General features: G+C 57.7%; 84 protein-coding genes and 1 tRNA gene (1 of these 85 running past the window's edge). 24 read left to right on the top strand and 61 right to left on the bottom strand.

Annotated elements, in window-relative coordinates:
- Positions 1–133: 133 nt before the first annotated feature.
- From WA922_RS12500 to WA922_RS12490, 3 genes are read right to left on the bottom strand one after another with little or no spacing between them, the layout of a single operon-like run.
- Entirely contained in the window at positions 134–613 is a 480-nt protein-coding gene (locus WA922_RS12500; protein ID WP_424772038.1) for a glutathione peroxidase, read from the bottom strand.
- A gap of 23 nt (positions 614–636) precedes the next feature.
- Positions 637–1,311: an ABC transporter ATP-binding protein gene (locus tag WA922_RS12495; RefSeq protein WP_424772037.1), complete on the bottom strand. Its 675-nt coding sequence runs from the start codon at positions 1,309–1,311 to the stop codon at positions 637–639.
- A complete protein-coding gene (locus WA922_RS12490; RefSeq protein WP_424772036.1) occupies positions 1,304–2,545 on the bottom strand; it encodes a lipoprotein-releasing ABC transporter permease subunit in 1,242 nt (413 codons plus the stop codon). The genes WA922_RS12495 and WA922_RS12490 overlap by 8 nt, the downstream gene beginning before the upstream one ends.
- A gap of 227 nt (positions 2,546–2,772) precedes the next feature.
- On the opposite strand from WA922_RS12490, the gene purF reads away from it, so the two are divergent.
- The 3 genes from purF to WA922_RS12475 all read left to right on the top strand — a co-directional run bounded on the left by purF (position 2,773) and on the right by WA922_RS12475 (position 5,435).
- Entirely contained in the window at positions 2,773–4,239 is a 1,467-nt protein-coding gene (gene purF / locus WA922_RS12485) for an amidophosphoribosyltransferase (protein WP_424772035.1), read from the top strand.
- Complete coding sequence (locus WA922_RS12480) at positions 4,239–4,964, top strand: SDR family NAD(P)-dependent oxidoreductase (protein ID WP_424772034.1); 726 nt, start codon at positions 4,239–4,241, stop codon at positions 4,962–4,964. The genes purF and WA922_RS12480 overlap by 1 nt, the downstream gene beginning before the upstream one ends.
- Positions 4,965–5,084: 120 nt before the next feature.
- On the top strand, positions 5,085–5,435 hold the full coding sequence (locus tag WA922_RS12475; protein WP_424772033.1) for a PilZ domain-containing protein: 351 nt from the start codon (positions 5,085–5,087) through the stop codon (positions 5,433–5,435).
- Positions 5,436–5,473: 38 nt separating this feature from the next.
- Here WA922_RS12475 and WA922_RS12470 read toward each other — a convergent pair whose 3' ends face one another.
- The 6 genes from WA922_RS12470 to WA922_RS12445 all read right to left on the bottom strand — a co-directional run bounded on the left by WA922_RS12470 (position 5,474) and on the right by WA922_RS12445 (position 13,651).
- Positions 5,474–6,721 (bottom strand): serine hydrolase domain-containing protein, encoded by a 1,248-nt coding sequence (locus tag WA922_RS12470; protein ID WP_424772045.1) that lies wholly within the window; start codon positions 6,719–6,721, stop codon positions 5,474–5,476.
- A gap of 20 nt (positions 6,722–6,741) precedes the next feature.
- On the bottom strand, positions 6,742–7,992 hold the full coding sequence (locus WA922_RS12465) for a class I SAM-dependent methyltransferase (protein ID WP_424772032.1): 1,251 nt from the start codon (positions 7,990–7,992) through the stop codon (positions 6,742–6,744).
- 37 nt (positions 7,993–8,029) lie between these two features.
- Positions 8,030–9,421, bottom strand: a complete 1,392-nt coding sequence (locus WA922_RS12460; protein ID WP_424772031.1) for a cryptochrome/photolyase family protein — start codon at positions 9,419–9,421, stop codon at positions 8,030–8,032.
- Between the two features lie 139 nt (positions 9,422–9,560).
- A complete protein-coding gene (locus WA922_RS12455) occupies positions 9,561–10,568 on the bottom strand; it encodes a metal-dependent hydrolase (protein WP_424772030.1) in 1,008 nt (335 codons plus the stop codon).
- An 80-nt stretch (positions 10,569–10,648) separates the two neighbouring features.
- A complete protein-coding gene (locus WA922_RS12450) occupies positions 10,649–11,698 on the bottom strand; it encodes a 2-oxoacid:ferredoxin oxidoreductase subunit beta (protein ID WP_424772029.1) in 1,050 nt (349 codons plus the stop codon).
- 36 nt (positions 11,699–11,734) lie between these two features.
- Positions 11,735–13,651 (bottom strand): 2-oxoacid:acceptor oxidoreductase subunit alpha, encoded by a 1,917-nt coding sequence (locus WA922_RS12445; protein WP_424772028.1) that lies wholly within the window; start codon positions 13,649–13,651, stop codon positions 11,735–11,737.
- Between the two features lie 170 nt (positions 13,652–13,821).
- On the opposite strand from WA922_RS12445, the gene WA922_RS12440 reads away from it, so the two are divergent.
- Together WA922_RS12440 and WA922_RS12435 are read left to right on the top strand one after the other, a co-directional pair.
- Positions 13,822–14,325: an RNA pyrophosphohydrolase gene (locus tag WA922_RS12440; protein WP_424772027.1), complete on the top strand. Its 504-nt coding sequence runs from the start codon at positions 13,822–13,824 to the stop codon at positions 14,323–14,325.
- 140 nt (positions 14,326–14,465) lie between these two features.
- The gene (locus tag WA922_RS12435; RefSeq protein ID WP_424772026.1) at positions 14,466–15,137 is read left to right on the top strand and encodes a glutathione S-transferase family protein; all 672 of its coding nucleotides are present in this window, start codon (positions 14,466–14,468) and stop codon (positions 15,135–15,137) included.
- Here the strand turns inward: WA922_RS12435 and WA922_RS12430 are convergent.
- The 5 genes from WA922_RS12430 to WA922_RS12410 all read right to left on the bottom strand — a co-directional run bounded on the left by WA922_RS12430 (position 15,124) and on the right by WA922_RS12410 (position 20,841).
- Positions 15,124–15,627 (bottom strand): tetratricopeptide repeat protein, encoded by a 504-nt coding sequence (locus WA922_RS12430; RefSeq protein WP_424772025.1) that lies wholly within the window; start codon positions 15,625–15,627, stop codon positions 15,124–15,126. The two genes, WA922_RS12435 and WA922_RS12430, sit on opposite strands and share 14 nt — an antisense overlap.
- Before the next feature lie 72 nt (positions 15,628–15,699).
- Positions 15,700–16,893, bottom strand: a complete 1,194-nt coding sequence (locus WA922_RS12425; protein ID WP_424772024.1) for an RsmB/NOP family class I SAM-dependent RNA methyltransferase — start codon at positions 16,891–16,893, stop codon at positions 15,700–15,702.
- A 9-nt stretch (positions 16,894–16,902) separates the two neighbouring features.
- The gene (gene guaB / locus WA922_RS12420) at positions 16,903–18,357 is read right to left on the bottom strand and encodes an IMP dehydrogenase (RefSeq protein ID WP_424772023.1); all 1,455 of its coding nucleotides are present in this window, start codon (positions 18,355–18,357) and stop codon (positions 16,903–16,905) included.
- A 204-nt stretch (positions 18,358–18,561) separates the two neighbouring features.
- The gene (locus tag WA922_RS12415; RefSeq protein WP_424772022.1) at positions 18,562–20,013 is read right to left on the bottom strand and encodes a M28 family peptidase; all 1,452 of its coding nucleotides are present in this window, start codon (positions 20,011–20,013) and stop codon (positions 18,562–18,564) included.
- Positions 20,014–20,073: 60 nt separating this feature from the next.
- Complete coding sequence (locus tag WA922_RS12410; protein ID WP_424772021.1) at positions 20,074–20,841, bottom strand: 3-hydroxybutyrate dehydrogenase; 768 nt, start codon at positions 20,839–20,841, stop codon at positions 20,074–20,076.
- Between the two features lie 130 nt (positions 20,842–20,971).
- Here WA922_RS12410 and ypfJ point away from each other — a divergent pair, with 130 nt between their 5' ends.
- The gene (ypfJ, locus tag WA922_RS12405; RefSeq protein ID WP_424772020.1) at positions 20,972–21,841 is read left to right on the top strand and encodes a KPN_02809 family neutral zinc metallopeptidase; all 870 of its coding nucleotides are present in this window, start codon (positions 20,972–20,974) and stop codon (positions 21,839–21,841) included.
- A gap of 145 nt (positions 21,842–21,986) precedes the next feature.
- Here ypfJ and sdhA read toward each other — a convergent pair whose 3' ends face one another.
- Genes sdhA through sdhC form a run of 3 tightly spaced genes read right to left on the bottom strand, consistent with a single transcriptional unit; the run spans position 21,987 to position 24,657 of the window.
- Entirely contained in the window at positions 21,987–23,810 is a 1,824-nt protein-coding gene (gene sdhA / locus WA922_RS12400) for a succinate dehydrogenase flavoprotein subunit (protein ID WP_424772019.1), read from the bottom strand.
- Complete coding sequence (gene sdhD, locus WA922_RS12395; protein WP_424772018.1) at positions 23,810–24,211, bottom strand: succinate dehydrogenase, hydrophobic membrane anchor protein; 402 nt, start codon at positions 24,209–24,211, stop codon at positions 23,810–23,812. The genes sdhA and sdhD overlap by 1 nt, the downstream gene beginning before the upstream one ends.
- Before the next feature lie 11 nt (positions 24,212–24,222).
- Positions 24,223–24,657: a succinate dehydrogenase, cytochrome b556 subunit gene (gene sdhC / locus WA922_RS12390; RefSeq protein WP_424772017.1), complete on the bottom strand. Its 435-nt coding sequence runs from the start codon at positions 24,655–24,657 to the stop codon at positions 24,223–24,225.
- A 108-nt stretch (positions 24,658–24,765) separates the two neighbouring features.
- On the opposite strand from sdhC, the gene WA922_RS12385 reads away from it, so the two are divergent.
- From WA922_RS12385 to WA922_RS12375, 3 genes are all read left to right on the top strand, one after another.
- Complete coding sequence (locus WA922_RS12385) at positions 24,766–25,476, top strand: SDR family NAD(P)-dependent oxidoreductase (RefSeq protein ID WP_424772016.1); 711 nt, start codon at positions 24,766–24,768, stop codon at positions 25,474–25,476.
- Positions 25,466–26,389 carry a 50S ribosomal protein L11 methyltransferase gene (locus WA922_RS12380; protein ID WP_424772015.1) on the top strand — a complete coding sequence of 308 codons (924 nt, stop codon included), beginning with the start codon at positions 25,466–25,468 and terminating at the stop codon, positions 26,387–26,389. The genes WA922_RS12385 and WA922_RS12380 overlap by 11 nt, the downstream gene beginning before the upstream one ends.
- 83 nt (positions 26,390–26,472) lie before the next feature.
- Complete coding sequence (locus WA922_RS12375; protein ID WP_424772014.1) at positions 26,473–27,144, top strand: SDR family oxidoreductase; 672 nt, start codon at positions 26,473–26,475, stop codon at positions 27,142–27,144.
- Here the strand turns inward: WA922_RS12375 and WA922_RS12370 are convergent.
- From WA922_RS12370 to WA922_RS12325, 10 genes are all read right to left on the bottom strand, one after another.
- Positions 27,141–27,635: a CinA family protein gene (locus WA922_RS12370; RefSeq protein WP_424772013.1), complete on the bottom strand. Its 495-nt coding sequence runs from the start codon at positions 27,633–27,635 to the stop codon at positions 27,141–27,143. The genes WA922_RS12375 and WA922_RS12370 overlap by 4 nt on opposite strands.
- Before the next feature lie 188 nt (positions 27,636–27,823).
- The gene (locus WA922_RS12365) at positions 27,824–28,969 is read right to left on the bottom strand and encodes a serine hydrolase (RefSeq protein ID WP_424772012.1); all 1,146 of its coding nucleotides are present in this window, start codon (positions 28,967–28,969) and stop codon (positions 27,824–27,826) included.
- A complete protein-coding gene (ligA, locus tag WA922_RS12360) occupies positions 28,966–31,017 on the bottom strand; it encodes an NAD-dependent DNA ligase LigA (RefSeq protein WP_424772011.1) in 2,052 nt (683 codons plus the stop codon). The genes WA922_RS12365 and ligA overlap by 4 nt, the downstream gene beginning before the upstream one ends.
- On the bottom strand, positions 31,018–32,682 hold the full coding sequence (gene recN, locus WA922_RS12355) for a DNA repair protein RecN (protein ID WP_424772010.1): 1,665 nt from the start codon (positions 32,680–32,682) through the stop codon (positions 31,018–31,020).
- Between the two features lie 342 nt (positions 32,683–33,024).
- The gene (locus WA922_RS12350) at positions 33,025–33,852 is read right to left on the bottom strand and encodes an outer membrane protein assembly factor BamD (RefSeq protein ID WP_424772009.1); all 828 of its coding nucleotides are present in this window, start codon (positions 33,850–33,852) and stop codon (positions 33,025–33,027) included.
- A 361-nt stretch (positions 33,853–34,213) separates the two neighbouring features.
- Positions 34,214–34,498 carry a hypothetical protein gene (locus WA922_RS12345; protein WP_424772008.1) on the bottom strand — a complete coding sequence of 95 codons (285 nt, stop codon included), beginning with the start codon at positions 34,496–34,498 and terminating at the stop codon, positions 34,214–34,216.
- Positions 34,499–34,584: 86 nt separating this feature from the next.
- Positions 34,585–34,914, bottom strand: a complete 330-nt coding sequence (locus tag WA922_RS12340) for a DUF6481 family protein (RefSeq protein ID WP_424772007.1) — start codon at positions 34,912–34,914, stop codon at positions 34,585–34,587.
- Between the two features lie 116 nt (positions 34,915–35,030).
- A complete protein-coding gene (gene lepA, locus WA922_RS12335; RefSeq protein WP_424772006.1) occupies positions 35,031–36,848 on the bottom strand; it encodes a translation elongation factor 4 in 1,818 nt (605 codons plus the stop codon).
- A gap of 109 nt (positions 36,849–36,957) precedes the next feature.
- Positions 36,958–39,171, bottom strand: a complete 2,214-nt coding sequence (locus tag WA922_RS12330) for an EAL domain-containing protein (protein WP_424772005.1) — start codon at positions 39,169–39,171, stop codon at positions 36,958–36,960.
- Between the two features lie 30 nt (positions 39,172–39,201).
- The gene (locus tag WA922_RS12325; RefSeq protein WP_424772004.1) at positions 39,202–41,727 is read right to left on the bottom strand and encodes an EAL domain-containing protein; all 2,526 of its coding nucleotides are present in this window, start codon (positions 41,725–41,727) and stop codon (positions 39,202–39,204) included.
- 376 nt (positions 41,728–42,103) lie between these two features.
- On the opposite strand from WA922_RS12325, the gene WA922_RS12320 reads away from it, so the two are divergent.
- A complete protein-coding gene (locus WA922_RS12320) occupies positions 42,104–43,798 on the top strand; it encodes a PHA/PHB synthase family protein (protein ID WP_424772003.1) in 1,695 nt (564 codons plus the stop codon).
- Between the two features lie 51 nt (positions 43,799–43,849).
- On the top strand, positions 43,850–44,725 hold the full coding sequence (locus tag WA922_RS12315) for an alpha/beta fold hydrolase (RefSeq protein ID WP_424772002.1): 876 nt from the start codon (positions 43,850–43,852) through the stop codon (positions 44,723–44,725).
- 12 nt (positions 44,726–44,737) lie between these two features.
- Here the strand turns inward: WA922_RS12315 and WA922_RS12310 are convergent, their stop codons facing one another.
- From WA922_RS12310 to WA922_RS12280, 7 genes are all read right to left on the bottom strand, one after another.
- A complete protein-coding gene (locus WA922_RS12310) occupies positions 44,738–45,823 on the bottom strand; it encodes a DUF2855 family protein (protein WP_424772001.1) in 1,086 nt (361 codons plus the stop codon).
- A gap of 79 nt (positions 45,824–45,902) precedes the next feature.
- Positions 45,903–46,565: a glutathione S-transferase family protein gene (locus WA922_RS12305; RefSeq protein WP_424772044.1), complete on the bottom strand. Its 663-nt coding sequence runs from the start codon at positions 46,563–46,565 to the stop codon at positions 45,903–45,905.
- A 7-nt stretch (positions 46,566–46,572) separates the two neighbouring features.
- Positions 46,573–47,712, bottom strand: coding sequence for a DNA polymerase III subunit beta (gene dnaN, locus WA922_RS12300; RefSeq protein WP_424772000.1), 1,140 nt, complete (start codon positions 47,710–47,712; stop codon positions 46,573–46,575).
- 165 nt (positions 47,713–47,877) lie between these two features.
- Complete coding sequence (gene fabG, locus WA922_RS12295) at positions 47,878–48,630, bottom strand: 3-oxoacyl-[acyl-carrier-protein] reductase (protein ID WP_424771999.1); 753 nt, start codon at positions 48,628–48,630, stop codon at positions 47,878–47,880.
- A 10-nt stretch (positions 48,631–48,640) separates the two neighbouring features.
- Positions 48,641–49,210 (bottom strand): hypothetical protein, encoded by a 570-nt coding sequence (locus tag WA922_RS12290; protein WP_424771998.1) that lies wholly within the window; start codon positions 49,208–49,210, stop codon positions 48,641–48,643.
- Positions 49,207–50,145, bottom strand: coding sequence for an ACP S-malonyltransferase (gene fabD, locus WA922_RS12285; protein WP_424771997.1), 939 nt, complete (start codon positions 50,143–50,145; stop codon positions 49,207–49,209). The genes WA922_RS12290 and fabD overlap by 4 nt, the downstream gene beginning before the upstream one ends.
- Positions 50,146–50,197: 52 nt before the next feature.
- Positions 50,198–51,022 (bottom strand): LD-carboxypeptidase, encoded by an 825-nt coding sequence (locus WA922_RS12280; RefSeq protein ID WP_424771996.1) that lies wholly within the window; start codon positions 51,020–51,022, stop codon positions 50,198–50,200.
- Between the two features lie 53 nt (positions 51,023–51,075).
- On the opposite strand from WA922_RS12280, the gene WA922_RS12275 reads away from it, so the two are divergent.
- Positions 51,076–52,500 (top strand): glutamate ligase domain-containing protein, encoded by a 1,425-nt coding sequence (locus WA922_RS12275; protein WP_424771995.1) that lies wholly within the window; start codon positions 51,076–51,078, stop codon positions 52,498–52,500.
- Here the strand turns inward: WA922_RS12275 and WA922_RS12270 are convergent.
- Positions 52,497–52,640 (bottom strand): hypothetical protein, encoded by a 144-nt coding sequence (locus WA922_RS12270; RefSeq protein WP_424771994.1) that lies wholly within the window; start codon positions 52,638–52,640, stop codon positions 52,497–52,499. The two genes, WA922_RS12275 and WA922_RS12270, sit on opposite strands and share 4 nt — an antisense overlap.
- A gap of 60 nt (positions 52,641–52,700) precedes the next feature.
- Positions 52,701–53,657, bottom strand: coding sequence for a DUF808 domain-containing protein (locus tag WA922_RS12265; RefSeq protein WP_424771993.1), 957 nt, complete (start codon positions 53,655–53,657; stop codon positions 52,701–52,703).
- 232 nt (positions 53,658–53,889) lie between these two features.
- On the opposite strand from WA922_RS12265, the gene rpsF reads away from it, so the two are divergent.
- From rpsF to WA922_RS12245, 4 genes are all read left to right on the top strand, one after another.
- On the top strand, positions 53,890–54,255 hold the full coding sequence (rpsF, locus tag WA922_RS12260) for a 30S ribosomal protein S6 (protein ID WP_424771992.1): 366 nt from the start codon (positions 53,890–53,892) through the stop codon (positions 54,253–54,255).
- On the top strand, positions 54,255–54,479 hold the full coding sequence (gene rpsR / locus WA922_RS12255; RefSeq protein WP_424771991.1) for a 30S ribosomal protein S18: 225 nt from the start codon (positions 54,255–54,257) through the stop codon (positions 54,477–54,479). Before rpsF ends, rpsR begins: the two co-directional genes overlap by 1 nt.
- A gap of 12 nt (positions 54,480–54,491) precedes the next feature.
- Positions 54,492–55,133: a 50S ribosomal protein L9 gene (gene rplI, locus WA922_RS12250; protein WP_424771990.1), complete on the top strand. Its 642-nt coding sequence runs from the start codon at positions 54,492–54,494 to the stop codon at positions 55,131–55,133.
- A gap of 136 nt (positions 55,134–55,269) precedes the next feature.
- The gene (locus WA922_RS12245; RefSeq protein ID WP_424771989.1) at positions 55,270–56,709 is read left to right on the top strand and encodes an AMP nucleosidase; all 1,440 of its coding nucleotides are present in this window, start codon (positions 55,270–55,272) and stop codon (positions 56,707–56,709) included.
- 464 nt (positions 56,710–57,173) lie between these two features.
- On the opposite strand, the gene rimK is transcribed toward WA922_RS12245, so the two are convergent.
- The 7 genes from rimK to WA922_RS12210 all read right to left on the bottom strand — a co-directional run bounded on the left by rimK (position 57,174) and on the right by WA922_RS12210 (position 62,024).
- The gene (rimK, locus tag WA922_RS12240) at positions 57,174–58,079 is read right to left on the bottom strand and encodes a 30S ribosomal protein S6--L-glutamate ligase (RefSeq protein ID WP_424771988.1); all 906 of its coding nucleotides are present in this window, start codon (positions 58,077–58,079) and stop codon (positions 57,174–57,176) included.
- Entirely contained in the window at positions 58,076–58,522 is a 447-nt protein-coding gene (locus tag WA922_RS12235) for an ATP-dependent zinc protease (protein WP_424771987.1), read from the bottom strand. Before WA922_RS12235 ends, rimK begins: the two co-directional genes overlap by 4 nt.
- 72 nt (positions 58,523–58,594) lie before the next feature.
- Positions 58,595–58,735 carry a hypothetical protein gene (locus WA922_RS12230; RefSeq protein WP_424771986.1) on the bottom strand — a complete coding sequence of 47 codons (141 nt, stop codon included), beginning with the start codon at positions 58,733–58,735 and terminating at the stop codon, positions 58,595–58,597.
- Between the two features lie 18 nt (positions 58,736–58,753).
- A complete protein-coding gene (locus WA922_RS12225) occupies positions 58,754–59,542 on the bottom strand; it encodes an alpha/beta fold hydrolase (RefSeq protein WP_424771985.1) in 789 nt (262 codons plus the stop codon).
- Entirely contained in the window at positions 59,506–60,153 is a 648-nt protein-coding gene (locus tag WA922_RS12220; protein ID WP_424771984.1) for a 2-hydroxychromene-2-carboxylate isomerase, read from the bottom strand. Before WA922_RS12220 ends, WA922_RS12225 begins: the two co-directional genes overlap by 37 nt.
- Positions 60,154–60,166: 13 nt before the next feature.
- The gene (locus WA922_RS12215) at positions 60,167–60,952 is read right to left on the bottom strand and encodes an alpha/beta hydrolase-fold protein (RefSeq protein WP_424771983.1); all 786 of its coding nucleotides are present in this window, start codon (positions 60,950–60,952) and stop codon (positions 60,167–60,169) included.
- Between the two features lie 46 nt (positions 60,953–60,998).
- Positions 60,999–62,024: an aspartate-semialdehyde dehydrogenase gene (locus WA922_RS12210; protein ID WP_424771982.1), complete on the bottom strand. Its 1,026-nt coding sequence runs from the start codon at positions 62,022–62,024 to the stop codon at positions 60,999–61,001.
- Positions 62,025–62,147: 123 nt separating this feature from the next.
- Here WA922_RS12210 and WA922_RS12205 point away from each other — a divergent pair, with 123 nt between their 5' ends.
- Entirely contained in the window at positions 62,148–63,020 is an 873-nt protein-coding gene (locus WA922_RS12205) for an alpha/beta fold hydrolase (RefSeq protein WP_424771981.1), read from the top strand.
- Positions 63,021–63,036: 16 nt separating this feature from the next.
- On the opposite strand, the gene WA922_RS12200 is transcribed toward WA922_RS12205, so the two are convergent.
- The 10 genes from WA922_RS12200 to WA922_RS12155 all read right to left on the bottom strand — a co-directional run bounded on the left by WA922_RS12200 (position 63,037) and on the right by WA922_RS12155 (position 71,880).
- Positions 63,037–65,256, bottom strand: a complete 2,220-nt coding sequence (locus tag WA922_RS12200) for a DPP IV N-terminal domain-containing protein (protein WP_424771980.1) — start codon at positions 65,254–65,256, stop codon at positions 63,037–63,039.
- A 233-nt stretch (positions 65,257–65,489) separates the two neighbouring features.
- Positions 65,490–65,858: a 50S ribosomal protein L19 gene (rplS, locus tag WA922_RS12195; protein WP_424771979.1), complete on the bottom strand. Its 369-nt coding sequence runs from the start codon at positions 65,856–65,858 to the stop codon at positions 65,490–65,492.
- Positions 65,859–65,900: 42 nt separating this feature from the next.
- Entirely contained in the window at positions 65,901–66,602 is a 702-nt protein-coding gene (gene trmD, locus WA922_RS12190; RefSeq protein ID WP_424772043.1) for a tRNA (guanosine(37)-N1)-methyltransferase TrmD, read from the bottom strand.
- Complete coding sequence (locus WA922_RS12185) at positions 66,599–67,105, bottom strand: hypothetical protein (RefSeq protein ID WP_424771978.1); 507 nt, start codon at positions 67,103–67,105, stop codon at positions 66,599–66,601. The genes trmD and WA922_RS12185 overlap by 4 nt, the downstream gene beginning before the upstream one ends.
- A gap of 34 nt (positions 67,106–67,139) precedes the next feature.
- A complete protein-coding gene (locus WA922_RS12180; RefSeq protein ID WP_424771977.1) occupies positions 67,140–68,093 on the bottom strand; it encodes a carbon-nitrogen hydrolase family protein in 954 nt (317 codons plus the stop codon).
- 3 nt (positions 68,094–68,096) lie between these two features.
- On the bottom strand, positions 68,097–68,603 hold the full coding sequence (gene rimM / locus WA922_RS12175; protein ID WP_424771976.1) for a ribosome maturation factor RimM: 507 nt from the start codon (positions 68,601–68,603) through the stop codon (positions 68,097–68,099).
- 110 nt (positions 68,604–68,713) lie between these two features.
- The gene (rpsP, locus tag WA922_RS12170) at positions 68,714–69,328 is read right to left on the bottom strand and encodes a 30S ribosomal protein S16 (protein WP_424771975.1); all 615 of its coding nucleotides are present in this window, start codon (positions 69,326–69,328) and stop codon (positions 68,714–68,716) included.
- Positions 69,329–69,388: 60 nt separating this feature from the next.
- Positions 69,389–70,852 carry a signal recognition particle protein gene (gene ffh / locus WA922_RS12165; RefSeq protein ID WP_424771974.1) on the bottom strand — a complete coding sequence of 488 codons (1,464 nt, stop codon included), beginning with the start codon at positions 70,850–70,852 and terminating at the stop codon, positions 69,389–69,391.
- A gap of 270 nt (positions 70,853–71,122) precedes the next feature.
- Positions 71,123–71,198: transfer RNA gene (locus tag WA922_RS12160), tRNA-Ala, on the bottom strand.
- A 355-nt stretch (positions 71,199–71,553) separates the two neighbouring features.
- Positions 71,554–71,880, bottom strand: coding sequence for an FYDLN acid domain-containing protein (locus tag WA922_RS12155; protein ID WP_424771973.1), 327 nt, complete (start codon positions 71,878–71,880; stop codon positions 71,554–71,556).
- 258 nt (positions 71,881–72,138) lie between these two features.
- Here WA922_RS12155 and aroA point away from each other — a divergent pair, with 258 nt between their 5' ends.
- The 7 genes from aroA to WA922_RS12120 all read left to right on the top strand — a co-directional run bounded on the left by aroA (position 72,139) and on the right by WA922_RS12120 (position 78,604).
- Positions 72,139–73,464 carry a 3-phosphoshikimate 1-carboxyvinyltransferase gene (aroA, locus tag WA922_RS12150; RefSeq protein WP_424772042.1) on the top strand — a complete coding sequence of 442 codons (1,326 nt, stop codon included), beginning with the start codon at positions 72,139–72,141 and terminating at the stop codon, positions 73,462–73,464.
- Between the two features lie 117 nt (positions 73,465–73,581).
- The gene (locus WA922_RS12145) at positions 73,582–73,836 is read left to right on the top strand and encodes a CBU_0592 family membrane protein (RefSeq protein ID WP_424771972.1); all 255 of its coding nucleotides are present in this window, start codon (positions 73,582–73,584) and stop codon (positions 73,834–73,836) included.
- Positions 73,833–74,042 (top strand): hypothetical protein, encoded by a 210-nt coding sequence (locus WA922_RS12140; RefSeq protein WP_424771971.1) that lies wholly within the window; start codon positions 73,833–73,835, stop codon positions 74,040–74,042. Before WA922_RS12145 ends, WA922_RS12140 begins: the two co-directional genes overlap by 4 nt.
- Positions 74,039–74,659 carry a (d)CMP kinase gene (gene cmk / locus WA922_RS12135; RefSeq protein WP_424771970.1) on the top strand — a complete coding sequence of 207 codons (621 nt, stop codon included), beginning with the start codon at positions 74,039–74,041 and terminating at the stop codon, positions 74,657–74,659. The genes WA922_RS12140 and cmk overlap by 4 nt, the downstream gene beginning before the upstream one ends.
- A 222-nt stretch (positions 74,660–74,881) precedes the next feature.
- Complete coding sequence (gene rpsA / locus WA922_RS12130) at positions 74,882–76,585, top strand: 30S ribosomal protein S1 (RefSeq protein ID WP_424771969.1); 1,704 nt, start codon at positions 74,882–74,884, stop codon at positions 76,583–76,585.
- A gap of 277 nt (positions 76,586–76,862) precedes the next feature.
- Positions 76,863–77,618, top strand: coding sequence for a hydroxyacylglutathione hydrolase (gloB, locus tag WA922_RS12125; protein WP_424771968.1), 756 nt, complete (start codon positions 76,863–76,865; stop codon positions 77,616–77,618).
- 5 nt (positions 77,619–77,623) lie between these two features.
- On the top strand, positions 77,624–78,604 hold the full coding sequence (locus tag WA922_RS12120; RefSeq protein ID WP_424771967.1) for an NADPH:quinone oxidoreductase family protein: 981 nt from the start codon (positions 77,624–77,626) through the stop codon (positions 78,602–78,604).
- A gap of 83 nt (positions 78,605–78,687) precedes the next feature.
- Here the strand turns inward: WA922_RS12120 and WA922_RS12115 are convergent, their stop codons facing one another.
- The 8 genes from WA922_RS12115 to WA922_RS12080 form a co-directional block, all read right to left on the bottom strand.
- Positions 78,688–79,221, bottom strand: a complete 534-nt coding sequence (locus WA922_RS12115; RefSeq protein WP_424771966.1) for a hypothetical protein — start codon at positions 79,219–79,221, stop codon at positions 78,688–78,690.
- Positions 79,214–79,708 (bottom strand): ATPase, encoded by a 495-nt coding sequence (locus tag WA922_RS12110; protein ID WP_424771965.1) that lies wholly within the window; start codon positions 79,706–79,708, stop codon positions 79,214–79,216. The genes WA922_RS12115 and WA922_RS12110 overlap by 8 nt, the downstream gene beginning before the upstream one ends.
- A gap of 71 nt (positions 79,709–79,779) precedes the next feature.
- Positions 79,780–80,007: a F0F1 ATP synthase subunit C gene (locus tag WA922_RS12105; RefSeq protein ID WP_160597915.1), complete on the bottom strand. Its 228-nt coding sequence runs from the start codon at positions 80,005–80,007 to the stop codon at positions 79,780–79,782.
- Between the two features lie 60 nt (positions 80,008–80,067).
- Positions 80,068–80,826, bottom strand: a complete 759-nt coding sequence (locus tag WA922_RS12100) for a F0F1 ATP synthase subunit A (protein WP_424772041.1) — start codon at positions 80,824–80,826, stop codon at positions 80,068–80,070.
- 71 nt (positions 80,827–80,897) lie between these two features.
- Positions 80,898–81,233, bottom strand: coding sequence for an AtpZ/AtpI family protein (locus WA922_RS12095; RefSeq protein ID WP_424771964.1), 336 nt, complete (start codon positions 81,231–81,233; stop codon positions 80,898–80,900).
- Between the two features lie 220 nt (positions 81,234–81,453).
- A complete protein-coding gene (locus WA922_RS12090; protein WP_424771963.1) occupies positions 81,454–81,840 on the bottom strand; it encodes a YdbL family protein in 387 nt (128 codons plus the stop codon).
- 24 nt (positions 81,841–81,864) lie between these two features.
- On the bottom strand, positions 81,865–82,137 hold the full coding sequence (locus WA922_RS12085; protein ID WP_424771962.1) for a YnbE family lipoprotein: 273 nt from the start codon (positions 82,135–82,137) through the stop codon (positions 81,865–81,867).
- Positions 82,134–82,554, bottom strand: partial view of an intermembrane phospholipid transport protein YdbH family protein gene (locus WA922_RS12080; RefSeq protein WP_424771961.1) — the final stretch only. Its footprint extends 2,843 nt past the window's final position; only the last 421 of its 3,264 coding nucleotides appear in the window; its start codon lies off the right edge, out of view; it ends in the stop codon at positions 82,134–82,136. The genes WA922_RS12085 and WA922_RS12080 overlap by 4 nt, the downstream gene beginning before the upstream one ends.

Genomic DNA, 82,554 nt, shown 5'->3' with positions numbered 1-82,554 from the left:
ATATAAATCGCCCCGAAAATATACGGATTCACGCCATATTCCGCACCGAGGGACAGAAACCAGCTATTGAACGATTCGAGCATATCGCCCCCCTAAAGTGTCTGCCGTCTTATTCGGCGCAGCGGCCCAAATGTTACAGCAGCGCGGCGATGTCTTTCTGGATTTTTGCAGGCGTATCTTGCGGGGCATAACGGCGGATGACTTTGCCATCGCGCCCGATCAGAAATTTGGTGAAGTTCCATTTGACCGCTTTGCTGCCCATCAGGCCGGGTGCCTCCCCCTTCATCCAATCATACAGCGGGCTGGCGCTGTCACCGTTCACGTCAATTTTCTGCATCAGCGGGAAAGTCAGCCCGAAATTGACTTTGCAAAACTGGTCAATCTCGTCCGCATCGCCGGGTTCCTGCCCGCCAAACTGGTTGCAGGGGAAGGCAAGGACTTCAAACCCCTGATCGCCAAACTTCTGATGCAATTCCTCCAACCCGTCATATTGCGGAGTGAAACCGCATTTGCTGGCGGTGTTGACGATCAGCAGAACTTTGCCCAGCTTTTCCGACAGATCAAGATCGCTGCCATCGGGTTTTTTAACGGTAAATTCTGCAATAGTGGTCATAGCAATTGGTCCCATTGGGCCGCTTAAATGAGACGGCCTTCGTGCAAGCGTACCACACGGTCCATACGCGCGGCCAGCCGCTCATTATGCGTGGCAACCAGAGCCGCGCTGCCCTGCCCGCGCACCAGGCTGACAAATTCATCAAACACCTTATCAGCGGTGACTTCGTCAAGATTGCCGGTCGGCTCATCCGCCAGCACCAAGCGCGGCCGGTTAGCGAGCGCGCGCGCCACGGCAACCCGTTGCTGCTCCCCGCCCGATAGCTGGCTGGGCCGGTGCGTCAGCCGGTGATCAAGGCCAAGCGCGGTAAGCAAACTCACTGCGCGATCATCGGCCTCCCGGCGGGCAATATCCGCGACCAATTGCGGCAAAACCACATTCTCCTGAGCAGAAAAATCGGGCAGCAAATGGTGGAATTGATAAATAAATCCCAGCTTTGACCGGCGCAGTTCAGTCCGCCCGTCAGACGCAAGTTCGCTTGCGTCAATACCATCAATCGCTATTCCGCCGCCAAAGCCGCCTTCCAGAAGGCCCACTGCCTGCAGCATAGTCGATTTGCCCGAACCGGACGGCCCAAGAAGCGCAACAATCTCGCCTGGATGGATGGTCAGATCGACCCCCCGCAGCACGTCAATACGCACGCCGCCTTGTTCAAAGGAGCGCGTCAGCCCGGCAAGTCTGACAACCGGATTACTCATAACGCAGCACCTGAACCGGATCGGTATTGGCCGCCTTAAACGCTGGATAAAGCGTCGCCAGGAAGCTCAACCCCATCGCCAAGAGGCAGATGCCGATCACTTCGACCGGGTCAACCCGCGCGGGCAGCTCGGTCAGAAACCGGACCTCTGGGTCCCACAAGGTCTGACCGGTGGCGAACTGGATACCGCCGACTATGCCCTGCCGGAACGTCAGAATGACGAAACCGAGCGCCAGCCCGCTCGTGGTTCCGATTGCGCCGACGACTATCCCGGTGGTTACGAATATTTTCAGCACATTGCGCCGGGTTGCGCCCATTGTCCGCATAATTGCGATATCGCGGGTTTTGGCGCGCACCAGCATGACGAGCGATGACAGAATATTAAACGCCGCCACAATCACAATCAGCGACAGCGCAAAGAACATCGCCACCCGCTCGACTTCCAACGCCTCGAAAATACTCGAATTGATGGAGCGCCAATCGTTCACGATAGCCACCCCCTGCAATTTCGGCTGCAACGGGCCGAGTATCCGCCCGACATCTTCGGCATCGTTGGTGGTCACCTCGATCAAACCAATCTGGTCCCCGGTCAGCATCAAAGTCTGCGCGTCCCGGATCGGCATCACGACGAATATCTGATCGAAATCATACACGCCGGTTTCAATGAGCGCGGCCACTTCATACCCGACCTGGCGCGGCACTGTTCCGAAAGGGGTGGATCGCCCCGCCGGGTTCACGATCGTGATCGTATCACCGATCCGCAGGCCAAGATTGATCGCCAATCGCGATCCGATGGCGACTTTCCCCGCCTCTGGCTGCAATTGAGACAGATTGCCCTGCACCAGATTTTCGCCAAACTTGGCGATGTCCTGCTGCGTGTTGCCGCGCACGCTGATGCCCGCCACACGGCCGTTAAACGTGGCCATGAGAGGCTGCTCGATCAATGGCGACGCGCTCACCACGTCGGGCGTGGCGCGCACCTCCGCCAAAATCTCTTCCCAATTGTCGAGCCGCCCATTGAAACCCTGAATGATCGCATGGCCATTCAAGTTTACGAACCGGTCGAGTAACTCGCCCCGAAATCCGTTCATCACGCTCATCACGACGATCAGCAAAGCCACGCTGAGCATGACCACGCCCACGCTGATACCGGCGACTAGCGCGATAAATCCCTCGCCCTTGCCGGGCATCATATAGCGCCGCGTAACAGTCCATTCGAAAGGTGAAAGAAGCACGGAGTATCCGGTATCCATTTGCTGAAAGCATATCGCCGATTGGCCGTTTAGGCCCGCTTTCCTTTCGCTGCAATGAAGTCCGTCAACAAAACCGCACAACCCTGCGGATAATCAAATCCGCAGACACCGTGCTTTTTGCAGCTTGCGGCCTTGTAATTGAACTGTAACACCGCCATTGACGCTGGCGTTACAGACATCTCATGCAACCACTCCGGGCGGGCGTATTTATGAACCTTTCTCATCCGTTTTACGATGATGATGGAGACAAGCTGCGCGAGGAGTGCGGTGTGTTTGGCGCCGTGTCCGCAGATGAAGCGTCGACTGTTACCGCGCTGGGCCTTCATGCGCTGCAGCATCGCGGGCAGGAGGCAGCGGGCATCACCAGCTATGATGGCGAGATGTTCTATTCACGGCGCGGCAACGGCCATGTCGCGGATAATTTCTCCACTGCGGAAGCTCTGGCGGAACTGCCCGGACATATGGCGGCGGGCCATGTCCGCTACTCCACCACCGGCGGGGCAGGTTTGCGTAATGTCCAGCCGCTCTATGCCGATTTGGCCAGCGGGGGATTTGCCGTTGCGCATAATGGCAATATCTCCAACGCGCAGAAACTGCGTGATGAGCTGGTCGGACGCGGGGCGATTTTCCAGTCGACATCTGACACGGAAGTCATCATCCATCTGGTCGCAACCAGCCGTTATCCAACGATGGTGGACCGGCTGGTTGATGCATTGCGCATGGTCGAGGGTGCCTACTCCCTGATCGTGATGACGCCCGAAGGGATGATTGCCTGCCGCGATCCGCTGGGTATTCGCCCCTTGGTCATGGGCACGCTGGGCGGTGCGACCGTATTTGCCAGCGAAAGCGTGGCCTTTGATGTGATCGGGGCAGACTTCTTGCGTCAGGTGGAACCGGGCGAATTGATCAAGGTCGGTTTTGATGGCGCGATCGAAACGCTCCGCCCGTTTGGCAACCACGCGCCCCGCCCATGCATTTTCGAGCATGTTTATTTCAGCCGGCCCGATTCTATTTTTGATGGTCGGTCGGTATATTCGGCACGCAAGGCGATTGGCCAGCAATTGGCGATTGAGAGCCCGTGCGATGTCGATCTGGTCGTGCCGGTTCCCGATAGCGGGGTTCCCGCAGCCATTGGTTACGCACAGCAATCGGGCATCCCGTTCGAACTGGGCATCATCCGCTCGCACTATGTCGGGCGCACTTTTATCCAGCCATCGGACGGGGTGCGCCATTCCAACGTAAAACGGAAACACAATGCCAATCGCGGATTGGTGGAAGGCAAGAGGATCGTGTTGATCGACGATTCGATCGTGCGCGGGACAACGTCGATGAAAATCGTCGAAATGATGCGCGATGCCGGGGCGAGCGAGGTCCATTTCCGCGTCGCCAGCCCGCCCACCGCTCATAGCTGTTTCTACGGGGTCGATACGCCCGAACGGTCCAAATTGCTGGCAGCACGGATGGATGTTGAACCAATGCGCGACTTTATCCGCGCGGACAGCCTGGCATTTGTGTCGATTGGCGGGCTTTACCGCGCCGTGGGCGAGCAGCCGCGCGATGCAGCATGCCCGCAATATTGCGACGCCTGCTTCACGGGCGATTACCCTACCCCGCTTACCGACCGTGCCGGCCGGCAGGACAGGGACGCGCAGCTTTCTTTTGACAAGGTAGCCTGATGAGCAGCACGACCGGTAAGGAAAAGCCGTTCAACGGCAAGCTGGCCCTCATCACCGGATCGAGCCGGGGCATCGGTGCCGAAACAGCAAAATCACTCGCGGCGGCAGGGGCGCATGTGATCCTGACCGGGCGCGACGTGAAGGCGCTGGAATCGGTTGAGGATGCCATTCATGAAGATGGCGGCACATCCACCATTGCTCCGCTTGATCTGAGTGAACCCGATGCAATCAGCCGCCTCGCCGCTGCTATCTCGGGACGATGGGATGCGCTTGACTTTCTGGTGATTTCGGCGGCCTATCTACCGACGCTCACGCCCGTTACGCAGATCGACCAGAAGCAAATGAGTTTGGCCATCACCACCAATATACTGGCCACGCAGGCGCTGCTTGCCGCATTCGACCCGATGCTGAAACGCGCCGATGCGGGCCGCGTGATTGGCCTGACCAGCAGCGTTGGTTCCACTGCCCGCGCCTATTGGGCAGCCTATGGATCAACCAAAGCCGCGTTTGAATCGCTGCTGGATAGCTACGCGCAGGAAGTCGAGAAAATCGGCGGTGTCAAAGTCGCGATTGTGGACCCAGGGGCGACTCGCACCGATATGCGCGCCAAGGCCTATCCGGGGGAGGATCCGGCAACCGTGAAAACGCCGGATGTGGTTGCAGACCAGATCAAAAGCCTGCTGATTGCAGATTTTGCAACGTCTCACCGAGAGCGCGTATCGTAAATCTCGCTTAACCCAATCGCGTAAATTCATGGTAACCAGGCACGCTCATTCTGACGAAAGCCTGACCAGACACCCGCTGGTAAGGTTTTGGTCTGAACTTTCGCATGGAGGGTTAGTCTCGTGCTCCTTGAAACCGATCAGTCTTATATACAAGCCGCGCAGGAAGATCGCTGCGCGCCGCGTACCCGTCTCGCCATCCCGGCACAATTGCGCCCGTCCGGCAGCCGCTCCCGCTCCAGCATGGTGCATGATCTATCGCTGTCGGGCTTTTCCGCCTCAGCCATCAGCCGGATGCACCCCGGTCAGATATGCTGGCTCACCCTACCGACTTTGGAGCCGCTTCAGGCAGAAGTGATCTGGTGGGATCGCAGTCAGGTCGGCTGTGCGTTCACGGACCTGCTCAGCCCAATTGTGCACGATAATATACTGGCCTTGTATAATCAGGACCGGAGCCATCGCCGCGCCGTCTGAACTCGCGGCGATGGATCAAAGGGCCGCTCACGAGGCGTCTATTGCGCCGCAGCGATTGCCGTGACCAGTTTCTGCCAGTCCGCCCGGTGCGCATCGCTGGTCGCGGTTTGCCAGTTGCTGACCACAGCAACAACCAGATTTTCGCCCGGTACAATCGTGACCGCCTGGCCGAAAATGCCTTGGGCGCCGTAATTGCCGTTGGGGTAAGTCCACCACTGGTAGCCATAGCCGAAGCCGCTATCACCAAAGGAAACCTGCGGGCCGCCAGCCTTGTCAAACCACCCGGCAGGCACCACCCCGCCGCCGCCATCAAGTGCAAATTGCCCCATCCGCGCATAATCCCCCAGAGTGATCGACAGACAGCATCCGCCAATATTGCGGCCCGATGGTTCGATCATCCAGAACAGTCCGCCCTCAAAGCCGGCCGGGTCAACGATTTTCAGTTTAGCATATTCAGCAAGGCTTTGCCCGGTCGCGCGTTCGACCAACACGCCGATGAGATTGGTCTCACCGGTTTTATAGACGAATTTTTCACCGGCCGGTGCCTCTCTCGGCAAAGTCTTCAATTGCGTAACAATTGCATCCTCACCCTCTGCCGCAATGATCGCACCCATCCGCGCAACATCGCTGTCGGGGTCGGTATAGCTTTCATTCCAGCGTACGCCCGATGTCATCGTGGCCAGCTGCTCCACCGTAACATCTTCATATGCTGACCCCTTCATCTCGGGCAGATATTTGGTCACCGGATCATTGAGGCTGGCGATCCAGCCATCTTTCACCGCCGCGCCAAGCAAGGTTGAGGTAAAGGATTTAGCGACCGAGAAACTGGTCCAACGCTGCCCCGCATCAAAGCCAAGCGCGTAACGTTCAAACCGTACTTCACCATCTTTTAGTACCATCACCCCTGCGGCATTGGTCGTCGCCATAAATTCGATAATCTGGTTCTGCAGCTCTGCCGAATATTCTGCGCCTTGCGGAAATTCCCGCACTTTTGGGGCCGCTGCCACTTCGAAACCGGGAAACCAGCTTTCCATGTCGCGAAAGCGGGCTTCACGCTCCGCATCATTCCAGAACAAGACATTCAGATCAGCAGGCGTCACGCTCGCTGGCGGCATCGTCAATCGGGCAGTTCCTGCTGAGCCGGACGCCGCAGACGCCGCTTGCTGTGCAGGGACAGTAGAATTTGCCTGCGTTGTGGGCGGCGAAGCGGCCGCATCATAATCAACATAATGCGTAGAACATCCCGCCAGCACGGCTGCTGGCAACAATCCGATTGCTGCTTTCATCACTGTGTCTCTCCCCAAAGTCATTTTACCAATGTCACCTGACTGACTTCAATCCCGCCAGCGCGGAACCCGCCTTCACAATACATCAGGTAAAAGCGCCACAGACGGATAAACCGTTCATCAAACCCAGCGGGCAGCCGCTCTTCGCGCACGGCTCTATCAAAGTTCTCGCGCCATATTTTCAGTGTATCGGCGTAGTCAGCTGCAAAATTATGCTGATCTTCCCATCGCAGCCCGCACTGTGCCGCTAACGCTCTGAATTCGCGTTCACGGACCAGTAGCCCGCCGGGAAAAATATACGCCTGGATAAAGTCGGCGCTTGCGGCGTAATCATCAAAGATCGCGTCATTTATGCTGATGAACTGGATTGCGGCCCGTCCGCCCGGCTTCAGATTGCGCGCGATGGAATTGATGAACATCGGCCAATATTCGCGGCCCACAGCCTCGACCATTTCAACGCTGACGATCGCATCGAAGGTACCGGTTGTATCGCGGTAATCCTGTTTGCGAAAATCAATCGCCGGGTTGTGATGCGCGCGCGCCCAAGCCAATTGTTCTTCAGACAGGCTGATAGCGGTTACCTGTGCGCCTTCATCCGCAAGGTGCCCGGCGAGCGCGCCCCAGCCGCAGCCGATTTCCAGAACGGTTTTTGGTTTTCCCAGACGCCGCGACAGATGCACCCATTTGCGCCGCTGCGCTGTTTCCAGATCATCGCTGATATCGAAAATCGCGCTGGAATAACTCATTGTTGGGTCGAGCCACTTCGCGTAGAAGTCATTCCCGAGGTCGTAATGCGCGTGAATATTACGCGCTGATCCCGATCGGTTGTTGCGGTTGAGCCAATGCGCGATCTTGGCAGCGACGCGAAACACGCCCTTGGCCCGGCCCGTCTTGCCCAGCGAGACGGCATTGGCATTGAACACCGCAAACACGTCAACCGGATTGGGGCTTTCCCACTCGCCCGCTTCCCACGCCTGATACCATCCGACAGAACCGTTGCTCGCCAGACGCATGACCCCGCGCCAGTCGCGCAGATTGACAACGGCCTCAAATCCAGGAGCGCGGCCGCCCAGCATGCGCGTGGTTCCGTCAGGCAAATGGCCAAGGATTGATCCGGTCACCAGACCGCGGTCGATCCGGTCGAGCATTTTGTGCAAGCTGGGTGCAATCAAACGCGCCAGCACGCCGGGCTTGCGCGTGAAACGCTCTGCCCCGCCGGTCAGCGCCGCGCCGCGTGATCCGCGCGTTTCCGTTCCCCCTTGACCATTCATCGCACCCCTATGCCGCGCGGCTGGGGCGCCCGCAAGCCTATGCGTCTTTCATATGTTTATAGGCGGTGAGCGCCCGTTCCCGCCCTGCCTTATGGGCAATGATTTTGCGCGGATAATCATCCGGACGGCATCCATGCTCCTCCGGATCATGAATATGGGGCGCGTCCAGCTCTGCCAGTTCGGGGACATATTGGCGAATATAGGCAGCAGCATCGAATTTTTCCGACTGGCTGAGCGGAGCCATGATCCGCACAAACATGTTGCTGTCCACACCGGTGCCGCTGACCCATTGCCAATTGACCCCGTTTGATCCGTAATCCGCATCGACCAGAGTATCCCAGAACCACCGCTCACCGTGGCGCCAGTCGATCAACAAATGCTTGATCAGAAAACTGGCCGCGATCATGCGGACGCGGTTATGCATCCAGCCGGTCTGCCACAGCTGTCGCATACCGGCATCAACGATCGGATATCCGGTCCGGCCCTTCTGCCACGCTTCCAGATCTTCCTCGATCAAGTGGCCGCGATTGGGATTGCGCCAGCCAAATTCTTCCCAACCCTCGCGGTAGCTTTCTTTTGGATAGGCCGGAAATTCACAAATCACATTCTGGGCATAGTCACGCCAGATGAGTTCTTTCTCGAAAGTTTTCCATCCCTCGGATCGTTTATCTTTGAACTGATGCCATATCTGGACCGGGCTTATCTCGCCAAAATGGAGATGCGGAGACATGCGGCTGGTTTTGTCGACCGATGGCAGATTACGCGCTTCGTCATAATCGGCAACATGATCATCCCACCACGCAAGCCGATCCTGCGCAGCCTCTTCACCGACCTCCCAAAAATCGGCAATGCCCTGCGACCAGTCCGGTTTGGTCGGCAGCAGATCAAGATCGTCAAGCGTATCACTGGCAGGCCAGCTGTCGGGCAAATGCAGAGTGTCCGGCTCGGGCAGCGCCTCGCGCGGCGGCATCTCGGCCAGGATCGCTTTGGAAAACGGCGTATAAATCTTATAGGGGTTGCCCGATCCGGTGGTTACATGGCCTGAAGGAAACAGATAGAGTCCGTCATAAAGACGCAGCTCCAGCGCGTCCGACACTTTACCCTGCGCCTTGCGCCACCAGGGCTCGTAATGACGATTGGCATGTATCGTTTCCGCGCCGGTTTCTTTGGCCAGCGCGATCAATTGCTCCACCGCATTGCCGCGCCGCAAAATAATGCGCGAATTGCGCCTGCCAAGCGTGTTCGACAAGTCCTGCAGGGAATGATGCAGCCACCACCGCGATGCTCCGCCATAGGCGTGGTCGCCTGCGGCCTCATCATCCAGTATAAACACCGGAATAACGGGGCCCGCCTGCGCTGCGCCATAAAAAGCGGGTTGATCCGCGAGGCGCAAATCACGCCGCAGCCATACGATTTGGGGTGTGTTCAACGTCAACTCCGCTTGCCCTTAACCTGCCAAATAGGTGCCCGAATGCGCCCACGCTCTACAGAAAGCGCCCGGCTTCCGCCAAAAGTCAGAGCGATAATTCGGCAGGCTTGATATAGCCGGGTTTAAGAAGCTAACGAGTTTACTCCACCGCCGGTTCCTCGCCAATCGGTTCGCATGTCACATCAGGCAAAGCGACAGTGAACCGGTCCCGCGCGCGCGGATCATAAAAACGCGCATCGCGCAGCAGCATTGCGCCGTTGCCGTCGCTTTCTACAAATGGCGTGCGCGACCAGAACAGGAACGCGTCAAGGTCCGGATTGTCACGCCGCATGCTGTCAAAATCAGGCCATTTGCAACGGCTCTCACTCACGCGCTTGGCATTGCCCGGCATGGGCAATTCGCCAGCCGGGATGATCCAGTAATCATTGCGATCACCGACAATAATATCCCGCTGAAACGCAAAGAATGGCGGCGGAGACGCAATGAACACACTCTGCGGAATATCCGAATTTGCATCAATGCTGTCATCCGCGTTCGAACGTGCCTTACTATTAATCGAATAGGCAGCCTGCGTAGCAGTAGACGTCACAAAGTTTGCGCCGATATAGAGCACGGAAAAACCCAAAGCGGTAATTGCCGGCCAGCGCCACGCTTTTGCCTGTTTCTCCTGCTTCAAGGAAAACCAGGTTGCCAAACCCATTCCCAGCCACAGCCAGATATCGATGATAAACAGCGTATTGCCGTAGAACCACCGCGAAGAAAACGGCTCCAGCAAGCGGATGCCGTAGACATTTAGCCAGTCGAGCGCCGGGTGAGTCAGGCAGCCGATAAAGCTGAGCGTAAAGAGCCATCCGAAATGGACAGGCAAACGCCCCTCCGGCCGTTTCCCGCGTTTCGCTTGCCAGCGGTCAAACCCGTATGGCAACCCTGCAAGGATCAGCGGCAACAGTACTAAGGCCGGCGGCCCATGCGTGATCCCGCGCCGGAAGCCGAGATGCTTCACTCCATCCAGCCAGAAGAAGCATGCCGCATCCACATCGGGCAAATTCGCACCGATAATCAGCGCAGGCATGGCGAGCCCGGTTTTGCGTTTGAGACCAGCCTGACCAAGCAATGCGCCGACAAGGGAGTGGGTCAGATTGTCCATCAAAAGGTTCGCATGCAGGCGTTAAGACGCGGAAGCATAGCGTCACTCGAAGGCTGTAACAGGCACATCAGTTCGTCGCCCTAATCCGTGGGATGCCCCTCATTCGCATCGACTGTCCAGGTCTGCCCCTTGGCCAGCAATTTGGCGAGGTTCGCTTCTTTACCTGCAGAGGACTTGGCACGCTCTTCCACCACTGCTGCCTCAAATGTCGGTGCCGGATCATCATAGATCACGCCAAGCGCCATCGGGAACGGGCCAAATGGCATTTCGATCAGCAAATGGGCCAGACTGCGATTGGCCGCATCGTGGACCAGCACGCCCGCCGCCTCCCAGTCGCCATCTACTACATCGACGACTTTCAGCGCGATATTATCGCGGTCGAGAGCGATGCCTTTGTCGAAGCCGGCTTTGGGATCGCCAAACAGCATTGGCTTATCATGTTCCAGCCATAGCTGACGGTCGCCTGCACCCTTGGGCGCTGCAAAATCCTCAAACACGTCTTTGTTGTATACGATACAGTTCTGGAAAATCTCGATAAAGGCTGCGCCCTGGTGGCGGTGTGCAGCTTTCAAAACATCGGGCAGGTTCTTCGACACATCAAACCCGCGCCCGATAAAGCGTGCACCTGAACCCAATGCAAAACTGCACGGATTGGCGGGACGGTCATAGGAGCCGATCGGGGTTGACGGGCTCTTGGTCCCCTCGCGGCTCGTCGGCGATGCCTGCCCCTTGGTCAGACCGTAAATCTCATTATTGAACAGCATAATCTGCATGTTCACATTGCGGCGCAGCACATGCATCATGTGATTGCCGCCGATGGACAGGCCATCTCCGTCGCCGGTTACCAGCCACACATCGAGATCCGGATTGGCCAGCTTCACCCCCGTTGCAACAGCCGGTGCGCGCCCGTGAATGGTGTGGAAGCCGTAACTTTCAATATAATAGGGAAACCGGCTGGAGCAGCCGATACCGCTGATGAAGACGGTATTTTTCGGGTCACAGCCAAGCAGCGGCAAAGTGCGCTGCACGGCTTTCAGGATGGCATAATCGCCGCAGCCGGGGCACCAGCGAACCTCTTGATCGGTTTCCCAGTCTTTCAGCGTGGTTTCGAATTTTGCAGGTGCATTCATAATGTTATCTCGTGATCCCGGCGCAAACCGCAGCGATCACTGCTCCGTACTTGGCAGTTGCTGGTCATTGGCAGGAACCTGCCCGCCTTCATTACCGTCAATTCCATCAAAAAACTTACCAATCGCATCTTCCAATTCCGCGATTTGAAATGGCTGGCCGCTGGTTTTGGTCAGCGGCTGCGCATCGACCAGAAACTGATCGCGCAAAACGGTCTTGAACTGGCCGGTATTCATCTCAGGCACCAGCACATGATCAAAGCTCTTCAGCAATTCGCCCAGATTCTTCGGCATTGGCCAGATATGACGGACATGGATATGCGAGACATCGAGCCCCCTGGCGCGCATATTCCCCACAGCTCGGCGGATCGGTCCGTAGGTTGACCCCCAGCCAGCCACAACCAGCTTGCCGCCGGCTGCACCCTCGGCAATTTCCTGATCAGGCACTTCGACGCCCAGAACCTTGTTCATGCGGGCATCGGTCATCGCCTGATGGTTATCCGGTGCGTAATCGATGTGGCCAGTATCGACTTGCTTCTCAATCCCGCCAATCCGGTGCATCAGACCGGGCGTACCCGGCTTGATCCAGGGGCGAGCGCCCTTTTCATCACGCTTATAGGGCAGCAATTGCTCCCCGTTTTTCTCTTGCATAAATTTTGCAGGGAACGGTGTGAAACTATCGGGATCGGGCACCGGCCAAGGCTCCGCCGCGTTGGCGATATAGCCATCGGTCAGCAGCATCACCGGCGTCATATATGTGGTGGCGATACGCACAGCCTCAATCGCAACCTCAAACGCGTCACCCGGGCTACAGGCGGCGATAACCGGCATCGGGGCATCTCCGTTGCGTCCATAGATCGCCTGATACAGATCGCTCTGTTCGGTTTTCGTTGGGAGGCCAGTACTTGGCCCGCCGCGCTGGCTGTTGACGATAACCAGCGGAAGCTCGGTCATAATTGCAAGGCCCATCGCCTCTGTTTTCAGCGCGATACCCGGGCCGGAGGAACTGGTCACGCCGAGCTGCCCCGCATAGCTTGCCCCGATCGAGGCGCAGATCGCGGCGATCTCGTCCTCTGCCTGAAATGTCGTGACGCCAAATTCTTTCAACCGCGCCAGATGGTGCAAAATGGCGGAGGCGGGCGTGATCGGATAACCGCCGAAAAACATCGGCAAATCCGCCAATTGTGCGCCTGCAACCAGGCCCAGCGATATCGCCTCTGCACCGGTAATCGTCCGGTATAGACCCGGCTCAGCCGCCACCGCAGGCATCGACATTTGCCGAATTGGACCAGCCAGCTCCGCAGTCTCGCCATAGGCATGGCCCGCATTCAGCGCGGCAATATTGGCATCGGCAATATCCGGCCTGTTCTTGAATTTCGATTTGAGCCAGTCCTCAATCGGGCCGCGTTCCCGGTCAAACATCCACAGCGCAAGGCCCAGCGTCCACATATTCTTGGATCGCAGAGCGTCTTTCTTGCCCAGACCAAAGGGCTCGACCGCCTGAATGGTCAGCGCGGAAATATCGAAGGCCAGCGTGTCATATCTGGCGAGCGTATCATCCTCCAGCGGCGAGATGTCATATTTTGCTTTGTCGAGGTTGCGTTTGGTAAATTCACCCGTGTCGATGATCACCAGACCGCCGGGTTTGAGCGATGGCAAGTTTACTTTGAGCGCAGCCGGGTTCATCGCCACCAGAACATCGGGCGCGTCACCAGCGGTGTTAATCTCTCGGCTGCCGAAATTAATCTGAAAGGCCGACACACCAAACAGCGTCCCTTGCGGCGCGCGAATCTCTGCCGGAAAATCGGGGAACGTCGCCAGATCATTACCGGCAAGCGCGGTGGAGAGCGTAAATTGCCCGCCGGTTAGCTGCATGCCGTCACCGGAATCCCCGGCGAAGCGAACAACAATTGCATCGGCGGTTTCGTTTGCACCATCTTTGGCCAAGCTAGCCATCAAAATTCCTTTTCGTGCGCCATCGGGCAGGCGCTTAATCATCACCCGGTCCACCTATGCCCCGCTTGACCCCGCCGCAATGAAGTTTTTCTCCTATGATGGCAAAAAGTCGAGTGGAAAAAGGCTCGAACCGGGTTTATCGCACCCCTCCATCGATACGGAGACCAGATGTGCCCAATGATACTGCCCTTCCAACCGCCTATCGATCCTGCGTTGGCGTCATGCTGGTCAATGCAGATGGCAAAGTGTTTGTCGGCAAACGGATCGACAGCCGCGAGACGATGGGGACCGAGGATGTGTGGTGGCAAATGCCGCAAGGCGGGGTCGACAAAGGCGAGGATCTGGACGTCGCCGCCTTTCGCGAACTGGCCGAGGAAACCGGCGTGACTGCGGAAAACGCGACCATCATCGCGCGCACCGGCGAACCGGTCCGCTATGATCTGCCAGAGGAACTGCTCGGCAAATTATGGAAAGGCAAATATCGCGGTCAAGAACAGGTCTGGTTCCTGATGCGCTTTTCCGGTGATGATACCGACGTTGATCTAAACGCGCATGATCCCGCCGAGTTCGACGCATGGCAATGGGTTGATCCGGAGCAACTGCCGGACTTGATCGTACCGTTTAAGAAATACGTCTATCGCACTGTTTTAGATGAGTTTCGCGCGCTGGTTTGAAACGATCGTTTTAAAAAGTGAAGGGCCAAAGACGAATGTCCGCATGTTGGGTGCTCTGCTGACGGACAGTTAATAACCAATTCGCTTGATTAGTGGATGTTCAACCATCATCATCCTATCCATCGAAAACTGGTTGAAGGATGCCTGTGAGTCGCGTTCAGCTACATGGATATAAATATAGCGTTTATCATCGGATCGTTCGACTTGTGCTGCTTCTGAAGGAAGTTGAATATGAGACAATCGAGGTCAACCCGTTTGACGAAATGTCGAATGAGTATCTAAATCTGAACCCATTTGGGCGAGTACCGACTCTGGTTCACGGCACTTTCTCAATTTTCGAAACTAACGCGATTACGCGCTACGTTGACCGCGCTTTTGACGGACAATCTTTGCAACCAGAACGTGCAGATGCCCTAGCTAGGATGGACCAGGTAATCTCTGTGATCGACGCATACGGCTACTGGCCAATGGTGAGGCAGGTTGCGTCTCATGGCTTCTTTCGCGATCAGTTTGGCGAGACCTCAAATCCGGATGAGATTTCCGCTGGTGTTAAGAAATCCCATCGCGCGCTCTCTTTTCTCAATGGCATCGTGAAGGAAGGGAAAGTTCTTAATGGTAAGGCTTTCACTTTAGCGGATTGTCATCTCGTGCCCATGCTGGACTATTTTGTCCGTGCAGATGTTGGAATGGACGCGTTATCTCAATACGCTGCGTTGCAAGATTGGTGGAAGAGGGTCGCTCACCTTGAGGCTGTTGTTCAGACCGCTCCGCTAGAAAGCATAAATGCTGACCATATAGTCAATTCTGCGTAACCTCAGCGTCCGGCAAAACTGCCTCTGCCCGCAAAACTTGCGGCTGGGGGCCTTGTTGGATGGCGATGGCGAGGCGCTGTGTCTCTGCGCACCCACGCCCGCAGATCGATTCCAGTTTTGACAGGTTCACACGCGCTTTTTCAATCGCGCCTTTTTCAACCAGAGCCGCGCCTTCACCCGAAATTGCGGCCAGATTGCCCGGATCGCGCTTTAACGCCTCGCGGTAATAACGGATGGCTTTGCCCTGCAAACCTTCACGGCGAGCGGCTTCTGCCAGATGCAGGAATACCGGCGTGTAGGCCGGATCGACCGCCAGTGCTGCCTCAAACGCATCGATCGCGCGTTGCGGCTGGCCAGCACTCAATGCCGATCTCCCTTCTGCAATCAGCATCGCTGCACGTGCGCTCGGCTCTGGGTCGCGCGCCTGACTGACACTGGCCGTGATCGCCAAAGCGAGAGAAAGGGCAAGAGCGGCAGGTCCAAAACGCATAACATACTCCAAGATGGCAGATTTCTTATATGTTTCCGAATCTACCATGGCCGAGAGTGCTAACATTATTAACTATTGGCGCAAAGTAAGCTGCGCGATAAAAAATCCGTCCGTACCGTCATGAAACGGTGTCAGCCGCGTACCTTGCGCGCCCTCCACCCCGTGCGGCCGGCCAATAGGCAAGTCAAGCGGCGTCGCGGTCCAATCCTTATGTACGGTCAGAAATGCCGCGATCCGGTCTGAACCTTCTTCATTGAGTAGCGAGCATGTGACGTAGATTATCCGCCCACCGGGCTTGACCAGTTGCGCAGCGATGCGGATCAGATTTGCCTGTGTCTCCGAAAATTTGAGCAATTCGGGCTTATCGAGCCGCCAGCGCGCCTCTGGGTTGCGGCGCCATGTGCCGGTGCCCGAACACGGTGCGTCCACCAGAACCGCATCGGCTTTCCCGCGATATTGCGAAAGCGGTGCCAATTCTTTGCCGGGATCGAGCAAAATCCGCTCAATCATGCTCGCGCCAGCTTTCTCAGCGCGAGGACGTAGACGGGACAGGCGGTTCCGGTCGGTATCGCTGGCAATCAGCACGCCGCGATTATCCATCGCCGCAGCGAGAGCAAGTGTCTTGCCCCCGGCCCCCGCGCATAGATCAATCACCGTCTCGCCCGGTCTTGCGGCCACCGCGCGGCACGCCCATTGGCTGCCGTGATCCTGCACTTCGATCCGGCCATCGCGGAAAGCGGGCCATTGTTCGACCTGCGTGCCGGAGGGATAGCGCAGTGCATCGGGTGCAAGCAGCTTCTCTCCCGTTTCCGGCACTTCCAGAGTGTCACGCGACACTTTCAATGAATTGACGCGAATATCCAGCGGAGCACGGTCAAGCAGCGCCTCCGCCTCGTCTCCGGAAATCCATGATTTGCCGAGATGGCGGATAACCCAAGGTGCAGCAACACCGCCCAATGCGGCCGCTTCATTCCTGCCGATTGCGGGCGGGCCATAGGTCGACCCGTCAAACAGTTCCGCCAGTGCTGGTTGACCCTCGACCAGTCGCAGCATCGCTGCGCGGCCGGTTTCGGGGATCGGCCCGCAGGCGCGGATTGCGCCATAGACCAGCTCGCGGATGGCACGGCGGTCTTTGGACCCTGCATAGCGATTGGCGCGCGCCCAGTCGGACACCACGCGGTCTGCCGGTGCGCCTTTATTGCCCGCCCTGTCAATAATCGTATCGAGTATCTTGATGGCGGATTGCACTCGCGCTGCGGGGGTCATTACAGCGTCCTATCGCGTCGGATAATTTGGGGCTTCGCGGGTAATCGCGACATCGTGCACATGGCTTTCGCTCAAACCTGCGCCCGTAATTCGAACAAACTTTGCTCGCTCGCGCAGATCTTTCAGTGTGGCTGAACCGGTGTAACCCATCGCAGCCTTGATACCGCCGACAAGCTGGTGCACCACATCCTTGGCTGGCCCCTTATACGGCACCTGCCCTTCGATGCCTTCGGGTACCAATTTCAAGGCCGAGACATCCGCCTGGAAATACCGGTCGGCACTGCCGCGTGCCATCGCGCCAACGCTGCCCATGCCGCGATAGCTCTTATAGCTGCGCCCCTGATACAGGAACGTTTCACCGGGCGCCTCCGCCGTTCCCGCCAACATAGACCCGATCATGATGCTGGAGGCACCAGCCGCCATCGCCTTTGCCGCATCGCCTGACGTCCGCAGGCCGCCATCGGCAATGATCGGCACGCCCGATTTTGCAGCTTCATTGGCGCTTTCCATGATCGCGGTCAGCTGGGGCACGCCGACACCCGCAACCACGCGCGTGGTACAGATCGATCCGGGGCCTATGCCAACTTTTACCGCATCCGCGCCTGCATCAATCAGGGTGCGGGTGGCCTCTGCGGTGGCGACATTGCCTGCAACGACTTGAACCGTGCTGGACAGAGACTTGGCCCGTTCGACAGCGCGCGCGACTTCTTTATTGTGGCCATGTGCGGTGTCGATGATAATCACATCGCATTCGGCATTAATCAACGCTTCGGTCCGTTCAAAGCCGCTTTCACCGACCGTCGTCGCCGCCGCAACGCGCAGGCGGCCCGCTGTGTCTTTGGTGGCGTGCGGATAATTCACCGCCTTTTCGATATCCTTGACTGTAATCAGGCCGATACAGCGATAGGCATCGTCAACCACAATCAGTTTTTCAATCCGGCGCTGATGCAGCAAACGGCGCGCTTCATCCTCGCCGGTGCCTAGCGGAACGGTCGCCAGGTTTTCCGTCGTCATCAATTCGCGGATCGGTTGCTGCGGATTTTCGGCAAAGCGCACATCGCGGTTAGTCAGAATACCCACCAGCTTCTCGTCCTTGTCAGTGACGGGAATGCCGCTGATCTTATTCTGGTCCATAATCATTTGCGCATCGCCGAGCGTCGCATCGGGCGCGATCGTGATCGGATTGACGACCATACCGCTTTCAAAACGCTTTACAGCGCGCACAGCCGCGCTTTGCTCAATGATATCAAGATTGCGGTGAAGCACGCCAATGCCGCCCAACTGCGCCATGACAATCGCCATGTCGGCTTCTGTCACCGTGTCCATCGCGGCCGACAATACAGGGATATTCAGCTCAATACCGCGCGTCAGCCTCGTCCGTGTATCGGCCATGCTCGGCAAAATGTCGCTCTCCGCCGGACGGAGCAACACATCATCAAATGTTAGACCGAGAGGGATATCCATAGTCGCCGCTTTCTTTCGTCGGTGGGCAGCCAGCTGGATCAATGCCTTGTATCTGCGTAGGCGAAGCCCGCGCGCAAAACACGGAGCATTCGGTCACGGAAGGAATCGCACCGTTTGGCAACAGAGCGGTTCCCCATACGCACGAATTGTTGCACTCGCTAGAGGGGCTGGCGAATTATCCGCTCTGACGGACCGCGTGGAATCTCATCGACCCGGGTGACGTGTCGTACTGCCGAAATGCCGGACCAGTTCGAGATGGAGCAGCATGTCCTCCGCCGCGCCGCCCAATTGAACAGCCTCCACCTCATCGGATGGTTTATGGTACCGTTCAGTGGTGTAGTCTGCAAATCTATCCCTATCGGCAAACGCGCTGGACACCATCAGGGTAGGCACATCTGCCTGTAATAATGCCCAGCCATCCTGCCGCTTCAAAAATCTTTCAGCGTAAGCCGAGTTTGTTAAGATGCGGCCCATCCCTGCAGCCACCGCTTTGACCTCGTCATCCAGCGGCGTCAGCCCTTCGCCGACAATCGCGACATCTGCACCGCGTCCGGCAATCCCGATAGTGTCAATATTAAACGCCGCAACAACCGTTTCCAAAGGTAAGGGAGGATCGCGCGCGAAGGCCCGCGCGCCTAGCAATCCCCACTCTTCCGCCGTCGTACCGACAAAATATATATCACGGTCCAGTTTTGGCCCGGCACCCAGCCGCTGTGCCATTTCAGTAAGCACTGCCAAGCCGCTGGCATTATCGACCGCGCCGTTACAGATGATATCGCCGCTTACTTCATCACCGCAACGCCCGAAATGATCCCAATGGGCAAGAAGCAGTACCGCGCCGCTTTCAGCGTTCCGTCCCGGCAATTTGGCAATCAGATTATGCGTCTTGACGGTTCCCGGCATTGATCGCGCGTCAAGCTGTGCTGTTTCGTCCAGGGGAACCGGCCGAAATCCGGGGCGTCCGGCAGATTGCAGCAAATCGGCCAGCCGGTCCCGGCCCACAATAGCCGATGCACCGTCCTGCGTCATCAACCCGTCGAGAATGGCCCCGCCCGTGTCACTGGCCAGCCTGTATGAACCCTTGGCACGAATTTGAACTATCTGTGCAAACTCGTCAGGGTTGGTTACGATTGCAAGAACACCCGCAGCGCCGTTTTCAATCAAAGCGTCGCGCTGTTCGTTACGGCCGGCATGGTCCCACATCATCACGGCTATCCGGCCAGCCAATTCGGATTGCTCCAGTTCCGGGCCAAGTGTGCCAACGAATACCATCGGTGCGCCTTCCACCAACGCCCTTCTGCCCGATGTGAACAAACGCACCTGGCTGCGCGGTAAATCGACTGTGCTACCATTGCGCTTAATCACGACGGATTGACTTTCCGGGGTCATCAAGCGCAATTCAACCGGCGCAAACCAGGGATTTGCAGGGTCGTTCGTGGCCGATTGCAGCCCGGCGTCCTGCCATGCATCAGCCAAGTATCGTAGCGTTTTTCGTTCGCCCTCGCTGCCCGGGCGGCGGCCTTCAAATTCATCGCTTGCCAGCACGGCAATATGCGCGCGCAGCCCGGCTTCAATATCGTCAAGGGTATTTGCATCACGGCTCGCCGGCCCGCGCGATCCGGCGCAGCTGGCCAGAACCGCCGATGCAGCCAACATTACAGCCAACCTCAACACAGATTTCACATGCTCGCCCCGTTTACGCCCTGAAAAGCCGATTCATTCTGCCGTCCAACCGCCGTCAATGCTCCAATTCGCACCGGTTACATTGCCTGCTTCCTCACCGCAGAGAAAGACTGCCAGAGCGCCGATTTCGGCGGGCTGAACGAACTTTTTGGTCGGCTGCTTGGCGAGCAGGACGTCATTAATGACTTCATCACGGCTAAGCCCGCGCGCTGCCATTGTATCGGGAATCTGGCCCTCGATCAGCGGCGTCCAAACATAGCCAGGACTGATGCAATTGGCCGTCACGCCAGTTTGCGCCAATTCCAGCGCCACGGTTTTGGTGAAGCCGTCTATACCATGTTTCGAGGCGTTATAGGCGCTCTTGTAAGGCGATGCGGTTTTGGAATGCGCGCTGGCCGTATTGATAATCCGGCCCCACCCTTTTTCCTTCATTCCCGGCACAGCAAGCCGCGTGGTATGAAACGCTGCGGTAAGATTTAACGCGATGATTGCATTCCATTTATCGATCGGAAATTCATCCACCGGGGATACGTGCTGCATGCCTGCATTATTGACCAGAATATCGACCGGCCCAGCATCCGCCATCAGCGTTTCACAACCTTGCTGGGTCATCAGATCCGCGTCCACATGAACCGCGCCCAATTCTGCGCATAGGCCATCGATATCATTTGCATCGCCAAAACCGTTGAGGACAACCTGTGCGCCGTGCCCCGCCAATGCGCGGGCTACGGCCAAACCAATGCCAGAGGTTGATCCGGTGATCAGCGCACGCTTGCCCGAAAGTGTAGACGATGATGGCATTTGGCGTTGTTCCTCTGAAAAGTTTTAAGCATTCACCCTTTGCGCGAAGTGATATTTGCGGGCAACGTGGCTGCTGTCCAGACATATGTGTGACAGGCCAATTTAATTGATGTCGTAGTGAGGGGGAATAATGCGTCTTAACCGATTTAATCCGAACACCATCCGCGTTGGCCAGGGCGGCAGCGGCGGACGGTTCCCCGGTGGCGGCGGTGGTAAAATAGGCTGCGGCACAATCATCATTGCGATCATCGCGGCGCTGGTGTTTGGCGGAGACCCCGGTCAATATATCGGTGCACTGGAAAACACTCGGCAATCCGCGCCGCAGCCAGCGGGCCCGTCAGGACAGAGTGCGGAGGAAATTTGCACGCAGAATGCCTATGCACTGGAAAGCTGCAACGCGCTTAGTTCGCTTGATGAAACATGGGCGCCAATTTTTCAGCAGGCCGGGATCGAGTTTTCTCAGCCAAAATTGTGGTTCTATCAAGGGGGGACCCGCTCCGGCTGCGGCAGCGCATCGAGTGCGATGGGCCCATTTTACTGCCCCGCTGATAGCGGAATTTACATCGACACGAGCTTCTATGATCAAATGGCGCAACGTATGGGAGCTGGCGGAGACTTCGCGCGATATTATGTGATGGCGCATGAATACGGGCACCATATCCAGTATCTTACCGGGCTGGCCAGCCAAGTCCGCAGCGCCCAACAGCAAGATCCGCGCGCCAGCAACCAGTTGCAGGTCCGCATGGAATTGCAGGCGGATTGCTATGCCGGGGTCTGGGCCAGCCTGAACCGCAATCTCATTGAACCCGGCGACCTTGAGGAAGGGATGACAGCAGCCAGCGCAATCGGCGATGACACTTTGCAGCGCAGTGCGGGGCAGCGGGTCAATCCTGAAGCGTTCACGCACGGAACAAGCGCGCAGCGCATGCAATGGTTGCGCACCGGATTGCGCACGGGCAATTCCGATGCGTGCGATACTTTCGCCGATCTGCAACGCTGATACTGCATGTATTGGTCAATTCATGGACCGCGCGCGGATCAATATCCTATTTCGGTGTATGTGATGCCAGCAATGTAGGTTGGAACAGCTTCGTCAGAAATTTTGACACGCCTTGCGAAGCAGCCAGGACGTTAATCCTCGCCGATTAATACACCCGCTTTTTGGGCTTGATATACTCTGCATCATCGGTGAGCGTGTATTCATGCACCGGGCGATAATCGATTTTGACTTCGCCGCCCGCGCCGCCCCAGCCATTAAACCAGGCTGCTGTGTGCTTCATCCATGTTTTGTCATCACGATCGGGGAAATCTTCGTGGCTATGCGCGCCGCGGCTTTCCTTGCGGTTTTCAGCCGATGCCATTGTCACGCTGGCCTGGGCAATCAAATTGTCGAACTCCAGCGTTTCAATCAGGTCGCTATTCCAGATCAGCGAGCGGTCAGAAACCTTAATATCGGTCATATTCTTATAAGTATCTGCAAGCTGCGTTACCCCTTGCGACATCAGCGCGCTGTCGCGGAAAACGGCGGCATGTTTTTGCATCGTCTTCTGCATTTCGCTACGCAAGACAGCCGTCGGGGTCCCGCCATCTGCAAGTCGAAAATGATCCAGCCGGCCGAGCGACAAGTCGGCGCTGTCTTTGGGCAATTCCGCCTGCGCAGAGCCCGCTTTGGTGATGTCTTTCAATCGGTGACCGGTTGCGCGGCCAAACACCACCAGATCAATCAGCGAGTTTGAACCGAGACGGTTCGCGCCGTGGACTGACACACATGCCGCTTCGCCCACGGCAAACAGGCCGGGCACCACAGTATCGGGATCTCCATCCTTGCCAATGGTCACGACTTCGCCGTGATAGTTACACGGAATGCCGCCCATATTGTAATGCACCGTTGGTGTTACCGGCAAAGGCTGACGGGTCAGATCAACGCCCGCAAAAATCTTGCCGCTTTCAGTGATACCTGGCAGACGTTCTGCCAGAACCGAGGCTTCGATATGATCAAGATGAAGGTAAATGTGATCGCCATCAGGGCCAACACCGCGCCCCTCGCGCATCTCCAGCGCCATCGACCGTGACACGACATCGCGCGATGCCAGATCCTTGGCAGAAGGGGCATATCGCTCCATAAACCGTTCGCCTTCAGAATTGGTCAGGTAGCCGCCCTCGCCCCGCGCGCCTTCGGTTATTAAAACGCCCGCGCCGTATATTCCGGTCGGGTGAAACTGGACGAATTCCATATCCTGCAAGGGCAGACCGGCGCGTAAAACCATGCCGCCGCCATCGCCTGTGCACGTATGCGCGGATGTCGCTGTGTAATAGCACCGGCCATACCCGCCAGTGGCCAGCACCACATTCTGGGCGCGGAACCGGTGAATCGATCCATCGTCGAGGCACATCGCGATCACGCCAACGCAGCGACCTTCATTCATAATCAGGTCGAGGGCGAAATATTCGATGAAGAAATCGGCATCATATTTCAGGCTCTGCTGATAAAGTGCATGTAGCATCGCATGGCCCGTACGGTCTGCCGCAGCGCAGGTCCGCTGGACCGGAGGACCCTCGCCCATATTCTGCATATGTCCGCCAAACGGACGCTGATAGATCGTGCCATCTTCATTGCGCGAAAACGGAACACCGGCATGCTCCAGCTCGTACACCGCTGCCGGTGCTTCACGCGCGAGATATTCTATCGCGTCCTGATCGCCCAGCCAGTCGGCACCTTTGACGGTGTCATACATATGCCATGACCAGTGATCAGGCGTGTTGTTGCCGAGCGAAGCCGCGATACCGCCTTGCGCCGCGACGGTATGGCTACGCGTTGGAAAAACCTTGGAAATGTTGGCTGTTTTCAGGCCCGCTTCCGCGCTGCCCATTGTCGCGCGCAAACCGGAACCGCCCGCACCTACAACGACCACGTCATACAGGTGGTCAATAATCTTATACGCCGGTGCGTGTGTCGCAGCGTCAGCCATTATGCAGCTCCTCCTAGAGCGGTCGGGGCAAGAGCAAGTCGGGCAACGCAGAAAATGCCAAAGGCACCGCCACCGATTGTCAATAAATTCAGCAAAGCCAGGGCAGCAAACTTGTTCCCGGCCTGATGGATGTAATCCTCTATCAGCACCTGCAAACCAAGGCATGCGTGCCAGAACACACAGATGATCAGCAGCACCATTGCAGTAGCCGGAACAGGCTTGGCCAGATGCTCGCTTACGGTTGCGTAGGACAGGTCAGGAAGCAGTATAAATGTGGTCATCAACCACAACATCAGCACGACATTACCAATCGCGGTGAAACGCTGGATCAACCAGTGATGCGCGCCCTCATGTGCAGAGCCAAGCCCGCGCACTTTCCCGATGGAGGTTCCGTTACCCATGATTCAAGTCCTCAAAGAAACAGCACTGCGGCCCAGAAGGCAGCGGTTAGCAAAATGGCGATAATCGGGCTGGCGATAGACCACATCCGGTTAGCGTCCAGTTCATATCCGGCGCCAATATCAAGCACGAAGTGGCGCATGCCTGAGCAGAAATGCGTGAAGAAAGCCCAAGAAAGGCCGATAACGACCAGTTTCAAGATAATCTTCAAGATCGAATAGAGGATATCAATACCGGCAAAACTCAGCGCCCCGAAATCGGCCCACACCCAGCTTTGAAACAATGCATAAGCATCCGGCCCGCTTGCCAAAGCACCAAGCCACCACAGCAGCATTGCCAGTCCAGCGATAGCCATACCGTCCCCTGAAACGCGGTGAAGAATGGAGACCAGCATATGCGGGCCCCATTTCCAGATTGATAGATGCGGTGAAAGCGGCCTGTTGGTCATAAGATTATCCGGCAAAATACCCAGTCGAACGCCTCCCTTAGCGCAATAGCAAGTGGAGGCAAGGCATCGACGCTCGACAAGCACTGCAAATTTTTGGATAGGCGTTGCATGACATGCATCCTCCTGACCGGGTCGAGCCGCGGCATCGGCGCCGCCATCCGCCATCAATTGCAGCACCGTGATGTTCGGGTAATCGGACACGCGACGCAATCGGATAACGGCTCCGCCATTGCCGCTGATTTTTCTGACCCGGCTGCACCGGCACTATTATGGCATGCTGCGTTGGAGAGGTCAGGCGGAAAAATTGATGTTTTGATCAACAATGCGGGCCTGTTTGACGCAGTCAAGCTCGGCGCCAAGGATGCTGACTGGCTGGCTGAATGGCAGCGTACGCTGGACATCAACCTGACCGCCGCTGCACAATTGTCACGCCTTGCCGTTTTGCATTGGCAAGCGCGCGGCGCGGCAGGCCGGATCGTCCACATCGCCAGCCGCGCCGGGCACCGGGGCGACAGCCCTGCCCATTGGCATTATGCCGCAGCGAAAGGCGGTATGCTGGCGATGCACAAAACCATCGCGCGAGCGTACGCCAAAGACCGTATTTGCAGCTACGCCGTCGCGCCCGGCTTTACCGATACCGCGATGGCAGATGATTATCTGGAAAGCCGGGGCGGCGCGGGATTGCTCGCCGATATTCCGCTCGGCCGGGTCGCGCAGCCTGAGGAAATCGCCAATATCGCCGTCTATTGCGCGCTGGATGCGCCCGAAAGCCTCACCGGCGCTACGCTCGATGCAAACGGAGCCAGCCATGTCCGCTGATAGCGACGAAGGGGATAGCTGGAAGATAAGCGGCTTCGCGCCCAAAGCTGTGGTCAAGGCCGCGTTGCTTGCGCACGATAATGCGTGGGACTGGGATGCGCAAATTGTCCTTTCAGGAAGCGAAATAGCCGAAGACAGGCCCGATGAATGGCAGATCGAGGCATGGCTTCCGCGCGATCCGACAGATGCAGACATGGCCGCCATCGCCGCTTTGTTTGAACGCGATGCGCCGGCATTGACATCGGAAAAACTGGTCAGGCAGGACTGGCTCACTGTCAGTCAGCAGGGTGTACAGCCCATCAAGGCTGGCAAATTCTACATCCACACGCCCGATTTTCCCGCCAGCGATAACCGGGCGATTACCAGTGTCATGATCCCCGCAGGCCAAGCATTTGGCACAGGACAGCATGAGACTACCGCTGGCTGCCTTGCCATGCTGACACACATGAAGCGAACCGGCCTTGCCATTCGCAATACCGCCGATATCGGTACTGGCACAGGTTTACTGGCTTTTGCCGCGCTGGATTTATGGCCAGGCGCGTTTGCCACCGCGAGCGATATTGATGCGGTTTGCGCCGCTGTGGTGGCCGATAATTGTGCGGCCAACGGTCTTGCTTTCGGCCACCGTAAAGGCCAGCTGACGATGGTGATTGCGGATGGGATGGAGGACGCGCTGCTCCAGGCACGCGGCCCCTATGATCTGCTGATTGCCAATATACTGGCCGGTCCATTGGTGGAGCTTGCACCCGATTTTGCTGCAAACGTTTCCACCGGCGGACATGTCCTGCTCGCGGGTCTGCTGACGGAACAGGAACCCACGGTCCGCCGCGCTTACCGAGCAGCCGGATTCCGCCTCGCCACGAAATTGATCCAGGGTGACTGGTCAATATTGTGGCTAAGAAAGCGGCGCTAAGCCCGATGTAAATCGGAACATGAGCCGGTCTGAAGGTTTATGGACACAACACTCCACATAACTCCACATAAAAGGATCAGTCCATGTCAAAAACGCTTCTTATCACCGGTGCCTCTTCCGGTATCGGTGCCGCAACGGCCAAAGCTGCCGCTCATGCTGGCTGGAATGTCGCATTGCTGGCACGTTCGACAGACAAACTGACGGCACTTGCCGCCGAAATAGGTGAGCGCGCGCTGGCCCTGCCCTGCGACGTGACCAAGCGGGAAGAATTGGCAGAAGCGGTCAACAAAACGGTCGAGAAATTTGGCGAGTTGACCGCAGTATTTGCCAATGCCGGGACAGGCGTGAACACGCCAGGAACCGAAAATGGCGACCCTGAAGAATGGCACGATATGATTCACATCAATATCCTCGCCGTTCTTTACACTGCCCATGCGACTTTGCCAGAATTGCGTAAAACGAAAGGGCAGTTCATCGTGACCGGGTCGAAAGCCGGCCGGGAGCACTTTAAGGGGTCAATTTACAGCGCAACCAAATGGTTCGTGCACGGCTTTGCCGGCAATCTTGCAGAAGAAATGCGTGAGTGGGGCGGCCGGTGTACTGTGATTTCGCCTGGCATGGTGAATACCGACTTTTTCGACGAGCCAAAACCTACCAAATTACAGCCCGGTGACATCGCGGATGCCGTGGTATTTGCACTGGAGCAGCCTAAAACATCCTCTGTCAGGGAAATTCACTTGATGCCCAATGACTAAGTCAGACGGTTAAGAACGTCCTCCAAATGACCAAGAGCGGCGCGCGTGAATGCTTCCATATTAGCGATACGCGCGTCGCTGTTTGTTCTCGTGATCTTGACCCATTGGCCATTTGGCCCCGCAACCGCCGCACAGCTTGTGCCAGATGCTGCTCCGCCGGGATGGATACTACCTCCCGCAGAACCGCTCTCGGCAAGGCCCCAGTCAGCGTGGAAATTTTCTCTGATGGAGCGCGCCTGAAGCACCGCGTAGTCGGCGCCCGTGCCGTGCATCCCCCTATATGCCTCGCGCGGCCGGTCGAACAGTATGTCCCGTGCACGCAGCGAATAGACCACGCCGCCACCGACAAAGAAATTAAGCGCGCCCGGGACAGTCAGCAGCGACGCCGCAATCAGACCGCCGGTTGCGCCATCGGCCACGGCGATTTTTTCGCCCCGCGCGCGCAGCAGAGCGGCGATACGCCCAGCCTGCGGGTGCAGCTCGTCCAACATCAATCCGCCTTCCCGGCGGTGCGCGTCAAAGGAAAAAGGGACTGCTTCGTCAAGCCCATCGGGAGCGTTCCGGGGAACCGGCCACTATCCGGCAAGCGCAACCGCGTGGACTGCCCGCGCAATGCCCGCCCCAATTGTGGATGATTTGCCATATCGGCGCTGCCTTCCTGCCGGTGTCTGGTCGATCATTACCGCGCGTTTTGATGTATGATGTGACGCATATTTGGCGGACCTACCTGCCCGTTAGCCTGATAGTGATAGGCAACAATCGCGGCGACAATCCGGTGCATGAATTCCATTCGAACCGAAATGGGCGTTGCGGTACGGCCGATCAAGACAGCCACTGCGTAGCGGCGCCCGTCCGGAGCGGTTAGAATACCGGCATCATTATAGCCTGTCTGCTCGCCGATAACCCCCGGCGGAACCGTGTCGAGAACCTGTCCGGTGCCAGTTTTATGGCCAATCGACCAGCCCGCAGGCACGCCGCCTTTCAGCCTGTTTGGACCGCTTTTCACATCGTCAAGCAACCCGAGCATGATTGATGTGGTATCGGGCTGTAACAGTTCGCCTTTGGCCAGCCTGCCGAGCGCCTCCTCTATGGCCGCAGGCCGCGCGCCATCGACAGGGTTCGCTACATAACTATCAAATGCCGCCCTGCGCTGTGCGGCGGGTACTGCCTTGCGCATATCAAAAAACCGTTTGCCGATGGACATTGACGGGTCCCACTCCAGCGCGGCGAGTGTGCTTTGCATCTCGCGCTCACCGGGCCCAAATCTGATCCCGTCCAACCCCGCATGTGACAAAGTGTTGCGTACCCCCGGCGGCCCCCCGACACGTTTCAGCAGCATGTCATTTGCGGTGTTGTCGCTTTCGGTGATCGCCCGCCGCAGCAGATCAGCATAATCCGTGTGGTACGATCCGCGTGCTAGCATGATTTTGCGGATCGGCTGGTGGAACACGGTGAGATCACTGCGCAATACTGAAACCCGCTCACGCAATCGCAGTTCGGCGCTATCAACCCTTTGCAACGCAGCAAGCGCCACCCATAATTTGCTAAGACTCTGCTGCGGAAACATCTGTTCGCCATTGACATGGATCAAGCGGTCGCGCTCTATATCGTAAACTGCAACGCCGAGTGACCCGTCAAACGCATTGGCTTCGGCGATCAGCGTTTCTTGCAGCACGCGCTGTTCCGCAGGCAGTGTTTCTTCGGCAACAGGTTCTGCAATAGCGGCGTTTTGTGGTTGGCGCTGCGCCGCCTCATCTTGATCATCACTATCGCAGGCGGAGAGCAATACGCATGCCGCCGCGAAAAACGCCCGACGCAGCGTCACCCGGCCGCCTTTACGATCTCTGCCCAGCCCGCTTCATCGATAGTTTTAATACCCAGATCGGCGGCTTTTTTCAGCTTGCTTCCAGCGCCGGGCCCCGCAACCAGCATATCGGTTTTTGCGCTGACCGAACCCGATGTCTTCGCGCCGAGCCGTTCAGCCTGCGCTTTCGCCTCATCCCGGCTCATCGTTTCGAGCTTGCCCGTGAACACCACCACTTTGCCCGCAACCGGGCTGTCGAGTGTTTCAACCTCGTAACGCGGCGGACTGACTTCGCGGAGCAAATCGTCCCACACGGCGACATTATGCTCTTCGTGAAAGAAATCCCCCAGCGCCTCGGCAACGGCGCTGCCGATCCCGTCAATCGCAGTGATTTCGGATTCGCTGCTAACTGCGGTTTCACGCGCTGCTTCGGCGGCGGTGCGGATATCGGGCAGAGTATGAAACGCTTTCAGCAGATCACGTGCGGTGACGGCACCGACATGCCGAATACCCAAACCGAACAGCAACCGCGCAGCATCGGGTTGACGCTTGGTTTCGATAGATTCGATCAGCTTGTCGACCGATTTTTCCTGCCAACCCTCAAGCGCCATTATGTCCGCTTTCCGGCCATGCAGCCGGAAAATATCTGCCGGACTCTCGAGCCAGCCTAGGGCGAAAAACTGGTCGATCGTTTTCTCACCAAGTCCATCAATATCAAGAGCGCCCCGGCTGACGAAATGCTTGAGCCGCTCGGTACGCTGGGCTGGACAGATCAAGCCGCCGGTACAGCGTACATCCACCTCGCCCTCCTGCGCAACGGCCTCGCTATCGCATTCAGGGCAGCGTTCGGGGAAATGGTAGGGATCGCGCATGACATCGGGAGTCAGGTTTTTGACCACTTGCGGGATCACATCACCGGCGCGCTGTACCTGCACGCGGTCACCCGGCCGCACGCCCAGCCTGCCAATTTCATCACGGTTGTGCAGCGTGACATTGGTGACAGTAACGCCGCCCACCAATACTGGCGCAAGCCTGCCAACCGGGGTCAGCTTGCCTGTGCGGCCCACCTGAATATCAATGCTTTCCAGCGTCGTTTCCGCCTGTTCCGCCGGGAATTTGCGCGCAATGGCCCAGCGCGGAAACTTGGTTACAAAGCCAAGGCGTTTCTGCCAGTCGAGCCGGTCCACCTTGAACACTACGCCGTCTATCTCATATGGCAGATCAGGCCGTACGGCATTGATCTGTTCATAATGGGCCAGCATTTCCGCCAGAGTTTCGCAGCGTTTGAACAGCGGAGACACAGGGATGCCCCACGCCTGCAGCTGATGTACGATTTCGGTCTGCGTTGCGCCCGGCAGGGCGGATACATCCCCCCAGCCATGCGCCCAGAATTCTAGCGGGCGCTTGGCCGTGATGCTCGCATCCTTCTGACGCAGCGATCCCGCGGCGGCATTGCGCGGGTTGGCAAATAGTTTCGCATCCACCTTTTGCTGCGCAGCATTGAGTGCAGCAAAATCAGCGCGGGACATGTAAACTTCGCCGCGAATTTCGAAGATTTCTGGCGCACTGCCGGGCAGTTGCTGCGGGATATCCGGGATGTGGGTGACATTCGGCGTTACATCTTCACCCACCTGTCCATCCCCGCGTGTGGCCGCGCGAACCAGCGTGCCACTTTCATAACGAAGCGAGCAGGACAGGCCGTCGATCTTATCCTCTGCGGTAAAAGCAATTGGCTCATCTTCGGCCAGGTTGAGATAGCGGCGAATACGCGCGACAAACTCCGCTACTTCCTCGTTATTGAACGCATTGTCGAGGCTCATCATGCGAACCTCATGCGTCACTTTGCTCAGCGGAGACGCCGCGACCGCATGGCCAACTTTCTGGCTGGGGCTGTCAGGCCGCACCAGATGCGGAAACGCCTCCTCCAGCTCCCGGTTGCGGCGGATCAGCGCATCATATTCCTGATCCGATATCTCCGGCGCATCCTTGGCATGATACAGCGCATCATGCCTCGCAATCTGCCTGGCAAGGCGCATGAGTTCGTTTGCGGCGTCGGGTTCGGAGACCATCTACACCCCTTCCAGCAACCGCACTGCCTGCGCCCTAGCCTCCGGCGTTACTTCCGCGCCAGACAGCATCCGGGCGATTTCTTCTTGGCGGGCATCGGCATCGAGCAGGCCGACCGATGTGCGCGTCACGGTACCCTCGCTCGACTTGGCGATCATATAATGCTCGCCGCCACGTGCGGCCACTTGCGGGCTGTGCGTTACAGCGAGCAATTGCCCGCCGCTTGCCAGCCGTGCCAGCCGGTCACCAATCGCAGAGGCCACAGCCCCGCCGACGCCGCGATCAATTTCGTCGAAGATAACCGTTGCCGCGCCGCCTTTCTCCGCCAGAGCCACTTTCAGCGCGAGGATAAAGCGTGACAGCTCGCCGCCCGATGCGATTTTATTGAGCGGCGCAAAGGGCGCACCCGGATTGGTCGAAATCAGAAACTCAACACTGTCCATCCCGGCCGCGCCCCAGCGATCTTCGGGCAAAGCCTCAACCGCAGTCTGGAATTTTGCCGCGTCCAGCTTGAGCGGAGCCAGCTCAGCCGCCACCGCCTTATCCAGTTTCAGCGCCGCATTGGCTCGCTTCTCGTGCAAGTTTCGCGCCGCCGCCAAATAGGTTTCACCCGCAGCTCTTGCGGCTTTCTCTAGCGCGCCCACCCCTGCCTCACCGCTTTCGATCGCATCCAGTTGCGCGCGCATCTCCCGCATCAGCGCGGGCAACGCCTCTACATCGCAGCGGTGTTTTCGGGCCGCTGCGCGCAGTTCAAACAGCCGGGTTTCGGCCTCGTCCAGCGCCACCGGATCGTGGATTAAAGAATGCCCCGCAGCGGTCAGCTTATCCTCCGCCTCGCCCGCCTCAACCACCGCGCGGTCGAGCGAAGCCAGCGCGTCGGACAGCAACGGGTGCTCCTGCGCAATCCGGTCCAGCTTACGCGCCGCACTGCGTAGCAATGCGAGTGGCGATTTTGATCCATCCCAGATTTTGCGCAACTCTTCCAATTCGCCTTGCAGCCGCTCGCCCTTTTGCATGTCAGACCGCAGTCCCGCCAGTTGCGCTTCCTCGCCCGCGATAGGGCGCAATTCTGTCAGTTCCGCAAGATGCGCGATCAGCAGATCTTCATCCTCCTTCGCCTGATCAATACTCGCCTTCGCCTCGGCCAGTTTCGCTTCCGCCCCGCGCCAAGCCGCCCAAGCAGCAGATACGGCATCGACATTGCTGCCAGCATAGCGATCCAGCAACCGCATGTGCCCGCGCGGATTGACCAGTCCGCGATCATCGTGCTGGCCGTGAAGCTCGACCAGAAAGCCCGCCATTTCGCGCAGCAGAGCGACACCAACAGGCTGGTCATTCACAAATGCCTTGGACCCGCCATCTGCTTTCAGCCGCCGCCTGACGATCAGCGGTTCGCCCGGCTCCACGTCAATTTCGGCATCATCCAATATGGTCTGGATCGCTTTGGGCAATATGCCGAATTCAAATGTGGCGGTCGCGCTCGCTTGATCGGCACCCGCGCGGATCAGGCCCATATCGGCGCGGTTGCCCAATACCAGCCCGACCGCATCAAGCAGGATCGACTTGCCCGCGCCCGTTTCCCCCGTCAGCACCCCCAGCCCGCCGGCGAAATGCAGGTCAAGCGCCTCGATCAGAACGATATTACGAATGGCAAGCTGCGTAAGCATAACGCGCGACTCACTAGCCCATGCACAGCCCCGCGTCACGGTGGCGCAGATATTTGCGAACAATTCTTTGGCGCCCGGATATCCGCCAGCTCTGCGGCGCGGGAGACCAGATTGATCATTCGTGCCAGGTCGCGGCCACCCCCCGATGAAACCGCCTCTCCAGCAAACGCTTGCGATATCCCGGGCGCGCCAAGCCGCTTTATGATTTGGCATACGTGACTGGTCAGATGCGTGACTGGCCAGATGCGTGACTGACCATATGCGTGACTGGCCACATGGCCGCGCCCAATTCATCCCGCAGATTGGCTGCCCTGTCCCGCCCCCGAAAGGCGTCCAGCCGGGTCAGCTCGCAGTAACAGCCGGGGCCTTGTCGCCAATCAGATCATAGGCCTTTTCATACCAGTCGCTGCCGGGATAATTGCTGCCCAGTACCGCCGCATATTTCATGGCTTCCTGAGGGACACCCAGCGCCAGGCTGCTTTCGGTGAGCCGGTACAGTGCTTCGGGCGCGTGGCTGGTCGTCTGATAGTCATCAATCACGTTCTGGAAGCGGATTTGCGCCGCCAACCACCGGCCGGACCGCTGATAATGCCGCCCGATTTCCATTTCCTTGCCCGCCAGATGATCATTGACCAGGTCAAGCTTGAGCCGCGCATCGGAGGCATATTCGGTCGTCGGAAAACGGCGTGTCACCTCAGTCAGTGCAATACGCGCCTGCTCGGTAATTTTCTGGTCACGGGTGACATCGCTGATCTGCTCATAATAACTAAGCGCGATCAGATAATACGCGTAAGGCGCGTCTTTATTGCCCGGGTGGATTGACAGGAAACGCTGCGAACTGGCGATGGCCTTGTTGTAATCGCGCGCCACATAATAGCTGAAACTGCTCATCAATTGCGCGCGGCGCGCCCACGGCGAATACGGATGCTGACGCTCCACCTCATCAAACAAAGCCGCCGCCACCGGGGCATTTCCCTTATCAAGCAGGCTCTTTGCCGAACCGTACAAAGTTTCCACATCGCGCGCGATATAGGCGGTATCATCGGTGCCGCCGCCACCCGTTGCACACCCGGCCAGGAACAAAACCCCCGTACATAAAGCAGATGCCGCAATGGCGGGTTTAGAAAACAGCCCGGAAGACAGGCGCGGACGACGTGAAGCGTTGGTCATGGGCCCGCTATACCCGCCCATATGCTGAACGCCAAGTGAAGGTTGCACCCTTATCCCGCAAGTTCGCAAAACAGCAGAATTTCGGAGCCACAAGCAGAGGCAGAATCGGGACTTGAAGCGAGCGAAGAATACTGCCGTAAGGCTGTAGGAAAGGGACACATGGGACACAGTACAAAAGGCAAAACTAACGGAGGCGGCGTTCGGACGAAAAATAGCGCAATAGCAAAGCGTTAGAGAGGGAACGAGCGGTTGCATCCAAGCGGTTTAGCCTGGTGTGGCGGGAGTAGGAAAGAGGAGAAACTGGCCGGTCAAAAATGGCTTGGAATGGACCGATTCGCGATCCTCCACCTAGGCTCAGGACTCATTGATCGAGCCACAAGATTACGGTGGCAGCGATACAGATGGCGGACATGACGGTGTGGATGCGGCGCCAGTGCTTTAATCTGCCGAACATGTTCTCAATCTTGTGCCGCTGGCGATAGAGCGCCTTATCGTGCGGGATGTGGACTTTACGATTGGCCTTTGACGGGATGCAGGCGTCGATGTTCCGGTCAGCCAGTGCTTCCCGAAACCAGTCAGCATCATACCTTTTGTCACCGAGCAAGGCCTTGACCTTGGGAAAGGCGCCGATCATCAGCGCCGCCATGGAATCAGATCCAAGCGGAATAGTGAATCCCTTTGATAGGTCCTGAGCCTAGCCTCTTACAACCAATACCACCACCCACCCCAAAATCACTTCTTCCGCTTCTTCCGCGCCGCGTATTTCGCATCCCGCGCAGCTTTCTTTTCGGCTTCGGTTGGTACGGCGACCTCGGCAGCGGCTTTTTCTTCCGCCTTTTTTGCAGCCTTGGCTGCTTTGGCTTCGGCGATGGCGGCTTTGCGGGCGGCGCTTTTTTCGGCGGCGGCGGCTTTGCGGGCTTCCCCTGCCGCCTTGCGCCGGGCCAGCTCCGCCTCGTCAACCGGCGTTTTCGCGCGGGCGGCGAGTTTCGCTAGCGCCTTGGCGCGGGCTTTCTCTGCGCGCGCTTGTCGCTCCTGAAAGGTGGGTTCATTATAGCCAGCCATCGTTGATCGTACTCTCTGTTATGGGTTGTCGGTCTGGGGTAGTAGCTTGGGGGAACAGCTTTAGGGGGGTGGTGGGAAGCAGCTTCGGCGTGGAACTTGCGGTGGGCGCGGGGATGCTACTCATCGCCCATGCGAAGGGCGGCGATGAAGGCTTCCTGCGGGATACTGACATTGCCGTATTCGCGCATTTTGGCTTTACCCTTCTTCTGCTTTTCCAGCAGTTTCTTTTTCCGGCTGATGTCTCCGCCATAGCATTTGGCAGTCACATCTTTGCGCATTGCGGCGATGGTTTCGCGGGCAATGACTTTGCCGCCAATGGCCGCTTGAACAGGGATTTTGAACAGGTGGCGCGGGATCAGGTCTTTCATCCGTTCGCAAATATGGCGGCCGCGCGCCTCGGCCACGCCGCGATGGACAATCATGCTAAGCGCATCGACCGGTTCATTATTCACCAGAATGCTCATTTTCACCAGATCGCCTTCACGCAAACCGATTTGTTCGTAATCAAAACTGGCATAGCCGCGCGAGATGCTTTTGAGCCGGTCGTAGAAATCGAACACCACTTCATTGAGCGGCAATTCATAGGTCACTTGCGCGCGGCCGCCCACATAGGTCAGGTCTTTCTGCACGCCGCGCCGGTCCTGGCATAGCTTCAGGATAGAGCCGAGATATTCGTCAGGGGTGTAGATCACCGCCTTGATCCACGGCTCCTCGATCATGTCGATCCGGCTGGGATCGGGATAATCGGCGGGGTTATGCAGCATCAGCTCGCGCGCATCGTCGGTCCGCGATTTATTGAGCTGCATGCGGTAGACGACAGACGGCGCAGTGGTAATCAGATCAAGGTCATATTCCCGGGTCAACCGCTCCTGAATAATCTCAAGATGGAGCAGGCCGAGGAACCCGCAACGAAACCCGAAACCCAGCGCAGCACTGGATTCAGTTTCAAAAGTAAAGCTCGCATCATTGAGCCGCAATTTGGCGATGCTTTCGCGCAGCTTCTCAAAATCCGCCGCATCAACCGGGAACAGCCCGCAGAACACGACCGATTGAACGTCCTTATAGCCTGGCAAAGGCTCGGTCGCGCCCTGTTTCACGGTGGTAATGGTATCACCCACGCGGGCCTGTTCGACTTCCTTGATCTGCGCAGTGATAAAGCCGATTTCGCCAGGGCCAAGTTCTGGCAACTGGGTGATTTTCGGGCTCATACAGCCAACACGGTCGACCAGATGCTCGGTTTCGCCGATCATGAATTTGACGTTGAGACCCTTCTTGATCACGCCGTCAATCACGCGGACGAGGATAACCACACCAAGATACGGATCGTACCAGCTATCGACCAGGCTGGCCTTGAGCGGGGCCTCACGCGCGCCCTTGGGCGGCGGGATTTTAGCCACCACCTGCTCGAGGATTTCCTCAATCCCGATACCGGATTTTGCGGAAGCAAGGACGGCTTCGGATGCGTCGAGACCGATCACATCCTCGATTTCCTTGCGCACCTGCTCCGGCTCGGCAGCGGGCAGATCGATTTTGTTGATGACGGGCACAATCTCGTGGTCATGCTCGATCGACTGATAGACATTGGCGAGCGTCTGCGCCTCAACCCCTTGCGCCGCATCGACAATCAGCAGAGCGCCTTCACATGCGGCGAGGCTGCGGCTGACTTCATAGGCGAAATCGACATGGCCGGGCGTGTCCATCAGATTGAGCTGATAGGTCTCACCATCCTTCGCGGTGTAGGACAGGCGCACGGTTTGCGCCTTGATGGTAATGCCCCGCTCCTTCTCGATATCCATATTATCAAGCACTTGCTCGGACATTTCACGGTCAGTCAGGCCGCCGGTAAATTGGATCAGCCGGTCCGCCAGCGTGCTTTTGCCGTGGTCAATATGCGCAATAATCGAAAAGTTTCGTATATTCTGAAGGTCAGTCATAAATCGCCGCAATGGAGTAGGAAAACACGATATAGCGTTTTACCTCCCCTTAGCGAGAGACAATTATCCTGTCAGCAGCTTCTCATTCAGAATAACCGGGCGAACCACGTCAGTCACCCTTGCTGTTCAAGTCAATCTGCATAAATTGCGGGCGTGAACCGGTTTGGTTGTGGCCGCCACTGACGAGCGGGTAACTGCCCGGTGGAAGTGCGGCAAGCGGCATGCCAGCGGCAGCCAGTGAATACGGGTTTACCCGGTGGCGTGTACACAATCCGTCGGCCCCGTCGCTAACCAGAGCTGTTTCAAACTGAAGCCCCTGGGTCGCGCCAGAACTGCGGCGCACGGTTCCTATAACCAGCTGCCCCTGCCCCAAATCCAGTACCAGATCGGTCCCGATTGGCACATCCAGTATGCCCTCTATCATCGCGCCGGTTTTGGACAGGTTACGCAGCACGGCATCATACCGGTGATCTTCATGGATGACACCAATGCCGCGGAACACTGTCCGCCGGTCTGCGCGGTGTTTTGATGGACCGGAGGGAACAAATTCAAGTTCGCCCCGCTCCAACCGGCTCACAACGTCTTGCTGCGGCATGGCCTTGGCATAGATCCAGCCTTGGACGAGAGTGGCGCCCAGGCTGGTGACTAACGCCAATTCGTCCTGCGCTTCGACGCCCTCGGCGACGGTTTCCATGCCCAACGCCTGGGCCAGACTGACAATCGCAGTGATGATTGCTGCGTTATTATTGTCATTTTCCGTCGAGCCGCGAACGAAGCTCTGGTCAATTTTTATCTTGTCGAAGGGAGCATCGCGTAAATATCCAAGCGATGAATATCCCGTGCCAAAATCATCCAGCGCCAGCCGGACACCGATTTCCTTCAATTCGGCAAAGGTCCGTTTGGTGGCGTAGGGGTCGCCCATGAAAACACTCTCGGTGATTTCAAGTTCGAGACGGCTTGGAACCAGGCCAGGTGCTGACAGGGCCCTGCGGACGATGTTCGGGAAGTCTTCGTTATTAAACTGCACCGCAGACACATTCACCGTGACGCTTAATGCGCTGGGCCAGAGCATAGCGTCCTTGCAGGCTTGCATCAGAGCGAACTCGCCGAGGTCTGAAATGATGCTGGTTTCTTCGGCGATCGGAATGAATTGGCTCGGGCGAATCCATCCGCGCTCAGGATGTTTCCACCGCATCAGCGCCTCAAAGGCGCGCACCGTGTTGGTGCCCGCCTGAACCAGCGGCTGATAATGCATTTGGATCTGCTGCTGCGTAAGGGCATCGCGAAGGTCCTCCTCGATCTCCTTACGTCGGCGCGCCCCGTCTTTGAGATCGCTTGAATAGAAGCGGAACTGGCCGCGGCCACCACCTTTCGCAGCGTAGAGAGCCAGATCGGTACTGCTGACCAGCTCGTCCGTCTCGATCCCGTCATACGGCGCAATCGCGATACCGACCGAGGTGCCTATGATTGCGCGGCTGCCATTGACGGAATAGGGCTGCGAAATCATCTGAATGAGCCGGTTGGCAAGCTCGCCCAACCGTCCGCGATCATCGATATCCGGCAGCATAACCAGAAATTCATCACCGCCAAGCCGGCCTATCTCGCCCATATCTCCAACGATTGCCTTAAGCCGCTGCGCAACCTGTTTCAGCAGCTCGTCACCGGCAGGGTGACCCAAAGTATCGTTCACCTGTTTGAACCGGTCCAAATCCAGCATCATTAAGGCACAGCTACGCTTGGCCGCCTTATAGGCGGTCAATGTGGCAATCATCTTGGTTTCCATGCGGTGCCGGTTAGACAGGCCGGTCAGGGCATCAAATTGGGCCAATCGGGACGCATCACGGTCCCGCTGGCGGCGGTGCGTGATATCCTTGGCCGTACCGCGATAACCAATAAACGTCTTGTCATTGATGAATTGCGGCTTGCCGGAAATCGCCCACCAGACAGGGTGTTCGGCCGCCTGATCGTGCTGCACACGCACGGCAAGATCCGAAAAGGCGTTACGCGCGCTGATCAGGAACGGCAGCGGACGTTCGGTCTTGTCGGTCTCGTCATGATCCTGCGGCACGAATAAAGAGCCAAAAGCCGAGCCGAGAACCTCGTTCTCTGGCTTGCCCAAAGATTTGGCGGCATTGTTCGACAGATACGTCACCCGGCCATGAGCGTCCGTGGCCCAAAACCAGCCCAGCCCCAGATTTTCAAAGCTGTCAAACAATTCAAGACGCTGCTTGGAATCGCTTTTCGCGATCGAGCTAATGGGTTCCGAGCCCAGTTCGGGCGCGGGGAAATTGGCCAGCCGGGACAGAAAATTACCCTTGGCCATGATATGACTCCACAAGACGGATTACGTCACTCATGCCCGTTTCCTCGGCTCATCAGTATCAGCGAGTGTCGTTTTTTTAGGGATTAGAACGGATGGCTTTTGCGGTTCATCCAGCTTTACCGGCATGGCGAAACGTACGCCCATTCTTTCCTGAACGCTCCAGACCGTCTTGATCGGAACGATCTGTTTTTCACTCAATGCGAGATTGAACTCGGTTCCTTCGGGCACATTCCAGAGCCCTTCCACCAGCGCCCCGCTCACCGACATGTTGCGAATGGTCGCATTGTAATATTGCCCGCCAGTCTCCAAAACAACCTTGCGCAGCATGGTATGTCTGTGGGCACGGGCCGAACGCGGTCCGGCAGCAGACATTTTCGGACCGGTTTGAAGCAGTGCGGTCGCCGCGTCTGAATTCATCGCTTTGGCATAGATATAGCCCTGAATATGACTGCATCCGAGCGACCGCACCAGGTCAAGCTCGTCCAGCGTCTCGACGCCTTCGGCGGTGGTATCCATGCCCAGATCGCGGGCCAACCCGGTAATCGAAGAAATGATCGCGCCGTTCAGGCTACCGGCCTCTGTCGCCCCGCGAACGAAGCTTTGGTCAATTTTGATTTTGTTGAACGGCGCTTTCTTAAGATAACCAAGCGATGAATAACCGGTGCCAAAATCATCAAGCGCCAGGCGGACGCCAATGTTTTTAAGAGCGGCGAACATGGCCTGCGTACCGTCATTGTCGTTGAGAAAAACGCTTTCGGTAATTTCCAGTTCGAGCCGCGATGGATGAATACCGGCATTGGCCACAGCATTGGTGATAACCGACGGCAGTTGCGGATTGGCAAACTGTACGGTGGATACGTTGACGGCACAGCGAATATTTTCCGGCCACCGGGCCAGATCATCACAGGCAACGCGGATGGCCCATTCGCCGATGGCATTCACCAGCCCGGTATCCTCGGCAACCGGGATGAATTTGGCTGGCGAAAGCCAACCCTTGGTCGGATGTTCCCAGCGGATTAACGCCTCGAAACCGGCAATGACTTCATCCTCGGCATAGACCACTGGCTGGTAATGCAATTGCAGGCCGCCATTGGCGATCGCATCGCGCAGATCCTCTTCCAGCTGGCTGCGTTCTTCAGCGGCGGAATGCAGATCCTTGGAGAAGAAATGATACCGCCCGCGCCCGCCATCTTTGGCCGCATAAAGCGCCAAATCGGCGTTTCGGATTATGTCATCACTCGTCAGCCCGTCATCGGGCGAGCGCGCGACACCCACCGACGCGCCGATAACCACGCGCTGTCCAGAGATGGAATAGGGCTGGGACAAGGAGTGGATAATTTCATGCGCCAACTGGGCCAACTCATCCACTGTCGAACGCCCGGGGATGATGACCTGAAATTCATCACCGCCCAAACGGCCAACCCGGCCGTTTTGCCCCACAGCCCTGGTCAGCCGTTCGCTTACCTGTTTGAGCAAAGCGTCGCCTGCAGGATGTCCAAATGTGTCATTGACATGTTTGAAGCGGTCCAGATCCAGCAGGAACACGTTACATTCACGGTGCCGTTCCTGCGGCGCTTTCAGAATTTTGGAGAGCGTCTCCTGCATCTGGAAACGGTTGGCAAGACCGGTCAGGGAATCGAATTGGGCCAAACGATTGACGTTTTCTGCGCTGCGCTTCTTCTCTGTCAGATCGGTTCCCGAGCCACGGAACCCGACAAAATTGTGAAAGCCATCATAGGCGGGGCGTCCGCTAACCGACCACCAGCGATCTTCATCGCTGATATTGGCTTTAACGCCCAGCTCCTTAAATGCAGACCGGGCTGACATCTGGAATGCAAGCGTGCGTTCCCCGTCCGTGTCGCCAGCTTTTATATCAAACAGATCGGTGAACGGACGGCCGAGTATCTCGGTTTCCTTTCGGCCGGTTACGGCAATGATCGACGGGGATATGTAAGACAGCATTCCGCGGCGGTCGGTTTCCCAAAACCACCCCTGTCCGGTTTCCTCGTAATCGCGCAGAATATCTTCGGCGCGGTTGCGTTCACGTTCTCTCGCCTCGGATCGCTCGGTGCGGAGGCGATTGGACCTGGCCTGATGGCGACCGACAAGAGCGGCAATACCCGTGGCAAAGGTAAATGCCAGAAACGCTTCTGCCCGGCCGTCAATAAATGCGATTGGCGCCCAACTGGTCAACTGCCCGACGAATTGCTGCATGACACGTTCATTCAGAAGCGTCGCTGCGATTGCGTTAACCGATACAAGACCGGCCAGCGCCCACGGCCAGGCCAAACCGCCATGCACTGCCCACCATCCGAAAACGAAGCCTGAACAGCCCAGTGGCAGCAGAATGGCGATCCAGCTGCCGATACGCAGAGGCTGTCCGGTGATGCGGCCCTCGCGCTCTCTCTTTGCCAGGCCGTTACCTACAAACGCGGCCATTATCGCCAGAGCTGTCGCGATAAAAACCGACCAATGCGGGATTTGCGCGGCCAGAGCGGCTGCCAGCGGCATTCCTGCTATGGCTGGCGCTGCGACCCACCGCCAGTCTCTTGGCATCAAAAATTTCTGGCTGATCTGAAAATGCTCGGCTGACTGCGGCGGCCGGTTTGCCCCGCTGCGCCGCTGATCTCCGGTGCGGCGATCCGGGGCAGCTTTCGGTTTTTCGGACTTCGCTACAGGCTGGCCCGCCGCGTGCTTTTTCGCACCAAACTGGCCAGGTTGCACAGGCGAACGACCACGTCTGGCTGGTTGGCCAGATGCAGCTCGGCTCGTATTACGCGGTTCGCCCATTGCGCCGCCATGCCTGAATCTTTTTGAAAAACGGTTAATGTGCGCAGATTTGCCTCCCCGCGCGGCACACACCTTTTGCCCCGGCTTGCCATTCGTCAGGCTGCGGTGCATGAGACTGCAAAAAGGTAAGGCAGGAGCGACTATGCCAGAGAGCACCAAACTGGAAGACGAGGCAGCACAATCTACCACTGCATTGGGGCCGATGATCGGTCTGGCAAGAGAAGACTTTGTTGGCGCCATTGCCTTGCTGCTGAGGGAAACTGCGTCGGACCCAATGCGATCGATGAAGCATGCCCAGGAAATGGGTCAGGACATGGTCAAGATCATGACCGGCAAGTCTGAGCTTTCGCCGGATCCGAAGGATAAGCGTTTCCGTGATCCGGCGTGGCAATATAACCCGTTTTTCCGCGCCGGGGCGCAATATTATCTCGCCGTGCAAAAAGGCATGAGCAATTGGCTGAACGAGCTGGAATTGGACGAATTGGAGCGTGACCGCGCCAATTTCATTTCCAATATCATCATTGATGGCCTGGCCCCCACGAATACTCTGATTGGCAACCCCACTGCGCAAAAACGCCTGGTCGACAGCGGCGGCCTCAGCCTCGTGAAGGGGTTGAAAAACGCGTATAATGACATTGTTCACAACAAGGGCATGGTCAGCCAGGTCGATAAACGTCCGTTCAAGCTGGGCGAGAATGTCGCGACATCAAAGGGCGCAGTCGTTCTCCGCACGGAGATTATGGAGCTCATCCATTACGCGCCAACAACCGATGAAGTGTATGAGATACCGCAACTGACCATCCCGCCACAAATCAATAAAATGTACATCAACGACCTTTCGCCCGAAAAATCAGTGGTGAAATGGCAGGTGGATAATGGCATCCAGACATTCGTCATATCCTGGCGTAATCCGACCAAGGAACAGGGCCATTGGGATATGGCCGATTATGTCGCGGCCTGCCGCACGGCGATGGAAGCGGCTGCGGCGATTACCGGCGCGAAAAAGGTTAATGTGTCAGCGGGCTGTTCGGGCGGACAGACCGCAGCCATGCTCGCCAGCAAAATGGCCGCCGACAAGGATGATCTGCTCGGCGCGCTCACTTTGATGGTATGCGTTCTGCACCCGAAACAGAACGACATTGAAGCGGGTTCGCTGGTCAGCGAAAACGGCATGCAGCTCGCGCGTCAGCGCGCGGCCAAGAAAGGCGTGATCAAAGGTGATGATCTGGCGCGCGGTTTTGCCTGGCTAAGGCCGAATGATCTGATCTGGAATTACGTGATCAACAATTATCTGCTCGGCGATGATCCGCCGGCCTTCGACGTATTGTTCTGGAACGCAGATGCGACCAATCTTTCGGCCAGCCTGATGGGTGATTTCCTGACCGCGTTCGAAACACTGGCTTTCACCCGCAAGGGCGAGGTTGAGATGATCGATCACATGGTCGATTTGTCCAAAGTGACCAGCGACCTGTTCATTCTGGGCGGCGTAACCGACCATATCACGCCGTGGAAAGCGACATACCGGTCCACGCAATTATTTGGCTCGAAAGATGTCACCTATGTGCTGAGCCAAAGCGGGCATATGCAAGCGATCCTTAATCCGCCCGGCAATCCGAAAGCCAAATATTTCACGCAGAAAAAAGCGGGCAAACTCCCCGCGACCGCCGATGAATGGCTGCAGGGCACCAAAGAAGTCGCCGGCAGTTGGTGGCCGCTATGGGCACAGTGGGTAACCAAACGCGCTGGCGAGAAGAAAGCCGCACCCAAAAAGCTTGGTAATGCGAAATATAAGCCGCTCGATCCGGCACCAGGTCTTTACGTATCTGAAGATGTATAGGCCGTAAACACGCGCGCAGTATACGCATACCGTTTAACTAAGGAATTTTGTTTGACTGATCCGATGGCTTCGGCCGAAGTGACTATGGAACATGTTGGCGGCCGCACGCTGCGCGTCGCCCGGTGGAATTTTGATAAAGTCAGCGAGCATCCGCCGATCCTGTTTTTCAATGGGATTGGCGCCAATATCGAGGCGGTTGCGCCATTGGCAGCAGAGCTGGATGATCGAGGCTTTATCATGTTTGATATGCCCGGCATTGGTCAATCGCCTGATCCGGTGATCCCGTATAATGCCGTCACCATGTGCTGGATCGCCACCCGATTGCTTGATCGTTTCGGTATCGATATCGTCGATGTTATGGGGATCAGCTGGGGCGGCGCGATGGCGCAACATTTTGCGCTTCAACACGGTGCCCGCACGCGCCGTCTGGTGTTGATCGCAACCACGGCGGGCATGATTATGGTCCCGGGGAACCTGGCGGCGCTGACCAAAATGGCCAATCCGCGCCGCTATATCGATCCTGAATTTATGGCGAAGCATTTCGAAACGCTGTATGGCGGCGCACTGGGCAATGAAATGGTTGCAGACAGCAAGGGCATACCGTCAAGCAAAAGCGGCCATATGTCGCGCCTCACCCCGCCCAGCCCGCGCGGTTATATGTATCAGCTTCTGGCGTTGCTCGGCTGGACCAGTGTACCGGCGCTGCCCTTCCTGAAAAAGCCGACCCTGATTATGATGGGCGATGACGATCAGATCGTCCCGTTGATTAACGGCAAAATGCTCAATTCGCTGATCCCAAATAGCGAACTGGTCACTATCGCTGGCGGCGGACATTTGTTCCTGCTGAGTCATAAGGATGAGAGCGTCGCTGCTATTCGTGGCCACCTCGATATGCCAGATGATGCAGAATATTCACACGCCGCTTAGGATCGGGCCCGTTCAGAGGTGAATAACCACCCCCTGCGCCGGATCGACCTTGCCGCTTAGCATGGTTGCAAATGCATCGCGCGCCGCATCGATGCCGGTGCGGGTATCAACCTCTATCGTATCACCGACATCGGTCAGGAACTGCGCCCAGCTCCTGGCGACTTCCTGCCCAAATCCGGCAGCGCCCAGTTCCTTCACCGCCTCGACCGCGTGATCGGGCGCGAAGAACAGGACCGGCTCCGGACCAGCCATATCGGCTGCTTTTCCGCCCGCTTCACCTATGTGCGTGACGCCAACGAGACAGGAATATTTAAGAGTATCGCCCAAGTGATTGTGCAGCGCGGCCAGCAAACCGGAATTGCCCGCAAAATCCACTGATACGCTGGGCACGCGCGGCAATGTCAGGGCATCATCATAGGCGACGACCTGATCATACAGCCCGCTATTTTCGACAAATTTCACATTACCCGCTGATGTGAGGCCAATGCGGCGCGTATCGGGCGAGCGATCCCTGGCAACGCTGGCCAATCCCATCGCCGTTTTCGACGAGGCGCTGGTCAGGATCACCGCCTCTGCGCCGAACCAGTGTTCCCGCCGCATGAAGCTTTCGATCAGAAAACCGGTTTTGAACAGCGGGCCAAAGATCATCCGCTCCGGCTCCTTATCGCCATTATGTTCAGGGTCGGCTGCAAGGCGGCTATACTGGTTATAGATCGGGCTCATCGGCTGGCGATGCTCGGCCATATCCATAAAGCCATGCGCGCTGACCTTGCCGGGCAACACATCCAGATGCGTGGCCATCGGCAAGTACCCATAGACCCGCTCACCCACGCTGAATTCCGCATGGTTGGACGCCTCGACAACGGCATGGCCCCACATCGGAACGATGCCGTCTTTGCCGGAAGCGGGGAAGAAATTCCAATAACCAAACCGGTCACCTGCAACCGCATAGGTCACATTGTTGGTCGTCACCGCGAAGCTTTCCACTTTTAACCGCAAACCGCCTTCGGGCAGCTCAGCGGCAGGCACATCAACGGTTGCGATCTTCGCAAGTGTATCACGCTCGACATAAACGGCTTGAGGGACGGCTTGGCTCATTGTTCTCTCCTGAAATTATATCTGTCCAAACCGTAGCGCCGCAAGGTGTCAGTGGCGAGAACGAAAGTCAGGCCGCCGGTTAAACCGCTTCGCCTTCCCAAGCGGTCGCTGCAATCGATGCGCGCTGGCGGCATTGGACCATCCACAGCGGCAGCACCTGCATTTGCGCAATACCCGCCGCACCCTCCGGCGTCAGTTCGACACCGCGCAGGACGCAATACAGGAATATATCGGCCAGTGTGAACCCGTCATTGGCCCACGCGCCATCGCGCTGCATTTCCAGATCAAGGAAGGAAAGCGTCTTCGCTATATCGGGCAAAGCCTTGGCAATGCGGCCTTTATCAAGCTCCATTCCGGCATAGCGGTGCATAATATAGGGCATGACCAATCCGCGCTCGAACAGAGGAAACAGATAGGAATTCCCCACCCCGATCCACCGGTCCATCACCGCGCGGCGCACCGGATCGGCGGGCTGCAACGCCCCGCCATTATGCGCATTGTCGATATAGGCCGCGATGGAGACGGTTTCATACATCTCCTGCCGGTCAATATGTACAACAGGTACGTTGCCAAAGGGATGCCGATTATCCGGCGAATGTGCAGGCGTGGGGATAACTTGATGCGCGAGCCCTGCCTCTTCGCAGACAATCTCGACTATGCGAACGTAAGTCGACTGAACCGGACCGAAGATTTGGACTGGCTTAAAGGTTTGCACTGGCCCCGGCTCTGGGGCCAGCTGCATCACGTGCCTAAACCCGCATCGGCATCAGCACGTACATCGCCGGGCTTTTATCGTTCTTGCGGATCAGTGTTGGCGCGCCCGCATCTGCCAAATGAAGCTCAACACTATCGCTGTCAATCTGGCTGAGAATATCTTTGAGATAATTGGCATTGAAGCCGATATCGAACCCGTCAGAGCCATATTGCGCCGCGACCTCTTCTGTCGCTGTGCCGTTATCGGGGCTGGTAACCGACAGGATGACTTTGTCAGAATCCAGAGTCATTTTCACCGCGCGGGTTTTCTCGGTGGCGATCGTCGCAACGCGGTCCACGCCTTCAAAAAAGCTCTTCGGATCAATTTTCAGCAGTTTGTCGTTACCCGTCGGGATAACGCGGCTGTAATCAGGGAAAGTGCCGTCAATCAGCTTTGAGGTCAGCACAACGCCGCCCTCGCCGCCCATAGTGAAACGGATTTTGCTGGCCGACAGATCAATCTGGACATTGCCGTCCAGCGATTCCTCCAGCAGCTTGCGCAGCTCCGCCACGGCTTTGCGCGGAACGATGACATCGGGCATCCCCTCCGCGCCGTCGGGCTGATCGATGGTGAAGCGGGCAAGCCGGTGACCATCTGTTGCCGCCGCTTTCAGGACCGATCCAGAACCAGCTGCATCATCATCCGCGACATGCAGGAAAATACCGTTCAGGTAATAGCGCGTTTCTTCGGTCGAGATTGCAAAGCGCGTGCGATCGATCAGTTCGGCCAGCAATTTGGCCGGCATCTCAAAGCTGGTCGGCAAATCGCCTTCGACAATCATCGGAAAATCATCGCGTGGTAATGTGGGCAGGGAGAACCGGCTGCGGCCCGCCTTGATCGCCATGCGGTTATCAGCGGTTTCGAGATTGACCTGGCTGCCCTCTGGCAATTTGCGAGCAATATCGAACAGCAGATGCGCAGATACGGTGATCGCTCCCGCGGTACCTACCGAGGCGGCTGCCATATTTTCGACCACTTGCAGATCAAGGTCAGTCGCCATGACTTTCAGCGATCCGCCCGCATCCGCCTCAATCAAGACGTTGGACAGGATCGGTATCGTATTGCGGCGTTCCACAACCGATTGAACGTGGGACAAACAGCGCAGCAGCGTGGCGCGTTCGATGGTGGCTTTCATAATCCGTACTTCCCCATTGCGCTTGCAGGGCCGGAATCGCCGTGTGGCGCCGGTTTTCTCCCACAGACCTTAGCGCGGGCACTTCATGGGGCAAGACGGATTTGCCCGTGGGCGGTATTCGCTTGGGGATAAAACCCTGCATAGCGGGGCCAACGGCCCGAAACGCTATCCCAGCATCGCCATGCCGCCATTCACATGCAAAGTCTGGCCCGTAATGTAAGCAGCCTCGTCCGACGCCAGATAGGCCGCAGCGGCGCCAATATCATCGCCCTCGCCCATGCGGCCCATCGGAATGCGGGCATTCAGCGCCTCTTTCTGCGCATCGGGTAAGGCGTCTGTCATCGCGGTGCGAATGAAGCCTGGCGCGATGCAATTGGCGGTGACGCCCCGGCTGGCCAATTCCTGCGCCAGGCTCTTGGTCGCGCCAACCAGACCCGCCTTGGCAGCGGCGTAATTCATTTGTCCCGGATTACCCGTGGCCCCGACTACGCTGGTGATCGAAATGATCCGTCCGTGTTTGGCCTTCATCATCGGGCGGGCGCTGGCGCGCATCAGGCGAAAGGCGGCCTCCAGATTGACTGTCATCACCTGATCCCACTCCTCATCCTTCATCCGCATCGCCAGATTATCGCGCGTGATACCGGCATTATTGACCAGAATATCCATTGAACCCAGCGTGTCTATGGTCGCAGGGACCAGCTTTTCCACGTCATTCGCATCGGACAGATTGCACGTGATCTCGACATGATCGCCGCCAAGCTCGTCATGTAATTGCTCACGAAAAATACGCAGCTTCTCACCATTGGAGCCCGAAAGGGCGAGCCGCGCGCCTTGCCTGGCCAGCGCATAGGCGATCGACGAACCGATACCGCCGCTTGCACCCGTCACAAGCGCGGTTTTTCCAGTGAGATCAAACATGCGAAGGCTCCTATAGTTCTGAGAATGTTGCTTGGGTATTGCGCAGCAGGGCTTCCATTCCCATCAGCGCGCCGATTGTGTTTTGCTGGGCCGTATCGACATCGGGCTGGAAGCGCATAATAACCATGCCGATAAACATAAAGTCGTCACTCGTCGGCTGTTTCTTTGTGTCGCCGGCACCCGTCGCAGATGTCATAATCGACCAGAACCGCTCGCGGTCCGCATCGGACAGATCTGTATCGATCTTGTCCATGACTGCCGCAGCTTCAGGATGTTTGCGCCGGATGGAACCAGCGGTGAGAGAGCCAAGGTGATACAGCCCTGCCGCGTCCGATGCAGCATCAGACCAGCCAAGCTGCCGTGCGCATTGCTGCGCGCGCTGCTCAATTATGGAGATCACCTCCACCGGACGTTTCTGTGTGTCCATGTCAGAAATCTCAAAAGCGGCGACATGGGCATCAAGGACGGCCTGCTGCTGCGCGCTATAGCCACTAGACACACAGTCCAGTTGGTCTGCTGCGTGGGCGGTGGCGGGCAGGATCGCCGCAGCCAGTGCCAGCGGGGTCAGGACATGCCTCATGACAGCTCCCTCGCCAATTCTTCAATCTGTTCCATTGTTACAATGCTGCGGATTTGGGCGTCCTTGTCGATCCGCCCGATCATGGGGCCAAGGACCTTGCCGCCCAGTTCAATGAACTGCTCGGTGCCCGCCGCCCGCATGGCCAGCACGCTTTCACGCCAGCGCACGCGGCCGGTCACTTGCTGGACCAGCAGATCACGCTCTTGTGCCGGATCATTGACGAGCGACGCTGTCACATTGGCATAGATCGGCAATACCGGCGCAGCGGGCGACGTGTCCGCAAGAGCCTGCGCCATCACATCCGCGGCAGGCTGCATGAGCGAACAATGGAACGGCGCAGAAACAGGCAAAGGCACGCCGCGCTTGATCCCGTGATCCTTTACCATCGCAACAGCGCGTTCGATCGCGCCGACATGGCCCGACAGCACGACCTGTGTCGGGTCATTATCATTGGCAAGTTCGCACACTTCGCCCTCTGCCGCAGCAGCAGCCAGCGCAAGCGCCTTGTCCACATCTGCTCCCAGCAGAGCGCACATCGCGCCCACGCCGACAGGCACGGCCGCTTGCATCGCGGTGCCGCGCAGTTTCAGCAACCGCGCTGTGTCCGATAGAGAGAACGCATCGACCGCGCAAAGCGCCGTATATTCACCAAGCGAATGGCCTGCGACACAATCGCCCGCATCCGTCAGAGACATTCCAAAATCGTGCTCCAGCACGCGCAAAGTCGCGATGGCATTGGCCATAATTGCAGGCTGCGCATTGGCTGTGAGTGTCAGTTCTTCCTCAGGTCCATCGCGCATGATGGTGGACAGGTTCTGCGACAGTGCATCATCCACCTCGTCAAACACCGCGCGGGCGGCTGCGCTGGCATCGGCCAGTTCGCGCCCCATGCCGGTTTTCTGGCTCCCCTGTCCTGGAAAAACAAACGCTCTCATTCATATGCTCCCGATGCGGCGGATCCTGCGCCTGCCCTGTACCGTGCCGCGCCTATGCGGTGAGCGCGCGTCTCGCAAGTCCGAAGGGGACAATTCTGTTGCCTGGATCATGCCCGATATCGGCATGACCCAGATAAGGAATGCCTGTTCTGCTGCACCAATAGCGGGCGATGTCATCGGGCCCGGACCCGAATGGCCGATCATTTTCAGGGATCTCGGAAATCCGGCCTAGACGCAGTCCCGCGATATCGGGCAAATGCTGCGTGATGTGGAAAAACAGGCGGTCGACCGCGTATAGATGCTCCGCCACTTCCTCCACCATGATCACATGCCCGGCAAGATCGGGCATCAGATCGGTTCCGGCCAGCATCGCCAGGGTTGTCAGGTTAAACGCTGCCGTGGGGCGGTTATCCAGAGACGGTTCCAGGCCGCTGTCTGAACCGCCCAGCCAATCGAGCACGCGATGTATCGCATCCGCCCCGCCATCACGGCGGATATCGCCAGCCAGCGGCGCGTGGACTGCCTGTCCGATACCGGCGCGGTATAGAGCCGCAAGCAGATATCCGGTGTCCGAATATCCTAGAAACGGCTTGGAACGCGCCGACTGTGTCATCCCGGCGATGGCATCTGCCGCGATCCGGTTGGCGCCGTAACCGCCCATCGCGAACCAAACGGCATCCACATCGGGATCATTCGCGCATTCGAGCAGTGCCGCCAGCCGGGTCTGATCGTCACCTGCAAAATGCCCGTGCCGTGCAAAACATTGCCTGTGGAAAATCAGCTCCACATCGGGCCGACCGGCTACGATATCCAATACCGCATCGGCGCGTTCCCGCTCCAGCCGTTTTCCCGGCGCACAAACTGCAATTCGTCTCATTCTGGCATGTAGCCAGCTTGCCAGGCAGCGCACAACTGCATACCGCACCGCGCATGAGCGAATTCCCCACTTATGAAGAGCTTTTGGCGCGGCCATTCTTTTTCTGCGGCATCGGCGGATCGGGCATGTTGCCCCTTGCGCAAATCCTGAAAGGGCGCGGCGCGGCTGTGGCCGGGTCTGACCGCAGCCGCGATCAGGGCCGCACGCCGGAAAAATTTGCCGCGCTGGAAAAACAAGGCTTCACGCTGTTTCCGCAGGACGGCAGCGGTATGGTGTCAGCCGATCAGATACTTGTCGCCTCGGCTGCGGTAGAGGACACGATCCCCGAAGTCATGCGCGCAAACACGCTCGGCTGCCTGCGGATGACCCGTGCCCAATTGCTCTCGATCCTGTTCAATACTTCGGGCGCAGGTATCGGCATTGCGGGAACCAGCGGCAAATCGACAGTAACCGGAATGCTCGGCTGGATAGTATTCGCCGCCAACAATGATCCGACCGTAATGAACGGTGCGGTGATGAAAAACTTTGTCAGTGCAGAGCGGCCTTTTGCCAGCGCCATAGTCGGCGGCGCGGGGCCGTTCATCAGCGAAGTGGATGAGAGCGATGGCTCTATCGCGCTCTACCGTCCCTCTGTCGGTGTGCTGCTGAATGTCAGCCTCGACCATAAAAGCATGGCGGAATTGCGCGTTTTGTTCGGCGATTTTCTGGAACGTAGCAGCGTCGCGGTGATCAATGCGGACGATGCAGAGGCCCTTGCCCTGCTGCCCCGCGCGCAGAAAGCCATCACATTTGGCATAGAGCAAAACAAAGCGCAGATTGGCGTGGTGCCCGGCAGCATTGCCGATGGCCCGATCCGCCAGGCTGCGACGATTGTCGACCGGCATGATGGCAGTGAACATCCGCTGGTGCTGCATATGCCCGGACGTCACAATCTATCCAACGCACTGGCCGCGATTGCGGGCGCGGTGGCGGCGGGCGTTTCGACTGCAGCAGCTGTGGCGGCGCTCGCCGGTTTTGAAGGGCTCGCCCGCCGGTTCAACATTATCGGCACGAGCGATAGCGGCATTACCGTGATCGATGATTTTGGCCACAATCCGGAAAAATGCGCAGCGACTTTGCGCACGCTAAAAAGCCATCCGGGCCGCGTCATCGCGTTTTTCCAGCCGCATGGTTACGGTCCGCTGCGCCAGATGGGCCATGAACTGGCCGAGACGTTTGCGCGCGAGCTGGGCCCTGAGGACGTTACCATCCTGTGCGATCCGGTCTATTTTGGCGGTACTGTGGACCGCAGCATTGGCAGCGAGCGGATTGTCACATTGATCGAGGAGGCAGGCGGGCTGGCCGATCACGTTCCCACGCGCGAGGATTGCGGCAAGCTGATCGCATCGATGGCCAAACCGGGCGACCGGATTGTCGTGATGGGCGCGCGCGATGATACGCTAACAGAATTTGCCCGCCACTTGCTCGAAGCTCTCTAGATCACCGAAACCCCGGCATTTCCATCGCAATGGCTGGTCCATCGCAATGGCTGGTCCATCGCAATGGCCGGAACACAGCCATCGCGGGCCAGCAAATGGTCTAGAAAATCATTCAGCCGCGGCGCTGGATACTCTGCCACGCCAATCCGGCTGGCATGGCATAGCGCATCTATGAAGGATGGGACTGAACCATTCAGCCGTCAATGCGCGCCTGCCTCGTCGCTATGCCCGACTTTCAATAGCTTGTGCAGAACGAAGACGATCACCGCGCCCACCACCAGCGCCAACACTGCCGACAGCGCCGCATAGGTCAGCCAACCCAGCAAACCGCCCAATGCGCCCGTGGTCGACTGGACCGCAGATTCCAGACCATGCGTTGCATCATACAGGGCATGGAAGCCAAGCTCATGCGTGCCGTGCAGCAATATGCCGCCGCCGACCCACAGCATCGCGATGGTACCGATAAAACTCAGCGCGGTGAGCAAATGCGGCACAAAGGCGACCAGACCGCGCCCGAAACTGCGCGCAAGTTGCGATTTCTTTTTGGTCAGATAGAGCCCGATATCATCCATTTTGACGATGATCGCGACTGCACCATAGACCGCGACCGTGACCAGAATTGCCACCAGAGCCAGCGCCAATCCGCGTTCCCACCACGTGTCGAGATCAATCTCGTTCAGAGTGATCGCCATGATTTCAGCCGACAGGATCAGATCGGTTCGGATCGCGCCGGCAATACGCTGTTTCTCAAACTGTTCGGGATTTACGATCTCGTCATCCAGCGTTTTGCCGTGTTTGGCCCCGCCCAGCTTTTCGATGACTTTTTCTGCACCCTCATAGGCGAGATAGGCCCCGCCCAGCATCAATATGAAGATGATCGCGCCGGGAAGAAATTCACTAAGCAGAATAGCGCCGGGCAATAATATCAGCAGCTTGTTCTTGAAACTGCCTTTGGTGATGCTCCAGATAATCGGCAATTCGCGCGCCGGAGACAGACCGGTGACATAGCTTGGTGTGACTGCGGCATCGTCGATCACCACGCCTGCGGTCTTGGCCCCTGCCCGGCTGGCCGCAACGGTGATATCATCAACCGATGCCGCCGCCGTTTTGGCGATAATCGAAATGTCGTCCAATAAAGCAACCAAACCCCCGGGCACGCAATTCTCCTGCAAAAGCCGCAATCAAGCGGCGGATGTACGCAGAGTTGGCCGCTTTGGCGAGAGGGTAAAAGCGCGCCGCCGGCCAATCTGCTTTTTCCTTGCCATTTTTGCGGGCCGCGTTAATAGCGCGCCTGTGTTGCCATATGGCGGCAAATTGAAGAAAGCCGGAGGGGCCCCGCAATGGTGCGGATCAGCCAGCGATCGGCATTACAATGCGAAGGAAGCGAAGATGGCTCATTACGAGCATGTCTTTCTCGCGCGTCAGGATTTGAGCCAGGCTCAAGTGGACGCGCTGGCTGCATCAGCCACAGAGATTATCGAAGCAAATGACGGTAAGGTCACCAAGACTGAAACTTGGGGCCTGAAAAATCTTGCCTATAAGATCGACCGTAACCGCAAGGCGCATTTCGTGCTGCTCAACATCGAAGGCCCCGGCTCGGTTGTTGCAGAACTCGAACGCCAGACCCGCATCAATGAAGACGTTATCCGTTACATGACGATCCGTATGGATACGCCGGAAGACGGACCGTCCGTCATGATGCGCAAAAATGACCGTGAGCGTAAGAAACGCTCTGACCGCGAGGAGCGCAGCTAATGGCACGTCCTTTCTTCCGTCGCCGCAAATCCTGTCCGTTTTCGGGCAAGGGCGCGCCCGTCATCGACTATAAAGACGTGCGTCTGTTGCAAGGCTTCATGTCCGAGCGCGGCAAGATCGTCCCTAGCCGGATCACTGCCGTATCCGCCAAAAAGCAGCGCGAGCTGGCCAAGGCAATCAAGCGCGCACGCCATATCGGCCTGCTGCCATATATCGTTAAGTAAGGGAGAAGGCACATGGATATCATTCTCCTCGAACGGATCGAGAAGCTCGGCACAATCGGTGATATCGTCACCGTGAAAGACGGCTATGCCCGTAACTTCCTGCTGCCTAACAAGAAAGCCTTGCGCGCCAATGCGGCCAACAAAGCCGTCTTCGAAGCCAACCGCGAACGGCTTGAAAAGGAAAACGCTGAAAAAGCTGCAGAAGCTGAGACAACTGGCGAGAAAATCGCCGGAGCAGAAGTCGTTCTGATCCGCGCATCGTCAAACTCCGGCCAGCTTTACGGTTCGGTAACGGTGCGTGACATTGTCGAAGGACTGACGGCGCAAGGCCACGAAGTGACCAAGAAGCAAGTCATCCTTGGTGCACCGATCAAAACGATCGGCATGTTTGATGTCAATCTGCGGCTGCACGCGGAAGTTGATATCGTGGTCAAGGCCAACGTCGCCCGCAGTGATGATGAAGCCGAACTGCAACGCCAGGGCGTAGATGTTCTGGCCGCCATGTTCGAAGAAGAGCAGAGCGAAAAAGAAGGCTTCACCGAAGCTGTCGATCCTTCGCTTGAGCCCGGCGAAATTCCGGCCGACATGCTGGAAGGCGGCGCGGAAACCGATACTGCTTCGCAAGACACGACCGAAGAAACCGCAGCCGGGTAAATATCTGGTCAGCGTGTCCTTCGGGCTGAATACAAGGCGCGGCTCCTATCGGGAACCGCGCCTTTTTTGGTTGCCGGCGCATCAAATCAGCCGGGCAGACTTTGAATTGTAATGCAGAACGCGCTATCTGCCCGAGATGAAAATAGTAGAGCACATTATCGGCGAATTGGACCGCCAGTATCATCAATCTGTCGAGCGGCTGCGCGCAGACGTTATCGCCTTTGCCCGCAGCGGCGCATTGCCTTCCAAAAACCGCCGCACAGATGGCAGCTATGCCTATCCCGAACTGGTCATGCGTTTCAAAGGCGGCAGACAGCCCGAAGACCGCAGCCGGGCCTTTGGCCGTCTGAATGAACCGGGCACCTATGCCACCACTGTCACGCGCCCCGCGATGTTTGCCGATTATCTGCGCGAACAGCTCGATCTGATCGGCAGCGATTACGATGTGGAACTGGAGGCGCGCACCTCCAAACAGGAAATCCCCTTCCCCTATGTACTGGATGGGGAAACCGCCGCCGAATTGTCGGGGATTATCCCGCAGGAGATCGCCCGCCATTTTCCCAGCACAGAACTGGCCGATATTGGCGATGAACTGGCGGACGGGATCGAGATAGACGGCAGCGGCGACTCCATCCCGCTATCGCTGTTTGACGGGCTGCGGACCGATTTCAGTCTGGCACGCCTCGCCCATTATACCGGCACCGATACGCAGCATTTCCAACGCTTCATCCTGTTCACCAACTATCACCGCTATGTCGATGAATTCGTGGACTGGGCGGGCAGGCAATTGGGTAAGGATGGTTATACCGCGCTGGCCGGTGCTGGCGGGCTGTATCTGGAGGAGGCCACCGATCATGCGGCCAGCCAGCTCTCCGATACCGCATGGCGCAAACACCAGATGCCCGCCTATCATCTGATCGGCGAAGGGCGCGGCGGGATTACGCTGGTCAATATCGGCGTTGGTCCGTCTAACGCAAAAACCATCTGCGATCACCTGGCGGTGCTGCGGCCCGAGGCATGGCTGATGATTGGCCATTGCGGCGGGTTGCGCCCGACGCAGAAGATCGGCGATTACGTCCTCGCCCATGCCTATTTGCGCGATGATCATGTGCTCGATCCGGTATTGCCGCCTGAAATCCCCTTGCCCGCGATCGCCGAGGTCCAGCAGGCCCTTGCCGGAGCGGCTGAGGCGGTCAGCGGAGAGCATGGCGCGGATCTGAAAAAGCGCATGCGGACGGGGACCATTGTCACCACCGACGACCGCAATTGGGAACTGCGCTACACCACCAGCGCAAAACGCCTTTCACTCAGCCGCGCAGTCGGCATCGACATGGAAAGCGCCACCATCGCCGCGCAAGGATACCGCTTCCGCGTCCCATACGGCACGCTCCTATGTGTTTCGGACAAGCCGCTCCATGGCGAGATTAAAATGCCCGGCCAAGCGAACAAGTTTTACGAGGAAGCCATCGCCGCCCACCTGATGATCGGCGTAACCGCCTGCAATTTGCTGCGCGGGGAAGGGAATAGGCTGCACAGCCGTAAACTGCGGGCGTTTAACGAGCCGCCGTTTCGATAAGGTGCCCTGCAACGCCGAGGCAGCTTGACACTTGCTTGACACAATTGACACTGTGTCAAGTTACTCCAAATCCAGTATGTTGTTGATTTTCAATATTTTATTGCAAAGTCAGGCATGATGGCATTGACAGGAGGGCCCCGCCCCGTTCCGTAGTGGTTTCAGAAGCTGTGCATTGCTGGCGATGCCAAAAGCCGACCCGGAATGTAACGCTGAAAATTAAAGACATCACTTGGAGATAGCGTATTCAATCCATGTAGGAAAATGGATGTCTTGCGAAAAAGCCGTCGCCGCGCATTTGATGTTCGGCTTAGCTGGATCAATGTAGTTAGGGACGAAAGTAGCCAGTAGCACTCGCGGGCCGTGCAATATTGTGCTTTCGAAGCAATGCCTTGTAAGGATAATATGCAAGCTTTCTTATCAGCATTTGAATGTGCCTTGGCCTTAACCGAATAACAGCGAGCGCATCACCCCTTACCCTTCGTCTTGGTCTTCCCCTCTTTCGCATTGGCCGCGATGAAATCGATGATCTGGCCAGCAATATCCTTGCCCGTGGCATTCTCGATACCCTCCAGCCCCGGCGAGCTGTTTACTTCCATAATCACTGGCCCATGATTGCTGCGAAGCAGATCGACGCCGCATACATTCAGGCCCATAACCTTTGCCGCGCGGACCGCCGTGCTGCGTTCTTCGGGCGTGATCTTGACCAATTGCGCGCTGCCGCCGCGGTGCAGGTTGCTGCGAAATTCGCCCTCTGCCCCCTGCCGTTTCATCGCGGCGACAACTTTGCCGCCCACGACCAGACAGCGTATGTCCGATCCGCCCGCTTCCTTGATGAATTCCTGTACCATGATCGCGATATTTGCGCCGCGAAACGCCTCGATAATCGACGCACCGCCTTTCAGCGTTTCAGCCAGGACGACTCCGATGCCCTGCGTCCCTTCCAGCAATTTGATCACCACGGGCGGACCGTTTACTGCTTTGATAATCGCTTCGGCCTGTTTGGGATCATTGGCATAGGCGGTCAGCGGCAGACCCAGCCCGTATTTGGCCATGATCTGGGTGCTGCGCAATTTGTCACGGCTTCGCCCGATCGCGACGCTTTCATTGAGTGACCACACACCGCCCATTTCAAACTGGCGCAACACGGCAAGGCCATAGGCGGTGATCGATGCGCCGATACGCGGTATCACCGCCTCATATCCGCGCAGCGTTTCACCCTTATAGGTCACGGTCGGCCGGTGGCTGGCGATATTTACGGTGCAGCGCGTGGTATTGAGAATATCCAGCGTATGGCCGCGCTGCTCCGCCGCCTCCACCAGCCGTTTATGCGAATACAGGGCCGGGTTGCGTGCAAGCATGGCGATTTTCATAGAAATTCTTCCTTTGCGTCTTCCCGATTGGAGATGAGGAATGATCGTCCGGGATTGACGAGGTACCTGTTTTTGAGCGCAGTGCGGCCGACCAGCATCGGGAACACCATGTCGGATCGGTCCGCCAGACTGAATTCGGCACGGAATGTATGTGCGCCCATGCTCAGAACGGTTTTTACAATCAGCCGTTCCTCCGCCGTGCCGTTCGAGCTGGTTATGGTGCGGTGGGCCACGCGGATGGCTTCGCAATGACGATAGGCTTTACCCGCGCCAAAGTCGAGGTCGAACCGGGCGACCTCCTCGCCATCACGGTCAAACAGGTCGATATTCACCGCATGGAGCGATGACGTGCGCGCGCCCGTATCGATCTTGGCCGGAATGCCGGTAATATCAAGCTCGGGAAGAGAGACGACCTCGCGCCAGCCGACAGTGTGTTTTTCCATAGCGTTGATGCATTGCCCCCAATCATTACCCTGATGAGGCTATGTAGCCATGATCGGGCCGCTTGAACACGCTCAATACCTTGCCACCTGTTCATCACCATCGCCGCCGGGCACGGCGCCGATAATAATCGCGACATGCTGGGCGGCACAATAGGGGCGGCGGTAACCCCGCCGGTCTGCCGCTGAAAAAAACAGGCACTGCTGCGCTGTCAAACCTGTGTCCATCGGCAATCAGGAGGCGAGAAAATCCACCAGAGCATCACCCAACGCGGCCTGCGTCACCGATCCCATATGAGTGCCCGCAATCTCGACATAATGCGCATCGGGCAATGCTTCGGCGAGCGCCGTGGCGGAACCGTTATCCGTATCGTGATCGCCGCATAAAATCATGGTCGGCATCGTCAGCGCGGCAAGTTCCGCCACTGCGGTATCCGCCACCGATTGCAGCAGCAACCGCGCCGCCACCAGATCGACCTGCATCGTTTTCATAAACGCCGCTGACATAAAGGCGGGGTCGCCGCGCTTGATGTCGTCAAACCGGTCGATCGCATCGATGAAAAACGCCGCGCGGTTGTTCCAGCCCGATAGCCCTTCCAGACCCATGCCCGACAGAACCAGCTTGCGCGGACGCAATCCGCCAATCACCGCGCGCGCGGCAGTGCGTGCACCGAGTGAAAAGCCAACCAGATCGAAATCCGTCAGGCCCAGCGCATCGGCCACCGCCGCCACATCTTTGGCCAGCACGTCATTGGGATACGCATCGGGATCATGCGGCGCGGCGCTGCGGCCATGCGCGCGCAGATCGGGCATAATCACTGCGCATCCCGCATCGACCAGCTTCTGCGCATGGCCGAATTTGACCCAGTTCATCTGCGCATCGGAGAACAATCCGTGCAGCAGCAGGACCGAACGCCCCTCGCCCATCCGGTGCACGGCGAGCTCTATACCGTCAAACGACGGAATCTGCCGAGTTTGAAGCGCAGTCACAGTTCCGCCAAACCGTGCTCGTTCATGCGCCATAGAACCATTTCGATCCGGTCCTGCCCGAAGAATGGCTCTCCATCGAACACCAGTGTCGGCACGCCCCAATGGCCAGCCGCTTCCAGCGCGGATTGATTCGCGGCAATCTCTGCATCAAGGCTGTCTGGCTCGGCTTCCACTTCAGACAGTAACGCCTCCCAATCGAGGCCCGCCTTGATCGCCGCATTCGGCAAATGATCGCCCTCGTTCCAGCCTTCGGTGCCGCCCCAGATCAGCGTGGCGACTTCATCGGCAAAGACCAACCCCTTACCCTGGCGCGCGGCGGCTTGCCCCAACCGCGTGAGCCGGAAGATATGCGGCTGGTCCTCGGCGATTTCGCGGGTCGTCATATTCTGGACAATCGGATCGGGCTTGGGCGGCGCGAATTTTATGCCGTGAAACTGCGCCACGCGCATCATATCGCGGATCGTGTAGCCGAGCCAATTGGGGTGATTGCGCTCAAAGAAATCCGGTTCGCGAATGGCCAGCGGATAGACCGGTCGCAGGTCAATCTCCACATCAAACATGTCCGCCAGGGCCCGGTACCGGCCAATCGCCAGATAGCTGTAGGGGGAGCGAAAGGAGAAATAGAGCTGTGCGTTCAAGGTCATACCGTATGTTAGCTCATTTATTGGAATTCAGAAACCGGAGAGCAACGTCTACTTGACCCGTTAGCATGCTGGTTTGGTGGATGGACAGAAAATGGCGCGCAATGACCGGGGGGTTTTTACGGCAATGCTCGGCCTTGACCCAATAATCGGCCGCATTTTCAAAAACCTTGGTATCGCGTTCGCTTTCGAGCCCCCAATTGGCGTATGTCTTATGCGTGTGCCCGCAGATCGATGGAAGTCGTTTCACAATTGACGTATCGTGACTGATCGTTGGAGCGTAGGCAATCACGCCGTCAAGCAATTCCGGGTGGCGGACGGCAAAATCAAGCGCATACAGGCCAGACAGGGAATGCCCGACGAGATATCGCTCGGACCGGATAAAGGGCCGACTTTCAATCGACGGAAACAATTCCCGAACCAGAAAAGCATCATATCGATCGGATCGCCCTGCTATTGTGGGCCTCCAACTGGCCGGCGTGCTGCGTTCCGGGCGAAAGTCTTCATCACGACTTTTCGGCGATTCAATCGCCACGATTTTAGGTAGCTCCTCCCCGCGCAAGAAAGCTGTGACGGAAAAAATCACCGCCGATGCCAGCCCATTTCTGAGCGATTGACCATCCAGCACATAGACTATGCGTGTGTGAGATCCGGGATTAAAGACACGGTACTCTCGCGGACCGCCTAGTGCCTCTGACTGAATTACGTCGTCGGCGCTGCCATACCACTGCCAACCGGAGAGCACCGCCAAACTGACAACCAATACGGCCAGACTGCCCGCGACCAGACTGCGCAGCATCATGTCACCAAAGGCATGATTTCTTATCCCGGTACTGGCGTATCGCTCATCACCCCTTTTTCAAATGCGTCCGGCCCAGCAATTCGGCGATTTGTACCGCGTTGAGCGCCGCGCCTTTGCGGAGGTTATCCGATACGCACCACAGGATCAGGCCGTTATCGACGGTCGGGTCTTCGCGCACGCGGCTGATATAGGTGGCGCTGTCGCCGGCGCATTCTACCGGAGTGACATAGCCGCCATCTTCGCGCTTATCGATCAGCATGATGCCCGGCGCCTCGCGCAGGATATCCTGCGCTTCCTTGGCCGAAATCTCGTTCTCAAACTCGATATTTATGGCTTCGGAGTGGCCGACAAAGACCGGCACACGCACGCAGGTCGCCGACAGTTTGATCTTGGGATCGAGGATTTTCTTCGTCTCCGCGACCATTTTCCATTCTTCCTTGGTCGATCCATCGTCCAGGAAAACATCGATATGCGGGATCACGTTAAACGCGATCTGCTTGGTAAAAGTCTCAGGCTCCGGCTTGTCACCCACGAAAATCGCGCGGCTTTGTTCAAACAGTTCATCCATGCCCGATTTGCCCGCGCCCGATACCGATTGGTATGTGGACACGACGACACGCTTGATTTTTGCGGCATCGTGCAGCGGTTTGAGCGCGACGACCATCTGCGCGGTCGAGCAATTGGGATTGGCGATGATATTGCGCTTCGTATAGCCGTCAATCGCATCGGGGTTCACTTCGGGTACGATCAGCGGAACATCGGGGTCCATCCGGTAGAGCGAGCTATTGTCGATCACCACGCAGCCCGCCGCAGCCGCCTTAGGTGCGTATTCCTTGGCCACAGATGATCCGGCGGCGAACAGCGCAATGTCCCAGCCCGCCCAATCGAAATGTTCGATATTCCTGCATTTGAGCATTCTGCCGGTTTCGCCAAATTCCACTTCGATGCCTTGCGAGCGAGAACTGGCGACAGCGGCGATGTCCTCGATCGGAAATTCACGCTCTGCCAGAACGGCCATAACTTCGCGCCCGACATTTCCTGTCGCGCCCACCACGACTACCCGATACCCCACGATGATTCTCCTCAAGCTGCCCGAAACGGCGCCGTGCTTGCACCAATATGCGCAGCCTGTAGCATCAAATGCGCGCAGCGAAAGCAAGCAAAGCTATGCACAGCCAAGTTGAAAGGTATTGCTATGACGATCCCGCTGGCAGACTGGCGCGCGCAGGCGCAATATTTTGATTTTGAAGGTATGCGGATCGCCTATTGGCGGGCGGGTTCGGGCAAGCCTTTATTGCTCGTACACGGCTTCCCCACCGCATCATGGGACTGGGAACCGATTTGGAACACTATGTCCGCACAGCACAGTCTGATCGCGGCAGACATGATAGGGTTTGGCCTGTCGGATAAACCCCGCTCCAAAAATCATACGGGTGGTTATTCGATCCACCGGCAAACCGATATGCAGCTGGCGCTCCTGAAGCATCTTGGCGTTACGGAGTATGACGCGCTGGTGCATGATTACGGCGTTTCCGTGGGGCAGGAATTGCTGGCCCGCCAACACGAATCGAGCGGTGCGGACGGCTTAAATAAAATGGTGTTCCTCAATGGCGGGATTTTCCCAGACCAACACCGCGCCCGCCCGATCCAGAAGCTGGGCGTTTCACCGCTGGGATTTCTGGCCAGCCGGATGCTGAGCCGAAAAAGCTTTGGCAGAAGCTTTGCGTCTGTATTTGGCCCGGATACCCAGCCCAGCAAGCAGCAGCTTGATAATTTTTGGGAGCTCATCACCGAACAGGACGGCCACCGGATCTTTCACACGCTGCTGCATTATATCGGTGATCGGCGCGATAATGCGCAGCGTTGGACCGGTGTGTTGCAGCATGTCCAGACCCGTATCGGATTTATCAATGGCGCGCTCGATCCGGTGTCCGGCGAACACGCATATCGCCGCTGGACCGCCCATGTGCCCGATGCGCAGGCGCATCTGATCGCGCATGTGGGCCATTATCCGCACGTGGAAGCGCCCGCACACGTCGCGGCCAAAGCGTTGGAATGGCTGGCTTAAGCTTGGCGCAGTCCGGTTATTCCGGGGGCGTCACGCCATTGCGTTCCAGAAAGCTGAAAATCGTATTCCACATATGCGGGCTGATTTTCTCGCCCGCCACGCGGTGCGTATATCCGGGATAGAGCATCATTTCGAACGGGGCATTGGCCTCCTGCAAAACCGATATCAGCTCGGACGAGTTTTCAAACACCACATTATCATCCGCCATTCCGTGGATCAGCAGCAACGGATCGGTTATTCTGGTGGCATCGGGTATCGCGCTGGCTTTATCATAGGCCTCGGGCACCGCTTTTGGATCGCCCATAAAGCGTTCGGTATAATGCGTGTCATACAACTCCCACTTGGTCACCGGCGCGCCTGAAATGCCCGCCGCATAGGTGCCGGGATAGGCCTGCATCCGCTTCAATGTCATATAGCCGCCATAGGACCAGCCATAGATCGCGATTCTTTCCGGATCGACGAAATCGAGCGTTTTGAGATAGTTGGTACCCGCCGCCTGATCGCGCACCTCGGCCCCGCCCATCGCGCGGTAGAGCGGTTGTTCGAAAGCGACCCCGCGATTGTTGCTGCCGCGATTATCAATCGCAAACCAGATATAGCCCTTATCGACAATGGCTTGCGGCAGCGCGCCTTCCCACGCCCGGTTCACGATCTGCGGGCCAGGGCCGCTATAATGATAGAAGAACACCGGATATTTCCTGCCCGGTTCCATGTCCGGCTTCATCATCATCCAGTGCAGCGGGGTGCCATCCTCCGCCGCCACGGTACCAAATTCAGGCATCACATGGCTGGCGAGATAGGGCGCGTAAGGGTGGTCTGCATCGAGCGCGTTTTCTTCCACCCATGCCAGCCGTTCGCCCGACCGATTGGCGATGTAAGTCTGCGCAGGCTGGTCATGCGCCGAGCGCGTGATGAGCAAAGTCTGTGCCTGGTTATCCATCGTGGCGCTGTGCATGAAGCCGTCTTCGGTCAGTTTCACCGGCGCTGAGGGGGCTGTCAGGCTGGCCGAATAGATATGTTGCTCCAGCACATCTTCCACCATTTGGAAGTAGATTGTGCCCGCGTTCTGATCCACGCCGACCAGCTGCGTCACGGGCGAGGTGCCGCGGGTAAGCTGCGTCCACCTACCCCCGTCAAAGCGGTATAGATGTCCGAAACCGTCACGTTCTGACCACCACAGGATCGATCCGTCATCCAGCAAGCGGTAGCTGTCCGCAATATTGATCCAGTAATCCCTGGCGGCCGCCTTTTCAGTAAACAATATTTCGCTAGCGCCGGTATCGGGGTCAATCTTGAGCATATCCATCACCGTCTGCTCGCGGTTCTGGCGCTGGACATAGAGGAAGCCATCCGGCCCCCAATCAGCGCGGGCGAGATAGATGTCCCTCTCCGCGCCCAGATCGACCGGCACTGTGTTGCCGCCATCGGGGTCCATGATGAACAGCTCGACAATCGCATTGTCGCTGCCCGCCACGGGATAGCGTTGATCGAACACTTTCGTACCGGTTGCGCCAATTGCTGCGCGCGTAACAATGCCCACGGGGCTTTCATCGGTGCGCTGAACGGCGATGCGCGTGTCGCCCATATTCCACCAATATCCAGTGAGGCGGCCCATTTCTTCCTGAGCGACAAATTCCGCCTCGCCCCAGCGGATGGCGTCGTCTTCCCTGGGAGTGATCGGCAGGGCATCGCCGCCCACTTCGCCGGCCCATAATTGCCGGTCGCGCACAAAGGATACATATTTGCCCGCCGGGCTGATAACCGGGTTGAGCTCGCTTTCTTCTGTATCGGTCAGGCGCGTGACATCACCGGTCAGGCTGGCAAGATAGAGGTCACCATCCAGCGGCACCAGAATGCCTGTGCCATCGGCGGTCCATTGATAGCTGATAATGCCGCGCAAATTGCCCACACGCGCGCGTTCACGCTGCATCTTCTCATCTTCGGACAGCTCGCGGCCCGTGCCCAGTTTCTCGCTATCGACCAGCATGGTCCATTCGCTGGTCTCGCGGTCAAACGCCCACAGATCATACCGCTCGCGCTCGTCATCGCGGTTACGCAGCACTGTCAGATAGCGGCCATCGGGCGAGAGCTTCGCCTGACGCGGACTGGCACCATCGAGCGACGGGCTGGCAAATACGCGTTCAAAAGTGAGGTCAGATGTCTCTGTCATCGCATGGTCATCCGCCCATGCAGGAGCGGCAAAAAAGAGCGAAAAAGCGGGGAGAAAGCGAAGCATGGCAAGGTATCGTTCCGATTGTTATGGTGCAGCGGAGCCTAGTGAATTGCCGCGTGGCTGCAAGGTCCTACTTGATGTTTCACGCAGAGAGCGCAGAGGAAAATGAGACGCAGAGGAGTCTCGCCCGCGGCGAAGCTGCAGTCCGGCCATGCGATCCGCCAGCGGAACGGCCATAGAAAAAGGGCGCTCCGGCCATACCGAAGCGCCCTTTTTCTAATTCAAACAGCCAAGATTTACTTCTTGGGAGCGTTAACCCGGCGTTCCGCGATACGCGCGCGCTTGCCGGTGCGGCCACGCAGATAATACAGCTTCGCGCGGCGCACGATACCGCGGCGGACCACGCTGATGCTGTCCACAGTTGGCGAATAGAGCGGGAACACACGTTCCACACCCTCGCCAAAGCTCATCTTACGAATGGTAAAGTTGCTGCCCATGCTGCGGTTGCTGCGCGCAATGCATACACCTTCAAAATTCTGAATACGCTCACGCGTACCTTCAACAACCTTCACACCCACGCGGATGGTATCGCCGGCACGGAATTCAGGAATGTCTTTTGTGACCTTGCCGATTTCCTCAGCTTCGATCTGTTGGATAAGGTTCACTGGCCTTGTACCTTCTTATTCTCGCCGCGCGTCAGAGGCAGGTCAGTCCCGATCACCAGTGTGGCGATCCCAAAGGTCTGGCCTGCGTAACCTGGTATGATCTTCTGACATCGACTTGCGCCAATCAGCGATCTTCGCATGATCCCCAGATCGCAGCACTTCGGGGATCGTGCGCCCTTCCCATTGCTGGGGCCGGGTATATTGAGGATACTCTAGCAGTCCTTCCTCGAAAGACTCCTCGGTACCACTCGAAGCCGCGCCCATTACGCCGGGAAGCAGCCGAATGCAAGCATCAAGAATCATCAGCGCAGCAGGCTCTCCGCCCGACAAAACAATGTCGCCAACGCTAACCTCTTCGATCTCGCGGCCCTCGAATATGCGCTCGTCAAAACCCTCAAACCGGCCGCATAGAATTGTCACGCCCGGTCCGGCGGATAATTCACGAATGCGCGCCTGAGAAATCGGGGTGCCGCGCGGGGTCATGGCGAGGATCGGAGCGTCTGGCCGGACCCGCTTCGCATGATCGACAGCGCCCGCGAGCACATCAACCTTGAGCACCATCCCCGCCCCGCCGCCCGCTGGCGTGCCGTCAACATTATTGTGCTTATCGGTCGCAAAATCGCGGATCTGGACGGTATCAAGCGACCACTTCTGCTCCTCCAACGCCCGCCCCGCCAGCGACAGCCCCAGCGGCCCGGGAAACATCTCTGGGTAAAGCGTAAGAATAGTGGCGGCGAAAGTCATTTTCTTGTGAAGAAACTGCAAACAGCTTTCCAAAACCGCGCTTCCAAGATCATCAATTTTGCAATCCATTCAGGCACTGCGAATTCGCGTTCGAGTGTTTTGGCGTCTGCGTTGCGCTTATACACCGCTGTGATTATCTTGTAGAGAACCCAGCCTTCAAATGCGATCACAAACGACAGTACGAAATTGCGCATATATGCAAGATCCGCAATCACCAACTGGTTAGCTTCTGGCACGATAAAACGCGCAGCAAACAATCCCACACCTGCGACCCCCACAGTGCGGATCAATCGTGGTTTCGTTTCGAGGGCGCTAGAGAAAAACATGAAATAAACGAGCGGCACGAACAGGCATAGATCGATCAGCGCGACCCACTCGCCCCGGGGATATTCTTGCCAGTTGAGCGATGCTGCGAACGCCCATTCGCACGCTATGGCAAAGGGCAGGAAGCCCAGAAAGAAATACCGTTCGCGAAATTGCCAATACCTTTTAGTGCCCGTCATGTCCGTTCTTTCTGTTGATGCGCGGTAGGCTCGATCAATGCCAATTCACCCCATCCTTGGCGCGCGTATCGACGCTCAACTCAAACACATCGGGCCGTGAATAGTGGCCATCGGTGTCAAGCGAAGTCAGATTCTGGCCGATTTCCGATAGGTCGATATCGGCGTAGAGGATTTCTTCGCCTTCTCCCGCTTGTGCGATCACACGCGAATCCGGGGCGGCGATCAGGCTGCCGCCTTTGTTGAGGATATCGCCTTCGATAGCTTCGATCAGCTCCTTGGCATCGCTATCGCCACCTACCCGCTCCAAACCGTCAAACACATCCGCTTTGCGCTGTACCAGCCCCGCAGCCATCACAAAGCACCGCCCCTCAAACGCATAATGCCGCGAATTGAGCGCATATTCCTCGCGCACGGTAGGCCAAGCGGCCACGTGCACTGCCTCACCCAGATTGTGCATCGCGGCGCGCGCGAGCGGCATCCAGTGCTCCCAGCAAATCAGATTCCCAACATTACCCCATTCGGCCTGATGCACCCCCAAGGTCGAGCCATCTCCGCGCATCCAGATCAGGCGCTCGCCATGCGTGGGCACCAGCTTCCGGTGCGGCAGTGGACCTTGGCCCGGCCGAAATAGCAATTGGTTGTTATACAGGCTCTGGCGCACGCGCTCATGCGCGCCGATGGAAATGCACGTATCATGGGCATCGCACAGTTCCTGCAACGGCAGCAGACGCTCGTCATTCGCCACAATCGCCTGTTCCAGCATAATCCGGTGCAGCGCCCGCGTGCCGGGATGGTCCCACAATGCAGCGCCGGGTGCCTCATCCAGCCATAGCGGATATCCTCCGAGGAATGTCTCCCCGAATGCCACCAGCTTTGCACCCTGTTTAATCGCCTCGCCCGCGAGTTCAACAGCTTTGGTGATCCCGTCTTCAATCGCGAGCGGAATGGGTGCGGCTTGGACGATGGCAACCGGCAGTATTGGGTTCATTGCCTATATGTCGGCGAAATCTGCGCTCACCACAAGGCGTTTATCGTCCCAGTCGAGCACCGCCGCTCGATTCATCGGGATCATAAATTTCTTGCCCGGCTTGCCATCCACCGATGGGCGCTCAATTTCGATAACGTCCTGTGCGCCGAAATTTTCAACCGCACAAATCGTGCCGAGCGGTGTGCCTGTGTCCGATATGGCGGGCAGTCCCAGCAGATCGGCGTGATAATACTCGCCCTCGCCCAATTCAGGCAGAGTTTCGCGCGGGATGGTGAGGACGGTGCTGCGCAAAGCCTCTGCCGCGTTGCGATCTGTAATGTCTTCAAAGCGGGCAACGGCGCCGCCTTTGCTGTCGGGCCGGATGGTTTTCAGCCTCAGCGCGCCGCCATTGAAAAACTTGTGCTGCCTGAGCGCGGCAATGCCTTCGCCAAACAGCTTCAGCCGGACTTCGCCCGTCACACCGACTGCGCCGGAAATAGCGGCGAGAACTATCGTGTTATCTGCAGCCACCTAAGCCGCCTCGCGCCTGCCGCAGAGGCCAAGCTCAGGCCTGGCGGGGCGCGCAGCACCGATACGCGCCCACCCCGGGCCTCTCCCGCAAGCGGGAGAGGGAAAGAGCATCAACCTTCAGCCTTATCTTCGGACGTCTCATCTGCAACCGGACCGCCTTCGGCCACTTCCTCAGCGATCGCAGCTTTTTCATCTGCTGGCGCTTCGGCTGGCGCTTCGGTGGATGCTTCGGCAACAGCTTCGGCAGTGTCTTCCGTCTTGACCGAACCGGTTGCATCATTTTCAGTGCTGTCCGCATCAGGGGCAGCGTCTTGCGCTGGCGCTTCGGCGGCTGCTTTTGCAGCGTCTTTGGCTTCCTCTTCAGCGGCCTTTTTCGCTTCTTCAGCTGCGGTAGCTTTTTCTGCTTTTTCTTCCGCGCGTTCGGTTGCCTTTTCGCCGGGCTTCGCTTTGTTCGGGTTGTTGCGTGCTGCGCGCTCCTTAATGCCAGCCGCGTCAAGGAACCGCAGAACGCGGTCGGACGGCTGCGCGCCCACGCCAAGCCAGTATTTCACGCGTTCTTCATTCAAGGTGACGCGCTTCTCATCATCCTTGGCCAGCAGCGGATTATAGGTACCGATCTGCTCAAGATACTTACCATCGCGGGGGCGGCGGCTGTCAGCGGCCACGATGCGGTAGTAGGGACGCTTTTTCGCGCCACCGCGCGACAAACGGAGTGCAATTGCCATTATAGATTACCTTTCTAGTATAATATTCTGAATATATTGGATATTTACAATATTGATGAATTACTTCTTGCGGGGACCGCCGCCAGACCCGCCCAGCCCGGGGAGGCCAGGAGGACGTCCGCCCATGCCGCCACCAGGCCCGCCCAATCCGGGCATGGCTGCATCCATTCCAGCCCCCATAGCTTTGCCGCCGAACATCGCACCGAGCCCTTTCAGACCGCCCATTTTCTTGATCTGCTTCATTGCGCGGGACATTTCCTGATACATTTTCAGCAGACGGTTGACGTCCTGCACCTCTTTGCCGGCGCCCGCTGCAATGCGTTTCTTGCGCTTGGCATTGAGCAGCGCGGGATTCGCGCGTTCTTTTGGAGTCATCGAACCGATGATCGCATCCATATGGACCAGTACCTTGTCATCCATGCCGCTATTGGCGAGCGCCGCTTTGGCTTTTTTCATGCCCGGCATCATACCGGCCAGCATGCCGAGCCCGCCCATATTGTTCATCTGTTGGAGCTGGGTGCGCAGATCGTTCAGGTCAAACTGACCCTTCGCCATGCGCTTGGCCATATCTTCAGCGTCTTGCTCGTTGATCGTGGCCGCGGCTTTCTCAACCAGCGAAACAACATCGCCCATTCCCAGAATACGGTCTGCGACACGTTTGGGGTGGAATGCCTCCAGCGCGTCCAGCTTCTCGCCCGTACCTGCAAATTTGATCGGCTTGCCTGTGACGTGCCGCATGGATAGCGCCGCACCGCCGCGCGCATCGCCGTCCATCCGGGTCAGGATCACACCGGTCAATGGCACGTCTTCGGTGAAACTTTTCGCGACGTTCACGGCATCCTGGCCAGTCAGGCTATCGACCACCAGCAACACTTCTGTCGGGGCAGAGATGCTGGAGACGGCCTTCATTTCAGCCATCAGGGCTTCATCGACATGCAGCCGGCCAGCAGTATCAAGCAGCAGCACATCGGCGGCCTGCAATTTCGCAGACTCCACCGCGCGGCGGGCAATATCGACCGGCTGCTGGCCCGCCACAATCGGCAGCGTCGCACAGTCAATCTGCTGGCCCAGAACCGCCAGCTGTTCCTGCGCAGCGGGGCGGTTCACATCGAGCGATGCCATCAACGCCTTTTTGCCATGCTTTTCGCGAATGAATTTGGCGAGTTTGGCGGTCGAGGTGGTTTTACCGGAGCCCTGCAAACCGACCATCATGATCACAACCGGCGGTTTGGCATCCAGGTCAAGCCCGACAGATGCGTCACCGCCAAGCATTTCAACCAGTTCATCGCTGACTATTTTGATGACTTGCTGGCCGGGTGTGACCGATTTGAGAACATCGGCGCCAATCGCCTTTTCGGTGACCGCATCGATGAAGCGGCGAACAACCGGCAGCGCCACGTCAGCCTCTAGCAGAGCAATCCGGACTTCGCGCATGGCATCGCGAACATCCTGTTCCTTCAGCGCACCGCGCCCGCGCAGGCCGTCAAAAACGCCGCCTAGCCGGTCTGATAAACTGTCGAACATATGTCCTACTCCTATGCTGCCCCGCCCAATAAACAGGTGCCGCAATGCAAATGCAAAAAACGCCGGCGAACGAAACCTCGTTGGCCAGCGTGCGAGCTCCCAACAGGAACACGACTTTTCCAAAGTGCCAATATGCCGGATGTTCGGGCAGGTCGAGGCGAAAATGGTCGGGCTTCGAGACCCGGAGCGCAGCGTAGCGTTGGCTACGTGAGCACCGGAAGCGCGGAGCACTGCCATTTGCAACCCGTCCTGACGCAAAAGACGGTATATTGGTGGAGCCTAGCGGGATCGAACCGCTGACCTCAACACTGCCAGTGTTGCGCTCTCCCAGCTGAGCTAAGGCCCCGAAACCGATATTTTTCCCGCTCTGCAGCGAGACGACGCCCTTTATGGGCGCAAACCGCGCAATGCAAGGGTATTTCGCGGTTTTGGTTTTTTGTTTGTCTGAGACCCTGCGGGCGCGGAATTTTTTATTTGGGCCTCAAACGCCGGGCGCTGACATCCGTCAGCTTGGCTACGCCCTATCGGGCGGCGCGCGGTCGCGCTTGCGTTCGGCTGGTCGGCGACCGAGCCATTCCCGGCCATCACAATAACGCACTATTCCGGTTCACAATCAGTGAACCGCAAGCGCGGGCGCGCGCCCGAGCTTATGCGAGGAAGCGAGCGATGCGGATACATCGCGCCCGCAGGGACCAAACGAATTAGCTTTCAGGCGCTTCGTCGTCGCCCTTACCTTTGGATACGGCCATATCTTCATTGTCATCGCCGAGATCGACATCGGAATCGGGACGGTTCTCTTCTTCGTCCACATCACTCAGATCATCATCATCGGCGAGGTCCGCATCCGCTGCGCCGCCTTTCTTCTTCTCATCATCGAACGGGATGGGTTGCTTGGTTTTAAGCACCGGCTCCGGCTCCCACTCTTCCCCGCATTCGATGCAGGTTGCAGGTTCGGATTTACCCAAATCGTAAAAGCGGGTGCCGCATTTCGGGCAAGTACGCTTTGTGCCCCATTCTGGCTTAACCATTGTCATTCCTTGATTGCTGTCCGGGCCACCGGCGCGGAGCGATAACTGTATCTATGCTTTCTGGGATTGGCCCGCCTGCAATGCAAGAAGCCGGAATCACGTGCGGGCGCGCCTTGCCATAGGGCAATGGCGCTGTCAAAGCGCGTGAGCAACAGCCGCATCATTCGCGAAAGAACATTTGTGTCCGACACCCCAATTCCTGGTCCTGCGATTTCTGGTCCTGCGATTTCTGGTCCTGCACCAAAACGGTTTTCCGCGATGGGGCCGCTGACCGGAACAATTCGCGTGCCAGGCGATAAATCGATCAGTCACCGGTCGCTGATGTTCGGGGCGCTGGCCGTCGGTAAAACGAACATCAGCGGGTTATTGGAAGGCCATGATGTGCTCGCCACTGCCGATGCGCTGCGGGCAATGGGCGCGCGGATCACCCGGCACAGCGAAAATGAATGGTCGGTGTGCGGCGTGGGTGTCGGCGGACTGCTCCAGCCTGAACAGGCGCTCGATATGGGCAATAGCGGCACCTCGACCAGGCTGCTGATGGGTCTGATCGCCAGCCACGGTATCGCGGCACATTTTACCGGCGATGCCAGCCTGTCCAGCCGCCCGATGGGTCGCGTGATCGATCCGCTGTCGCGCATGGGCGCATCATTCCATGCGGCAGCTGCATCAAGCGGTAAGGAAACCTTGCCGCTGATGATGACCGGGTGCCATCCTGCGGTGCCAATTGAATACCGCCTGCCGGTGGCCAGTGCGCAGGTGAAGAGCGCGGTTCTGCTCGCCGGTTTGAATACGCCGGGCATCACGACCGTGATCGAACCCGTGCCAACCCGCGATCATACGGAACGCATGCTGAAGGGATTTGGTGCGGATTTAACCGTCGAGGAAACCGGTGAGGGGCGCGTAATACGTATTCGCGGCGATGCCGAGCTGAGCCCGCAAACCATCACGGTGCCCGGTGACCCCTCTTCCGCTGCATTCTTCATCGTTGCCGCCTTGCTGGCCGATGGCAGCGATCTGACGATCGAGAATGTCGGCCTGAATACTACCCGCGCCGGCCTCATCACGGTTCTACAGCAGATGGGCGGGCAGATTGATCTGCTGGGCAAGCGCGAAGTCGGCGGGGAGCCGGTTGCTGACCTGCGCGTTCGCCATTCGCAGCTTCGCGGCATCGATATCGATCCAGCCATCGCGCCGAGCATGATTGACGAATTCCCGGTCCTGTTCGTCGCCGCCTCTCTGGCCTCTGGCACCACCACCACCAGCGGTCTTGACGAATTGCGCGTGAAGGAAAGCGACCGCCTGTCGGCGATGGCGAGTGCGTTGCGCTTGGCCGGTGCCATTGTGGAAGAACGCGAGGATGGCCTGGTAATTGTAGGCAGCGGTGGCGCGCCGCTGCGCGGTACCACTGCCGGACCAGTAGCGACGCATCTCGACCACCGCATTGCCATGAGCATGGCCATTGCCGGAATGGTGAGCAGCGGAGGCGTGGAAATTGACGACACCCGCCCAATCGCGACCAGCTTCCCGGTTTTTGAAAGCTTGCTTGAGAAATCTACGGCATCACTGCGATGTGCCCCCTCATGACCAAGCCCGTCTGTTGTCATTCGCGCATAAGCGGGAACCGAAAGCGGCCAGATCAGCGTTGTTATGCTCTGGGTTATCGCTTTCACGGGAATGACGAGGGGTATTAAAGCAATGCCGATGAGCTTCGATATTTATACGCTGATCGGCTTCGCTGGCATGATAATGATTGTGTCCGCCTATGGCTATATGACCGCAAAAGATGATCCCAACCCGTTTATCCTCCACGGCACAAATCTGATAGGCGCGGTGCTGTTATCCATATCGCTGCTGGTCCATACCAATCTGCCATCGCTTGTGCTGGAAGTGATCTGGATCAGCGTTGCCGTGTGGGGCTTGGCCAAAGCGTTCGCCGCGCGGCGGGCGAAATTATGATCCGGCGCCGAGTTCTCGCGGCTATCCTGCTGCTGACATTTGCCATCGGCGCGCCATTATTCTGGAATGGCGGGACTGTGAATACAGTCCCCATAGCGACCAATATCGCGCTTGCATGTGCGGGCATGGTATTGCTGCATTTCCGGTGGCGCGCGCAGGAGCAGGCTGAGCTTACACCGCGCAAAGCCAAGGATATTTTTAAATGATTATCGCCGTCGATGGCCCGACAGCCTCTGGCAAGGGGACTATATCCAAAAAGCTCGCGGCGCATTTCGGGTTGGCGCATTTGGACACTGGCCTGCTATACCGCGCAGTCGGGCGGCAGACGTGGCTCAACGGCGGTGATCCTGACCACCCAGACGATGCTCTCAGGGCGGTCAGCTTTCCCGGCGAATTGCTGGATGATCCTATCCTGCGCGACGAGGCAACCGGCGGTCTGGCCAGCCGCGCATCGGTCCACCCTGCCGTGCGAGACGCCTTGTTCGAACGCCAGCGCGCTTTCGCCATGCAATCTGGCGGAGCGGTGCTCGACGGGCGCGATATCGGCACAGTGATTGCGCCCGATGCCGATGTGAAACTGTTTATCACCGCCAGCGTGGCGGCACGCGCGCGGCGGCGGTTTGCGGAAATGCAGGGCAAAGGGATGCCGATTACGCTGGCGGAGATCGCCGCCGATCTGGAACGCCGCGACGCCCGCGATACGGGCCGTAAGGACGCACCTTTGCTCGCCGCGCCTGACGCTGTGACGATCGACACATCGGAAATGGACATAGACACCGCTTTTGCCGCCGCGCTGGACGTGGTTACCACTGCCACGAAGTAGCACCCGCTCACCACCCCATTTCGCTTGCTTTTTGCGCCGCTCTCGCTTAGGCGCGCGTTCGTCTGACAGGTGCATGCCTGTACGGCCTCTATCGCTGCATTCGGCACGGTGGAGTGTTTCGGCCCTCTTGGCCCGTATATGGCAATCCCGCCATTGCGGAGAAAAGACCCCGGAAAACAACCCGGCGGCCGGTAAAAATACATATTAGGATATCCCTAACCTATGGCAACATCAGCCAATCCCACGCGCTCGGATTTCGAAGCGCTTCTCAATGAACAACTTGGCGGTGCAGAAGATGGCGGTTTTGAAGGCCGCGTCGTAAAAGGTACCGTGACAATCATCGAAAACGGTAAAGCCGTTGTCGATGTCGGCCTCAAAAGCGAAGGCCGCATTGATCTTAAAGAATTCTCTCGCGGAGACGAAGGCCACGGCCTGAGCGTTGGCGACGAGGTCGAAGTGTATGTTGACCGCGTCGAAAATTCCGACGGTGAGGCCATGCTGTCCCGTGACCGCGCCCGCCGCGAAGCCGCCTGGGACAAGCTGGAAAGCGAATTTGGCGAAAGCGCGCGCGTTAATGGCCGTATCTTTGGCCGCGTCAAAGGCGGCTTCACTGTCGATCTTGACGGCGCGGTCGCCTTCCTGCCCGGCAGCCAGGTCGATATCCGCCCGGTGCGTGACATCACCCCGCTGATGGATATCGAACAGCCCTTCCAAATCCTGAAAATGGATCGCCGCCGTGGTAACATCGTGGTATCGCGCCGCTCCATCTTGGAAGAAACGCGCGCGGAACAGCGCAGCGAGCTGATCGGTGATCTGACCGAGGGCCAGGTTATTGACGGCGTCGTCAAGAACATCACCGATTATGGTGCTTTCGTTGATCTGGGCGGCATTGACGGCCTGCTCCACGTCACTGACATGAGCTACAAGCGGGTCAATCACCCGAGCGAGATCATCGAGATCGGTCAAACTGTGACTGTCCAGATCGTTCGTATCAACAGCGAAACCCAGCGGATCAGCCTGGGTATGAAGCAGCTGGAAAGCGACCCGTGGGACGGTGTCGGCGCGAAATATCCGATCGGCGCGAAGCTGAAAGGTACTGTCACCAACATCACCGAATATGGCGCATTCGTTGAACTGGAAGCCGGCATTGAAGGCCTCGTTCACGTATCCGAAATGTCCTGGACCAAGAAAAACGTCCATCCGGGCAAAATCGTTTCGACCAGTCAGGAAGTCGACGTGCTGGTGCTGGAAGTGGATTCGGACAAGCGCCGCATTTCGCTCGGCCTCAAGCAAGCCCAAGGTAACCCTTGGGAAGAATTTGCTGACAAAAACCCGATTGGCACAACCGTCACCGGCGAAGTCAAGAACGCGACCGAATTCGGCCTGTTCATCGGTCTTGAGGGCGACGTTGACGGCATGGTCCACATGTCCGACATCGCCTGGGGCATTTCGGGCGAAGACGCGCTGGCGCTGCACCGCAAGGGTGAAGAGGTACAAGCCGTTGTTCTTGACGTCGACACCGACAAGGAACGTATCAGCCTGGGTATGAAGCAGCTTGAAAAGGGCGCTCCATCGGCGGACGGAGCCGCTGGCGGCGGTCTGAAGCGGGGCGACGTTGTGACTGTGACCGTTCTGGAGGTTCGCGATGGCGGACTTGAAGTTCAGGCGGGTGAAGACGGCGCGACCGGCTTCATCAAGCGTTCGGATCTTGGCCGTGACCGTGATGAGCAGCGCCCGGACCGGTTCCAGGCCGGCAACAAGTTTGATGCGATGGTGACCGGTTTCGACCGTTCCAAAAAACCCAACTTCTCGATCAAAGCCCGTCAGATTTCGGAAGAGAAAGAAGCGGTGGAACAGTTCGGATCATCCGATTCGGGTGCTTCACTGGGCGATATTCTCGGCGAAGCTCTGAAAAAGGGCGAATAATTTGTTTGGCCCTCAAACGCCGGGCGCAGCGCATCCGCGCTGCTTGGCTTCGCCCTAACCGGGCGTCGGCCGGTCGGCCTCTGGCTGCCGCGACCAAGGTTCTTGGTGCTAGATAGTTATCTCGCATCCGATACCTGGTCGCGGCAGCCATAGGGCCAAGCGGCCCGCCCGGAGCGAAGCGAGGATAGCCGAGGCTGCGGATGCAGCCGCTGGCGCCTGAAGCCAAACAAGAACGCCGGGCCTTTCCTACTGCGGGCCAGTACCCTACACTCCGCTCATGATAGAGATTCATCAATTTCCCTGCCTGTCCGACAATTACGGATTTCTGGTTCACGACCCCGCCAGCGGGGAAACCGTATGCATCGACACACCCGATGCCGATGAATATCTGAAACAGGCGGCGTCCAAGGGATGGGCGATCACCCATATCTGGAACACCCATTGGCACCCCGATCACGCTGGGGGCAATGACGCGATCAAAGCTGCGACAGGGTGCACCGTCATCGCCCCGGCAGAGGTTGAGCGGATAGCCAGGCCAGACCTCGTAATTGCGCATGGCGATGCCGTTTCGCTCGGCGCTTTCACCGCAGATGTTATTGATGTGGGCGGACACACGACCGGCCATATCGCGTTCCACATGCCTGAGGCGGGCGTTGCCTTTGTCGGCGATGCAGTATTTGCGCTGGGCTGCGGACGTATGTTTGAGGGGACGCCCGATCAGTTTTGGGCCAGCCTTCAGCGGATCAAGGCTCTGCCGCCCGAAACCATGCTCTATTGCGCGCATGAATATACGCAGGCCAATGCCCAATTCGCTGTCCATGCCGATCCGGATAATAGCGCCCTTGCCGATTATGCTGCCGAGATTGAACGTAAGCGCGCCAAGGGCACTCCCACCGTACCGACCGATCTCGCGCGCGAGCTGGCCACCAACCCGTTTTTGCGCGCTGATGATCCGGCATTGATGGCCAAATGGGGCGGCAGCACGCCGGTAGAAACCTTCGCCGCCCTGCGCGCGGGTAAGGATAATTTCTAGCCCCGATGCAGGCGTTACAGGTCACCGCTCTCAGCTCTGATTTTTCAGGATGCGGACTGGTCGATGCATCGATGCCCATTCGCAAGCCGGGCGAAGTGCTGGTGCGGGTCCATGCGGCGTCGCTGAACTTCCCCGATCTGCTGATGACGCGCGGTGCGTATCAGTTCAAACCGGAGCCGCCCTTCATTGCCGGAATGGAATTGGCCGGTGAAGTGATGGCGGCTGACCGCGATAGCGGGTTAACCACCGGCCAGCGCGTTATGGGCGGTGCCAAAACTGGTGGAATGGCAGAATTTGCGAGCCTGCCGGCCCGCCACCTGCGCGCTGCGCCCGAAGCGTTGGATTATGCCAAGTCCGCTGCGCTTGGCGCTGCCTACACCACCGCATATACCGCTTTGGTCGAGCTCGGCGATATGCAGCCGGGCCAATGGGTCTTGATACATGGCGCAAGCGGCGGAGTTGCCTTGGCGGCAGTGGATCTGGCCAAGAGCATGGGCGCGAAAGTCATCGCTGCAACCGGCTCTCCTGAGAAAATTGACCGAATTGCCGCGCTTTACGATGCGGATGCCGTAATTGAGAGCACATGCCGGTTCCGTGAACAGGTCGCCGAAATTACCGGCGATGCGCTCGCTGACCTGGTTCTTGATCCTGTAGGCGGGGATATTTTTGACGAGAGCACGCGCTGTGTCGCTTTTGGCGGAAAACTGCTCATTGTGGGTTTTGCCAGTGGGCGGATCGCCGATCTCGCCACCAACATTCCGCTGATCAAGGGCTTCTCGGTCGTGGGTGTGCGCGCGGGTGAATATGCGCGCCGCTTCCCCGACCGCGGTAAACGCATAGCGGACACGGTGTCGGCACTCGCCAATCAGGGCGCGATTGATCCGGCTATCGACCGGACCGTGCCTTTGTCGCAGTGGCGCAATGCGTTTGAGGCTATGGACCGCCGCGAACTGGTTGGAAAAGTCGTGCTGAAACCGGGCGCGTAACCCTGGCCCGGAAACAGTGACCCTGGCCCGGAAAAAAAGGGCGACCGATGAGCCGCCCTTGTTTATCCCTAAAAGGAAAGGGCTCAGATGCCGGCGATTACCTGATCAGCCAGCTTACTGTCAGCGGCTGCATCATGTTTCTTCGAAATAAGCTCTTGCGCTGCCAATGTTGCAGCAGATGCAGCAGCAGCGCGCACTTCTGTCACTGCATCGCGTTCAGCGGCAGCGATTTTATCTTCCGCCATTTGCTTGCGGCGAGCGACCATCACTTTGCTGTCTTCTTCGGCTTTCACCAGAATCGCGTCGGCTTCTTTCTGAGCATTCTCCAGCATCGCGCCCGCGTCTTTTTCCGCATTGGCGATCTTGGCTGCATATTCGTTCCGCAAAGCTTCCGCCTCCATACGGAGTTTCTTTGCCTCGTCCAGCTGTTCGCGAATGGCAGCGATCTTTGCGTCCAACCCGCCGGTGATCATGGCCGGCACTTTTTTCCATACCATGATCAGGATCAGGACAAGCATCGCGACAGAAACGACCTGATAAGGCTCCATACCCCACAGGGATGGCCCCAGCGATTCAGGGATATCTACAGTGGTAAAAACCTCAGGAGCTCTAGACATGGGTCATAGCTTTCTTCACCGCTGACTTTGCAGTTGCCGCTGTTACTTTGACACCGGCCAATTGCCTGACGATATCCTGGGCCGCTTCGGCTGCAACGCTTTCAACTTCGGTGAGCGCAGCACTGCGCGCCTCGGCAATTTCAGCCGCCGCTGTTTCCAGCTTGGTATCAAGGCGTTTCTGCGCCGATGCGAGTTTTTTCTCGCTCTTGGCAGCAGCGTCGGCCTTGGCCTTGGCCACCAGAGCCTGCGCCGCAGCGCGATTTTCATTCTCGCGTTTACGCCATGCTTCCTCTTCATCGTCTGCCTGGGCACGGGCCGCTTCGGCAGCAGCCAGATCGCTGGCGATCTGGCTGTCACGCTGGGCGACCGTATCCATGACGCGCGGCACCATACCGCGGCCAATAACGAAGAAGACAAACCCAAAAGTCACCAGCAGCCAGAAAATCTGGCTGGAATAGGTTTCCATTATCTGAGCTATCTGAGGCATAGGATCACGTCCCGGCGTTTGGCGTAGAAAAACAGGTCGCAGGACCAGCAAGCCAGCCCCGCGATTGAATATCAGGCGACGAAAATCAGGATCATCGCGACAACGAATGACAGCAGGCCGAGCAGCTCTGCCGCCGCGAAACCGATGAACAAACGCCCCTGCTGACCATCGGCCGCGCCCGGGTTGCGCAGTGCGCTCTCAAGGAAAGAACCAAATACGTTACCCACACCGATAGCGGCCATGCCGGCACCGATCGCTGCAAGACCTGCACCAATGAGCTTTGCTGCTTCTGCGTCCATTGTAATAACTCCTTACGAAAATTCTTATGTGTTGATTGAAAATTGGGTGAAATTTGTGTGTTAGTGAAGGTTCTCGGCGTCATTGATATATAACGACGTAAGCAGCGCAAACACATAGGCCTGAATGCCCGCAACCAGAATTTCCAGCGCGCTGATACCGATCATCAAGACAAAGCTTGGTACACCCACCATCGCGGCAAAGCCGACCCCGGCATTTGTGCCGTCAATCACGAAGCTCGACAAAACTTTGAGCAATACGTGACCCGCCATCATTGCGACAAACAGACGCAGCGCGAGGCTGAACGGGCGCACGAGAAACGAGATAAGCTCAATCGGGAAAATGATCGGGACCATCGGCAGCGGCGTTCCAGATGGCACGAACAGGCTGAAGAAATGGAAACCGTGCTTCCAGAAACCGACAATCAGGACAATCGCGAAACTGATAATCGCCAGAACACCGGTGACCGTAAAATGGCTGGTGAATGTGAAAGGATGCAAACCAACGATGCCAATCGGCAGCAGTCCGAGCAAGTTGGCGAACAGAATGAACATGAACAGAGAGAAGATATAGGGCACATATTTGCGCCCTTCCTTGCCGATATTCGCCTCCAGCATATCATCGATAAAACCGGTCGCGCTTTCCACCATCATTTGCCAGCGGCCCGGCACGAGCTCCCGCTTCATGCCGCCGACAACAAATATTGTCAGCAGTACAGTCGTGAGGACCATCCACAACGCGCTGTTGGTGAAAGCGATATTAAACCCTGCGAGCTCCCAGCTACCAGAGCCCATTAAAGGCTCGATGGTAAACTGGTGCATTGGATCGACTTTGCCTTCTTCGGCTGCCACGTCTCAAAAATCCCTGCGCGTAAGGAACACCCGCAACCAGCCTAATCACCTTTCGGTGGATCGCCCGATTGCGTGTTCGCCATTCGGAAAATATTTCTGAAAGCCACACCTATCCCAAGGAACAGACCAGCCAACAGACCCCAGGGTGATGTACCAGCGAAATAATCAATCGTTCCGCCAATCACCGTTCCGCCAAGAAGCCCACCTAACAAATCCGCCAGAACCCGGTTTCCGCTGCGATAATTCGCATCGGTCCCCGATATCTGCGGCCGGTTGCGTACCTCTTCACGCTCGCGTGCGGCCTTCAGCCGCGCTTCGAGCGCATCGATGCGCGCATCCTCGGCGATGGGTTCCCGTGCGGGCTTTTCGTCGCTCATGCCATTTTCCTCCATCAGGGGTGTCCTTAACAGGGATGTCCGGCGCATGCGAAAGAGTTGCCCGCCGAGGGCGAGGTCCCTTTAGGCAGGGGGCGTTTTCAAGTCAACTGTGTGGTGCTGCACCTGCGAGATTATCAGCAGTTTCTGACACACACATTGCGCAGAATACTTTCCCGCGATCGCCATGTGCCCCCCCTGGGCATCGTGCGTATCAGCGGGTCTAGGTACCAGCGCAGCGCGCATCGCGCAGCGGCGGCGCGCTGGTGCGGGTTTGCCATGATCCATCGGGTGCCTGATATTTTTCTCCCGGTACGGTGCGCGCAATGGCCAGGCAGCCGGATGTCGCCGCATATTGCTCCACCGTCGCCCCTTCTGCGGAGGCACGCTGCGTATACACGGCACGCCGTTTGATATTGATATCGTTGACCATTTTTCGCAGTGCCTGCGTCTCGGCGCCGACGATGCCCAGATAACCGTCCATTTTCTCACCCACCTGCCCCGCAGACCGCGCGGAATCATAGGCCGGGTCGCGCTGGGCATAGGCAGTTCCGGCCAGGCCGGTAAAGGCAATAGCGGCCGCAACGGCAATCATAACTGGCTTCTTCATCTTCGTATCCTTAAACGCACACTATCAAAAAATATCGGCATTCTCATCAATCGTATTACCGGCATCTTCTGCCAGGCGGTAAATCACCTCCTGCGTGATATTGATGTTCAATTCGATAACTATCGGCTCGCTGGGTGCATTTACATTAATGCATCCGGCAACCGCCATCGAACCGGCCATCAAAATCGCCGTAGCATAATATCCAACACCCTTTCTTGCCGTGCCGCCCTGCGATGGCACGCGTACCGCGCCGGAGCAGGCCTTGAGGCGGGCTTTGGTCAATTTCATAGCCGTCATGGCAATTCCTCGCTGTCTGAAGTCTGAATGGACGGTTCTGCGGAACGAATAAAGTCTGGTGGCGGTATCTGGGGCGGCGAAGGAGGGGCCGGTGTCGGCGTTCGGGCGGGCGCTGATGCGGGGGCTGCATCACGGCGAATGAAACGGGTGCCATCATCGCGCATCAGACCCAGATCGCGCGGGTCGCGCACCGAAGAAGGGTCATAGGTGGTGCGCAGATTGGTGAACAGTTCATAGAATGACGCACGGATATTCACATTCAACCGAATCGGCAAATCAGCAATCTGGCGCGTAATGAAGTTCTGTTTGGTACCACTGCCCTGCTTGACCCCGTCAAACCGGACCTGGGTAACGATATCGCCCGTCAGTGCACCATCCATTCCGATCCGCATCGTATCATAATCGAGGCTGCGCAAA

This window comes from Pontixanthobacter sp. (assembly GCF_049682855.1).
Lineage (GTDB): Bacteria > Pseudomonadota > Alphaproteobacteria > Sphingomonadales > Sphingomonadaceae > Pontixanthobacter.
The sequence above is the reverse complement of the archived record's forward strand: the minus strand, read 5'-3'. Positions and strand labels throughout refer to the sequence as shown.

Coding starts and splice junctions, on each gene's coding strand:
- fabD (WP_424771997.1), bottom strand. CDS start 50,145: ATGAGAGCGTTTGTTTTTCCAGGACAGGGGAGCCAGAAAACCGGCATG.
- WA922_RS12470 (WP_424772045.1), bottom strand. CDS start 6,721: ATGAAAGCAGCAATCGGATTGTTGCCAGCAGCCGTGCTGGCGGGATGT.
- WA922_RS12100 (WP_424772041.1), bottom strand. CDS start 80,826: ATGCACCAGTTTACCATCGAGCCTTTAATGGGCTCTGGTAGCTGGGAG.
- WA922_RS12095 (WP_424771964.1), bottom strand. CDS start 81,233: ATGAGCGACGAAAAGCCCGCACGGGAACCCATCGCCGAGGATGCGCGC.
- WA922_RS12155 (WP_424771973.1), bottom strand. CDS start 71,880: ATGGTTAAGCCAGAATGGGGCACAAAGCGTACTTGCCCGAAATGCGGC.
- WA922_RS12140 (WP_424771971.1), top strand. CDS start 73,833: ATGATCCGGCGCCGAGTTCTCGCGGCTATCCTGCTGCTGACATTTGCC.
- ffh (WP_424771974.1), bottom strand. CDS start 70,852: ATGTTCGACAGTTTATCAGACCGGCTAGGCGGCGTTTTTGACGGCCTG.
- WA922_RS12235 (WP_424771987.1), bottom strand. CDS start 58,522: ATGGAAAAACACACTGTCGGCTGGCGCGAGGTCGTCTCTCTTCCCGAG.
- rpsA (WP_424771969.1), top strand. CDS start 74,882: ATGGCAACATCAGCCAATCCCACGCGCTCGGATTTCGAAGCGCTTCTC.
- WA922_RS12085 (WP_424771962.1), bottom strand. CDS start 82,137: ATGACGGCTATGAAATTGACCAAAGCCCGCCTCAAGGCCTGCTCCGGC.
- WA922_RS12415 (WP_424772022.1), bottom strand. CDS start 20,013: ATGTTGGCTGCATCGGCGGTTCTGGCCAGCTGCGCCGGATCGCGCGGG.
- WA922_RS12180 (WP_424771977.1), bottom strand. CDS start 68,093: ATGAACCCAATACTGCCGGTTGCCATCGTCCAAGCCGCACCCATTCCG.
- sdhC (WP_424772017.1), bottom strand. CDS start 24,657: ATGACCAACAGGCCGCTTTCACCGCATCTATCAATCTGGAAATGGGGC.
- sdhD (WP_424772018.1), bottom strand. CDS start 24,211: ATGGGTAACGGAACCTCCATCGGGAAAGTGCGCGGGCTTGGCTCTGCA.
- WA922_RS12385 (WP_424772016.1), top strand. CDS start 24,766: ATGACATGCATCCTCCTGACCGGGTCGAGCCGCGGCATCGGCGCCGCC.
- WA922_RS12290 (WP_424771998.1), bottom strand. CDS start 49,210: ATGAGGCATGTCCTGACCCCGCTGGCACTGGCTGCGGCGATCCTGCCC.
- WA922_RS12500 (WP_424772038.1), bottom strand. CDS start 613: ATGACCACTATTGCAGAATTTACCGTTAAAAAACCCGATGGCAGCGAT.
- ypfJ (WP_424772020.1), top strand. CDS start 20,972: ATGCGTCTTAACCGATTTAATCCGAACACCATCCGCGTTGGCCAGGGC.
- WA922_RS12090 (WP_424771963.1), bottom strand. CDS start 81,840: ATGAAGAAGCCAGTTATGATTGCCGTTGCGGCCGCTATTGCCTTTACC.
- purF (WP_424772035.1), top strand. CDS start 2,773: ATGAACCTTTCTCATCCGTTTTACGATGATGATGGAGACAAGCTGCGC.
- WA922_RS12115 (WP_424771966.1), bottom strand. CDS start 79,221: ATGTCTAGAGCTCCTGAGGTTTTTACCACTGTAGATATCCCTGAATCG.
- sdhA (WP_424772019.1), bottom strand. CDS start 23,810: ATGGCTGACGCTGCGACACACGCACCGGCGTATAAGATTATTGACCAC.
- ligA (WP_424772011.1), bottom strand. CDS start 31,017: ATGGTCTCCGAACCCGACGCCGCAAACGAACTCATGCGCCTTGCCAGG.
- WA922_RS12325 (WP_424772004.1), bottom strand. CDS start 41,727: ATGCCAAGAGACTGGCGGTGGGTCGCAGCGCCAGCCATAGCAGGAATG.
- WA922_RS12380 (WP_424772015.1), top strand. CDS start 25,466: ATGTCCGCTGATAGCGACGAAGGGGATAGCTGGAAGATAAGCGGCTTC.
- WA922_RS12120 (WP_424771967.1), top strand. CDS start 77,624: ATGCAGGCGTTACAGGTCACCGCTCTCAGCTCTGATTTTTCAGGATGC.
- rpsR (WP_424771991.1), top strand. CDS start 54,255: ATGGCACGTCCTTTCTTCCGTCGCCGCAAATCCTGTCCGTTTTCGGGC.
- WA922_RS12225 (WP_424771985.1), bottom strand. CDS start 59,542: ATGGCGCATGAACGAGCACGGTTTGGCGGAACTGTGACTGCGCTTCAA.
- WA922_RS12435 (WP_424772026.1), top strand. CDS start 14,466: ATGCCTGTGAGTCGCGTTCAGCTACATGGATATAAATATAGCGTTTAT.
- WA922_RS12305 (WP_424772044.1), bottom strand. CDS start 46,565: ATGCAGCTGGCCCCAGAGCCGGGGCCAGTGCAAACCTTTAAGCCAGTC.
- WA922_RS12410 (WP_424772021.1), bottom strand. CDS start 20,841: ATGCCATCATCGTCTACACTTTCGGGCAAGCGTGCGCTGATCACCGGA.
- WA922_RS12480 (WP_424772034.1), top strand. CDS start 4,239: ATGAGCAGCACGACCGGTAAGGAAAAGCCGTTCAACGGCAAGCTGGCC.
- WA922_RS12220 (WP_424771984.1), bottom strand. CDS start 60,153: ATGACCTTGAACGCACAGCTCTATTTCTCCTTTCGCTCCCCCTACAGC.
- WA922_RS12445 (WP_424772028.1), bottom strand. CDS start 13,651: ATGGCTAGCTTGGCCAAAGATGGTGCAAACGAAACCGCCGATGCAATT.
- WA922_RS12465 (WP_424772032.1), bottom strand. CDS start 7,992: ATGAATGGTCAAGGGGGAACGGAAACGCGCGGATCACGCGGCGCGGCG.
- WA922_RS12310 (WP_424772001.1), bottom strand. CDS start 45,823: ATGAGCCAAGCCGTCCCTCAAGCCGTTTATGTCGAGCGTGATACACTT.
- WA922_RS12450 (WP_424772029.1), bottom strand. CDS start 11,698: ATGAATGCACCTGCAAAATTCGAAACCACGCTGAAAGACTGGGAAACC.
- WA922_RS12105 (WP_160597915.1), bottom strand. CDS start 80,007: ATGGACGCAGAAGCAGCAAAGCTCATTGGTGCAGGTCTTGCAGCGATC.
- fabG (WP_424771999.1), bottom strand. CDS start 48,630: ATGTTTGATCTCACTGGAAAAACCGCGCTTGTGACGGGTGCAAGCGGC.
- recN (WP_424772010.1), bottom strand. CDS start 32,682: ATGCTTACGCAGCTTGCCATTCGTAATATCGTTCTGATCGAGGCGCTT.
- gloB (WP_424771968.1), top strand. CDS start 76,863: ATGATAGAGATTCATCAATTTCCCTGCCTGTCCGACAATTACGGATTT.
- dnaN (WP_424772000.1), bottom strand. CDS start 47,712: ATGAAAGCCACCATCGAACGCGCCACGCTGCTGCGCTGTTTGTCCCAC.
- WA922_RS12200 (WP_424771980.1), bottom strand. CDS start 65,256: ATGCTTCGCTTTCTCCCCGCTTTTTCGCTCTTTTTTGCCGCTCCTGCA.
- WA922_RS12425 (WP_424772024.1), bottom strand. CDS start 16,893: ATGACCCCCGCAGCGCGAGTGCAATCCGCCATCAAGATACTCGATACG.
- WA922_RS12455 (WP_424772030.1), bottom strand. CDS start 10,568: ATGGACAATCTGACCCACTCCCTTGTCGGCGCATTGCTTGGTCAGGCT.
- trmD (WP_424772043.1), bottom strand. CDS start 66,602: ATGACTTTCGCCGCCACTATTCTTACGCTTTACCCAGAGATGTTTCCC.
- WA922_RS12330 (WP_424772005.1), bottom strand. CDS start 39,171: ATGGCCAAGGGTAATTTTCTGTCCCGGCTGGCCAATTTCCCCGCGCCC.
- rpsF (WP_424771992.1), top strand. CDS start 53,890: ATGGCTCATTACGAGCATGTCTTTCTCGCGCGTCAGGATTTGAGCCAG.
- WA922_RS12245 (WP_424771989.1), top strand. CDS start 55,270: ATGAAAATAGTAGAGCACATTATCGGCGAATTGGACCGCCAGTATCAT.
- WA922_RS12215 (WP_424771983.1), bottom strand. CDS start 60,952: ATGATGCTGCGCAGTCTGGTCGCGGGCAGTCTGGCCGTATTGGTTGTC.
- WA922_RS12345 (WP_424772008.1), bottom strand. CDS start 34,498: ATGGCGGCGCTGATGATCGGCGCCTTTCCCAAGGTCAAGGCCTTGCTC.
- WA922_RS12370 (WP_424772013.1), bottom strand. CDS start 27,635: ATGTTGGACGAGCTGCACCCGCAGGCTGGGCGTATCGCCGCTCTGCTG.
- WA922_RS12205 (WP_424771981.1), top strand. CDS start 62,148: ATGACGATCCCGCTGGCAGACTGGCGCGCGCAGGCGCAATATTTTGAT.
- WA922_RS12430 (WP_424772025.1), bottom strand. CDS start 15,627: ATGCGTTTTGGACCTGCCGCTCTTGCCCTTTCTCTCGCTTTGGCGATC.
- guaB (WP_424772023.1), bottom strand. CDS start 18,357: ATGGATATCCCTCTCGGTCTAACATTTGATGATGTGTTGCTCCGTCCG.
- WA922_RS12145 (WP_424771972.1), top strand. CDS start 73,582: ATGAGCTTCGATATTTATACGCTGATCGGCTTCGCTGGCATGATAATG.
- WA922_RS12110 (WP_424771965.1), bottom strand. CDS start 79,708: ATGCCTCAGATAGCTCAGATAATGGAAACCTATTCCAGCCAGATTTTC.
- aroA (WP_424772042.1), top strand. CDS start 72,139: ATGGGGCCGCTGACCGGAACAATTCGCGTGCCAGGCGATAAATCGATC.
- cmk (WP_424771970.1), top strand. CDS start 74,039: ATGATTATCGCCGTCGATGGCCCGACAGCCTCTGGCAAGGGGACTATA.
- WA922_RS12275 (WP_424771995.1), top strand. CDS start 51,076: ATGAGCGAATTCCCCACTTATGAAGAGCTTTTGGCGCGGCCATTCTTT.
- WA922_RS12495 (WP_424772037.1), bottom strand. CDS start 1,311: ATGAGTAATCCGGTTGTCAGACTTGCCGGGCTGACGCGCTCCTTTGAA.
- WA922_RS12350 (WP_424772009.1), bottom strand. CDS start 33,852: ATGACCAACGCTTCACGTCGTCCGCGCCTGTCTTCCGGGCTGTTTTCT.
- WA922_RS12320 (WP_424772003.1), top strand. CDS start 42,104: ATGCCAGAGAGCACCAAACTGGAAGACGAGGCAGCACAATCTACCACT.
- rimK (WP_424771988.1), bottom strand. CDS start 58,079: ATGAAAATCGCCATGCTTGCACGCAACCCGGCCCTGTATTCGCATAAA.
- WA922_RS12340 (WP_424772007.1), bottom strand. CDS start 34,914: ATGGCTGGCTATAATGAACCCACCTTTCAGGAGCGACAAGCGCGCGCA.
- lepA (WP_424772006.1), bottom strand. CDS start 36,848: ATGACTGACCTTCAGAATATACGAAACTTTTCGATTATTGCGCATATT.
- WA922_RS12375 (WP_424772014.1), top strand. CDS start 26,473: ATGTCAAAAACGCTTCTTATCACCGGTGCCTCTTCCGGTATCGGTGCC.
- rpsP (WP_424771975.1), bottom strand. CDS start 69,328: ATGGCAATTGCACTCCGTTTGTCGCGCGGTGGCGCGAAAAAGCGTCCC.
- WA922_RS12185 (WP_424771978.1), bottom strand. CDS start 67,105: ATGACGGGCACTAAAAGGTATTGGCAATTTCGCGAACGGTATTTCTTT.
- rplI (WP_424771990.1), top strand. CDS start 54,492: ATGGATATCATTCTCCTCGAACGGATCGAGAAGCTCGGCACAATCGGT.
- WA922_RS12280 (WP_424771996.1), bottom strand. CDS start 51,022: ATGAGACGAATTGCAGTTTGTGCGCCGGGAAAACGGCTGGAGCGGGAA.